At 70.6% G+C, this 97648-nt stretch carries 83 protein-coding genes and 2 pseudogenes (1 of these 85 cut by a window edge); 44 read left to right on the top strand and 41 right to left on the bottom strand.

Annotation, left to right across the window (positions count from 1 at the left end):
• A pseudogene (locus ABEA93_RS13795) lies at nucleotides 1–223 on the top strand (IS5/IS1182 family transposase); the annotation flags it as partial.
• Here ABEA93_RS13795 and ABEA93_RS13790 read toward each other — a convergent pair.
• Both ABEA93_RS13790 and ABEA93_RS13785 read right to left on the bottom strand, forming a co-directional pair.
• Complete coding sequence (locus tag ABEA93_RS13790; RefSeq protein WP_345675770.1) at nucleotides 224–367, bottom strand: CBS domain-containing protein; 144 nt, start codon at nucleotides 365–367, stop codon at nucleotides 224–226.
• Between the two features lie 892 nt (nucleotides 368–1259).
• Nucleotides 1260–1463: a cold-shock protein gene (locus ABEA93_RS13785; protein ID WP_345675769.1), complete on the bottom strand. Its 204-nt coding sequence runs from the start codon at nucleotides 1461–1463 to the stop codon at nucleotides 1260–1262.
• 380 nt (nucleotides 1464–1843) lie between these two features.
• Between ABEA93_RS13785 and ABEA93_RS13780 the strand changes: the two genes are divergently transcribed.
• The 17 genes from ABEA93_RS13780 (at nucleotide 1844) to ABEA93_RS13700 (ending at nucleotide 20874) form a co-directional block, all read left to right on the top strand.
• Nucleotides 1844–2560: an alpha-L-rhamnosidase-related protein gene (locus tag ABEA93_RS13780; RefSeq protein WP_345675768.1), complete on the top strand. Its 717-nt coding sequence runs from the start codon at nucleotides 1844–1846 to the stop codon at nucleotides 2558–2560.
• Nucleotides 2561–2993: 433 nt separating this feature from the next.
• Complete coding sequence (locus ABEA93_RS13775) at nucleotides 2994–3800, top strand: GntR family transcriptional regulator (protein ID WP_345675767.1); 807 nt, start codon at nucleotides 2994–2996, stop codon at nucleotides 3798–3800.
• Complete coding sequence (locus tag ABEA93_RS13770; protein WP_345675766.1) at nucleotides 3797–4741, top strand: ABC transporter permease; 945 nt, start codon at nucleotides 3797–3799, stop codon at nucleotides 4739–4741. Before ABEA93_RS13775 ends, ABEA93_RS13770 begins: the two co-directional genes overlap by 4 nt.
• A 210-nt stretch (nucleotides 4742–4951) precedes the next feature.
• Nucleotides 4952–5881 carry an ABC transporter permease gene (locus tag ABEA93_RS13765; protein ID WP_345675765.1) on the top strand — a complete coding sequence of 310 codons (930 nt, stop codon included), beginning with the start codon at nucleotides 4952–4954 and terminating at the stop codon, nucleotides 5879–5881.
• Complete coding sequence (locus ABEA93_RS13760) at nucleotides 5878–7152, top strand: ABC transporter ATP-binding protein (protein WP_345675764.1); 1275 nt, start codon at nucleotides 5878–5880, stop codon at nucleotides 7150–7152. Before ABEA93_RS13765 ends, ABEA93_RS13760 begins: the two co-directional genes overlap by 4 nt.
• Complete coding sequence (locus tag ABEA93_RS13755; protein WP_345675763.1) at nucleotides 7149–8090, top strand: ABC transporter ATP-binding protein; 942 nt, start codon at nucleotides 7149–7151, stop codon at nucleotides 8088–8090. Before ABEA93_RS13760 ends, ABEA93_RS13755 begins: the two co-directional genes overlap by 4 nt.
• Nucleotides 8087–9721 carry an ABC transporter substrate-binding protein gene (locus tag ABEA93_RS13750; RefSeq protein WP_345675762.1) on the top strand — a complete coding sequence of 545 codons (1635 nt, stop codon included), beginning with the start codon at nucleotides 8087–8089 and terminating at the stop codon, nucleotides 9719–9721. The genes ABEA93_RS13755 and ABEA93_RS13750 overlap by 4 nt, the downstream gene beginning before the upstream one ends.
• A 97-nt stretch (nucleotides 9722–9818) precedes the next feature.
• Nucleotides 9819–11237 carry an amidase gene (locus tag ABEA93_RS13745; RefSeq protein WP_345675761.1) on the top strand — a complete coding sequence of 473 codons (1419 nt, stop codon included), beginning with the start codon at nucleotides 9819–9821 and terminating at the stop codon, nucleotides 11235–11237.
• A gap of 78 nt (nucleotides 11238–11315) precedes the next feature.
• Nucleotides 11316–11501: a hypothetical protein gene (locus tag ABEA93_RS13740; RefSeq protein ID WP_345675760.1), complete on the top strand. Its 186-nt coding sequence runs from the start codon at nucleotides 11316–11318 to the stop codon at nucleotides 11499–11501.
• Between the two features lie 73 nt (nucleotides 11502–11574).
• Nucleotides 11575–12189: a cysteine hydrolase family protein gene (locus tag ABEA93_RS13735; RefSeq protein ID WP_345675759.1), complete on the top strand. Its 615-nt coding sequence runs from the start codon at nucleotides 11575–11577 to the stop codon at nucleotides 12187–12189.
• 408 nt (nucleotides 12190–12597) lie between these two features.
• The gene (locus tag ABEA93_RS13730; protein WP_345675784.1) at nucleotides 12598–13782 is read left to right on the top strand and encodes an ROK family transcriptional regulator; all 1185 of its coding nucleotides are present in this window, start codon (nucleotides 12598–12600) and stop codon (nucleotides 13780–13782) included.
• 127 nt (nucleotides 13783–13909) lie between these two features.
• Nucleotides 13910–14929 carry a sugar phosphate isomerase/epimerase family protein gene (locus tag ABEA93_RS13725; protein WP_345675758.1) on the top strand — a complete coding sequence of 340 codons (1020 nt, stop codon included), beginning with the start codon at nucleotides 13910–13912 and terminating at the stop codon, nucleotides 14927–14929.
• Between the two features lie 92 nt (nucleotides 14930–15021).
• Nucleotides 15022–16575 carry a sugar ABC transporter ATP-binding protein gene (locus ABEA93_RS13720; protein ID WP_345675757.1) on the top strand — a complete coding sequence of 518 codons (1554 nt, stop codon included), beginning with the start codon at nucleotides 15022–15024 and terminating at the stop codon, nucleotides 16573–16575.
• Nucleotides 16576–16685: 110 nt separating this feature from the next.
• Nucleotides 16686–17678, top strand: coding sequence for an ABC transporter permease (locus ABEA93_RS13715; RefSeq protein ID WP_425584936.1), 993 nt, complete (start codon nucleotides 16686–16688; stop codon nucleotides 17676–17678).
• Nucleotides 17679–17787: 109 nt separating this feature from the next.
• Complete coding sequence (locus ABEA93_RS13710; RefSeq protein ID WP_345675756.1) at nucleotides 17788–18843, top strand: substrate-binding domain-containing protein; 1056 nt, start codon at nucleotides 17788–17790, stop codon at nucleotides 18841–18843.
• Nucleotides 18844–18920: 77 nt separating this feature from the next.
• On the top strand, nucleotides 18921–20141 hold the full coding sequence (locus tag ABEA93_RS13705) for a Gfo/Idh/MocA family protein (RefSeq protein WP_345675755.1): 1221 nt from the start codon (nucleotides 18921–18923) through the stop codon (nucleotides 20139–20141).
• Between the two features lie 346 nt (nucleotides 20142–20487).
• On the top strand, nucleotides 20488–20874 hold the full coding sequence (locus tag ABEA93_RS13700) for an ATP-binding protein (RefSeq protein ID WP_345675754.1): 387 nt from the start codon (nucleotides 20488–20490) through the stop codon (nucleotides 20872–20874).
• A 337-nt stretch (nucleotides 20875–21211) separates the two neighbouring features.
• On the opposite strand, the gene ABEA93_RS13695 is transcribed toward ABEA93_RS13700, so the two are convergent.
• Complete coding sequence (locus ABEA93_RS13695; RefSeq protein WP_345675753.1) at nucleotides 21212–22063, bottom strand: aldo/keto reductase; 852 nt, start codon at nucleotides 22061–22063, stop codon at nucleotides 21212–21214.
• 11 nt (nucleotides 22064–22074) lie between these two features.
• Nucleotides 22075–23076, bottom strand: a complete 1002-nt coding sequence (locus tag ABEA93_RS13690) for an aldo/keto reductase (protein WP_345675752.1) — start codon at nucleotides 23074–23076, stop codon at nucleotides 22075–22077.
• 382 nt (nucleotides 23077–23458) lie between these two features.
• Between ABEA93_RS13690 and ABEA93_RS13685 the strand changes: the two genes are divergently transcribed.
• Nucleotides 23459–24358, top strand: coding sequence for a helix-turn-helix transcriptional regulator (locus ABEA93_RS13685; RefSeq protein WP_345675751.1), 900 nt, complete (start codon nucleotides 23459–23461; stop codon nucleotides 24356–24358).
• Between the two features lie 706 nt (nucleotides 24359–25064).
• Here the strand turns inward: ABEA93_RS13685 and ABEA93_RS13680 are convergent.
• Nucleotides 25065–25316: an acyl carrier protein gene (locus ABEA93_RS13680; protein ID WP_345675750.1), complete on the bottom strand. Its 252-nt coding sequence runs from the start codon at nucleotides 25314–25316 to the stop codon at nucleotides 25065–25067.
• Nucleotides 25317–25599: 283 nt separating this feature from the next.
• Nucleotides 25600–26226, bottom strand: a complete 627-nt coding sequence (locus ABEA93_RS13675) for a TetR/AcrR family transcriptional regulator (protein WP_345675749.1) — start codon at nucleotides 26224–26226, stop codon at nucleotides 25600–25602.
• Between the two features lie 115 nt (nucleotides 26227–26341).
• Between ABEA93_RS13675 and ABEA93_RS13670 the strand changes: the two genes are divergently transcribed.
• Nucleotides 26342–26704 (top strand): ester cyclase, encoded by a 363-nt coding sequence (locus ABEA93_RS13670; RefSeq protein ID WP_345675748.1) that lies wholly within the window; start codon nucleotides 26342–26344, stop codon nucleotides 26702–26704.
• A gap of 27 nt (nucleotides 26705–26731) precedes the next feature.
• On the opposite strand, the pseudogene ABEA93_RS42130 reads toward ABEA93_RS13670, so the two are convergent.
• Nucleotides 26732–27010 (bottom strand): annotated as a pseudogene (locus ABEA93_RS42130) (helix-turn-helix domain-containing protein); the annotation flags it as partial.
• 3 nt (nucleotides 27011–27013) lie between these two features.
• Complete coding sequence (locus ABEA93_RS13665; RefSeq protein ID WP_345675747.1) at nucleotides 27014–27460, bottom strand: hypothetical protein; 447 nt, start codon at nucleotides 27458–27460, stop codon at nucleotides 27014–27016.
• Between the two features lie 760 nt (nucleotides 27461–28220).
• Between ABEA93_RS13665 and ABEA93_RS13660 the strand changes: the two genes are divergently transcribed.
• On the top strand, nucleotides 28221–29102 hold the full coding sequence (locus ABEA93_RS13660) for a glutamate ABC transporter substrate-binding protein (RefSeq protein ID WP_345675746.1): 882 nt from the start codon (nucleotides 28221–28223) through the stop codon (nucleotides 29100–29102).
• A 331-nt stretch (nucleotides 29103–29433) separates the two neighbouring features.
• Here ABEA93_RS13660 and ABEA93_RS13655 read toward each other — a convergent pair whose 3' ends face one another.
• Nucleotides 29434–30240, bottom strand: a complete 807-nt coding sequence (locus ABEA93_RS13655; protein ID WP_345675745.1) for a S1 family peptidase — start codon at nucleotides 30238–30240, stop codon at nucleotides 29434–29436.
• A 623-nt stretch (nucleotides 30241–30863) separates the two neighbouring features.
• On the opposite strand from ABEA93_RS13655, the gene ABEA93_RS13650 reads away from it, so the two are divergent.
• A complete protein-coding gene (locus ABEA93_RS13650) occupies nucleotides 30864–31328 on the top strand; it encodes a phage tail protein (protein ID WP_345675744.1) in 465 nt (154 codons plus the stop codon).
• 190 nt (nucleotides 31329–31518) lie between these two features.
• Here ABEA93_RS13650 and ABEA93_RS13645 read toward each other — a convergent pair whose 3' ends face one another.
• From ABEA93_RS13645 to ABEA93_RS13625, 5 genes are all read right to left on the bottom strand, one after another.
• Nucleotides 31519–34473, bottom strand: a complete 2955-nt coding sequence (locus tag ABEA93_RS13645; protein WP_345675743.1) for a SpoIIE family protein phosphatase — start codon at nucleotides 34471–34473, stop codon at nucleotides 31519–31521.
• 55 nt (nucleotides 34474–34528) lie between these two features.
• On the bottom strand, nucleotides 34529–38071 hold the full coding sequence (locus tag ABEA93_RS13640) for an NACHT domain-containing protein (RefSeq protein ID WP_345675742.1): 3543 nt from the start codon (nucleotides 38069–38071) through the stop codon (nucleotides 34529–34531).
• Nucleotides 38072–38146: 75 nt separating this feature from the next.
• On the bottom strand, nucleotides 38147–38461 hold the full coding sequence (locus tag ABEA93_RS13635) for a trypco2 family protein (protein WP_345675741.1): 315 nt from the start codon (nucleotides 38459–38461) through the stop codon (nucleotides 38147–38149).
• Nucleotides 38462–38974: 513 nt separating this feature from the next.
• Entirely contained in the window at nucleotides 38975–39658 is a 684-nt protein-coding gene (locus tag ABEA93_RS13630) for a TMEM175 family protein (protein ID WP_345675740.1), read from the bottom strand.
• A 436-nt stretch (nucleotides 39659–40094) separates the two neighbouring features.
• A complete protein-coding gene (locus ABEA93_RS13625; protein ID WP_345675739.1) occupies nucleotides 40095–40691 on the bottom strand; it encodes a TetR/AcrR family transcriptional regulator in 597 nt (198 codons plus the stop codon).
• Nucleotides 40692–40781: 90 nt separating this feature from the next.
• Here ABEA93_RS13625 and ABEA93_RS13620 point away from each other — a divergent pair, with 90 nt between their 5' ends.
• From ABEA93_RS13620 to ABEA93_RS13605, 4 genes are all read left to right on the top strand, one after another.
• Nucleotides 40782–41228, top strand: a complete 447-nt coding sequence (locus tag ABEA93_RS13620; protein WP_345675738.1) for an anthrone oxygenase family protein — start codon at nucleotides 40782–40784, stop codon at nucleotides 41226–41228.
• 337 nt (nucleotides 41229–41565) lie between these two features.
• The gene (locus ABEA93_RS13615; protein ID WP_345675737.1) at nucleotides 41566–43260 is read left to right on the top strand and encodes an enoyl-CoA hydratase-related protein; all 1695 of its coding nucleotides are present in this window, start codon (nucleotides 41566–41568) and stop codon (nucleotides 43258–43260) included.
• Nucleotides 43261–43851: 591 nt separating this feature from the next.
• Nucleotides 43852–44448: a hypothetical protein gene (locus tag ABEA93_RS13610; protein ID WP_345675736.1), complete on the top strand. Its 597-nt coding sequence runs from the start codon at nucleotides 43852–43854 to the stop codon at nucleotides 44446–44448.
• A gap of 164 nt (nucleotides 44449–44612) precedes the next feature.
• The gene (locus ABEA93_RS13605; protein ID WP_345675735.1) at nucleotides 44613–46061 is read left to right on the top strand and encodes a hypothetical protein; all 1449 of its coding nucleotides are present in this window, start codon (nucleotides 44613–44615) and stop codon (nucleotides 46059–46061) included.
• A 14-nt stretch (nucleotides 46062–46075) separates the two neighbouring features.
• Here the strand turns inward: ABEA93_RS13605 and ABEA93_RS13600 are convergent, their stop codons facing one another.
• Complete coding sequence (locus ABEA93_RS13600; RefSeq protein ID WP_345675734.1) at nucleotides 46076–46516, bottom strand: hypothetical protein; 441 nt, start codon at nucleotides 46514–46516, stop codon at nucleotides 46076–46078.
• A gap of 13 nt (nucleotides 46517–46529) precedes the next feature.
• Here ABEA93_RS13600 and ABEA93_RS13595 point away from each other — a divergent pair, with 13 nt between their 5' ends.
• A complete protein-coding gene (locus ABEA93_RS13595) occupies nucleotides 46530–47342 on the top strand; it encodes an alpha/beta fold hydrolase (RefSeq protein WP_345675733.1) in 813 nt (270 codons plus the stop codon).
• A gap of 3 nt (nucleotides 47343–47345) precedes the next feature.
• A complete protein-coding gene (locus ABEA93_RS13590) occupies nucleotides 47346–47474 on the top strand; it encodes a hypothetical protein (protein ID WP_345675732.1) in 129 nt (42 codons plus the stop codon).
• A gap of 124 nt (nucleotides 47475–47598) precedes the next feature.
• On the opposite strand, the gene ABEA93_RS13585 is transcribed toward ABEA93_RS13590, so the two are convergent.
• The gene (locus ABEA93_RS13585) at nucleotides 47599–48660 is read right to left on the bottom strand and encodes a serine hydrolase domain-containing protein (protein WP_345675731.1); all 1062 of its coding nucleotides are present in this window, start codon (nucleotides 48658–48660) and stop codon (nucleotides 47599–47601) included.
• 428 nt (nucleotides 48661–49088) lie between these two features.
• Between ABEA93_RS13585 and ABEA93_RS13580 the strand changes: the two genes are divergently transcribed.
• Complete coding sequence (locus tag ABEA93_RS13580; RefSeq protein WP_345675730.1) at nucleotides 49089–49823, top strand: DUF981 family protein; 735 nt, start codon at nucleotides 49089–49091, stop codon at nucleotides 49821–49823.
• 86 nt (nucleotides 49824–49909) lie between these two features.
• Here the strand turns inward: ABEA93_RS13580 and ABEA93_RS13575 are convergent, their stop codons facing one another.
• Nucleotides 49910–51220 (bottom strand): right-handed parallel beta-helix repeat-containing protein, encoded by a 1311-nt coding sequence (locus ABEA93_RS13575; protein ID WP_345675729.1) that lies wholly within the window; start codon nucleotides 51218–51220, stop codon nucleotides 49910–49912.
• A gap of 196 nt (nucleotides 51221–51416) precedes the next feature.
• The gene (locus tag ABEA93_RS13570) at nucleotides 51417–52241 is read right to left on the bottom strand and encodes a TauD/TfdA dioxygenase family protein (protein WP_345675728.1); all 825 of its coding nucleotides are present in this window, start codon (nucleotides 52239–52241) and stop codon (nucleotides 51417–51419) included.
• Nucleotides 52242–52326: 85 nt separating this feature from the next.
• Here ABEA93_RS13570 and ABEA93_RS13565 point away from each other — a divergent pair, with 85 nt between their 5' ends.
• The 3 genes from ABEA93_RS13565 (at nucleotide 52327) to ABEA93_RS13555 (ending at nucleotide 55079) form a co-directional block, all read left to right on the top strand.
• Nucleotides 52327–53001: a TetR/AcrR family transcriptional regulator gene (locus ABEA93_RS13565; protein ID WP_345675727.1), complete on the top strand. Its 675-nt coding sequence runs from the start codon at nucleotides 52327–52329 to the stop codon at nucleotides 52999–53001.
• A gap of 85 nt (nucleotides 53002–53086) precedes the next feature.
• Nucleotides 53087–54268: a sensor histidine kinase gene (locus ABEA93_RS13560; RefSeq protein WP_345675726.1), complete on the top strand. Its 1182-nt coding sequence runs from the start codon at nucleotides 53087–53089 to the stop codon at nucleotides 54266–54268.
• A 115-nt stretch (nucleotides 54269–54383) separates the two neighbouring features.
• Nucleotides 54384–55079, top strand: a complete 696-nt coding sequence (locus ABEA93_RS13555) for a response regulator transcription factor (RefSeq protein ID WP_345675725.1) — start codon at nucleotides 54384–54386, stop codon at nucleotides 55077–55079.
• Between the two features lie 108 nt (nucleotides 55080–55187).
• Here the strand turns inward: ABEA93_RS13555 and vanX are convergent, their stop codons facing one another.
• The 3 genes from vanX to ABEA93_RS13540 are packed head-to-tail and all read right to left on the bottom strand — an operon-like array spanning nucleotide 55188 to nucleotide 57894.
• Entirely contained in the window at nucleotides 55188–55796 is a 609-nt protein-coding gene (vanX, locus tag ABEA93_RS13550) for a D-Ala-D-Ala dipeptidase VanX (RefSeq protein WP_345675724.1), read from the bottom strand.
• On the bottom strand, nucleotides 55793–56836 hold the full coding sequence (gene vanA / locus ABEA93_RS13545) for a D-alanine--(R)-lactate ligase (RefSeq protein WP_345675723.1): 1044 nt from the start codon (nucleotides 56834–56836) through the stop codon (nucleotides 55793–55795). Before vanA ends, vanX begins: the two co-directional genes overlap by 4 nt.
• Nucleotides 56833–57894, bottom strand: coding sequence for a D-isomer specific 2-hydroxyacid dehydrogenase family protein (locus ABEA93_RS13540; RefSeq protein ID WP_345675722.1), 1062 nt, complete (start codon nucleotides 57892–57894; stop codon nucleotides 56833–56835). Before ABEA93_RS13540 ends, vanA begins: the two co-directional genes overlap by 4 nt.
• Before the next feature lie 186 nt (nucleotides 57895–58080).
• Between ABEA93_RS13540 and ABEA93_RS13535 the strand changes: the two genes are divergently transcribed.
• The gene (locus ABEA93_RS13535; RefSeq protein ID WP_345675721.1) at nucleotides 58081–59517 is read left to right on the top strand and encodes a UDP-N-acetylmuramoyl-tripeptide--D-alanyl-D-alanine ligase; all 1437 of its coding nucleotides are present in this window, start codon (nucleotides 58081–58083) and stop codon (nucleotides 59515–59517) included.
• Nucleotides 59518–59646: 129 nt separating this feature from the next.
• Here ABEA93_RS13535 and ABEA93_RS13530 read toward each other — a convergent pair whose 3' ends face one another.
• From ABEA93_RS13530 to ABEA93_RS13520, 3 genes are all read right to left on the bottom strand, one after another.
• Nucleotides 59647–60798, bottom strand: coding sequence for a lipid II:glycine glycyltransferase FemX (locus ABEA93_RS13530; protein ID WP_345675720.1), 1152 nt, complete (start codon nucleotides 60796–60798; stop codon nucleotides 59647–59649).
• A gap of 551 nt (nucleotides 60799–61349) precedes the next feature.
• Nucleotides 61350–62447: a MerR family transcriptional regulator gene (locus ABEA93_RS13525; protein ID WP_345675782.1), complete on the bottom strand. Its 1098-nt coding sequence runs from the start codon at nucleotides 62445–62447 to the stop codon at nucleotides 61350–61352.
• A gap of 146 nt (nucleotides 62448–62593) precedes the next feature.
• The gene (locus tag ABEA93_RS13520; RefSeq protein WP_345675719.1) at nucleotides 62594–63199 is read right to left on the bottom strand and encodes a DUF6461 domain-containing protein; all 606 of its coding nucleotides are present in this window, start codon (nucleotides 63197–63199) and stop codon (nucleotides 62594–62596) included.
• Between the two features lie 428 nt (nucleotides 63200–63627).
• Here ABEA93_RS13520 and ABEA93_RS13515 point away from each other — a divergent pair, with 428 nt between their 5' ends.
• Nucleotides 63628–64260 (top strand): M15 family metallopeptidase, encoded by a 633-nt coding sequence (locus tag ABEA93_RS13515; protein WP_345675718.1) that lies wholly within the window; start codon nucleotides 63628–63630, stop codon nucleotides 64258–64260.
• Between the two features lie 402 nt (nucleotides 64261–64662).
• Here the strand turns inward: ABEA93_RS13515 and ABEA93_RS13510 are convergent, their stop codons facing one another.
• Together ABEA93_RS13510 and ABEA93_RS13505 are read right to left on the bottom strand one after the other, a co-directional pair.
• The gene (locus ABEA93_RS13510; protein ID WP_345675717.1) at nucleotides 64663–65316 is read right to left on the bottom strand and encodes a hypothetical protein; all 654 of its coding nucleotides are present in this window, start codon (nucleotides 65314–65316) and stop codon (nucleotides 64663–64665) included.
• A gap of 317 nt (nucleotides 65317–65633) precedes the next feature.
• Nucleotides 65634–66668, bottom strand: a complete 1035-nt coding sequence (locus ABEA93_RS13505) for a WD40 repeat domain-containing protein (RefSeq protein ID WP_345675716.1) — start codon at nucleotides 66666–66668, stop codon at nucleotides 65634–65636.
• 568 nt (nucleotides 66669–67236) lie between these two features.
• On the opposite strand from ABEA93_RS13505, the gene ABEA93_RS13500 reads away from it, so the two are divergent.
• Nucleotides 67237–67929 carry a hypothetical protein gene (locus tag ABEA93_RS13500; protein WP_345675715.1) on the top strand — a complete coding sequence of 231 codons (693 nt, stop codon included), beginning with the start codon at nucleotides 67237–67239 and terminating at the stop codon, nucleotides 67927–67929.
• A gap of 120 nt (nucleotides 67930–68049) precedes the next feature.
• Here ABEA93_RS13500 and ABEA93_RS13495 read toward each other — a convergent pair whose 3' ends face one another.
• The 9 genes from ABEA93_RS13495 to ABEA93_RS13455 form a co-directional block, all read right to left on the bottom strand.
• Nucleotides 68050–68757, bottom strand: a complete 708-nt coding sequence (locus ABEA93_RS13495; RefSeq protein WP_345675714.1) for a M24 family metallopeptidase — start codon at nucleotides 68755–68757, stop codon at nucleotides 68050–68052.
• A 166-nt stretch (nucleotides 68758–68923) separates the two neighbouring features.
• On the bottom strand, nucleotides 68924–69976 hold the full coding sequence (locus ABEA93_RS13490) for an SIS domain-containing protein (RefSeq protein WP_345675713.1): 1053 nt from the start codon (nucleotides 69974–69976) through the stop codon (nucleotides 68924–68926).
• Nucleotides 69973–70710 (bottom strand): N-acetylmannosamine-6-phosphate 2-epimerase, encoded by a 738-nt coding sequence (locus tag ABEA93_RS13485; protein ID WP_345675712.1) that lies wholly within the window; start codon nucleotides 70708–70710, stop codon nucleotides 69973–69975. Before ABEA93_RS13485 ends, ABEA93_RS13490 begins: the two co-directional genes overlap by 4 nt.
• The gene (locus ABEA93_RS13480) at nucleotides 70710–71951 is read right to left on the bottom strand and encodes an ROK family protein (protein WP_345675711.1); all 1242 of its coding nucleotides are present in this window, start codon (nucleotides 71949–71951) and stop codon (nucleotides 70710–70712) included. The genes ABEA93_RS13485 and ABEA93_RS13480 overlap by 1 nt, the downstream gene beginning before the upstream one ends.
• Nucleotides 71951–72886, bottom strand: coding sequence for a dihydrodipicolinate synthase family protein (locus ABEA93_RS13475; RefSeq protein ID WP_345675710.1), 936 nt, complete (start codon nucleotides 72884–72886; stop codon nucleotides 71951–71953). Before ABEA93_RS13475 ends, ABEA93_RS13480 begins: the two co-directional genes overlap by 1 nt.
• Nucleotides 72887–73031: 145 nt before the next feature.
• The gene (locus tag ABEA93_RS13470) at nucleotides 73032–74015 is read right to left on the bottom strand and encodes an oligopeptide/dipeptide ABC transporter ATP-binding protein (protein WP_345675709.1); all 984 of its coding nucleotides are present in this window, start codon (nucleotides 74013–74015) and stop codon (nucleotides 73032–73034) included.
• Complete coding sequence (locus ABEA93_RS13465; protein WP_345675781.1) at nucleotides 74012–75904, bottom strand: dipeptide/oligopeptide/nickel ABC transporter permease/ATP-binding protein; 1893 nt, start codon at nucleotides 75902–75904, stop codon at nucleotides 74012–74014. The genes ABEA93_RS13470 and ABEA93_RS13465 overlap by 4 nt, the downstream gene beginning before the upstream one ends.
• A gap of 122 nt (nucleotides 75905–76026) precedes the next feature.
• Nucleotides 76027–76980 carry an ABC transporter permease gene (locus tag ABEA93_RS13460; RefSeq protein WP_345675708.1) on the bottom strand — a complete coding sequence of 318 codons (954 nt, stop codon included), beginning with the start codon at nucleotides 76978–76980 and terminating at the stop codon, nucleotides 76027–76029.
• A gap of 82 nt (nucleotides 76981–77062) precedes the next feature.
• Nucleotides 77063–78658, bottom strand: a complete 1596-nt coding sequence (locus ABEA93_RS13455; RefSeq protein WP_345675707.1) for an ABC transporter substrate-binding protein — start codon at nucleotides 78656–78658, stop codon at nucleotides 77063–77065.
• 237 nt (nucleotides 78659–78895) lie between these two features.
• Between ABEA93_RS13455 and ABEA93_RS13450 the strand changes: the two genes are divergently transcribed.
• Complete coding sequence (locus ABEA93_RS13450) at nucleotides 78896–79648, top strand: FadR/GntR family transcriptional regulator (RefSeq protein ID WP_345675706.1); 753 nt, start codon at nucleotides 78896–78898, stop codon at nucleotides 79646–79648.
• Here ABEA93_RS13450 and ABEA93_RS13445 read toward each other — a convergent pair.
• The 4 genes from ABEA93_RS13445 to ABEA93_RS13430 form a co-directional block, all read right to left on the bottom strand.
• On the bottom strand, nucleotides 79633–80967 hold the full coding sequence (locus ABEA93_RS13445; protein ID WP_345675705.1) for a hypothetical protein: 1335 nt from the start codon (nucleotides 80965–80967) through the stop codon (nucleotides 79633–79635). The genes ABEA93_RS13450 and ABEA93_RS13445 overlap by 16 nt on opposite strands.
• A gap of 540 nt (nucleotides 80968–81507) precedes the next feature.
• Nucleotides 81508–82251: a hypothetical protein gene (locus tag ABEA93_RS13440; protein WP_345675704.1), complete on the bottom strand. Its 744-nt coding sequence runs from the start codon at nucleotides 82249–82251 to the stop codon at nucleotides 81508–81510.
• Between the two features lie 369 nt (nucleotides 82252–82620).
• The gene (locus tag ABEA93_RS13435) at nucleotides 82621–83244 is read right to left on the bottom strand and encodes a hypothetical protein (protein ID WP_345675703.1); all 624 of its coding nucleotides are present in this window, start codon (nucleotides 83242–83244) and stop codon (nucleotides 82621–82623) included.
• Between the two features lie 286 nt (nucleotides 83245–83530).
• Nucleotides 83531–84640, bottom strand: a complete 1110-nt coding sequence (locus ABEA93_RS13430; RefSeq protein WP_345675702.1) for a PP2C family protein-serine/threonine phosphatase — start codon at nucleotides 84638–84640, stop codon at nucleotides 83531–83533.
• A gap of 452 nt (nucleotides 84641–85092) precedes the next feature.
• On the opposite strand from ABEA93_RS13430, the gene ABEA93_RS13425 reads away from it, so the two are divergent.
• Nucleotides 85093–85389 (top strand): hypothetical protein, encoded by a 297-nt coding sequence (locus tag ABEA93_RS13425; RefSeq protein ID WP_345675701.1) that lies wholly within the window; start codon nucleotides 85093–85095, stop codon nucleotides 85387–85389.
• 239 nt (nucleotides 85390–85628) lie between these two features.
• On the opposite strand, the gene ABEA93_RS13420 is transcribed toward ABEA93_RS13425, so the two are convergent.
• A complete protein-coding gene (locus tag ABEA93_RS13420) occupies nucleotides 85629–86681 on the bottom strand; it encodes a hypothetical protein (RefSeq protein ID WP_345675700.1) in 1053 nt (350 codons plus the stop codon).
• A 141-nt stretch (nucleotides 86682–86822) separates the two neighbouring features.
• Between ABEA93_RS13420 and ABEA93_RS42125 the strand changes: the two genes are divergently transcribed.
• From ABEA93_RS42125 to ABEA93_RS13405, 4 genes are all read left to right on the top strand, one after another.
• Complete coding sequence (locus ABEA93_RS42125; protein WP_425584931.1) at nucleotides 86823–87023, top strand: transposase; 201 nt, start codon at nucleotides 86823–86825, stop codon at nucleotides 87021–87023.
• A 470-nt stretch (nucleotides 87024–87493) separates the two neighbouring features.
• On the top strand, nucleotides 87494–90682 hold the full coding sequence (locus ABEA93_RS13415; protein ID WP_345675699.1) for a S8 family peptidase: 3189 nt from the start codon (nucleotides 87494–87496) through the stop codon (nucleotides 90680–90682).
• Between the two features lie 142 nt (nucleotides 90683–90824).
• Nucleotides 90825–91283: an SgcJ/EcaC family oxidoreductase gene (locus ABEA93_RS13410; protein WP_345675698.1), complete on the top strand. Its 459-nt coding sequence runs from the start codon at nucleotides 90825–90827 to the stop codon at nucleotides 91281–91283.
• Nucleotides 91284–91445: 162 nt separating this feature from the next.
• Complete coding sequence (locus ABEA93_RS13405; protein ID WP_345675697.1) at nucleotides 91446–91967, top strand: Rossmann-fold NAD(P)-binding domain-containing protein; 522 nt, start codon at nucleotides 91446–91448, stop codon at nucleotides 91965–91967.
• An 82-nt stretch (nucleotides 91968–92049) separates the two neighbouring features.
• Here ABEA93_RS13405 and ABEA93_RS13400 read toward each other — a convergent pair whose 3' ends face one another.
• Nucleotides 92050–92796, bottom strand: a complete 747-nt coding sequence (locus tag ABEA93_RS13400; RefSeq protein WP_345675696.1) for an IclR family transcriptional regulator — start codon at nucleotides 92794–92796, stop codon at nucleotides 92050–92052.
• A gap of 157 nt (nucleotides 92797–92953) precedes the next feature.
• Here ABEA93_RS13400 and ABEA93_RS13395 point away from each other — a divergent pair, with 157 nt between their 5' ends.
• From ABEA93_RS13395 to ABEA93_RS13385, 3 genes are all read left to right on the top strand, one after another.
• On the top strand, nucleotides 92954–94660 hold the full coding sequence (locus tag ABEA93_RS13395; RefSeq protein ID WP_345675695.1) for an N-acyl-D-amino-acid deacylase family protein: 1707 nt from the start codon (nucleotides 92954–92956) through the stop codon (nucleotides 94658–94660).
• Nucleotides 94657–96099 carry an amidohydrolase family protein gene (locus tag ABEA93_RS13390; RefSeq protein WP_345675694.1) on the top strand — a complete coding sequence of 481 codons (1443 nt, stop codon included), beginning with the start codon at nucleotides 94657–94659 and terminating at the stop codon, nucleotides 96097–96099. The genes ABEA93_RS13395 and ABEA93_RS13390 overlap by 4 nt, the downstream gene beginning before the upstream one ends.
• A gap of 150 nt (nucleotides 96100–96249) precedes the next feature.
• Nucleotides 96250–97648: the beginning of a SpoIIE family protein phosphatase gene (locus ABEA93_RS13385; protein ID WP_345675693.1), read on the top strand. The gene runs 1451 nt beyond the window's last position; the window shows 1399 of its 2850 coding nt (coding positions 1–1399); its start codon is at nucleotides 96250–96252; its stop codon lies off the right edge, out of view.

Here is a 97648-nt window from a genome sequence, read left to right as displayed (position 1 = left end):
GGCCGCCAACCGGAGGAAGAAGGGTTCCAGAGGCGGCAGGCCCGTCACCCACGACACCGACCTCTACAAGGAGCGCAACACCGTCGAGCGCCTGATCAACCGATTGAAGGCGTGGCGGGGCATCGCGGCCCGGTACGACAAGACCCCGGAAAGCTACCTCGCCGGCCTCCACCTGCGCGCCTCCATGATCTGGATCAACGACCTCACCCGAGCCACTCGTTGATCACAACCAGATACGCGCCCTAGCACGGACCGCCGCCAATTGCGTCCGGGTGACGAGGCCCGTGCACCGGTCGTCCTCGTCGCAGAGAAGCAGACGTTCGGTACGGGCGCCGGACATCACGGCCAGCGCCACCTCGACGGTCATGTCGGTCCCTACCCGCAGTCCCGACGCGAACGCGAGAGCGTCACGGGACGGGCCGGGGTGTGTCTGATCGGATACCAAAGGTGCCTCCTCGGGCAAGAGTGAAAGCGGCAAGTGAAAGCGACGCGTCAGCCTGGACGTGGGAGTCAGGCAGGCTTGCGGGGAAGGGGCTGCCGTGTGCCGCTCCGGCGCGTCGTCCTGGCGGTGCGCGCACCCTCGGTGGCCCCGGTCCGGCGCCCCCCTTGCCCTGGGGGTGTTCCACGGCCGGCGCGGAGTCGGTGACCGGAACGCCGGAGGGCGTGCGCGTGCCCGTGAGGCGGCTCAGCTCGGGTTCGCCGGTGGGGGCGTGCATACGGAGTGACTGCTGCGGTGACGTGTTGGGCCGGCTCGCGGGTGGGAACGAGGACGAGGGCGCGAACGACACCCGGAGCCGAACTCCCCTCGGGGTGTGGGCTTTCGCTCGCCAGAGCCGCCCGGACGGCGCACGACGCCGGACCGGCCGGAGGATGCGGCGCGATGGCGGCCACCCCGCCGTCCGGGGGCCGAGGCACCGAAAAGGGTGGCAGCAAAGCCATTGGCTTGGGTATCCGGTCCGTGCGGAACCTTCCTGATGCGACACGTGCCAGGAATTCCCGCAGCCGCACGACAGCTCGGAGAATCGCAGGACGACACCGGCGGAATTCGTGGGAAGCCGAGACGCGGCGACCGGTCGGCGGACCGGGAACAAGGGCGCCGCCGGAGCAGGCCACCGCAGCCGCTCCCCCGCGCAAGTCCCGCAAAGGCCAGGGCAGACCACGGCTGGTGCCCGGCCCTGAGGCCTTGGGCGTCCAAACGGAAGCGAGCCGGGGCCCGCACCTCCAGGTGCGGGCCCCGGCTGCGAATGAGCTTGTCGCGATCAGGCGGGAACGATGTTCTCGGCCGTCGGACCCTTCTGGCCCTGCGCGACGTCGAAGGTCACCTTCTGGCCTTCCTGCAGCTCACGGAAGCCCTGCGCGGCGATGTTCGAGAAGTGCGCGAAGACGTCCGGACCGCCGCCGTCCTGCGCGATGAACCCGAATCCCTTTTCCGCGTTGAACCACTTCACTGTTCCGGCAGCCATATTGAATCTCCTTCGGGGCAATGCCCGGAGTCCGCACCGTGCCGACCCCGCGTCGCCGCGATGATTACCCCGCCGAAAAAATCCGACATGCAAAAAATACGCCCACCGGGAACCGGCAGGTGAGCGCATTCGAAGTTATTTTGGGAACCACAACTGCAACCGAGATCGACAGTAGCACGGTGCAGCCGTTTCGGTACGGCACGAAATTCCATTCGGCGCAAGGTCGCAGAAATTCTCGTTGCGCGTTGCCGCCATTTCTGCCACCGCCAGTGCAGATAGTGTGCCCGGCACGGTGTACCGATGACGTCCCGCGCAGGTGCAACCGCGCCCGGGTCCAGGGCAAGGGGCCACCGAAATGTACGCGCGCATGGCCACGCGCCGTGTCGCGGCCGCGAACGGTCGGCCACCTGGATGCCGCGTACCGTTTGCTGCTCCAGCAGGACTGCCCCTCGTGGCTGTACGCGGTCACCCAGGGCGCCACGACGATCTGGGAGCGCTGGGACAGCCTTCGTCCCGACGGGACCCTCAACCCCGGCGGCATGACATCGTTCAACCACTACGCGTTCGGCGCCGTGGTCGACTGGCTCTACCGCACGGTCGCGGGCCTGGACGCCGCGGAACCCGGGTACCGCCGTCTGCGCATCGCCCCGCGCCCGGGTGGCGGCCTCACCCACGCCGGTGCCGACCTGCGTACCCCGTACGGGGAAGCGTCCGTGTCCTGGGAGAAGAGCGGCGATGTCGTGGCGGTAACGGCCGTCGTGCCGCCCAACACCCGCGCGGACGTCGAGCTGCCGGACGGTCGAAAGCTGGTCGTCGGTTCGGGGCGTCACACGTGGTCGGCCACGGTCTCCTCCGGCGCCACGCCGGCGGCGCTGACCGTCGACACTCCGATGTCGCAGATGCTCGATCATCCGGAAGCCTTGGCCGTCCTGCGCGAGACCCTGACCCGTCACTGGCCCGAGGCCGCGGCGCACATGGACACCGAGTCGACCGGGAGCGCCGGGTACGCGGAGGTCAGTCCCCGCCAACTGGCGGCGTTCTTCGCGGAGGGCGATGTGTGGCTCGCCGAACTCCAGGAGCGCCTCGGCGGCCTGTGAACCTGCCGGCCGCGGCGGCGACGAGCCGGGGGTGGTGTCGGGTAGGCGCCGTTCGACACCACCCCCGGTACGGCGGAACCGGCGAATCGCCGACGGCAGCGCCGACCGCCGGTTCGCCGACCTCGCGAGGGACCGGGATCCGAGCCGGGCGCGCTTCGGGTCACGGTTCGGGGAGCAGGCCCGAACTCACGCGACCGGTTCCCCGGCGGGCCGCCGGTCCGCGGTCGGGAGGGCGGCCGTCGTGGAACCGTCCGATCACGCACCGCAACCGACACGGCACACGGGCCCCGAAGGGGGCGGACGCAGCCGCGTATCCCTCGGTGCGGGAACTGTCTGTGCAGGTCAGCGCGTTGACACCGGGACATGAAACCGCGTAACTCGGGCGTGATCAGCATGTCTCGGGCAGGAAACGGACCACGGCCACGGTTGCGCCATGACCGCACTGCGAGCAGACTTCCGAGGCCGGCGCCGGCACCACACGACGCGCCGACTGCATGATCTGCTGCGCGCAGACGCGCTGCGAGGCACATTCACCCGCGGACGCCTGCCCAGCGAAGCCGACCTGATGATGGCCTACGGGGTCTCCCGCAGCACCGTCCGCGATGTGCTGACCCGCCTGCGGGCGGCCGGCATCGTCGAGCGGTTGCAGGGCGCGGGCACCCTGGTGGTCGGGCAGCGCACCGAGACCGCCCTGCCCGAGGCGCACGGTGTGGTGCCGTTGCGCAGCGGGGTGTTCACCGGCGAGCTGCACGTCGAGATCCTGGACCGGCAGACCATTCCGATGCCTCCCGCGGTGGCCCAACACCTCGGTGAGAGCCCCGGGTCCCCATGCCTGCGCCTGGACTACATCGGGCTCCGCAACGGCGAGGCGCACGGCATCGCCACCAACTACCTGCGCTACCCGGAGGCGGACGCCGTCGAGGGCACCCCGTTCCGTCTCGACTGGTACACGCTGCTGGAGCAGTCCGGGCTGACCATCGGCGAGACCGAGATGGTCATGGAGGCGACGCTGGCCGACGACCTGACCGCGGACCTGCTGGGTATCTCCCCCGGCGCGCCGCTGCTGTCCTTCGAGCAGGTCATCCGGGCCGCGGACGGTCGCCCCTACGACTACGCGCTGTTCCACTGCCGGGGCGACCGGGTGTCGCTGCTGTCCACGGCACGGCGTCCCGCCACGGACGATGCGGGCGGTACGACCGTCGCCGCCGCGGCGGCCCGGCCTCGCGGAGTCGCGTCATGATCGGTTTCCTGGCCCGCCGCCTCGGCTGGGCGCTGCCGACCCTGCTCGGCGTGTCGGTGATCGTCTTCGCGATCGTGAAACTCATCCCCGGCGACCCGGTGGCCACCATGGCCGGGCCGGGCGCCTCCCCCGCCACCGTGGCCGACCTGCGGTCGCGCCTGGGCCTGGACGACCCGGTGCCGTCGCAGTACCTGCACTGGCTGGGCCACGCGCTGACCGGCGATCTGGGGCGCAGCATCGCGCACCAGCAGTCGGCGGGACCGCTGGTGTGGGACGCGTTCCTGAACACGGCGGTGCTGGCCGGGATCGCCGCGCTGATGGCGGTGGTCCTCGGCGTGGCCCTGGGGGCGCTGGGCGCGATCCGCCCGCGCGGCCTGATCGGTCGGCTGTGCTCGGGCGGCAGCGTCGTCGCGGTGTCGTTGCCGCAGTTCTCCGTCGCGATCGTGTTCATCGCCTATCTCGCGCTGCGCACCGGGTGGTTCCCGGTCACCGGCATGCATGCGGTGGGCTCCGACGGACTCCTGGACCTGCTGCACCACGCCTTCCTGCCGGCGCTGACCGCCGCCTTGGTCCCGGCCGGGGTGATCGCCCGGTTGTTCCGCTCCAGCCTGCTGGACGTGCTCGCGCAGGATTTCGTGGAGGCGCTGCGCGCCCGAGGGCTGTCGGAACGGCGCATTCTGCTGCATGCCGTGCACAACACGCTGCCGTCGCTGATGACCGTCGCCGGTCTCCAGATCGGCTACCTGCTCGGCGGCGTGGTGTTCGTCGAGACGATCTTCTCCTGGCCGGGCCTGGGCCAGTTGGTGTACCAGTCGATCTCCGCCCGGGACATGCCGGTCATCCAGGCCGGGGTGCTGGTCTCCGCCGTGGTCCTGGTGCTGCTGAACGTCCTGGTGGACGCCCTGCACGCCCTGCTCGACCCGAGGCTGCGGACGCGCTGAGCGACGACGCGCCCGCGCCGCCGATCGCGTGATCGGACGGCCCTGCCTCCGGCCTCCCCGAAAAGCCGCCTTCCCGCCCCGGCCGCGGCCGTTCGTGCCCGGCCCGGCTCGTGCCGCCCGTTTCCCGTCCCGTTTCCCGTCCCGTTTCTTGTTCTGTTTCCGTCCCATCCGCCTGCGTCCCACCTCCGCTCCGCACCACTGGAGTCAACGATGGTCACCCTCGCTCCCGACCGGCCGCCGCCGTCCACGACCTCCCCGGGCCCGCGTACGGCAGGCCCCTCCACCGGGGCGGTGCCGCCCTCGCGGCGGCGCCGTCCGAAGGCCCGGCGCGTACCGCTCGGCCTGTGGTTCTCCGGCTCGGTCGCCGCCGTCCTGCTGCTCCTGGCCGCCTTCGGTCCGCTGCTCACCGGAGACACCGGCACCAGTCACCTCGACCAGCGCCTGTACGGATTCGGCGAACACGGGCACCTGCTCGGCACCGACGGCCAGGGCCGCGACGTCCTGGCCCGGGTGGTCGCCGGGGCGCGGCCCAGCCTGGTCGCGGGCCTGGTCCCGGTGCTGATCGCCGCCGTCCTCGGCAGCGCCTTGGGCATCACCGCCGGATTGGCCGGACGGGTCGTGCACACCGCCGTCATGCGCACACTCGACGTGCTGTACGCGTTCCCCGCCGTGCTGCTGGCCGTGGCCATCGGCGCCTCGCTCGGCAGCGGGGTGTCGAACGCGGTGATCTCGCTGTCGGTGGTACTGGTGCCCCCCGTGGCCCGGGTGGCGGAGACCGAGACCGCGCGCCTGCGCGGCATGGACTTCATGGACAGCGCCCGCGCGTCCGGCGCCAAACGCCGCACGATCGCGGTGCGCCAGGTGCTGCCGAACCTCCTGCCGACCATCGTCGTGTACTGCACGGCACTGGCCGGGCTGTCGATCGTCTTCGCCGCGGGGCTCTCGTTCCTCGGCCTGGGCACGGCACCGCCGCACGCGGAGTGGGGCCTGATGGTCAACGACCTGCGGCCCTACATCTTCACCGACCCCGCGCTGTCGCTCGTCCCCGCCGCGGCGATCCTGATCGCCTCGGTGGTCTGCAACATGCTCGGCGACGGTCTGCGCGACCTGCTCGACGTCCGCCGGGAGGTGACGGCATGACCACGGCGACCGGCACCCGGGGCCGACCTGCCACGACCGACAAGGAGCGCGCCACGGCCGGCAGGCCCGCGGGCGCCGACTCGTCCCGCGACGCCGGACCGGCGCTCGCGGTGGAACACCTCACCACGGTCTTCACCCGCTCCGGTGGCGACGTCCCGGTGGTACGCGACGTGTCCTTCGAGGTCGCGCCGGGCGGCACCCTGGTCCTGCTGGGCGAGAGCGGCAGCGGCAAGTCCGTCACCGCCCGCTCGATTCTCGGCCTGTACGGCGCCGGGGCGCGGATCACCGGCAGCGTACGCCTGGACGGGCGCGAGATCCTCGGCGGCGACATGCGCGCACTGCGCGGCCCCCACCTGGCGCTGGTGCCGCAGGACCCCGCCGGTGCCCTCGACCCGCTGCGCGGCATCGGCTCGCAACTCGTCGAGGTGCTGCGCACCCACGGCGTATGCGAGTCCCGGGCACAGGCACGCGAACGTGCCCTGGAACTCCTGGCGTTGGTCGGCATCCCCCACCCGGCTCGCGTGGCGCGCAGCCGACCGCACGAGTTGTCCGGCGGTATGCGCCAGCGGGCCGTCATCGCGATCGCGGTGGCCTGCGACCCCCGGGTGCTCATCGCCGACGAGCCCACCACGGCACTTGATGTGACGGTGCAGGCGCAGATCCTGGACCTGTTCGCCGGCCTTCAGTCCCGGTTGGGCATGGCGCTGATCCTGGTCACCCACGACGTGGGGGTGGCCGAGCAGTTGGGCGGCGGCATCGGGGTGATGTACGCGGGACGGCTGGTGGAGAGCGGGCCCGCGGCGCAGGTGCTGCGCGACCCGCGCCACCCGTACACCGCCGGTCTGCTGGCGGCGCTTCCCACGCCGGGGGCCGAACGCGGGAGCCTGGCCGTGCTGCCGGGGCGGCCGCCGGCAACCGGCGAGGACTTCCCGGGGTGCCCGTTCGCACCGCGTTGCGCCCGGGCGGTGTCCGCCTGTGTGCAGGTGCCGCCGGGACTGGAACCGGTCGTGGTGCGGATCCCGGAACCGCCGTCGGAGGACGGTGCTTTGGCGCCCGCCCGGGTGCCGGAAGCGGACGCCGCCGACGAGACCTCGGCGAGGGTGCGCCGGGCCGCGTGCCCGGTGGTGGCGGCCGACGGCGCCACGCCGTCGGTCACCGGTGCCGCCGTGCCGGTCGCGGACGACGCCTCCGGCTCCTCCGACGCGTCGGACGCGTCGGACGCGTCGGACGCGTCGGACGCGTCGGACGCGTCCGAGGCGGTGGTCCGGTGAAAGCCCCGCTGCTCCAGGCCGTCGGCCTGACCAAGACGTATCCCGGCGGCGTCCGCGCGGTCGACCGCATCGACCTGGAGGTCGCCCGGGGCGAAACCCTCGGCATCGTCGGCGAGTCGGGGTGCGGCAAGTCGACCACGGCGAAGATGCTGCTGCGGCTGGTCGACGCCGACGCGGGGGCGGTCGCCTTCGACGGCGTCAACATCACCAAAGTGCGCGGCAAGGCGCTGCGTCAGCTGCGCTCCCGGCTCCAGGTGGTGCCGCAGGACCCGCGCACCAGCCTCAACCCGAGGCTGACCGTCGGCTCGTCGATCGGGTTCAACCTGCGGGTGCACGGCGTCGGGCGTGCCGACCGGTCCGCCCGCGTCCCGGAACTGCTGGACCGCGTCGGCCTCGACCCGGCGTACGCCGACCGCTATCCGCACGAGATGTCCGGCGGCCAGTTGCAGCGGGTGGCGATCGCGCGCGCCCTGGCCACCGGACCGGACCTGGTGGTGTGCGACGAGGCGGTCAGCGCGCTGGACAAGAGCGTGCAGGCGCAGGTGCTGAACCTGCTCGCCGAGCTGCAACGGGACCTGGGGGTGGCGTACCTGTTCATCAGCCACGACCTCGCGGTGGTCGAGCACATCGCCGACCGGGTGGCGATCATGTACCTCGGCCGGGTCGTGGAGCAAGGCCCGGCGTCGTCATTGTGGTCCGACCCCCGGCACCCCTACACCAAGGCGCTGCTGTCGTCGGTTCCCGGGCGCGGCGGTGCGCGGACGGTCCTGCGCGGCGACCCGCCGGATCCGGCGTCGCCGCCGAGCGGGTGCGGGTTCCGCACCCGCTGCCCGATCGCCGAGGAGCGGTGCGCGCACGATGTGCCCGCGCTGCTGGCTCCGTCCGGGACGGCCGCCGACGGCCACCGGGTGGCCTGCGTCAAGGAGGCGGTGGCGTGAACGGCCACGTGCGCGCGGGCCGCCCGTCGAGAGCTCGCGGCGGGGCGTCCCGGCTGCGCCGGGCGGTGTCGGCGGCGTCGCTGATCCTGGTCGGCGCGCTGACCACCGCCTGCGCGGTGGCGGACGGGGCCGAGTCCGGCAAGCCGGGCGTGCTCACCATCGGCATGACCGCGTCCGACATCCCCAACCTGGACACCTCGCTGTCCGCCGACCAGGGGTACGAGGGCACGCGGTTCGTCGGGATGCAGTTGTACGACGGACTGACCCGCTACGACCTCGCCCAAGGCGACCACGTGCCGGGCGCGGTGCCGAGCCTGGCGACGTCCTGGGAGCAGGACCCGGCCGGGTCGTCGTGGACGTTCCACCTGCGCCAAGGGGTGTCGTTCACCGACGGCACGCCGTTCGACGCCGACGCCGTGGTGTTCAACCTCGACCGGTACCTGAACAAGGAGAGCCCCCAGTACTACCCGCAGGCCGGCGCGCAGGCATCGCTGTCGTTGACCGGTGTGCAGGGCTACGCCAAGGTCGACGACCGCACGATCCGGATCTTCACCAAAGGCGAGTGGTCGCATCTGCCCGGCGACCTGACGACGGTGTTCATGGCCTCCCCCGCGGCCGTCCGCAAGTGGGGCAACACCGGCTTCGCGGAACACCCGGTCGGCACCGGCCCGTTCGTGTTCCGTTCCGCCAAGCGCGGCCAGGAACTCGTGCTGGACGCCAACCGCGACTACTGGCGCGGTGTCGCGAAGATCGACCGGCTGGTGCTGCGCCCGATGCCGGACGAGTTGTCGCGGGTGGCCGCGCTCCGGGCCGGCGAGGTGAACTGGATCGAGGCGCCCAGCCCCGACAACGTGCCGCCGTTGCGCGACGCCGGCTACCAGATCATGACCAACGGCTACGACCACATATGGCCGTGGTTGTTCGACACCTCCGACGGGCCGCTGAGTGACCGACGGGTGCGCCAAGCGCTCAACTACGCGATCGACCGCGAGCAGATGTCGACGGACCTGCTGGGTGGCACCGCGGAACCGGCGACGCAACTGTCGGCACGCTCGGGCATCGCGTACGACCCGGCCAACGACGTCTTCGGCCACGACCCGGCGAAGGCCCGGCAACTGCTGACCGAGGCCGGGTACCCGGACGGCTTCTCGATGACCGTGTCGTATCCGACCGGCGGCTCGGGCAACATGCAGCCCGGCCCGATGAACGAGGAACTGCGCAGCGACCTGGCGAAGGTCGGCGTGCGGGTCGAGCTGAAGCCGATCGAGTGGGCGGCCATGCTCACCTCGTACGTGTCCGGCACCTTCCCGGACGGCGCGGACGCCGTGAACATCTCGCTGACATTCCTTCAGGAAGTTTCCTGGAGTACGTCGTTCGCCTCGGGCAGCCCGCTGAACCTGACCCACTACAGCAACCCCGAAGTCGACCGGCTGCTCGGCGAGTCGCTCAAGGAGACGGACCTGGCCCGGCGGTCGGCGATCTACGCACGAATCGTCGGATTGATCGACCGGGACGCGCCCTGGCTGGTGGTCGTCAACGACCGCAATCCGCGCGCTCTGGCGGCCAACGTCCACGGGTTCGTCGAACCCCAGTCGTGGTTCGTCGACCTGACCACGGTGTCGGTCTCCTGAACCCGGCATCCCGGCCGGTGCCCTGGCCCGGCCCCCTTTCTCCCGGCGTCCGCGACGCCGGACACCTCGCACACCCCTCCTCCCAAGGAGTCCTGCCATGACCGCACCCACCACCTACGAACCGACACTCGACGGCGCCGCCCGCGCCCTGCGCGCGGGAACCGTGACCAGTGTCGAACTGACCCGGCGCTGCCTGGACGCGGCCGAGGCCCACGACGACGAACTCGGCGTGTTCCTGGCCCGGTTCGACGACCGTGCGCTGGCCGCCGCCGAGGCCGCCGACGCGGCACTGGCCGCGGGTGACGATCTCGGGCCGCTGCACGGAATCCCGCTCGGCATCAAGGACATCATCACCACCACCGAAGCGCCGACCACCGCGCAGAGCCTGATCCTGGACCGCGCCTGGGGGCCCGCTATCGGCGACGCACCCGTCGCCGCGCGGCTGCGGGCAGCGGGCGCGGTCTTCGTCGGCAAAGCCACCACGATGGAGTTCGCCATCGGCCGGCCCGACGAGTCGAAGCCGTTCCCGATCCCCCGCAACCCGTGGAACCCCCTTACCTGGCCGGGCGGTTCCAGCTCCGGGACCGGGGCGGGCGTCGCCGCCGGCATGTTCCTCGGCGGGCTCGGCACCGACACCGGCGGCAGCATCCGCATCCCCGCCGCGTTCTGCGGGATCTCCGGGCTGATGCCGACGTTCGGGCGGGTTCCCAAGTCCGGGTGCGTGCCCCTCGGTTACAGCCTGGACCACATCGGCCCGATGGCCCGCGCCGTCCGCGACTGCGCCCACATGCTTCAAGTCCTCGCCGGACACGACCCGTCCGACGCCTGCTGCGCCGACGAACCGGTGCCGGACTACGGCGGCGCGCTGACCGGCGACCTGACCGGCGTACGGATCGGGGTCGACACGCTGACGCGGAGCATCGCCACCGACACGGACCCGTCCGTGCCGGGACTGCTGGAGGCCGCCGTACGGGTCCTCGCGGAGCGCGGCGCGGACATCGTGGAGGTCGAACTGCCGTACTACCGCGAGATGGTGACCGCGGACATGGTGACCCTGACCGCGGAGGCGATGGCGTACCACGCCACCGACCTGCGGGCGCGCTGGGACGACTACTTCGCCGGCACGCGGGCCATCGTCGCCTCCGGCGCCCTGTACAGCGCGGCCGACTACGTGCAGGCGCAACGGGTGCGCAGGGTGGCGCAGAAGGCCCTTGCCGAGCTGTACCGGGACGTGGACCTGGTGCTCACCCCGACCTGCTCGATCGGCGCTCCGGCGCTGGACGACCTGGACTCGCTGATCGGCGGGCCGCGGGGCACCGCCATGCACACCGGCTACTGGGACTCCGTCGGCAACCCCGTGCTGAGCCTGCCCATGGGGTTCACCGCGGACGGGCTGCCGCTCGGCATGCAGCTTGCCGGGCGCCCGTTCGACGAAGCGACCGTGCTGCGCGCCGGCGACGCCTACCAGCAGGACACCGACTGGCACCTGCGCACCCCCGAGGGCTACGGCTCCTGACCGGCACCGCCCCGACCCCGGATCACCACGTCCGTCCCGCAACCGTCCTTGCACCACCGCCATCGGCAGGAGAACCAGATGAGCACCGACCCGTCCGCCGCCGCACCCGTCCTGCTGGCTCTGGCCGGCCTGGCGCCGAGCGAGCAGGAGACCGCCCGCATCTCGGAGGCGTTCGCCGCCCAATACCAGGCGATGCAGGAGCTGTACGCCGTGGCCGACGCCCGCTACGAGGAGCCGGCGCTGATCTTCCGCGCCCGCCCGTGACCGGTTCCCCGGCCCCACACCCCACCGAACTCGCCCCGCCCCCACGGCTTCGCCGACACCGTACGGAGACACCATGAACGCCACCAGTCCCACTCCCGACGCCGCCGTGCTGGTCATCGACATGCAGAACGGCTTCTGCCACCCCGACGGCTCCGTGCCGCGCCACCTGGAGCCGCTGCCACGCATGGCGGAGGTGGTGGCGGCCAACGCCGGCCTGCTCGCCGCCGCGCGCGAGGCGGGCCTCCCGATCCTGTACACCCGGCACGTGTTCCGCCCCGACAGGCTGGACGCCCCGCCGTCCAGCGTCGCGGCCTTCCCCGCCGACGCCGAACCGCTGCTGCGCGGCTCCTGGGACGCCGACATCATCGGCGAACTGGCGCCGGAGCCGGGCGACGTCATCATCGACAAGAACCGCTTCGACGCGTTCCTGTACACCGATCTGGAGGTGGTGCTGCGCGCCTTGGGCATCCGCAGGCTCCTGGTGACCGGGGTCGTGACGAGTATCTGCGTCGAGTCGACCGTACGCTCCGCACAGCAGCGCGACTTCACGGTGCACGTCGCCGAGGACTGCACCTCGGCCCCCGCGGACCAACACCAGGCCGCACTGGACGTGATGGCCTACATCTTCGCCACGGTCGCCCCCTGGAAGGAGTGCCTGGCCTCGATGCTCACTCCCCCCGCGGCGTGACCCCCGGGGCGGCCGGTCGACCAACGGCACCCGGCCGCCCCACCCGACACATGAACGCACCGCTCCGCCCTCGAGTGGACGGCCGGCCACACGCACATCCAACCCGGGGCACCTGCCGCGCCGCGGCCGACCTCGCATGGAGTCCGGTCCCCTCGCTCCCGGTCCGCCCGGGGCGCAGAAACGTTCGTGCAGCCGTGGGGTCCGACCGCTCCGCGCCGGACTTTGTCCTGCAAAGAGGGAAACTTAGAACCCCGCCGCAGAAACTTCTTCCACTTAAAAGCAAAAGTGGCTAGGTTCGCACCCGATCGCACGTGGCAGGACAGTGGGCGGCGTCCAGTCGCCCCAGGCCGACCTCATGGGGGAATGGTGCGCGATGGGGCGGGTATTGCGGAGGCCGATGCGATGCGCGTGACGACGCGGCCGCAGAACGCGCACCAGACGCGGCTTCTCGAACTCCTGCGGGACGGCGGTCCCCGGTCGCGCGCCGAGTTGGGCGACCTGGTGCACATGTCGCGGTCCAAGGTCGCCGTCGAGTTGGACCGCCTCGCCGAGTTGGGGCTGATCCAGAACGCCGGGCTCGCCGCGTCGCGCGGTGGCCGGCGGTCCGGCATCGTGAGCCTGTCTCCGTCGCTGCGTTTCGTCGGGATCGACATCGGTGCGACGTCGATCGCCGTCGCCGTCACCGACGGCGAACTCCGCGTCCTGGGAAAGCTGCAGGAGCCCTGCGACGTACGGCAGGGTCCGGACGCGGTGCTCGGCCTCGCCCTCACGCTGGTCGCCAAGTTGCGCGACCAAGGCCTGTTGCCGCAGATCCACGGCGTCGGGCTCGGCGTACCCGGTCCGGTGAGCTTCCGCGAGGGTGTCCCGGTGGTGCCGCCGATCATGCCGGGCTGGGACCGCTACCCGGTACGCGAGGCCTTGGGACGCGAACTCGGCTGCCCGGTCCAGGTCGACAACGACGTCAACATCATGGCGGTCGGCGAGCAGCACGCCGGCTCGGCCCGCTCGGTGGACGACTTCCTGTTCATCAAGATCGGCACTGGCATCGGCTGCGGCATCGTCGTGGACGGCAGCGTGTACCGCGGGGCGTCCGGCAGCGCCGGCGACATCGGGCATATCCGCGTCGCCGCCAGCGGACCCACCTGCGCGTGCGGCAACGTCGGATGCCTGGAGGCGTTCTTCAGCGGCGCGGCGCTCAAACGCCACGCCACCTCCGCCGCCCGCTCGGGCCAGTCCCCCTACCTGGCCGCGCGGCTCGCGGAGGCCGGCAAGGTGCGTGTCGAGGACGTCGCGCAGGCCATGATGGCGGGCGACGCCGCCGCGATGCGCCTGGTGCGCGCCGGAGGCGAGCGCGTGGGCCAGGTCCTGGCCAGTCTGGTGAGCTTCTTCAACCCGGGCCTGATCGTGCTCGGCGGAAGCGTGCCGAGCCTGCTCGGGCACCCGTTGCTCGCCGAGATCCGCAGCGTCGTCTACCGCCAGTCGTTGCCGCTCGCGACCGGCAACCTGCCCATCGTCCTGTCCGAGCTGAGCGACAGCGCCGGGGTGATCGGCGCCACGCGCGGCATCAGCGACCACGTCTTCTCGGCCCCCTGACAGCTCTCCCGACCGTACGAGCGCCACCGCAGCACCCGCCCGGCACGACCCGAAAGCACCACGCGAGCCGCACGACCCCACCGACACGCCCGTTGCAGCTCCGGGCCCGGACCAGGGAGTAGGCACCATGGCGCGACCGATCACGCTGTTCACCGGCCAGTGGGCCGACCTTCCGTTCGAAGAGGTGTGCCGCCTCGCGTCCGGCTGGGGCTACGACGGCCTGGAAATCGCCTGCTGGGGCGACCACTTCGACGTACGCAGGGCCCTGGAGGAGGAAGATTACGTCGCCGGGCGCACAGCCGTTCTCGACAAGTACGGCCTCAAGACGTGGGCGATCTCGAACCACCTTGTGGGGCAGGCGGTTTGCGATGCGGTGATCGACGCGCGGCACGAGGCGATCCTGCCCGCGCGCATCTGGGGCGACGGCTCGCCCGAGGGGGTGCGCACGCGCGCCGCCCAGGAACTCAAGGACACCGCACGAGCCGCCGCACGGCTGGGAGTTCGTACCGTCGTCGGGTTCACCGGCTCGTCCGTCTGGCACACCGTCGCCATGTTCCCGCCGGTCCCCGAGTCGATGATCGAGGCCGGCTACCGCGACTTCGCCGACCGCTGGAACCCCATCCTGGACGTCTTCGACGAGGTCGGCGTGCGCTTCGCGTTCGAGGTCCACCCCAGCGAGATCGCGTACGACTACTGGACCACCGTGCGCATGCTGGAAGCCGTCGGCAACCGTCCGGCTTTCGGACTGAACTGGGACCCCTCGCACTTCGTCTGGCAGGACCTCGACCCCGCCGCCTTCCTGCTGGACTTCCGCGACCGCATCTACCACGTGGACTGCAAGGACGCCCGGGTGCGCACCGGCGACGGGCGCCGCGGCCGGCTCGGCTCCCATCTGCCGTGGGGCGACCCGCGTCGCGGCTGGGACTTCGTCTCCACCGGCTTCGGCGACGTGCCGTGGCAGGACTGCTTCCGCGCGTTGAACACCATCGGCTACGCCGGACCCATCTCGGTCGAGTGGGAGGACGCCGGTATGGACCGGCTGTACGGCGCGGCCGAGGCGCTCGCGTTCGTCCGCCGTCTCGCCGCGATCGAACCGCCCTCGGCTTCCTTCGACAGCGCCTTCGCCTCGGACCGCAGAGCCCCCTGACCGCGGCACCGCCGCACCACACCGCGCACCTTTCGGCGCCTTGCTCCGCGCCCCCGCTCGGCCGTCGCCACCGCTCGTGAGAAGGAGCCTCCATGCCCACGGCCTCCTCCGTCGAACCCGCGCCGCCGCTTCTGGTCATGCGCGAGATCGTCAAGCAGTTCCCGGGAGTTCGCGCCCTTGACGGTGTCTCGCTGGAAGTGCGCGAGGCCGAGGTGCACTGCCTGCTCGGGCAGAACGGCGCCGGCAAGTCGACGCTGATCAAAGTCCTTGCCGGCGTGCACCAGCCCGACGGGGGACTGCTCGAATGGCGCGGCGAGCCGGTGCGGCCGGGCAACCCGACCGCCGCCATCCGGCTCGGCATCTCCACGATCTATCAGGAACTCGACCTGGTGGACGGCCTGTCGGTGGCGGAGAACGTGTTCCTCGGCCACGAGCGCGCCCGGTTCGGGCTCACCCGTCGTGGCGAGACCAACCGGGCCACCACCGCACTGCTCGACCGCCTGGGCCACGGCGAGATCCCGCCGACCACCCCGGTCGGGCGGTTGCCCGCGTCCGGGCGGCAGATCGTCAGCATGGCCAGGGCGCTGTCCCACGACGCGCGGCTGATCGTGATGGACGAGCCGTCCGCGGCACTCGCCCACGACGAGGTGGAGAGCCTGTTCCGCACGGTGCGGGAACTCACCTCCGCCGGGGTCGCCGTCGTCTACATCTCGCACCGCCTGGACGAGATCCGCGAGATCGGTGACCGCGTCACCGTGCTCAAGGACGGTCGGACGGCCGCATCCGGCCTGCCCGCGCGCGAGACGCCCACGCAGGAGCTGGTCGCCCTGATGACCGGGCGCCGCATCGAGTACGCCTTCCCGCCGCGGCCCCGCACCGGCACCGGTGCCCGGCCTTCCGACACCGACAAACCCGCCGAGATCCTGCGCGTCGAGAACCTGTCCCTGCGCGGCCGCTTCGACGACGTGTCCTTCTCCGTGCACGCCGGGGAGGTCGTCGGCCTCGCCGGTCTGGTGGGCTCGGGACGTTCGGAGATCCTGGCGGCGATCTACGGTGCCCTCCGGCCGACTTCGGGCCGCGTCATCCTGGACGGTGTGCCGCTGCGCCCCGGCAGCGTCCACACGGCGGTTCGGCGCGGCATGGGCCTGGCCCCCGAAGAGCGCAAGTCCCAGGGCCTGGTGATGCTCGACACGGTCGGACGCAACATCACCGTCGCGTCGCTGAGCCGGTATGCGCGGTTCGGCTGGCTCGACCGGCGCCGCGAGACCGAGGACGCCCGTCGGCAGGCCGCGGCCCTCGACATCCGGCCGGCCGACCCGCACCGCCCGATCCGCACGTTGTCCGGCGGAAACCAGCAAAAGGCGGTGCTGGCACGCTGGTTGCTGCACGGTTGTCGGCTCCTGCTGCTGGACGAGCCCACCCGTGGCGTCGACATCGGGGCGCGCAGCGAGCTGTACGCGCAGATGCGCGCGCTCGCCGACAGCGGCATCGCGATCGTGGTCGTCTCGAGCGAGATCCCCGAGGTCCTCGGGTTGTCCGAACGGGTTCTGGTGATCCGGGACGGCCGCATCGTCGAGTGCGCTCCCGCGGACGAGTTGGACGAACACCGCGTACTGGACCTGGTCATGGAAGGCAGCAGCCTGTGAACCGCGACGTACGGGACGACCCCGCCGCCGACGACCCCGCGACCGACGAAAGGTTCCCCGACTCGCCGAAGACGCCCCGGCCGGCCCCGGCCGTCGATGCCGACCGCGACGTGGGCGGGGCCCGGCGCGGGCCGCTCGGCTTCCTGTTCGCGCACGCCGGCGCGTCGGGCGCCCGGCAGCACATCGCGCTGCTGGTCGCCCTGGCCCTGCTGTTCGTGATCGGCCTGGCCACCAAAGGGGACCGCTTCGCGACCAGCAGCAACATGGTGACGATCCTGTCCCTCGCGGCCGTCGTCGGAGTGATCACCGTGGGCATGACGTTCGTCATCATCGGCGGCGGCATCGACCTGTCGGTGGGCGCGCTGATCGCGCTCTCTTCGGTGTGGTCGACGACCGTCGCGACCCAGGACACCGGCCTGTTCGGCATGGTGTTCACCGCCATCGTGGTCGGTGTCGTATGCGGCCTGCTCAACGGGCTGTTGATCGCATTCGGCGGGCTGGTGGCGTTCATCGTCACCCTCGCGGTGAGCGTGTCGGCACGCGGCCTCGCCGAGCAGATCTCCGACCGCAAGTCGCAACTCGTCGACGTCGAGGGATTCCTGCGGATCGCGGAGGACAAGTACTTCGGCATCCCGATGCACGTGTACCTTTTCCTGGTCGTCGTGGTGGCGGGCTGGATCGTGCTGAACCGCACCACGTTCGGCCGGCGGACGTTCGCGGTCGGCGGCAACCCGGAGGCGGCCAGGCTGGCGGGCATCAACGTCCGCCTGCACACCTGCCTGCTGTACGTGGTGTCCGGGCTGTGCTGCGGCATCGCCTCGATCATGCTGACCGCGCAGGCGAACACCGGCGCGAGTACGCACGGCCAACTCTACGAACTCGACGCGATAGCCGCCGTGGTGATCGGCGGGACGCTGCTCACCGGCGGCTTCGGGTCGGTCGTGGGATCGATCCTCGGCGTCCTGGTGTTCACCACCATCCAGGACCTGTTCATCCTCAACAACCTCGCCTCGCCGATCCAGCAGATCGCCAAGGGCCTGATCATCCTCGCGGTGCTGTTGATCCAGCGCTGGGGCGGCGTCCGCCGCCACATGCCCGCCTAAGCCAGGCCGCGGGCGACCGAACCCCGCCCTCCGACCTACGCAACCCGGCCCACGTCGTTCGGCGCAACCCCGCCCGGTCCCCAAACCCTTGTCCCTTCGGGAGTCAGCCATGTCCCAGCTCCATCGCAGAGGCTTTCTGTTCGGCGGCGCCGCGCTCGGCGCGGGCGCCCTCCTCGCGGGCTGTACCGGCAACTCGTCGGACGACGACACCGGCCCGCAGGTCAAGGCGCCGGCGTCCGACTCGGGCAGCCCCGAGGCGCCCGCCAAGCCCGTCACGATCGGCTTCTCGGCGCCCGCCGCGGACCACGGCTGGACGGGCGCGGTCAGCCTCAACGCCAAGGCGCAGGCCAAGCAGTTCGCCGACGTCACACTCAAGGCCACCGAGGGCACCAACGACGTCAACCAGCAGATCCAGCAGGTACAGACGCTGATCGACGCCAAGGTCGATGTGCTGGTGATCCTGCCCTACGACGGCAAGGCTCTCACCGCGGTGGCGCGGCGGGCGATGGAGGGCGGTATTCCGGTCGTCAACCTGGACCGCGTCTTTGCGAACGCGCTGTCGTACCGCACCTGGATCGGCGGCGACAACTACGGCATGGGCGTCAACGCCGGCACCTACATCGCGTCGCGCATGAAGCAAGCCGGCAAGGCGAACCCGGTCGTGGTCGAGGTGGCCGGCCTCGACAACCTGGAGCTGACGCAGCAGCGCAGCCAGGGTTTCCGCGACGCGCTGGAGGCGGCCGGCATGAAGGTGGCCGCCCGCCAGGCCGCGGACTTCACCGCGGCGGTCGGGCAGCGCGTGGCGACGCAGTTGCTGCAGGCCAACGGGAAGATCGACGCGATGTGGAACCACGACGACGACCAGGGCATCGGCGTCATGGCGGCGATCAAGCAGGCCGGCCGGGACAACGAGTTCCTGATGGTCGGCGGCGCGGGGTCGAAGAAGGCCATGGAGGACATCAGGGCGGACAACACGCCGCTCAAGGCCACCGTGTTGTACCCGCCGAGCATGGCATCGTCGGCGATCATCCTGGCGCGCATGATCGGGCAGGCGAAGTCGCCCGGCGACCTCGCCGAATTGGAAGTGCCCGCGTCGATCACCACCTACTCGGCGGTGGTCACCAAGGAGAACGTCGACCGCTATCTGCCCACTGCGTTCTCGTAGCCCACCCGCGGCGGCGATCGGGGTTCCGACCGCCGCCGCGTGTGTCGCATGCAGGCGTCCCGAACCGAAAGGCACCCATGTCGTCACTTTCCCAAGGCTCCCGAACCGCCCGCCCGCTGCTGGGCATCGGCATGGTCGGTCACGCGTTCATGGGCCGGGTCCACTCCCACGCATGGCGCTCTGTGGACGCCTTCTTCGACCTGCCGCTGCGGCCGGAGATGCGTGTCGTGGCCGGCCGGGACGCGACCCGCGTCGAGGCCGCCGCGGCCCGTCTCGGCTGGGCCGAAGCGAGCACGGATTGGCGCGAACTCCTGGACCGTGACGACATCGCACTGATCGACATCTGCACGCAGGGGTCGTCGCACGCGGAGATCGCCATCGCCGCGTTGGAGGCGGGCAAACACGTGTTGTGCGAGAAGCCGCTGGCGAACTCCCCCGCCGAGGCCGAGGCGATGGCACGGGCGGCGGCCAAGGCGGCCGGGCACGGCGTGCTGGCGATGGTCGGTTTCAACTACCGGCGGGTTCCCGCGCTGTCGCTGGCCCGGTCGCTCGTCGCCGAGGGCCGGCTCGGCACGCTCCGTCATGTCCGCGCGCGCTACCTGCAGGACTGGATCGTCGATCCCGAGCACCCGCTGGTGTGGCGTCTCGTGCGCGAGCAGGCCGGTTCGGGGGCACTCGGCGACATCGGTGCGCATATCGTCGATCTCGCCGAGTTCCTGACGGGTGATCACATCACCGGAGTCAGTGCGATCACCGAGACGTTCATCCGCGAACGCCCGCTGGGTGCGGCGGCCACGGGCATCGGGGCCCGGGCCGGCGAGGGCCGCGGGGGTACGGGCACCGGGATCGGCACGGTGACGGTCGACGATGCGGCCATTTTCCTGGCCCGTACCGCCGGGGGCGCACTCGCGACGTTCGAGGCCACCCGGTTCGCCAGCGGCCGCAAGAACGCGCTGAGCATCGAACTCAACGGCTCGCGCGGCAGCGTGGCGTTCGACTTCGAGGCGATGAACGAACTGTGGTTCCACGACCACGAGGAGCCGCCGGCCACCGCCGGGTTCCGCCGCATCCCGGTCACCGATCCCACCCACCCGTACACCGCCGTCTGGTGGCCGCCCGGCCACGGTCTCGGCTACGAGCACAGCTTCACCCACCAGGCCCGCGACCTGATCGAGGCCATCGCGTCCGGTACGACGCCCGAGCCGTCCTTCGACGACGGCCTGCGGGTGCAACGGGTGCTGGCGGCGGTGGAGACCAGCGCGGCCAACGGCAGCCTGTGGACGCCGGTGGCGGCCTGACGCCCAGGGCGTGCCGTCAACTCCCGCCGGGCCTGACACCGGGCCCGACGCCCTCCCAAGCCCCCCTGCCAAACGTCAGGCCGAGCGGGGCCCGCGCGCCGCTCGGGAGGGCCGCCTGGTCTGGGCCAGAGAGGTATAGCGGCCAGTGTGACGGCTGCTTCGAACGGGCGCGCCTGACCGGCACCGCCGTGGAAGCCGCCGCACGCATCCGCCGGGAAGTGAGCCCTGCGCGGCCTGCGCACGCGGCTCAGCCGCAACCTGCCTGTCACGACCGCGCGACAGAGAGCCTGAGGATCGACCAGCGTGCCCGGTGTCTGCAATCCGCCCGGCCGGGTAGCCACCGTCCATGGCCTCCGCGAACAACGCTTCCGAGCACAGGGCGTGTGGGGCGGCCACTCGGCTGGCCTTGGACCTGGACGGGGCCCCTGGATCCACCCGCCGCGGCCGTACCTGTGCCCGCGGGTTCCTCGACGCGCTCGCTGACCAAGGCCTGCTGCCCGCCGGGGCCGCGGCCGACACCATCCTGGTCACGAGTGAGCTGATGGCGAACGCCACGCGCCACGCGCCCGGCCCCTGTCGCCAGACCCTCGATGCCAGCCGCGACGCCGTCACCGTCCACGACACCTCGCCCGCCCCACCCCGCCGGACGCACCCCTCCGTCCACGGCGGCTACGGCCTGCTGATCGTCGACGCCCTCACCACAAGCCTGCACACCCCCCACACCCGACGGTAAAACCGTCACCGCGGTCGTCCCCCACCACCGCCCCACTCCACGGGAGAAGTGTCCGCTGGGCCCGCCGGGTGAGCGAGCGTGCGGCCGACGAGCCGGACCATGGCGTCGGCACAGCCGTCGGTTCGCCCTCCCCACCGGGGCGTCGAGCCTCCAGCGGTTCCCGAAGGTGACGCGCCCTGCCGTTGCGGATCAACGACGTGGACGCTCCACCGGTGTCGGTGAGCACCGTCGGGGTCAAGCCCTGGGGTGGTTGGCAAGCCTGGCAGCCGGGCGAAGGCCTCCTCGACGAGCCGGCACCCGCACGCCCGGCCGCCGGTTCTCCGTCACCGGTGCGGGCTCAGTTCTCCAGGCGCCGTGCGGCGAGCCAGGCGACCATCGCGGGGTCGTGGTGGTCGAAGAACAAGGTGGCGCCGCTGTCGAGCGCGGCGATCTCCGCCATCTCGTCGCCGGTGAGCGCGAAGTCGAAGACGTCGATGTTCTCGGCCATGCGGTCGGCACGCACCGACTTGGGGATGGTGACGATGTCGCGCTGGATCAGCCAGCGCAGGACGACCTGGGCGACGGACTTGCCGTGCTGCCCGCCGATCCCGGCCAGGACGGGGTGGGTGAACAGGTTGTTCCGGCCTTCGGCGAACCCTCCCCAGGACTGGTGCTGGACGCCGTGCTCGCGCATCAGCTCGTGGTCGGCGGCGCGTTGGAAGAACGGGTGCGTCTCGATCTGGTTCACCGCCGGGGCGACCTCGTTGTTGAGGACCAGGTCCACGAGCCGGTCGGGGTGGAAGTTCGCGACGCCGATCGCCTTCGCGCGTCCGTTCCGGTGCTCGGCTTCCATGGCGCGCCACTGGCCGTAGACGTCGCCGTAGGGCTGGTGCATCAAGTAGAGGTCGACGTACTCCAGGCCGAGTTTGGCGAGCGAAGTCGCGAACGCGCGGGCGGTGTTCGCTTCGGCGGGGGCGTCTTGGACCCACAGCTTGGTGGTGACGAACAGGTCTTCGCGCGAGAGGCCGCTGTTCTTGATCGCTCGGCCGACGGCTTCTTCGTTGCCGTATGCCGCTGCGGTGTCCAGGAGGCGGTAGCCGGCGGCGAGGGCGTCGGTGACTGCTTGTTCGGTCTGCTCCGGCGGGATCTGGTAGACGCCGAAACCGACGAGGGGCATGCGGGTTCCGGTGTTCAGGGTGACGTGCTGCATCGGGGTTTCCTTCACAGGTTGGTGCGGGCTTCGAGGTGGTCGGGGTAGCGGGCGCCGTGGATCTCGATGGTCGAGGCGGCATCGGTGAGGCGGCCGAGTTCGTCGTCGGAGAGTGTGACGGCGGCGGCCGCGGTGTTCTCGGCCATGCGGTGGGGCTTGGTGGTGCCGGGAATGGGGACGATCCACGGCGCGCGGGCCAGCAGCCACGCCAGGGCGACCTGCCCGGGGGTGACCCCCTTGTTGTCCGCGACGGCCTTGACCAGGTCGACCATCGCCAGGTTGTGGCCGCGCGCGTCGGCGCCGAAGCGGGGGATCCGGGCGCGCAGGTCGGTGCGGGCGTCGAAGGTTGTCGAGGCATCGACGGCACCGGTGAGGAAGCCCTTGCCCAGCGGGCTGTAGGGGACGAAGCCGATACCGAGTTCGTTGCACACGTCCAGGACCTCGTCCTCGGGGCGGCGCCACCACAGCGAGTACTCGCTCTGCACAGCGGTCACCGGCTGGACGGCGTGGGCGCGGCGGATGGTGCCCGCGGCGGCTTCGGACATGCCGTAGTGCCGGACCTTGCCCGCCTGGATGAGTTCCCGTACCGCGCCGACGAACTCCTCGACCGGATGGTCGGGGTTGATGCGGTGTTGGTAGTACAGGTCGATCGCCTCGACGCCGAGCCTGCCCAGGGATCCGTCGACGGCTGCGGCGACCTCGTCCGGGCGCAGCATCCGGCCGGTGTCGGTGCGCGTTTCCGGGTCGACGGCGAAGGCGAACTTGGTGGCGACCACCACGCGGTCCCGGAACGGAGCGAGTGCCTCGCCGACCAGTTCTTCGTTGGCGTGCGGACCGTAGATCTCGGCGGTGTCGAAGAAGGTGACGCCCTCGTCGACGGCGGCGTGCAGCAGCGCGAGCATGTCGCGCCGGTCGGGGTCACCGCCGTAGCCGCCGGTCATGGTCATGCAGCCCAGTCCGATCGCGGAGACGGCAAGGCCGCCGCCGGTGGTGCCGAGGGTGCGCTGGTCCATGGGTACTGCTCCCGTGGTGTGTGGTCGGTCGGACGTCTCGGGGATGCCCGCCCGGTGGGTGGGTGGGGGCGCCCGGTCGCGGTCGTCAGGCGTCCGTGGCGGCGAGGGCGGCTGCGTACTGGTCGTCGGTGACGGGCTCCGGCCATGGCTCCTTGGGGTGGAGGTGTGACGTCGGGGGTAGGGGGTCCGCGCTGCTCCACCCGGACATCGCCGCGGGCGTACACGATGACACCACGCACGGGGAACTCCTGTCCGTGCCTGAGGTCCCGGGCCGGTTCCGTGTTCTCCACACAACCCGATGCCGACGCGCGCAGGGAGTCACTGGTGTGGGGTGTACCGGCAGTACACCTCAGCCCAGGCCGTCAGCACGTACCGTCGAGGTGTGGACAACCAAGACGAAGTCCGCGAGTTCCTGACCTCGCGGCGGGCCAAGATCACCCCCGACCAGGCCGGGCTGCCCGCGGGGGGCAAGCGCCGCGTCCCCGGGCTGCGCCGCAGCGAGGTGGCCGCGCTGGCCGACGTCAGCGTCGAGTACTACGCCAAGCTGGAACGCGGCAACCTCGCCGGCGTCTCGCCCGCCGTCCTCGAAGCCGTCGCCCGAGCCCTGCGGCTGGACGATGCCGAGCGCGCCCACCTGCTCAACCTCGCCCACGCCGCGACCGGCGCCGACACCCTCACCCGGCCCCGCCGTCGTGCAGGCCGCGACTGGGCACCGAGCCCGAGCCTGCAGTGGACCCTGGACGCGATCACCGCCGGGCCCGCGTTCGTCCGCAACGGCCGCATGGACCTGCTCGCCGCCAACCCGCTCGGCCGCGCCTTCTACACCGACGTCTACGCCTCCGGCGGAAAGCCGCCCAACCTCGCCCGCTTCACCTTCCTCGACCCTGGCGCGCGCCGCTTCTACCCGGACTGGGACGCCGTCGCCGACGTCACCGTGGCCATCCTGCGCACCGAAGCCGGCCGCGACCCCCACGACAAGGACCTCCACGACCTCGTGGGCGAGCTGTCCACCCGCAGCGACGACTTCCGCACCCGATGGGGCGCTCACAACGTCCGCCGCCACGGCACCGGCGAGAAACGCTTCCACCACCCGGTCATCGGCGACGTCACCCTCGCCTACCAGAGCCTGGAGATCACCGCCGACCCCGGACACAACCTCAGCATCTACACCGCCGAACCCGGCACACCCGCCGACGAAGCCCTGCGCCTCCTCGCCTCCTGGGCCGCCGCCCACAGCGCCGAAACACCCACCGCACAGGCACCGCGTCCCGGGCCGCCGTAGACCGGACACCCAACCGACGACCGTCAATGGACGTTGCCGCACGAGTGGTCGCGTCACGCTCGCGGAGCATTCCCGTGACGACACGGGAACACGCATTCAAGCGCCACACGGCCGAACTCCTATGGCAGGCCTGCGCGCTACCGGTCCCAGTGTCAGTCCTGGGCGAGGCGGTCGAGGAACTGGCCGACCGGTTCCACGTCCTCACCGGGGCCGCGGGGCGGCCGTCGGCCGGCGCGTGTGGCCGTCAGCGGAGCTCGTCGGCGTGTTTCGTTGCCCGTGGCCGGTTCTCAAGACGAGCAGACGGAGCCTGGGGCGGGGCCGTCGGTGCCGGCGCCGACGTGGTGGGGCGGTGCTCGCCGCGCTCCTGCCGTCCGGCTTCGGCCGGTTCCCGAACACTCCCGACGCCCCGGCACCCGGAACAGGCGGCGTATCCCCGCCCACGACCCCACGCTCGTCGAGGCGCACGCAAGAGCTGCGCCAACATGGCTGGAACTACCGGCAGATCCCGCTCGGGTGCTCGTACCCCGCACCGTCGAGGCTGGCGCCGCCGCCGGACGGGCGCGCAGCATCATGCTCAGCTATGGGCTCGGTGGCCGGCTGCCCTTCCAGCATTACGGGTCCCGCGGACCGGTCAACCCGCCGACGACGCGGGAACGCAAGAGCACGCCGCGCCGCAGCCGGTGGCGGCACCGGAACGTCGGCCTGGTCAGGGGTGCGGGGTGCTTCGGGGGGTGCGTCGGACGACGAGGTCCACCAGATCGCGGACGGTACTGACCGCCTCGACGTCGGCGAAGCTCAGGTCGGCCCCGAACTCCTCGTTGACGCGCAGGACGAGTTCGGCGATGCCGAACTCGTCGAGGCCGTAGTCGTCGTGAAACCGGGATTCGGCGGTCAGCTGCGCGACCGGGACGGCGAGTTCGTCGGCGATGACGTCGGACACGCGGGCCTGAAGTTCCATGACAGTGCTCCCAGCGCAGAATTCGGGCGGGCAAGAGCCCGTACCGGGCGGATACCACCACAGAACAAGAAATACACCGCGTATCGCTTGCGCTACTTACTGTGTGGGCCGCGTGGTGACTTCTCGGCATGGGCCGGTCGCCTTGGCGTGAGGCCAGGCGTTGGGGGGAAGCGCAAACCCGACGAGGCCGCGGCGTTCGTGATGCGGGGCAAGCAGTACCTGGTCGCAAGCTGCCGCTCGGCTAAGGCTTGCGCTCGCCTCCGCTGACCTGAGTGGTAGTGCGCTATCGAGGCCGGGGCCGTAGGCCGTCGAGGATGATCTGGGCGATATGCGCCGAGCGTTCGCGGCTGGCCTCCGCGTCGGCGTGGCGAATCGCGGCGAAGGCACCCGCGACCAGGGCCATGGCCTCGTCGACGGTGAGGTCGGGACGCACGACACCGGCGGCATGAGCGCGGTCGAGCAGGACCGCGACCTGGCGCGTGAGGGCGGCCCCGACGTCCGGGGCGGCCGTGCGCAAGTCGAATTCGGCGGCCGTCAGCCCGCTCTTGACCGCGGCGTTCTCCGCGCCCGACGCGATCATGCGGGACAGCAGCGTGAACAGCGCGGCGGGATCTCCGGTGCCGGCGAGCACCTCCCCCTCCTCCACCAGGTGCTGGAGCTGGTCCACCGCGACGGCAAGGTACAGCGCTTCCTTGCTCGGAAAATGCCGGTGAACGGTTCCGGGGCCGACCCCGGCGCGGCGAGCGATCTCGTCGAGCGAGGTACCCAGGCCCTCCGTCGCGAACAGGTGCTGCGCGGTCCGCAGCACCCGCTCACGGTTGCGGCGGGCGTCGGCCCGCAGCGCCCGGTCGTTCCCGGCCAGGGCGGGGGGTTCGGATGAAGCAGGGCCTCGCGGTCGGTTGGGCGTCACGCGCCTAGCCTAACCGGGGCGACGCCCCGTATGGTTGCGGATAACCGGGGCGACGCCCCGTTTGTGGGCGGGCCACGTCGTCCACCATTCACCGGCTGAAAGGGAGCCGACCGTGATGACCACACGCGAGGAAGCACGCGCTCTGGTGCTGCGGATGCAAGAGTGCTTCAACACCCGGAAGTTCGACGAGGCCGCCGACCTGTTCACCGCCGACTTCGTCAACCACCCGCTCGGCGCCATCGGGATCGAGGCGGGCATGGACGCCTGGCGCATGATCGTCGCCCAGTTCCCCGACATGCGCGTCGTGGCCGAAGATGTCCTGGTGGACGGCGACAGGGTGGCCATCCGCTCGTCCGTCGAGGGCATCGCATCTGCGGACAGCGGAGCACGGCCCACCCTGATCGAGATCTTCCGCGTTCACCACGGCAGGCTCGCCGAAGCCTGGGGCATCACGGAAGGCCCGGACCCGCGCCATTGATGCAGTTCGGCGGCGGCGCCGACGACGAACCCTGCTGAACATCTCCTCCGGCCCGGCGCCGACGGCGGCGTGCGAGACCAGGGGCTTGGCAGGGCCGAGGCCGTGGGCTTGAAGGGCGACGACGCGGCCGTCCCCGCGGTGCGTGCACACGACGGTGGCAGCCTGCCGAAGCACGATGAGCGACTCGCCGGGCCACACCAACGAGGCGTTGGCGGTGGCCGGGGCGCGGCCCGCCGTGCCCGCGGCCTCGGCGACGCAACGCGGTAGGCGAAGTAGCTCGCCCGGTGTTCCGCCGAGCCGCCGCATCACCTACGTCGTCTCGTCGAACAGGTCGATCCCCTTCCGTGCGGCGAGGTCCTGGATTTTCTCGGCGTCGTCAGCGGGAACGCACACGAAGGCGCGCAGCCCCGCGTCGTCGCGGCGCAGGATGTAGCTGCCGAAGCTGTCCGTCAGTTGCGCGCCGTCGGCGTCGAAGAACAGCCACCGCACGCGGACGAGCACGACCTTCTCGCTGAGCTGTTCGTGGCTCAGCCGCTCGTATCCGACCGACGCCAAGCCGAGTTTGCGGTAGAGCGGATAGGACCGTTCCAGGCCGCGGGCCATCTCCTCCCGGGAGTCCAGAACTCCGGCGCTGCGGTCGTCGAGGATCATGCCGGGGGTGCCCCAGAGCTCTGCCGCCGCCCCGGCGTCGAAGGCGGCGAGGGTTCCGGCGTAGCGGGAGAGGTAGTCGTCGATTTCGGCGGCGGTGGCGCTCATGCGAGTCACCGTAGGCACCCGCGCGGCCTTGGCGCTTCCGGCATCCGGAGGCGTTCGGGTGACATCGGCGGTGCGACCGCGCGCCGGGCGGGGCTCCGCCGTTGCGCCTGCCGAATATGTCATCCGGCCAGGTCAAGCGGTACATATGAAACTGGTACCGCCCGAAGAGAGTCCAAACGGGTTCGCGGTGGCGGTGAACATGCCCCCGGCGACGAGCGTCAGGACGAGAGCGGTACGCGCCCGTCGGCGCAGACGCTGGCCCGGTTGTTCACGGAGGCTGACGTCGTCGGTCGCCATAGGCCCCCATTCTCCGTCGGCAGCGTTGACGAAGCCCTCGGTGAACTTCTGCCTCATCGGATCGAGTTCTCGCCCCCGATGGCTGCTGTGGGCTTCCCACGCAGAACGGCCGGCAATGCCGACCGCGACCCGCGAGAGCCCGTGATCCGCTGCCGGATCCTGTGTTCGCAGCGCCCGGCGCCGGGGGCCTTCGACGGTACGAGCGAGGCCCTCGAACACACCTAGGCTCTCGCCCGTGCGGGAAGACCCTCGAATCGCGGTTGATCGGCGGCTGAGTCTGTCGCTCTCGCGCTTCGGTCACGACCATGATGAGGGGGCACCGGATGGGGGGAAGATCGTGGCGATGACAGCTGGACCACGCATGCGGGGTCTTTCGCGGATTTCCTTGCTGCTTCCGCTGGTTGCGCTCGTCGTGTCGGCGGCAGGATGTTCGTCGGTGCAACCGGTGCCCACCTCCGTGTCCGTGTCGCCTTCGAAGATTCCGGTGGCGCGGCCGGCCGTGGACGCCGACTATCCGGCGTCCGCGGACGATGCCTCGTGCCGGGCACGGGAGAGTCTGAGACCGCTCGACCCGTTGCCCGCGCCGGGGCGGATGCCGGCCGGGTCGTCGATGGCCGAGATCGTCGCACGAGGCCGCATCGTCGTCGGCGTCGACCAGAACACCCAGTACTTCGCGGCGCGGAACCACCACGAGAAGGACCGCATCGAAGGTTTCGACATCGACATGGCCGAGGCGGTCGGTTTGGCGCTGTTCGGCGAACCCGGCCATGTCGCTTACCGGGTCATCACCCAGGCGCAGCGAATCCCGCTGCTGCAGAACGGCGAGGTCGACCTCGTCGTGGACACCATGACGATCACGTGCGACCGCAAGCGCCAGGTGTCGTTCAGCGGCAACTACTACGACGACGGGCAGCGTGTGCTCGTGCCGTGGGACTCTCCCGTGGCCGGCATCGGCGACCTGCGCGGCAAGCGGGTCTGCACGGTACGCGGGACGACATCGATCGCGACCTTGCGGGACAAGGGCACGCTGCCGTATGCCGTCGACAACTGGACGGACTGCCTGGTCGCGCTGCAACGCGCCGAGGTGGACGCCGTCTCCACGACTGGGGCGCTGCTGGCGGGGTTGCGGGCGCAGGACGGCGATACGAAAATCGTCGGCCCGCGGTTCACCGACGAACCGCACGGGATGGCGGTACGCCTCGACCGCGCCGACTTCGTCCGGTTCTTGAACGGGACACTCACCCGCATGCTCGCGGACGGTACATGGGAACGCCTGGCACGGACGTGGCTGTCGCCGGCCTTCGACGGGGAGCCGCAGAAGCCCGAGACGGCATACGTGGGGTGAAATCCCGACACCGGCGGCCGGGCGCCGCGAACTCGCGCCGGCTCGCAACACCCGGTCGGCGCCAGGTCGGTCGGGCCGGAAGCGGCAGAGCGACGTGGGCGGTGGACGCGAATGGACGCTCGCCCGGCGACCGGACCTTGGCTGGCACGAGAGGCAGGCCCGCGCCTTGCGATGCGCGGCCTCGGGCACCGCAGCGCTGGTGGTGCGCGGATGCGGGGTGGCGTGGTCGGGGATCCCCGACCACGCCACCCCGATCACCTGGTCACCTGGTCACCTGGGAGCCGGCTGACCGGTCCACCCCGGTCAGCCGGTGCCCCGGCCGGCGCGGAAACTAGCCGGCGATCGCGTCGTTGATCCAGGTGCGGTGGTACGGCACGCTCGGCAGAACCTCCTTGGTGACCCCGCAGTCGCCCAGGCTGCGGCTGTCCGCGCCGATCAACTCCCAGCGTCCGTACACCTTCTTGACCGCCGGGGTGCCGGAGTCGCCGTTGCACGGGCCGGAGACGCCGCCGGGGTTGTCGGCGCAGAAGTCGCCCCGGTCGATGCCGTATTCGCCGCCGACGCACGGGCCGTCCGGGAGTACCCGGGTGTCGATCTGGTTCAGCGTGTTGGGCAGCGTCGGACCGCCGTCGACGGTGTAACCCCAGCCGATGACACGGAACTTGGTTCCGGCCACCCCGACCGACGAGGCCAGCCGCACCGGCTTCGCCTTCACCGGGTGGTCGAGCTTGAACAGCGCGAGGTCGCCCGCGCGGCCGGTGGCCACGTAGTCGGGGTTGACGCGGATCTCGCTGACGCCGGCCGTCTCGCCGCCCGTGGTGCGGTCGTTCGAGCCCACGCGCACCGTGAACAGCGACGGGTCCTTGGTCTCGCCGGTCTCCGTGTCGTAGACGCAGTGTGCGGCGGTCAGCAGCCACTGGTCGTCGATCAGTGCGCCACCGCAGCGGAAACGGTACGCGCCGTCGTCCCGCAGCATGTCGATGGCGGTCACGAACGAATAGCTCTCGTCGGCCGGTTCGCCGCCGATGATGGCGCTCGCGCTACCCGGCGCGGCGGCGAGCGCGCCTGTCGCTAAGGCGCCGGCCATGACGCCGCGCGTTATTCCTCGACCGATTCGCGATTTCATGAATTTGGGCATGCCGAAATCCTTTTGCCATGAGAATTGCAACACCCGGCCCCGTTTCGTCCCGCGGGCGTATGCAGGGGCCCAACTGGCTTGGGACATCTGCATGTTAGTAGACCTCCTGGGGGTTGCCTATCCCCTGGCGTGCGCGGGTTCCGGTTTCCCGGCGCACAGGCGTTTCGCATTCTGGTTTCGAAGAGCTCAATCGAATGTCCGGGGCGGATATATTCCGCGACCCTGGTTGGCCGGGATTTTCCCGGAGATGTTTTCCCAAGTACGGCCATTTCCCGCTCGGCGGGATCCGGGGTTGTGGGTGCACATCGCGGTACCGTGCCCCGCGTCGCCCGTCGGGCCTGCGCCGCCAGGACAGGCTCCGGCCTGGAAGGATCTTCGATCCGGCTCCCGCCGGTGCGCCCGCGTACCGCGGCCGGATGCACGGCCTCCGCACTCGGCACCCTGTTCAAGATCGACATCGGCAGCCGCGTCCGACAGCAGCGCCTCGCCGAGCCGGAGCGCGGAGCACGGCGTGGTGACGACCAGAATCGGGGGACTTCGGCGAAGGGTGACGTAGCGTGAACACGTCGCCGGGAGGTCCGACAGCGATGGCTCACAGCCGGACAACACCATCAGGAGGATTCATGCCTTATGCCGTCGATTTCAAGGACGTGTCCACCATCGGCGTGGAATCGTCCCCGGTGGCGGAGGCGCTTGCAGGGTTGCGCGCCAACGAGGCGCGTTACTACAAGAACAAGTACGACCACGAATTCGCCGTCCAGCCGGCGAGCGAGGCGCCGGAGGTCCTCGACTGGGTCACCCGCATCCTCTCCGAGGAGCGCGGCATCGCCATCTCCGCCCGCCCGCTCGAGGTGACGTCCTTCGAAGCCGGCGGATTCCGCATGGCTTACGTCTTCTACGAGTCCGGTCTGGCGGTCAACGTGATGTACGGCATCGAGGACGGAGCAAAGCGCGCTGTGGGGTTCAAGCTCTCCCAAGGCATGGACGTTCCCGACGAACTGGCGTCGCAGTTCAAGTTCGCGCGCCAGAAATCGAAGCTGGCCGGAGAGATTCGCGGCTCCTTCTTCGTGATCAAGGGCGAGTACTGAGCGTCGCCCGCGCTCGCGGCCGCGAGTGCCGGCCCAACGGAAATCGACTCGGCCGCCGGTCGTATCCCGTCACCCGGGCCCCCTCACGTCGTTCCCCGGGCCGCGTCGACCAAGCGTTGGCCGCCGCCGCTGCGCACGGCGTCTGCGGGGACGCCGGAGCGAAGCCGTCTCGGAAGATCGTCCGATCGACTCACCAAGGACTGCTGCCGATGCCTGCGGAGGTCTTTGGGCGGGCGATGTAGGCCCAGATGCACTTCCCGTGCTCGATATACCTTGCACCCCAGTCCGTGGCGGTGAGGGCCACCAGTTGGAGCCCTCGCCCGAACTCGTCGTCAAGCGTCGGGTGGCGGACTCGAGGCGTGGCTTCACTACCGTCGTACACCTCGCAGAGGAGGCCGTCGTCCAACCGAAGCCATCGAAGGCGGATCTCACCGGGGTCGCTGCCGGCGACGTCTGCATCGATGCCAACCGCGTGCCGGGTCGTGTTTCCCACCAGTTCGCTGACGATCAGGGAAGCGCTGTCGATGAGTTCCTCGAGATTCCAGTCGAGGAGTTGCGCGGCGGTGAAGCTGCGGGCCCGCCCCGCGGACTGCGGGGCACATGGCATCTCAAGGACGGCAACGTCGCCGGCTGGGACACGCCCTGTGCGCAGGGCGAGGAGTGCGGCATCGTCTTGATGCCGAGGATCGGGCGGCAGGTCCTCGATGATTGCCGCGCATAGTCCGGACAACCATCCCGACGGGTTTCCCCTACCGGATACGGGGGTGCGGTTGACGTAGTCGGATACAGCCGTGGTCAGTTGCACCGTTTCGGCGCTGCCGAGCACGCCATTGGTGAAAAGGATCATGATGCTGCCGGGAGCCAACGTCGTTTCGGTGACCTGGACCGGAATCGGGTCGATCGTGTGCGCCACGCCAAGGGGAGGACCGGTGGTCAGGGCGAGACTGCAGGGCTCCTGATCCGGCTGCAGGACGATGGGCGGAGCATGTCCCGCACTGGCGACACTGCAGGTACCAGTCGTCGGGTCGTAAAGGGCCATGAGGCACGTGGCGTAAGCGCCCGTCGCCGGCGCTGGGGCACCCAGACGCGCGACGACGTCTCCGACGCGCGCCATCAGTTCGTCCAAGGGGAGGTCGAGCGCGGCCATGGTGATGATGGTGTGCCGGATGATGCCCATGGTGATCGACTGTTCGAGGCCGTGTCCCATGACGTCTCCGACGACGGCCAGCGTCCTGCCGCCAGGCAACGGGATTGTGTCGTACCAGTCGCCGCCGACGTCTTGCCCGGCCGCGGCTCGCCACCGTGCCGCGGCCTGGACGGAGACCAGATTCGGCAACGAACTGGGGAGCAACTCCTGCTGCAATCGTTCGGCACGCGCGCGGGCTTCCTCGTACAAACGGGCGTTGCCCAGCGACTGAGCGGCGAAGGCCGCGACGGTTCCGATCAGGGATTTGTCCTCGGCGCTGAAGTCGCGAGGATGATTCCAAGAAATGACACACGAGCCCACTCGGCGTGCACCGGAGACGAGTGGCATCACTGCCCAAACGTGATTCCCGTGAGTGCTTCCCAAAGGGGCCAGCTGCGGCCAGCGCTGCCGGAGTTCCTCACGAGACGTGATGAACGCGATCTGCTCAGCGGCGCTGAAACCACTCTGCGGCCAATCGATCGCCCGCAGTTTCCGGACGAACTCCGCGCTATAGCCGGCGGAACCGACGAGCCTTGCAGCGGGGCCGGTCAGATCGTAGATCAACAGCCCATCGGCACCGACGAGCGGCAAGACATGTTCGGTGATCGCCGCCACGACGTCCGACGTTTCCAAAGCCCGAATCAACGCGGCGTTCAAATCCGCCACCCGCCGGCCGCGTTCGGCGGTCTTCTTCATAGCCCTGACGCTCTCGGTGATGTCCGTCATCACCACGGACACATAGTCGCCGATGCCGACAACCTGCAGTTCGTAGTACGCGGTTTCACCGTGAGGACCCCGGTCCTTCTCCCACGATTCGACGGTCAGGCCGGCGGCGGACCCAGGAGCCGCCCGCGCCCGGGCCACCGACTCCGGGAGACCCTGCTCTCGCCACTGCGGGGCGGAGTCCCACAGGGTGTGTCCGAGAATCTCCCTGCCCTTCCCCGCGGCCACCGCACGTGCCGCCAGATTGGCCCACTCCGTCCGATCGTCCGGCGCCAGGACATAGATCGGCTGCGGGTAGGAATCCAGAATTCCCGCCAGCCAGGCTTCCCGACTCCGGCGGGCGGTGACGTTCCACGCTGTGCCGACCATGCGCAGCGGTCGCTTGTCGGCGTCATATTCGAAGACGGCACGGAGCTCGAGCCAGGAGGCACGCCCGCCACGGTCAACGACGCGATACTCCACGGCATATGCCGTTCCATCGCGCATGGCCTGGGCGATGGCTTCCTCGACCCCTCGCCGGTCGTCCGGGTGGATTCGGCCCATCCACGTCTCGATCCGTTGGTCCCACGAGCCGGGCTCCAAGCCGGCCAAGCGCACCAGATCTTCGGTCGGCGTGTCGAAGTTGAGTTCCCCGCTGTTCAGATCCCAGGCCCACGTACCCACCTCGACGTTGCGCATCATCTGCCCGCCCAACGGCAGCTGCCACCAGGGTGCGGTGCCGCTGCGCCACCGTCTGGCCCTCTGGAGACGTACGCTGACCAGCGCGGTCAGCTCGCCCAAGAATCTGCGCCTGGCTTCGGTGGGCGGCGCCTGCGTAAGAACCGAGAGGGTCCCGACCGGGTCGCCGCCAATGACGATGGGTACGGAGAGCACACCCGCGCTCTTCCCGAGCCCACTACCGACATCCGGAAGGGTCGTGGACCATACGACCTGCCGGAGCGCCATGGCACGTGTCGGCGCCAGGTCCGTCATGCTCCCGTGCAGAAGCTCCCACTCCTTGGCCATATTGGTGGGGATGCCGGAGGCCCCCGCCAGACGCAGGGATCCGGCCTCCCGGCCGACCAAATGAGCCAGGCCCCCCAGTCCTCCGACGCTCGCGACCGCATGCGGAAGCGCAAAACCGAGCACCTCGGCTACGTCCGCGTTATCGGGCACGTCCTCCAACCACAAGAGTCGTGCGGCGTCTGCGGCTATCGTCGGCTCGCCGGCAAGCTCGTGATGGTCGTCATCCGTCATTGCTGTGCCTCCGCCGCCGCCAGAATCATGGGGCTATCGAATCATTCTGATCCTGCTACTCAGTGTTTTGCCCAGTGCGGCGACGGAGTGACAGCTTGCGCCACCACACCCGATCCGGCCGGCTGGAGAACTGGTGGCCTGCTCCCTCTTCTCCTTCCGGCTGTCGTATTCCGGCAAGGCCGCCCTCCGGGTCTTCGCCCGGCGCCGCCTTGAGGAGAAACCCACCTTCGGGGTGGCCCCGCCGGCGGCGGGGCGGTGGGCGATGTCCGCTGCGGTGCAGGTGGAGGACCAGGCGGCAGAGGAGTTCGACCGTGCACCCGGCAACGACGCAGGCCAGAGGCCAGCGCGCGCCCATGTCGTTTTCGGCGCCGAGCTGCCAACCGAGCAGGCCGCTGCCGAGCCATCCCGCCAGGATCCCGCGTGCCGTTCGGGCCAGGATCCAGGTGATGGCGGCGGTGAGCCGGCGGAGCGCGGTGCCGGCCCGGCGGGCCGGAGCGGAGGTGACAGCCGCCTTGGCGACGCGGGTCAGGGTGCGCCACATGGTCGAGGCCGTCCACCAGCCGCGCAGGACACCGAGGTCGGCGGTCTGTGCGGGCACATCGGCGGCCAGGACCGATGCCCAGGCAGGCGATGCGCGGGAGGCGAGTCGGCCGTCCGACCGTACGTCCGATTCGTCGAGCCCGGCGACGAAGTCGCGGAAGTCGTTGTGCAGGAAACGGTACCCGCCGCCGATACGGTTCAGCAGCGCGCGTTCGCAGGCGTCGTCGAGGAACCGCGAGAGCCGCCACGGCAGAACGCCCCGTGCCGCAAGCGCCCATCGGGTCGACCAGTAGGTCAGCCACGTGCGCGCAGGGCCGCTGCCGACGAGGAGGGTGAAGGAGACCAGCGCGACGGCCGTGATCGGCGCGACCGGCCCCCGCTGCCAGGCGACCGCGCCGACCGCACCGACCGCCGCGGCGCAGAAGACCGCGCAGAGACGGAGCGAAACCCGGCCGGACGCGCGCAGTGCCGCCGACGGCGCGTCCGGCGGCCGGGCGCGGTCGGGTACCAGCCCCCGCACCAAGGCGAACGCCAACCCGCAGGCCAAGCCACCGGGTACCGTGCCCATCAGGCCGAACGTGAAGCCGAACGCGACGCCGCCCGCCCAGCCTCCCGCGTATGCGCCGACCAGCCCCGCGATCGCGCCGACGTTGGTCCCGTCGAAGAACCCGTCCGGCACGCCCCCGAAGGCCGACGTGAAGTAGTCGCCCAGCCCGGGCGCGCCCTTCCGCAGGTTGTCCATGTCGAACGCGTGCGTCCACGGAGTGTCGATGCTTCCGACGATTCCCCCCGTGGCAGCCCCGACGGCGCACACGAGCAGCATGCGCACCTTGCTCGGGTACTCGGGGTACACATCGAGCACGAGCGTCAGCAGCGCCACGCACGCCCATACCGACAGGCCCGCCGTCCAGAACTGCAGGTTGTCGTCCGTGTAGGCCGTCAGCGTCAGTGCGGCGGCGAGCGAGACCCCGACGGTGAGCCCGAGTGCCTGCAACAGGCCGTGCGCGGACGCACGCCAGGACCAGACCCAGTGCGCCCAGACGGGCTCCGAGAGGACGGAGAAGCCGCGTCCGAGCGCGAATGCGGCGGTGCCGACGGCGGCGAACAGCAATCCGCCTTCGCTGCCGAGGGCCAGCACGCCGCCGGCGGTGAACCACGGTGCGGCGACGAGCGCGAAGAGCATCAGCGGGATGGCAATGGCGGCGAGCGTCCTCGTCCGCCGCCCGGCGCCGGTCGACCAGGGTGAGCGCACCGCGTAGCCGGCGGCCGTCCACTCGGGGGTGATCCAGTCCGGGTAGAAGACGCCCTCGTCGCGCGCCGTCAACAGCCGTGCCAGGGGTATCAGTCGGCGACCGGCGGCAATGCTGGCCGGGGCCCGTTTGCGGCCGACTTTGGGATGTAAGCCCCGTGGTCGTCGCAGCATGCGTTCCAGGTAACAGCGATACAGGTATGCGCGGCGTTCTTCCGCGGAGCCCGTGGGCAGCGCCTGGGGCGGGGCGCCGCGGAGCGCGCCTGCGGCGATGCCCAGCATCAGAGGCGTGGACAGAAGCTCCGCCAGCAGTTCGTCATCGCGGACCGCTTCCCGCAGTGCTCCGAAATCGCCCTCTGCCTCGGCGAGTCGGGTCGCGACGGTCGCACGGTCGAGGGGCTCGAGAGACACCGCGTGCCGCACCTGCAGTGCGGGGCCGTCGCCGTACTCCTCGTCCCGGCAGGTGATCGCGATTCCCAGGCGCGTGTAGGTCGGATCGGCCAGGAACTCCGCGATGCGCTCGCGGCTCCGCCGCCGGCCGGGACGGGGCAGCTCGTCCAGGCCATCCAGCAGCAGGAACAGCCCGCCTGACGCGAGCCATTCCAGGGACTCCGGCCGCGGAACTTTGTAGTACTGCCAGATCTCGTCGACCACCCAGTCCACCAAGGGTACTTCGGGATCACGGCGGTTCTGCAGAAGGAGCGGCAGAGGGACGACCGCATCCGCATCCCGGTACGCGGCGTCGAGCAGGCGTTCCGCCAGAGCGAGCACCAGGGCCGTCTTGCCCGAGCCGGGTGCCCCGAGAATGAGGAGCCGCCGACCGTCCGGCGGGTCCAGCAACTCCCGGCACATCCGTTCGGCGGTGAGCGACGCGGTCGCATCCGGCCCGCCGGTATCCACGGGGGCACCTTCGGAATCGTCGCCGTCGTCCCAACCGTCGTCCTCCACCCACGGGTTCCAGACGAGGTCGGGCCGCAGCCGGGCCGACACGTCCAGACGGACCGTGCCCCGGAAGGACGACTCCAAGGCGTCGCGGACCCAGCGCTCGCGGACGTCGGTGAGCAGGTGCGTCCGCCATGTCGCCGGGATCCGCGGAGGACTCGCGGCACGCCTTACCCCCTCGGTCACGGCGTCGACGAACGCCTGCCGGCTCGGTCCGGACGGCTGCGCCCATTCCGCTGCGTCGCCGCCGACGGGAACGGACTCCCCCGTCAGTCCCAGCTGTTCCGCCGCGGCACGGAATCCCGCGTCGGTCCACAGCCGCGCGACGGGCTCGGCGAAGAGCCTGCGGCCGTCGTACTCGGGCGGCCGCCACGCGAGCACCCCCACAAGACGCCCGCCGGCGAACAGCGCCGCGCCGGACATCCCTCCCCACGATCCGGCACCGCCGCCCACGCCGCGCACGTCGACGGCCAGCTCGCCGCTCTTGTGCCCGGCCAGCGGCACGACATGCCCGACGAGTTGATCGGTCTCACGGCCCCGCGGACCGGCCGCCCGTCGCGGGAATCCCACCGCGGTACACGGCACCGGCACCGCGCCGTCGATGCTTCCCCAGCCGACTTCGGGGAGCGGCACGGGTATTGCTTCACGGTCGGCCTCCAACAACGCGGCGTCGTACGCGTCACCCGACCACACGAGCCGCGCCCGACGCCACGGGGCCGCGTCGGAGCCGCCGCGGAGCGGGCGCACGTCGACCTCGCCCCCGTGGTCCCGGGCCGCCGCGGCCACGTGCCGCGCGGTCAGAACGGCCCGGCCGCCGACGACGTAACCGGACCCCAGGGTGCCCGCGTGACCGCCGCGTGGACTCACCCAGATCTCCACGACACGGGCGGGGTCCGGCGGTCCGGGCTTCGTCACCACCGCTCACACCCGCCCGGTCACCGGCTATTCGGGCCGCGTCGCCGCGTCGTCGCCGATCAGGAGACCGGTCGGCACCGCACCGCTCGCGTCGACGGGTTCCAGCGTCAGGGAAATGCGCTGCACGCGTGTCTTGTCCACCGTGCCCGAGGTCTCGCCCGAGACGACCCAGAAGCGGACGCCGCCCTGCGCGTTGACCTCGCGACGCACCTGGACCTCGAAATCGACCTGGATCGACGACGCGCGAAAGCGGACCCGTGACCCGTCGCCGTCGTTCAACGCGGTCAACAACTGCGCCCGCAGCGCCGCGATGGCCGCCCCGAAGTCGACACCGTCGTCCATTCCGCCCACGAAACCCCCCAGTCGCGCGCCGATCCCCACCCCGTTCATGCTAGTCCGGGGCCGTCGACCGCACCGGGGAATTGCCGCGACGGCGGGGCTTCGGACCTTCCGCGAATCCGCGGAGAACCTCCTCGTACGCGAACCCTGACGCACCCGGTCCAGGGCATGGCCGAAGCCCGACGCGACCTCGGACACACAACGGACTCCGCCGCCGGGCCGCATACGGCAACAGCCCCGCTTGGATACGTCTGCGACCAAGTGCCTTGCTCCCGCAGAAGGGACGATGTCGAGGACGCGGCCGCAGCAACGCTGCTTGTCGGAGCCGACCGCCGAGCAGTTCGTCCCACAGCGCGTGCCCGGCCGCCTCGTCCTTGGCCGTTGCCTCGACCTCGAACCGGTCACGGAGCTCCGCACGCGCGGCCTCTGCCCGGGCCTGCTCCGCGCGCGTGGGGCCGACACCCGGCGAGGCCGCTTTCCGAGCAGCCGTCGCCGCCCACGATCGGCCGCTTCCGCTCAGCTCTCCTCCGGCGCGGCGGTATGCGGTCGGTCCGCGGCGACTCCGCCTGCCGCAGCCTTACGGGCCGCCGCACTTCGCGCCCGGCCGGTGGCGGCCTTGAGCGGGAGCAGCAACAGCCACAGCCACATGGCCTGGCCGCCCCACGGCCAGGCCAGCGGGATGGACACCGCAAAGACCACGACCGTGACCGCCAGGTCGAGGATCCACGCCCGTGCCACGGGCGGGGGAAGAGGCACGGAGTCGAGTTGGGAGCGCAGCATCCGGAGCCGGACGAGCACGATCTGTGTGACATCCATCGCCGCGATGGTGGCGGCGTAGATCGCCACGGACGCGGACATGCCGCCGTACTCCGACAGCAGCGAGGTGGGGAACGGCAAGAACGCGGTCAGGCCGAGCCCGGTCAGCGCCACAGCGGTGAACACCCGGTCTACGCGGCGGAGCCCGAGGAAGGCGCGCCGGTGGTCCAGCCAGAAGGCACCGATGATGAGAAAGCTGAGCGCGTACGCCGCGATCTTGGGCGGCAGGTCGCCCAGCGCCTCCCGGAAGCGTTGGCCGTCCAGACCCGGCGGCACGGAAATGTCCAGGACCAGCAATGTCATCGCGATGGCGAAGACGCCGTCGGAGAGCGCTACCAGCCGCCCAGGACCGTGTTCGTCCCCGAATCCGCCCGATTCCGCCATGCCGCGACGGTACGTGCCCGGCACCCACCATGCCCGCACCCGCGCCGGAAGGTCGCCCGGTCGGTAGGCAGGTGCGCGACGTCCGCGGACTCGTGGAACGCCCGGTCATCGGTCGGCAGCAGCGCCGCGACGGGATCGTGCACGCCCGTGCCCGGCTTCGCCGTGGCCCTCACGGCACGTGGATCAGGCGCGGTGCCACCAGCGGCCCGCCGCCACCGCCCGGTTCGGCGCCGGCGTCCGGGTCGGCCGTCCCGGAATGCCCACCACTCCCCCGGCCTGAAGTCCGGTCACCACCCGGTGCGTCGCGCTCCTCCCCGGCAGTCGGGCCGCCCGGCACCGGGCGGCCGCGGAACGGCTCCCCCTGCTCCACCCGGTACACCGCACCGGACCGACCTTGGCCGTGGGGCCTCCGGGGTCGGTCGGCGCGGGTCCGCCGCTACCGCCCTTGGCCGCGAGAGTCCATGGGGAGCCGGTCGATCAGGAGTTCCACTCGCGGCTCGGCGTATTCGGGGAGCAGGCGGCCCGTGCGGGTGAGGGTGGCGAGGCCGTGCAGGGATGCCCAGAACATCTCGGTGAAAAGCCCCGGGTCGATGCCGTCTCCGGCGACCTCGCCCAGGCTCTCCATGAGCGCGGCGAACGCGTCCTTCAGCGGCGCCGGGGTGTCCTCCTGTGCGAACGCGAGTCCGCCGTCGAGCAGGAACATGGCGTCGTAGACCGCCGGGTTGCGGGCGGCGAAGTCGAGGTAGGCGCGGGCCAGGGCGGCGACCCGGGCGCGCGGGCCGTCCGCGGCCGAGGTCGCGGCCCGTACCGCCGCGGCCAGCTCCGCGGCGCCCTGCAGGGCGACGGCGCCGATGATCTCGCGCTTGCCGCGGAAGTGGCTGTAAAGGACGGGCTGGCTGTACTCGATGCGCTCGGCGAGCCGGCGTGTGGTGACGGCCTCCCACCCCTGCTGCTCGGCGAGTTCGCGGGCCGTCGCCACGATAAGGCCCTCACGCTCGGCCCGTTCGCGCTCCTTGCGTTCCTTAACCGTCATCACTCGATCCTAGCACTGCTAGACAACCGAGCGATACAAGATCTAGTGTTGGCACATCAACTAGCACTGCTAGATCTTGGAGGGATCGCCATGCTCGACGCACTTCAGGTCACCACCACCGTCGTGGTCGGCCTGCTGGTGGGGGTGGAGTTCTGCGTCGTCGTCATCATGAAGCGCATCCTCGACGCGCTCCCCGGGGACGCCGGACAGCTCGGCCACGCCCACGGGGGCCGGATGCTCGGCGCCCTGATGCCGTTCTGGTACATAGGCTCGCTCGTCCTCAGCACGGTCTGGGCCGTCGCCGGATGGCACCACGACGGCACCGGACTCGTGGTCACGGCCGCCGGCCTGCTGATCGTCAGCGTGCTCATGTCGGTTCTGCTGCTCGTCCCGATCAACAACCGGAACAAGACCTGGACCCCCGAGAACCGGCCCGCCGACTGGCGGGAGCAGCTGCACCGCTGGGAGCGCTACCACTACGGTCGCGTCGCCGTCATCACCGCCGCGTTCACCCTGCTGGTCACCTCTCTCGTCTGACCCCGAAGCCGCCCCTGCCGCGCACCGGTCCGCCGAAGGCCACGAGGAACGCCCGGTCCTCCGGCGTGGACTTCGCCCGGTGCCCACAGAGCTGCCGTTGCGGGTTGGGCGCAAGGCGGGGTGAGCGGGCCGGTGCGGCCGCGCAGGACGTCGGCGAGGTGCGGGCCGCGCACGCCGTACGTCCGCAGTCCGGCGAGGTTCACCAATTCGGTGGAAGTGCGGAGGCATTTGGCGGAAGTCGACGCGGTGAGAACCGCTCCGACGGCAGGATCCGGATACCGCCGCGGTTTCGTCACCGCGTACCGGGGGTGGTGCCACGGAACGGAGGTGGGGCGCGGTGCGGATTCTTCTCCTCGCGAGCGCTTTCAACAGCCTGACGCAGCGGGTGCAGGTCGAACTACGCGACCGGGGACATACGGTGGCGACCGAGGTGGTGCACGCGGACCATGAGGTACGCGATGCTGTCGGGCGGCACCGTCCCGAACTCGTGGTCGCGCCCATGCTCAAGACCGCTGTTCCCGAAGATGTGTGGACTCGGCACACCTGCCTGATCGTCCATCCTGGACCGCCCGGCGACCGCGGCCCGTCCTCACTCGACTGGGCGATTCACGAGGATCGGGACACTTGGGGAGTGACGGTGCTCCAAGCCGACGGTCAGATGGACGCCGGAGACGTCTGGGCGTCGACGTCCTTCCCCGTCGCGTGCGTCGGCAAGAGCGATCTGTATCGCGGAGAGGTCAGCGACGCCGCCATGGACGCATTGGCGCTCGCCGTCGAACGGTTCGAGTCCGGCACGTACCGCCCGTCGCCGCAAAAGGGCCACACCGTGCACGTCCGGCCCGTCCTGCGGCAGGACGCGCGCCGCATCGACTGGGCATCCGGTACCGACGGCATCCTGCGCGCCCTACGTGCGGCCGATTCACAACCCGGGGTCCTCGACGACCGTCTCCCGGGCGGGCCGTGGTACCTGCACGGCGGCCATCCCGAGGACCGGCTGCGCGGCGGGCCCGGCGAGGTCGTCGCCACCCGTGCGGAAGCCGTCTGCGTCGCCACCGGCGACGGTGCGGTCTGGATCCCGCAGCTGCGGCGGCCTCGCCGCAGCGGCGAACCCGCATCCGTCAAGCTCCCGGCGACCGTCGCGCTCGGCAGATCGCTTCCGGATGTGCCCGAGATGCATGCCGACCCCGAAACCTCGGCGGCACGCCGGACCTTCGCCGATGTCCGCTACGAGGAACACGACGATGTCGGCTTCGTGCGCTTCTCGTTCCCCGGCGGCGCCATGAGCACCGCGCAGTGCCGACGCGTGCTGTCCGCATACCGCCATGCGTGCCGACGGCCGACACGGGTCGTCGTCCTGGGCGGCGGCCGGGACTTCTTCTCGAACGGCATCCACCTCGGCGTCATCGAGGCCGCGTCCGACCCGGCGCGGGAATCCTGGGCGAACATCCAGGCCATGAACGACCTCGTCGAGGCGGTCCTCACCACCACCGACCGGCTCGTCGTCGCGGCGCTCGGCGGCAACGCGGCCGCGGGCGGCGCCATGCTCGCGATCGCCGCCGACGACGTGTGGTGCCGTTCCGGGACCGTCCTCAACCCGCATTACCGCCTGATGGGCCTGCCCGGATCCGAGTACTGGACGTACAGCCTTCCGCGCCGGGTGGGACCGGATCGGGCCGAGGCCCTGATGCGGGCGGCGGAGCCCGTCGGCGTGTCAGCCGCGCAGCGGATGGGCCTCGTGGACCGGATCGTGACAGCTTCCCCGTCGGATTTCGGCCGACGTGTCACCGCCATGGCCGCCGAACTGGCCGCGGATCCGGAGACGCATCAACGCATCACCGACAAGAAGCGCGTCCGCGCCCGGGACGAGGCCGCCAAACCACTCGTTGCCTACCGCGACGAGGAACTCGCCCGCATGCGGCGGACCTTCTTCGACCCCGGTGCGCCCTACCATGCCCTGCGGGCGGCGTTCGTCCGCAAGCAGCCCTCCCGACCGGTGGCACCGAGCATGCGGGCGCCTTCGCCGACGATCTGATGCGCGCCCACGGAGAGCGAACCCGCAACGGCCGGCCGACACAGCGGATCGAGTAGACCTGTCCACCGCCGGGGACGGAACGGAGCTTCCGCTGCACGTGTTCGCACGACAAGTGCGGGCACCGGCTGGTGGGCCGGAACGCCGTTAGTCCGTTCGACTGCCGGATCGACGTGGGCCGCGCCGACGGAAGACGGATGACCGACCCGCGCGACTGGGCGCGCGAGCAGGGGACCGCCCCGCCGCGGGTGGATCTGCCGGCACACACCGCGGTCAACCGAGCGATGCCGGACGCTCCCCCGGCACCCGGCGCGGCGACGCGCGTCGCGCTCGTGCGCGGCCCCAACATTACCGGACAACTCCCCTTCTGCAATGCCCCTGGGCTCGACAGGAAACCCATCCGTCGATGCCATGGGCAATGTGGTGGAAAACACCCGATAACCGTATTTTGACTGCCCTTGTCCGCGACAGTTTGGCCAATTTGTCGGAACATCTGGACACAACCAGATTCGAGTATGATTTACGTGCGCAGCTCGGCCGGCAGGCTCAGGCTGAGTTTCCCATGGGTTTGATCTGCGAGGAGTGACGGATGTCGTGGCTGATCACTTCCTGAACCAGCGGGACGGGTCGGCGAGCGAGGAAAGCGCGGCTCGTTATGTGGAAGTCCGGTGCGCCGGGCGGCGGCTATGCGCCAAGACACCCGAGGGGATTCTCGGGCTCCTCATCGAGAGCTACCGGGACTGCACCGGTGATGCGCAGCGATTGAGTGCTCGGCTGGATTATGCCTGCCGGGCCCGGGTGGATATTCAGTCGCTGCTGATGGCCGGGGAGATGTTCGAGTACAGCACGCCGGACGAGTCCCGGGTCCTGCGCGACCGTGGGCCTGCTCCGGAGCCGCCGCCCGAGTGGCATTGCGCGACTCCGCTCGTTCTTGTCGCTTCCTTTTACGAGCCTGCGGGGGAGTTGTCCCGGCCGCGTACGTCGGAACCCGGCCAGGTCTGGTGGATCGATCCCTCGACGGCATCTTCCCTGCTGGTGGCCCTGCACGAAGTGCGCTGGCTCGACATTATCCGGCTCGGCGGAATACAGCCGCAGGATCGTGGGCCGTATCGGCACTTGGGGAAGAACGGATCGGCCGGATTCTGGCGTCGCAGTTTCCCCGAGACGCGAATCCGTCGGCCTCTGACCTAAAGCCCTGTTTTCGGTCGGAGACCGTCTCACGCCGGCCGGGTGAGAAGCCTGAACACGTTCGCCGTCATGCTGCGAACGGACAGCGATTCCGTCCTCCGGACCATAATGGCCGCATGTAATCAAATGAACTCTTGATGAATCATCCATATTCTTGGTGAAGGTTAATGGGGCCGGAAAGCCGACGCTTCTCGTCACTTCGCGATGCGCACGAGTTCATGAAAACCGAGGTCGATCGCCCGGTCGAACCCGGTGAGATCACGCTTGACAACGGGTTCAAGTTGGACATGCATCCACACTTCTTTGACGATGGCACATTCACCAACTCGTACGATCTGAACTGGGCGCCTGAAGACGCCCGGGCGGCAATGCGCATCACGCCGCGTCCGGAGAGCATGCTCGTTCCCGCTCCAGGTGTCTCGGCCAGCACCTCGGCGACTTTCTTCACTTTTCTGGATGAAGCATCCGCTACTCCCCGGCAGGCCAGCCTCAATCTCATCATCAGTGAAGGCCGGATTCTCGGTATGCCCGTGGTCGACCGGGAGACCCTGTACATCCGTGACGGAGAACTCGCGATGGACCACATAGCGGCAAGTGGCGAGTTATCGCTCAACGGAAGGACGCTGACCTGGGCAGGCAGCAGGACCGACCGGGATGCGCAGAGTCATGTGTACGGAAACGGCAACATCAGGGTCACCCTGAGACGAGACCCCCAGACCGGTAGCAAAAGGTGCCTGGACGAAACCACGCGGTTCACCCCCGTCATGCCCGCCACCGAACCACGTTCCGACGTCGGATTCATGGCTTCGGCGGATGGCACGTTCACCTCCGTGGCCGTCGCTCCGCAGGGCGGGATGGACATTTTCGCCCATGACCTCGTGGTCCGATGCCCAGAGGGGCATGTCAACCGGACGGGAGAGAACCGCTTGGCCATCAAGAGCATCAGCTCCTTACGGGCGGAAAACCTGCCCGAGTTCGCGGTCTCCTGTGGACCTTCGCTGAAGACACCGGATTTTGCCGCTCATCCCATAAACCAGGATCCGTCGTTGGGCACCAGACCCGTTTTCGCGGACCTGCAGGCGATCCGGATGGTGGTCTACGGCGGGCTCGACGAGCGTACGCACATCCGACTTTTCGACGGGCGGCCGGGCTCTTCGACCTTTCCGGGAGTGACACCCGCCCAGACGCGCGACATCATCACGGCCGACATCGGGTTCACCTGGGGCGCCCATGTGGACGGTGGTGGGAGCGCCAGGATATCCATCGTCAAGGATGGTGTTCTGCGGAGTTTTGGAAATCGTCAATATCTGAAATGGCCGCGACCGGGTCAAGATTACTTCCTTTGGGAACGGGAGCCTCCGGGTCGTGACGTTCCCACTCGTTTTGAGTTGACAAGGCCAGGCAGGGCGCGGGGACCGCGCGACCTCGAGGTCGGGAAACATCTAGGGCCGGTGTCGGATCTTCTGAGGCAACTCGGCGGAGGATCTCCGCGCAATCGAGCGAATCCGGAAAGCGCCCCCGCGCATCCCCCCGCAGGGCGGGAAAATCTGCACAATCCCCATGGGGCCCTCACCAGGAGCCCCACCGAAAGGGGCAGGAGCATGGGGTTTTCGTGACCTGTCCGGATTCGTCAATCGAGCCTGAGGACTTGCCGGGGTCGGCGGGCGTTGCGTGCGGTGTGGCGGAGTGCGGCGGCGATCATGGTCCGGCCGTCTTGGGGGAAGACGCTGATGGCAAGGTTGGGCAGGCCCGCCATGGCACGGGGCGGAGTGCCGAAGCAGTCGAGGCTGGAGGACGCGGTGACCTTCAGCCGGCGGATCTCGTCGCGGTGGTGGGCACGGTCGCGGGTGTGGTGGGTGAGCGGGATGTCCCGCCACGGCAGGTTCTTGACCCACTCGTAGAGGGTCGGGTGGTTCCGCCTGACGACAGCGATGTCGTGGGCTCCTCGGCTCATCAGGTAGACGCCGTGGGCGTGTTGGGTGTGCAGGGCATTGGCGGTGACCGCCTTGCCTTGCACGTCGACGGTGTCCAGCGGGGTCCGGAGCCCGGGATCCTCCACCCTGCGTCGCATACCCCGTGGATGAATGCTGGGCCTGCACGCGTTGCGTTCACACGTGCCCTTCGCTGAAGCATCCGATGGCGTTGCCATCCATTACGAGGTCCACGGCAGCGGCCAGCCCCTGCTGCTGCTCGGTGGGCAGTCCAACTCGCTGCACTGGTGGGACAGTGTCCGGGACGACTTCGCGCGCGACTTCACCGTCGTCGCGACCGACAACCGTGGTACCGGCCGCAGCGACAAACCTCGGTCCCCTGACGCGTACAGCACGCGCCGCTTCGCCGCGGACGTCGTCTCCGTGCTGGACGACCTTGGCATCGGTCGCGCGCACGTGTACGGGACGTCCATGGGCGGCCGTGTTGCCCAGTGGGTCGCGGTAGACCACGCCGAACGCGTGGGCCGACTCGTGCTGGGCTGCACCTCGCCCGGCGGCAAGCACGGTATCGAACGCGGGCCGGACGTCCGCAGGGCACTCGCCGACCCCACCCCCGGTGCGCCGGCTCGCGCCCTCCTGGACCTCATGTACTCGCCGCAGTGGCTGGCCCGCAATGCCGGCCCCTTCACCACACTCGGTGACCCCGACATGCCGGAGTACGCCCGTCGCCACCATTTCCGAGCCAGCGGGCGTCACGACAGCTGGGACGCCCTGCCATCGATCGTGGCGCCGACCCTGGTGGTACACGGCACCGACGACCGGTTCAATCCGACTGCGAACGCCCCGCTGTTGGCCGAGCGGATTCCCGGCGCGCGGCTGCATCTCATCCCTCAGGCCCGGCACGCCTACTTCGAGGAGTTCGCCTCCGTCGCGACTCCGCTCGTGGCGGACTTCCTCATCGGATAGCCAGTGGTTCGGCTCGGACCGCCGATCGGGTCATCGGCGCGATGTCTGGTGGTCAACGAGGTCACCGTGGAAGCCCGCGGCGCCGCACAGGCGATCGCCGCCGCCTACGAACAGCGAGGCACGACCACCTGACCCGCCACGTGCGGGACTGCGCACCCGGCCGTAGGGGCTCGTCTGGGCGAAACCGGCCCACAGGCGAGCCCCCACGCCGGCTGTCACCGCTCCTCGGGCCCCGGTACGGGGGCAAACGCGGTGCTCAGGGCCGCAGTCCGAGCCGCTGGAGGTCGCGGTAGAGCGCATCGATGACATGCCGGTCACGACTCAGCCTGTCGGCGGCACCGGTGTTCCCGTTGAAATACAGGGAGACTGTGAGGCCGGCTTCCGGGTCTGCGAAGACCAGGCACGCCGTTCCGCCCAACGCTCCGAACGACGCAGGTGCGGCAGGACCGAAGTTCTCCGCAGCGAGGACCATGCCAAGTCCCCAGCGGCGCACGCGCCCGGCGGATTCGTCGACCAGTGTGGTCGGTCGCTGATCGGTCACGAGGGCAGTGCAGGTCTCAGGCGAAAGGATGCGTCGACCGTGCCGTGTCCCACCCTGGCGGACCATCTCGCAGATCTCCGCGGCATCGCCGAACGGGCCCGCCATACAAGCGCTGGGGTAGCGCATGCCGACGTCGAAGCGCGCCACACGGGAGGCCAGTTCTGCCGGGCCGTACCACGGCACATCCACCACGTCGGCGCCGGGGGGACCGCCCAGTCGTGATGCCAGCCCCATAGGCACGGTGACGCGTTGGTTCAGGAAGTCCTCGAACGGCCGGCCGCTGCTTCGTCGCACGATTTCGTCAAGGAGCAGATACCCGGTGTGGCCGAGGTAGGCCGCTCGGGTGCCGGGCGTCCAATCAGGGTCGGCATCACCTTTCAGGATCAACTCCAGCAGGGCCCGCCTGCCATCGGCGAATCGTCGGCCGACCTCGCGGTCGACGGTTCGCAACGGAGCCGTGTGGGTCAGGAGGTGCACGATCCGAATATCGTCCTTGCCGGGCCCGGCGAACTCCGGAAGGTGCTCTGCAACGCGGTCGTGTGGATTCAGCAGGCCCAGTTCCCACGCGCGGGCGACAGCCACGGTCGCCGCCAGTTTCGATGCCGAAAACCACGGCACGACCGTGCCTGCCGCCATCGCATCAGTGTCATCGGCGTCGCCGACGGCAAGGTCGAGGGCCTCGGCGCCCTCGTGCAGCACGCGAAGTGCCGCTCCCAGACAACGCCCCTGCGCCACGACGTGAGCCAATGCCTGCTCGGTCTCATGAAATCGACTCATCGTTGCATCATGCACACATCGACATGGCCCGCGCTTTGCCGCGGATCTCAGGCGTCAGGAGTACGTCAGGTGCACCACGACCGGGGAACGGCAGGGAGATCGGCGCGTGCGGCTGGGCATGGAACGCGGCGGCGGCCCGGCCACAGCCGCAGGCCCGCCGCCGAAACGCCGAAGAGCGACAGCGAGACCCGGGCCGGCAGTGGACGGTGGAAGCCGTAACGCTGGGCCGGCGCCATCAGCGCGGCGAACCACACCATGGCCTCGCCGTGTTGTATGCCGGGCCAACGCCTATGGCGTGGTCGGTGTCCGCACATGACCGCGTGGGGAGTCGATCGATATACGCCAGATGAATGCACTATCGATCGAAATCGGAGACATACGTCTTTTGGTTGCCGGGATTGGCAAGAAATGACCATAGATTCCGCGCCATGCGCACCTCACAGCCCGACATGCTCCTCGCCGCAGGCCTGAAGATCGACTGGGCCCGTATGCCGACGTACAACACCGTCATGTCGCTGGCGGGTGGTGCCGGGCTGCTGCTCGTGGTGGCGCTCGGCTGGTACTTGGTCAAGGGCAAGCCCATCGTCCCGGACGCGTGGGCGATGGCGTTCGGCGCGCTGGCGTTCGTGCTGCTGGTCACCGGCATCCACATGACGCTGACGTGGCCGCTGGCCGGGCAGGGATTCCCGTTCGACAACATCATCTTCGGCGAACCAAGCTTCGTCTTCGGTGTTCTGCTGGCTGCGGCGTCCATGTTCCTCTGGAAACGCGGTGCCGTGCTCGCCGAGCCCGGAGCGGTGGAGGAACGGCTGCTCGCCGTGTCCCGGCTTGCCGCGCCCATCTCGGTCTTCGTCTTCGGCGCCGGCCTGGCGTGCTTCGGCATCGCGGCGGCCGGGTGGAAGTACACGCTGTTCGCGGCACCCGAAGAGGAGCCGATCTCCGGCGAGTTCGCCGACCACCCGATGCTCGAGGCGACCTTCATCTCCGGCCTGTACGTTCTGCTCGGCCTCGGCGCGATCCTCTTCCCCCTGGCGCTGCGCCGGGGAGCCGCCCCGGTCCGCACCGTCGTCGGTGTCTGCTGGGGCCTGGCCGGGCTGGCCTTCCTCGCCTTCGGCGCCCTCAACTACTTCACCCACATCGGCCTCATCGTCAACACCATGTAGACCCGACCGGACCCGACTGTCGCGGATACCGCAGTTCGGGGACCGTCAGTCGGAGCAGGGCTGCAGGCCGATGCCCGTCGCGCCACTCAGCGGGTTTCCTGGTACGCCCCGACCCGCGGCCCGTCGGTCGGCACCGGCTTGCCTTCCGCGTCCGTGTGGTACTTCGTCGGCTCCCCTGCTCTGCCTGCGGCGGGGGAACCGGTCCGCAGGTGCAGGTCGGTGGCGCTCACGAACTGTGGTTCGACGAAGGCCGATCGCGGTCCGGGGGTGAAGGTTCCGCGACCGCCCGCGTAGACGCCGGTGTCCTCGTCCGCGCCCTTGGCGTCTTCCCAGCCGGTGCGGGCGCCCACCTTGACCACGTTGTTGCGCAGCTTGAGGATGCCCGGCGCACAGCCCGCGTAGCAGGTCCAGCCTTCGGTCTTCGCGCCGGTCAGATACACGGAGTTGTTCTCGACCAGGGTGTTCGCCACCGGGCCGAGGCCTTTGTCCTGTGCGCCGCGGGTGACCAGGAACGATCCGTATTCGAGAGACGAGGTCACGACGTTGTAGGCGAACACGTTGCCGGCCGCGGTCTTGCCGGGCGCGTGGCCGAGTTCGGTGAAGGTGTCGTTCTGCCGGGTGACGTTGAAGTCGACGCGGTTGCGGTCGCCGTTGTAGATCTCGACGGCGGCGCCGTCCTGCCCGTAGTCGGGGCTGGGCGCGCTGCTGCCGGTGATGAGGTTGCGGCGCACCAGGTTGTCGTCGCCGTTGAGCAGGATCCCGAAAGCCCCGGCGTCGTCGTCGGGGCCGTTCCTGCCGGCCACCATCCTGTCGTTGCCGACGATCTGACTGTCTCGGATGGTGTTGTGGTGCGATTGGTCGTCGACGACGACCCCCGCGACGCTCTTCTCGGCCCGGACCCCGGCGACCACGTTGTACGACCCGCGCAGTTCGACCCCGGCCCAACCGCAGCCGGACACCTGCACGTTGGCGATCACCCAGTACGACCCGCGCACGTCGAGGCAGTCCGCCCCGCCGGAGATGCGGGGACGGCTGCCCAGCCCATAGGACGTCAGGGTGATCCGCTGCTGCGCCGTGCCGTCGCCCCGCAGGGTGAGCTGCCCCGACCACTTCCCGCCACGTTTGAACGCCACGGTGTCGCCGGGCTTGAACGCCGCTCGTTCAACCCTTGCGAGGCTCTTCCACGCGGTTTTGGCGGAGGTCCCAGGGGCGTCGTCCGAGCCGCGGCTTGCGTCGACGTAGTAGGTGGTGCCCTTGGCAGTGCTCGCGGTAGCCGACTGGGCAGTACTCGGGACGTCGGCCGGGGCCGCGTGCGCGGCTCCCGTCCCACCGCTCGCCAGGAGCAGTGCCCCGGCCGCCGCCACTCCTGCACAACGCAGTTTCGGTGCACCCGCCATGGCCATCCCGACGCCCCCAACTAGCCTGTGAATTCCGGAAGTTACCGGCTCTCTCGGAGTGACCCAGCCTAGGCAGGCGGTCGGCGGGGGCGAACGCATCCGCGCACAGCGGCCTTCCGTACTGTGCCGGGCGTCCTCGGGCGGCGTAATTTGGACACGGCAACGCGGACGGCTGTGCTCCTGAACGTCCCGTCGGTCAGCTCGCGGCGCGTACCGCGGCGCGGGCCATTTCGCGTCGGGCGGGCAGGTAGTCGGCGACCGCGAAGTGCTGCGTGCAGCGTTCGTCCCAGATCACCAGGTCGCCCAGCGTCCAGCTATGGCGTATCTGGAAGTTGGGGTTGGCGGCGTGGTCGACCAGCACACGCAGCACACCGTCGCTCTCGTCCGGCGTCATCCCCAGGATGCGCCGCGTGAACTCCTTGTTGACGTTGAGGTAGCGCCGCGAGCTGCCCGTATGCACATCGACGACCGGGTGCGTCGCCCCGGGGTACAACTCGCGCATGCGCAAGGCGACATCTTCGCCGGCCTTGCCGGCGAAGGACCGTCCCGCGCCCATGTCGTGCCAGGCTTCGAGGTCCGCGATCAGCCGTTGCATGAGGGGCGACAGCGCGTCGTGCGCGGCGCGCATGTCGACCCAGATCGTGTCCCCGCCGCGCGGCGGGATCTCGCAGGCCCGCAGGGTGCCGTACGTCGGGGGCTCGACGTCCCAGCTGACGTCGGTGTGCCACCGGTCCTGGTACGGCGGCTGGTCCACGCTGTCGACGATGTGCTCGACCCGTGCTTCGGTACGCCCCATGACACGCGCCGCGGGGTGGATGTAAGGCCGGCCGAACGCGAGAGCGAACGCCAAGTGCTGGGTGTCGTCCAGGAACTGGTCGGGGAACACGAGCACCAGGTGTTCGTCCAGCAACGCCTTGATCTCGTCGACGGACTCGTCCGACGGTGCCGAGCGCAGGTCGGCGCCGCGGACACGCGCACCAAACGAACTCCCCAGGGGAGTGACAGTCAGTGAGGTTGCCATGGGCGGGAACGTAGCTCCACCCCGATGCACTGTCAATCGATCGTTTTAAATTTTGAAACGATCGTTTTTGCCTTATGGTGTGGCCATGCCAGGCGACCGCACTCTCCGCGAGCGTGACGACACGTCGACCCGGCTCCTGGATGCCGCGGAGCGCATCTTCGCCACCCGCGGTATCGAAGCCGCGTCGGTTCGGGCCATCACGGATGCCGCCGGGGCGAACGTGGCGGCCGTCCGCTACCACTTCGGGTCGAAGCAAGACCTCGTGAAAGCCCTCGTCGAGCGGCGCGTCGAAGAGATGGCCGAATGCCGTCGTCCGCTGTTCGACGCCGCGATGCGCCGCGACACGGTCACCTCGCGCGACATCGCCGAAGCCTGGGTGCGGCCGCTCGCCGCGATGGCGCTCGACGGTCGTGGTACCCGCCGCGCGTACCTGTCGTTCATCGTCGTGATCCAGGGCGCCTCGCCGGAGCTGCGCGCGATGACCAGCGCGGCCTTCCAGCCTCAGCACAAGCAGTTCGCCCCACTGCTCGAGCGGGCCCTGCCGGACATACCCGAGGCAGTGCGCTGGTTCCGCTTCGCGCTCGCCGCCGAATCCACGGTGCGTGCGCTCGCCAACCTCGACCGCGCCCGCGCCCCTTGGACGGCTCACGGCGGCATCGACGACGCAGACGTCGTCGAGCACCTCGTCGACGCCATGGCCGGGCTCCTTGACAGCCCCTGCTCCACACCCCCCGCGAACCGCGCCCCTTCCGCCCGATAACACTGCCGGCCGACCTGTCGGTCCCACGCCGCGCAGCCGCGTTTCGCATACGCCGGCGATACGTCCCGTTGCCTAGGCTCCCGCTATGCGCGAGCCGAGCCTGGAGGACGAGTCCCGCCTGCGCCCGGAGGGGCCCGTCGACCGACGACCCGGACTCAGCACCCGGCTGAAGCTCACGCTCAGCTACGCCGGCTTCGTCGTTCTCGCCGGAACACTGATGCTGGCCGTGTTCTGGGTGTTCGTGCTGCGCTGGGTGCCGGGCCGCAACGACCCCGACGACTACAAAGAGGTCGGCGCCGTCCTGATCATCACCGGACCCAGCCGCCCCGTCCTGTTGCGCGGCTTCATCCCCGCCGCCGGTGTCGCGCTGGGCTTCCTCGTCGTGTTCGGCCTGGTCGGGGGGTGGTTCCTGGCCGGCCGGATGCTGGCGCCCCTGACCCGGATCGCCGACGCGGCCCGGATGGCCGCGAACGGGTCTCTGTCGCACCGGATCCGCATGCAGGGCCGCACCGACGAATTCCACGCACTCGCGGACGTGTTCGACACCATGCTCGAGCAGCTCGAATCCCACGTCGGCGAGCAGCGCAGATTCGCCGCCAACGCGTCGCATGAACTCCGTACCCCGTTGGCGATCTCCAAGACGCTGCTCGACGTGGCCCGCAACGACCCCACGCGGGACGTCGGCGAGATCATCGAACGTCTGTACACCGTCAACACGCGGGCGATCGAACTCACCGAAGCCCTCCTGCTGCTCAGCCGCAGCGACCGTACGAACATCGGCCGCGGACCCGTCGACTTGTCCCTCATCGCCGAAGAAGCCGCCGAAACGCTGCTCCCGCTCGCCGAAAAGCGCCAGGTCACGCTCGAGGTCACCGGCGACAGGGCACCCGCGCTCGGCTCCGCGGCCTTGGTCGCGCGGATGGCCACCAACCTCGTCCAGAACGCCATCGTCCACAATCTTCCCGCGGGCGGCACCGTGACCGTCCGCACCGGATTGCGGGACGGCAGCGCCCTGTTGTCCGTCGAGAACACGGGGCGGCCGCTCCGGCCGGATCTGGTGCCGACCCTCACCGAACCGTTCCAGCGCGGCGCGGAACGCACCCGGGCCGGTACCGACGACCACGCCGGCGTCGGCCTCGGACTGGCCATCGTGCACAGCATCGTGCGGGCCCACGACGGGACGCTCGACCTCACCCCCCTCCCCACGGGAGGCCTCATCGTCACGGTCGCCCTGCCTGCGGCCGCCGATCGGCAGGGAACGTCCTGAGCAATTCCGGATCGAGGTCCGTAGGACGGCGCGGTCCGAGGCGAAGCGGCGCTGCCGGCACCCATGGGGTTTTGCATATGCGGGCGATATGCAGCGGCTCGTACCATCAAGAAGCATGCGCGTGTTGATCGTCGAGGACGAGCCCTATCTGGCGGAAGCCATCCGCGACGGCCTGCGCTTGGAGGCCATCGCGGCCGACATCGCGGGTGACGGAACCACCGCTCTGGAACTGCTGAGTATCAACAGCTATGACATCGCCGTACTCGACCGCGACGTGCCCGCGCCGACCGGTGACGAGATCGCCGCGAGCATCGTCGCCTCCGGCAGCGGCATGCCGATCCTCATGCTCACCGCAGCCGACCGTCTCGACGACAAGGTCTCCGGATTCGAGCTGGGCGCCGACGACTACCTCACCAAGCCGTTCGAACTCCGGGAGTTGGTGCTCCGGCTCAGGGCGCTCGACCGCCGGCGCGCCCACAACAGGCCCCCGGTACGCGAGATCGCGGGCCTGCGGCTCGACCCGTTCCGCCGCGAGGTCTACCGGGACGGCCGTTATGTCGCCCTGACCAGGAAGCAGTTCGCCGTGCTGGACGTCCTCGTCGCCGCCGAGGGCGGCGTCGTCAGCGCCGAGGAGCTGCTGGCACGCGCGTGGGACGAGAACGCCGACCCGTTCACCAACGCCGTGCGCATCACCGTCTCGGCACTGCGCAAGCGACTCGGCGAACCGTGGATCATCACCACGGTGCCGGGCGTCGGCTACCGCATCGACGCGCGGCCGGGGGCCGAACCCGAAGCGGCGGGCCGCGGATAGCGGCCCAGGTTCGGCCCCCTGTGCGATGGGCGCCTTCAGATGCGTGCCTTCAGACGGAGTGCCTACAGACGGCTGCCTTCGGACGGGTGCCATCAACGGGTGGCGCGACTACGCGATGGGGAAGTCGAAATAGGTGTCCGGGTAAGGTTCGCCCTCGAGCGTGTAATGCCACCACTCGCAGTCGTATGCGCTGAACCCGCAGCTCTCCATCACCGCGCGGAGGCAATCACGATTCCGCGCCTCCTCCGGCGTGATTCCGGGCGCTCCGTGGTGGGAGACCGAGTCCATCAGGTCGTGGCCGCCACCCATGGGCGCGAGTTCGCCGGAGCCCAGGTGATAGAGCGTGAGGTCGACGGTACTGCCCCGGCTGTGGCCGGATTTGGCGGCGACGTATCCCTTGGCGAACATTCCGGGCCTGGTGATGTTCGGGTAGTACCGCCGCTTCGTCCGGCCGTCGTCCGGCTGTCGCGACCAGCGCAGAAAGCAGTCGACAGCGCGTTGCGGGCGGTAGCCGTCCCACAGCAGCAGGCCGAATCCGAGGGAGGCGGCCTGCTCGCGCGCCCGTTCCAGGGCGGCACACAACGCGGTGGTGCCGACTATCCGATTGACGTGATACCCGTCCACCGGTGTGCCGGTGAAGTTGTCCCAGGTCGCATACTTGGCGTCCCAGCGGATTCCGCGTACATGCTCGTCCACGAAAACGAAATCGTCCTTCATCGGCCCGCCCTCTCCAGAGCCGACGACAGCAGCCGGTCGATCACCTCGGCGAGCGGCAGTCCCGCGGCCGCCATCATGCGCGGAAAACGGCTGTACGAGGTGAGGCCGGGAAGGGTGTTGACCTCGTTGAGGACCACCGTGCCGTCGTCCTTGAGGAACATGTCCACGCGCGACAGCCCGCGGCAGCCCAAGGCCCGGTAAACCGCCTGCGCCGTCTCCCGGACGAGCGCGCGCTCATCCGGCGGAATGTCCGCCGGGACGACGGGTGTCGAGTTCTCCGAACCGCACTCCGGCGCGCTTTCCTGATGGATCCGGAAGAATCCGTGGGACAGCGCAATATGGTCCACCTCGCCGACCGTCAGGTACCGGCCGTCGCCCAGGACGGCACATCCCACTTCCTTCCCCGTGACGGCTTCCTCGATCAGCACCTTCGTGTCATACCGGCGTGCCGACTCCAGAGCTTCCGGCAGGTCTGCTTCGCAGGACACCTTGCCGACCCCGAACGACGACCCGGAACGGGCCGGCTTCACGAAAACGGGATAGTTCAGGCCGTGCGCGTCCACGGGTTCGCCTCCCGTGACGATCCGGAAATTCGGGGTGGCGATTCCGGAGCTTCCGGCGACGAGGTACGCGAGGGATTTGTCCATGCACAGCACGGAACTCGGCACGTCGCACCCCGCATACGGGATTCCGGACAGCTCCAGGAGGCCCTGCACGGCGCCGTCCTCGCCGAACTTGCCATGCAGCACGGGCAAGACGACGTCGAGGCCGATCGTTTCGTATTTCCCGTCCGCCAGAACGAGCAGGCCGGGCGTGCTTCGGTCCGGAGACAGGACAGCCGTCCGGCCATCGCCGTTCTCCCAGTCCTCATCCGGGCCGTCGCACAGCTTCCAGACGCCGCTCCGGGTGATCCCGACATAGAACGGCTCGTACTTGGCGGCGGCGAGGTTCCGTGCGACCTCGCGGGCGGATTTGACGGAAACGGCATGTTCTTCGGAGCATCCCCCGAAAAGTATGCCTACTTTGAGCCTGCCGGTCATGCCTGTACGTCCTTTCGTCGATCGCTGCGATCGCCGTGCTCCCGCGCAAATGCCAGACAATTGGCGAGGGAATTCGCCACGGTGTCGCAGAGGGCGTGCTCCGTGTAGTAGGCGGTGTGCGGGCTGATGACCACGTTCGGCATCTGCTGCAATCGCGCCAACGTCGATCCCGTCCGCGGTGTGGCTCGCCGGTCGGCGTAGAAGACTCCTTCCTCGCCTTCCAGGACGTCCAGGGCCGCGCCGCCCAATCGGCCGCTTTCCAGCGCCGAAACCAAGGCTTCGGTGTCGAGAAGAGCACCGCGTCCGGTGTTGACGACGAATGCGCCGGGCTTCATCCGGCCGATACGGCGGCGACCGAGGAGGTGCCGCGTGTCGGCGGTGAGCGGTGTATGGAGCGTGACGATGTCGCTCACCCGCAGGAGTTCGTCGAGCGCAACGTAATCCGCAGCGGTCGTCGGGCGAGTGTCGTACGCCAGTACGCGGCACCCGAAACCACGCAGCCTGGCCACGACCGCGGTGCCGATGCGCCCGGTGCCGACGACGCCGACGGTCAGGTCGCGGAGTTCCTTCCCACGCGTTTCGTGCAGCCGGTAATCGTGAAGATCCGAGCGCCGAATGGTGGACTTCGCGTGGCGTACCGCCATCAGGATGAGCATCAGGGTGTAGTCGGCCACGCTGTCGGGCGAGTACGCGACGTTCTCCACGGAGATACCGAGGCTCTTCGCGTACGCCACATCGATATGGTTGTATCCGATACTGCGCGTGGAGATGTAGGCGACGCCGGCGCGACCGAGCGCGAGCAACGTCGGGTTCTCGACCCGAGTTTTGTGGCCGATGCTGATGCATCGATTTCCTTGCGCCAGATCGGCATTGGCCTCGGACACCGGTTCGCCGGTGACGATCGGCTTGATGCCGAAGCGCGGCGCCAACTTCCGGAACAAGGCGGTCTCGTCCGGCTCGCATCCGTAGACGGTGATTCCCGGCGTCGTGACGGCACGAGAAGGCGCCGGCGATCGGGTACGGCGGATAGTGGGCGGTGCTGGTTCGCGGTGGGCCATGCGCTCAGTCAAGCCGGTGGAGCGTTGTCGCTCCGTATGGGATTCCGGATATTCCGGCGATAAGTTACTTGCGCGTAGCGTCGGGCGGGGCTTACATCGAATTTCGGGCGCGGACTCGACCCCGTATCCTCGGCGTATCGAAAACCGCATACGAACCCGCAACACCACGACGAATTGTCTGGAGGGATGACCTCCAGCGAAAATCCCACCCGCGCCGCCGTCCGCCTCGCCGAGCCCGAATCGGCGGCCGCTCCGAGCCCGGGAGTCCTCCCCCTCGTTCTTCGGGAGATCGCCGATGTCGTCGGCGGTACGGCCGTGCCCGGCCTCGTCGCCGACGTGGATGCCGTGACCGTGGCCGCACCCGCCGTCCTCGACAGCCGGCAGGCAACGCCGGGCAGCCTTTTCGTCGCCTTCGCGGGCGAACACGCCGACGGCCATGCCTTCGCCGAACAGGCGGGCCGAGCGGGTGCCGTGGCGGTGCTCGGCTCCCGGCGCACCACGCTGCCGACGGTGGTCGTCGACGATGTCCGGGCTGCGCTGCAGGCGCTCGCCGTCCACGTCGTGGCGCGGCTGCGCGGCGGGCTGATGGTAGCCGGAGTCACCGGCTCGCAGGGCAAGACCAGTACCAAGGACCTGCTGGCGGCCGTGCTGTCGAGCGCCGCGCCGACGATCGCCACGGCCGGTTCGTTCAACAACGAGCTGGGCGTGCCGCTCACCATGGTGCGCGCCGGCGCGGCCACGCGGTTCCTCGTCCTGGAGATGGGAGCCCGGCGGGAAGGCGACATCGCGGCGCTCACCGGCTTGGTCGCCCCCGATATCGCCGTCGTCCTCAACGTCGCGCAAGCCCACCTCGGCGCGTTCGGTTCGCGTGCGGCCATCGCCCGGACCAAGGGAGAACTGGTGCGGGGGCTGGCGGCCGGCGGCACGGCCGTCCTCAACGCCGACGATCCGCGCGTCGCCGCGATGCGGACGCTCACGGGCGGCCCGGTGCTGACATTCGGCCGGGCGCAGGACGCCGACGTTCGCGTACACGACCTGTCGCTGGATCGGTGCGGCCGTCCGTCGTTCACGCTGCGGACCGCGGGCGCCTCGGTTCCCGTCAGGCTGCCGATTGTGGGCGCTCACCAGGCGCTCAACGCGGCAGCCGCCGTGGCTGCGGGCCTGGCGGCCGGCGTATCCCTCGACGAAGCGGCAGCGGCGTTGGCGGGTGCGTCGGTGTCCGAGTGGCGCATGGAACCGCGTCGGCTGTCCGGCGGTGCGGTGCTGCTCAACGACTCCTACAACGCCAACCCCGACTCGACCCGCGCCGGCTTGGACGCACTGGCGGCAGTCGAGGGCAGGCGCCGTATCGCCGTCCTCGGCGAGATGCTCGAACTGGGCGACGCAAGCGACGCGGAGCACTTCGCGGTCGGGAAGTACGCCGCGTCGCGTGCCGACACGGTGGTCACGGTCGGCGCCGCCGCCCGCACGATCGCGGAGGGCGCCGGCGAACGGGCGGTGCCGTTGGACGACAACGACGTGGCGGTGGGCTGGCTGCGCGGTCACCTCACGGCCGGGGACGTGGTGCTGATCAAGGCCTCCCGCGGCGCGCGCCTCGACGAAGTGGCAGCTGCACTCACTTAGTTGCGGAAGAGGGATTGGTCGCGGAAGAGGCGTGGGGCGGGAGTGGACGCGATGCCGCACGGCGCACGTGGGCCGGGCGCGATGCCGTGAATGCTCCCTCCCCGCCCCCTCCCCCGCCCGCGGTCGGCCTCAGCGCGATCGGCGCCGCATGTACAGGTCGAAGGCCCGGTAGACCATCGGCCGCAGCGGCAAATCCCACTCGCCGACGTACCGCACCGCCCGGCCGCCGGTCCCGACCTTGAAACGGATCAGGCCGACGTGCGGGTCGTCCGCGTCGAGGGTGGAGGTGATGCCGCGCAGGTCGTACACATCGCAGCCGGCCGCCAGCGAATCGCGGATCATCGCCCACTGGCACGCGTTGGAGCCGCGCACCTCGCGCTTTGCGGTGGAGGAGGCCCCATACGTGTACCACGCGTGGCCGCCGACCCTGACCAGGATGGTCGCCGCGACCAAGTCGCCCTGGTGACGGGCCAGATAGAGGCTGATGCGCTCCGGATCCTCGGCGCCCATCTCGGCGAACATGGTCGCGAAGTAGCGCAGCGGACGCGGCATGAAGTGGTCGCGCTCGGCCGTGTGCATGTACAGCTCGTGGAACGCCTTGAGCTCCGCCCCGAACGCACCGCCGTCGACACCGCCACGGCCCACCCCCCTGGCCGTGACCTCCACTCCCTCCTTCTCCGCCTTCTTGATGTTGCGGCGCCAGACCTGGTTCATCCCCTTGAGGAGGTCGTCCTCCGTCCTCCCCGCCAACGGAATCTCATACGTGAACTGCGGTTGGCCGACGCCGAATCCGTCCTCCGGACTCTGCGGCAGCCACCCGGCGTCCCCCAGCCACCGCGCCACGCGGCTGCCGACCGCGTCGACGCGCCCACCGGCCGCCTCGGCGAGCCGCCCGACCCCAGGAGCGGCCATCCCGTCCTTGACCTCGGCGGCGCTCCAGGTGTCCGTACGCACCGGCGGACAGAGCCGGATGGCGAACGCCCCCTGCGCCTTGAGACACACCGCCAACGGGTCGAGCCACGCGGCGATGTCACCCGCCCAGTCGATCGTCGGCCCCTGCGGCACATACGCCAACGTGAACCGCTCGAACCGCGGCACCGGCCGATGCAACACGAGCCCTGCGCCGACCAGCTCCCCACCGTCGAACCAGCCGAGCGACTCGCTGCGCCACTCGGTCTTGACGCGCCCCCACCCCGGCGTCTGCAGAAAGCTGACCGACCGCCGCCCCCGCACAAACCCCAGATGCTCGGCAGCACTGATCCGCGCAACCCTCAGCGCCATACCCGCGCCCTCCGATCCCAGCGCAGAGCCCAGGCCGCCACGCGAGCCGATTCACAACAGAACATCCCGGCAGTCAACCCAGCCCGCAGTTGCCCCCGCGTATCCGCTTTTCCCTACACCGACGATACGCACCCGGACCCGGAAGGCAGCCCGCGTCGGGCCCGCGTCGCCGTCGAGCGCCGCCCACGCCCGGGACGCCACGGTCCCTTCCTCGACTGCACCTGCTTACGCTCCGCAAGGCGGCGACAGACCCGAACCAGGACACGTGCCGGCGACTTCCCTCGTGTTCAACGGCCTCATGCTCGACGCCGTGTTGGACCTGCCACTCGCCACGCCATCGCCGGCGCCTGGAACTCGCCGATCAGCTTCGTCTTCCTCGGCGCCGCCGGTCTGCTCACCCGATGGACCGAGGGCCTCCACGCCCGTGACCGGCCTGCGATGCGTGCACGAGCGCGCGCAGATCAACCCGCGGAGCTCGGCGATCGACCTGGGCAGGCCGGGCCGCGGCGCCGATCCTGTCCTTCCCACAACACCATCAACCTGCGTGCGCTTCAAGCCACGAGCAGGCGGAGGCCGAGGTCTGCCTCGGCAAGGTCGACAACGTCGCTGTTGCGCTCGGCCCATCGACCGGAGTCGAGGTCCTCGCTGAGGCTTTGCACCGTCCGCTGCTCGGTCTGAGTCCCGACCCTGGTCCACACCGACATCGCACGGCGCACGTGATCCTCCAGATACGCCCCCGGCCGACGCCAGTACGCCTCGAACAGGCCGTCGGCGCAGTCCCACGGGATGGGCACCGGTTCAGCGCGGGCGCCGATCGCGTCGGCCATCCCGGCCAGGGACGGGAATTGCGCGAGGACGGCGGCGAACTCGGGCAGGTAGTCGCGGGTAAGCCAGAACCGGTCCTGCCATCCGGGCTCGTCGGTGTCGAACGTGAGCACCACCACGCGGCCGGCCACGCGCCGCATCTCGCGCAGCCCCGCTATCGGGTCCTCCCAGTGGTGAACGGTGGAGACAGCCATCGCGACGTCGAAGGACCCATCCTCGAACGGCAGGTTCTCCGCAGCCGCCGCCACGCACCGCGCCGAGCCGGCAGGCCGCTGCCCCCGCATGACCGCCGACGGTTCCACCGCGGTCACGTCGCGATCAGCGGGCTCGTAGGAGCCGGTGCCGGCCCCGACGTTCAACACGGTCTGCGCATCCCCGAGCGCGTCCCAGATCTGCGCGGCGATCCGCGGTTCCGTACACCGGGTCACGGTGTAGGCGCCGCCGATCGCGTCGTACAGCCGTACGCCGAGCATCTCCAGTTGCTCCTCAGGCGTCACGTTCAATCCCTTCGCCCGTGCCGCAAGTTCCCTGTCGATGGCCGCCACCATGGCATCGGCGCGATCACGCCGCTCCAGCAGCAAGCCGCGCAGTCGGCGCAGGTGCGCGACCGCGTCGGTGGACGGGTCGCCGATCAGTTCCGCGATCTCCCGCAGCCCGAAACCCAACCGCCGGTAGGCCAGCACCTCCCGCAGCCGTTCCACGTCGTCCGCCGCGTAGGCCCGGTAGCCGGCCGCGGTCCGCGCCGAAGGACGCACGAGCCCGATCTCGTCGTAGTGATGCAGCGTGCGGACGCTCACGCCGGCCCGCTCGGCCACGCGTCCCACGGTCCAGTGATCCTCCACGGCACCGACTATCCAACCTGACGCCACGTGAGGGTCAAGAGCCTCACGCACACGTGGACCAGCTTGCCTGGCACCGGTGGGGCCCTGCCCGACAGAACATCGAGCGGCTGTGCCCGGACAGTCTGACCTCAAATCATGGCGGCGAGCAGTTCACCGTCCTCGACGGTCTCCTGCGGCAGCGTGACTCCGAATTCGGCATGCATCATCCGCAGGGTCAGCCGTTGCTCCTCGGCGATCCCGAGATCGGGCATATCCCCGCCCGGACACAACACCCCCGCACGGATCAGCTCCGGCACCAGCCGGTCGGGGTCGCTGCCACCACGCTGGAGCGGTGACTCGTACTGGCACACCACGAGCCCGGACTCCGCATAGCTGAACACCGTCACCGCGTTGACGTTGCGGAAGATACTCATCGCGACCGTGCCTGCCGAAACTTCAACAAGCACCTCTTCGTCGATGCCGCGGATCCCGCCATCCTCGACCGCGAAAGCCCACCCGTCGGACTCGCCGGCACGGATCACCCATTCCTTGTCCCCGACATCCGGGTGGCCGTCGTCAAGGAGATCCTCGATCCAGTGGTTGGCGTCGATCCGGGTCTTCATGGCGGCTGTCGCCACGTCACAGCCCATGCGTCGGAGCAGCTCGACAGCGTCCAACCCCCGCGCGAACGTCACGCAGTAGCCGAACTCGAGGAACGTCGAGTCCTCCAGCCAATCAACCCCGACACCACTCATCGCGTACCTCGTCCGAATCACCGTCATCGCATGTGGTCAGGTGACCTTAGCCGAGCGATCGGACGGGGCCACCCGCCGCGTCTGTCAGGCCCAGACCCGGCACGGCGAGAGTCATTGCAGGCACAGGAACACGCTGTCTGAGGAGAACTTCATCGAGCACGACAACCCCCGAGATCCCCACGCCCATGAACGCTCAACCAGCCACTCTCCCAATGGTCAGGAGCAGCCAGGTGGTTCGGACATGGGCTCGCAGGGACTGCTGCGCCGGACAGCGCGGTTTCGGGCTGCCAGCTGCCGCGTAGGTGATGTGCTCGGCTGCGGTGGCGCGGCTGCACTGCTGGGCAGTGCCCCCTGGTGGATAGCCGATTTGCGACGCGATCCACGCAGCGTGCTGCTCCGGTGACTCGTGCTGGGTAGGTTGGTCGCCCATGATCCTGCTCAGCGATCCGCGGGTGCAGTCCGTTCCTGTCCGTGAGTGCGGTGAGCCGCTCGTTCAGGTCACCGACGTTGCATCCCTCCGCCTGGACGACCGAGAGAAGGACATCCACGGAGTGTGGAGCCAGGTGCGGTCTGGCGTGTTGGACCGGCTGCGGTTGGTGGCGGCGGCATTGCCCGCCGACACGGCGCTCCTCATCGTCGAGGGGCGTCGCAGCCGGGCGGAACAACAGCGTCGGTTCGACGCCTACGCGGACAAGCTCCGGCAGTCAGGCGTCACGGACCCCACGGAACTACGGGTACGGACGAGCGCATTCGTGTCCCCGGTCGAGGTGGCCCCGCATTGCGCCGGGGCGGCGGTAGACGTGACGCTCGTGGACGACAGCGGCGCGGAGTTGGACATGGGCGGCCCGGTCAACGGGCACCGCTTCGGCGCCGAGGCCTCGTGTCCCATGGATGCCGCGGACATCTCCGACACCGCACGCCGGACCCGACGGCTTCTGGCGGTGGCGATGGGCGACGCCGGGTTCGTGAACTACCCGCCCGAATGGTGGCACTGGTCCTATGGAGACCGCTACTGGGCATTGGCCACAGGCGCCGAAAGCGCTCTCTACGGACCGGTCTGAACACCGGTCCGCGGACAAGTGGCGCGGATGCACTACGGCGCACGAGGCAAACCGGCCGACTGCCTGTGGGCGACGATCCGTAAGGGGGCCATGGCAATTGCGAGAGTCGAAAGCTGGGAAGAGCTCCCGCTGTTCCCTACGACGGCGGGCAAGCCGGTCCTCAACCAGATGCGCGACGTCACGGATTTCGTGGCCCACTGGGAGGATCCGTCGCCCGCCCCGAGGCGGGTCTTGGACGTCCGCTCAAGCGATCGCGGGAATCTCAACGAGACCGGCGAGCCGGGCAAACGCTCGGCCCCGGCTCTCACTCCCGCCGACCGGGTACGAGTGGACGGGGCAAGCCCCGGAAGACTGGACCGCCGGCTTGGCGGTCGTGCGCAGGCCGTCGCTCCGTGTCGGCCCTCAGGCCCGGGTCGCCTTGAGGACGAAGTCCTCCCCACGGCCGGTGTCGGGTCTGCGGGCGGTCAGGGTCGTGCCGTCCCATGTGACGTCCACCGGGAACGTGCCGCGTGCCCCGCGCTCTTCCCCGTACACCCAGGTGACCGTGGCCTTGGCGGAGTCGGCGACCTGGCCGGGAACGCCCGTGGCACGGATGTCCGTGTCCGTGTCTTCGCCCTTGGTGACGGTCAGTGTCCCCCCGGCGAGCGAATAGGTGCCGGACTCCTCGCGAATGCGCGGGGTGCCGGCCCCGTCCTCGGCCTCGGGCGGGGTCGTCATGCTCCAGCGTCCGTCCGCCACCGTGAGCGTGGTGTAGTTGTAGTTCGGCTTGGGCGTGATGCTCAGGTTCCATGTGCCGCGGACGAACGCGTCGACGGCATGTCCGGCCAACGTCGTCGGTGGCGCGCCCGCCGGGCCGACCGAGCCGTCGGCCGCCTTGTCGGACTTCCCGCCGCCCGAGCCGCATGCGGCCGCGGCCATACCGAGCAGTCCGACCATGCCGTAACGCACCACGGTCCGGCGGCCGACGGCCCGTTCCATTCTCTTCCAGTCGTCGAACAAGAGCGTGTCCTTCCCCCCACCCCATGCCGCCGCGGGAACGGCTGCGTGCCACAGCATGGCAGTCGTTCCCCGCCCTGCGGGACGAAACAGCAGAGACCACCGCGGCTTCGAACCGCTTTGAAGACCCATCTCAGCCGCCCCCACAACAAGGGAGTTGATCGGCACGGCGGCGAGGCGGGCCCGACTCCGCACACTCCGGCACACCACGCGAGCACGAGCCCGGCGGCAGTCACAACAGTCGCGGCAATGGTGCGTATGGCGGCGAGGTGCCGCGGGTCGACACTTACGCCCAGACGACGGCCCCCGTGCGGCACCGCATACGACCAGTACCTCGACAGGGTGGAACCTAGTCGTCCCCCCTGCCCGTGCCGCAGTCACGCCGCCGGGAGTTCCCATGCCGAAACGATCCCGTGCAAGGAGGCGGACGCGACGAGCGCGCGGCCTCCGGCGTCGGCGGCGGCCACCGCGTCCACCTTCCACCGACCGCTGCTCATCGGCTCACCCCACGGTTCGCCGGTGGACAGGTCCCACACGCGAATGGTGCCGTGGAAGTCCCCGCTCACTGCGACCGGCCGTCCGCGGAGGCGGCCGGTGCCGACCGCGGTGACGTAGGTGTCGTGCAGGGCCGTCGGCTGGCCGATCGAGGTGCGCGTGGCGAGGTCCCACAGGCCCACCTGGTCGCCTCCGGCCACCAGGACGGCACGGCCGTCGACGTGGCCGACCGCAAGTGCGTTGACCTGCCCAAGGGCGCCGCAGGGCCACGGATCACCGATCTCGCCATCGGCGAACAGTTCTGTGCTCCACATTCGCATCAGGCCGTCGTCGCCCGCGGTCACCGCGACCGGCACGCCGTGCACGCGAGCGCATGCAACCGCCGGGACGTGCCGTTGTCCTTCCGCGCGCAGTTCGTGGTAGTTCTCCAGGTCCCAGACGTGAAAGGGCCCTTCCCGCTCGGCGAGCACCACCGCCACACGCGGGTCTCCGAATTCGCCCTCCACGCAGGCCGCGTGGGCCGGGTAGCCGAAGGGCTCACCGTCCGGGCGTTCGAACGAACAGAGATGCTCGGCGGTGACCGCGTCCCACACATCGAAGCGGGGATCATCCACCGGTTCACCCTCGTCGCCCCAGACGACGGCGTCCTCGTCCATGGCGGTCACCACGACCAGACGGTCGTCGACGACCGCGAAGGACACCACCCTGACCTCCCCCAGGTCACCATGCAGGCGACGACCCGCCAACTGCCCGTCCGACACGTCCCACATCGTGACGCCTTCGAAAGCCCCGGTGAGCAGCACCGGCCGACCGTCCGACTCCGTGACGGCCACCGAACACAAACCGCTGCCCGGGAGCTTGGTCCGGAACACCAGCCGACCATCAGCACGGGCCGGCGAGCCCTCTCCGGTATGCATGCGCCCCACCGTATCCCGGCACGCTGACAACCTCCCTGGGAGAGAACCGGTCCACCGGATCACTCATGAATGTCTTTCGTGTTCGACGAAGCCGGCCGCCCGGTGGAACGCCGATACTGCGGAGATGCCTGTCTTGGTCCGCGTCGGAATCTGCAGCGCATGTGCGCGGAAGCCGCCGTTTCGTCCTTTGACGTACTGGGACGGACGCCACCACTGCGCAGTGCCTCGGGTGCCTGGTCCGGCTTCGACCTGGCCGCCGGCGATCCGCCTGCCCGGGTAGTGCCCCGGGCGGCGACGCCCGGGTTCGTTGACCGTTGGAGGCTATGACGGGACGATTCGCGTGAGCGTGCGGACGCGCGCAGGTTGGGGGACCGTCCATGGCCATGCCAGCAGCACCAACGGCCGGTGTGTGGAGCGTAGTTCCGGGCACGACAGGCACGATCCCCGGCAGTGAGTTCCTGCACGGGGCAGTGAACCACGTCGACTTCACGCACCCGGCCGGGGGCCCACTCACTCCGAGTACAAGGTCGACGCGCAGTGGACCAGCAGCAAGACGGCACGGGCGACGATGGCAGCCCCGGCGCTCGCGGCTGTGCGGGCGCACGTCAACGGCAACGTCGTCGGAACGCTGGTCAAGAACACGTGCCTCTTGGACGCGGCCGTCGACGCGGTCGTCCACCTGGTGACGCCGGGCTGGCAGTGGTGTCCGAGCCCGGATGTCCACCAGACCTTCCACGTGCGCACCACGTTCGGGGCGGTCACCCCGGAGCTGTGCGATCTCGCCGTCCACCTGATCGCGCTGCGCAGCGCGGCCGAGGCTCGGCTGCGGCAGATGCGGAAGCTGAACGTCCCCGAGGTCACGCTCATCACCAACGCCAATCTGCCGACGAAGGCGACCCAGGTCTTCAAGATCTCCTGGGATCTCGTGCTCGCGGAGGGGCGCGACGCTTGCATCAAAGCCCTCACCAAGGTCCCGGTGCGTACGCCGATGATCAGCGGACCGCCGTCGCGTGACCCCGCCAACGGCGAGATGAACAAAATCATCAGTACCAAGATGCTCGCCGCCGACAAGGGGCTCACCGCGCTCGACGCAGCCGGGCTGATCGACCTGCCGGGCATGAGCGGCAGGACGTTCAGAGCCAAGGTGGGAAAGGGCACGCTCTTGGACCCGGACAAGAGCGGCGACCTGCACGCCGCGTACAACCACCTTCGCTTCCTGCTCTACGTCGAATGGCGGGCCATCGACGAGCTCATGCAGTAGAAGTCTCGCCATGCTCCTGAGGGTCGAGTGGCCCGGTCGGCGGCGGAAAGCTCCGGGCGGTTCGCCCCATGTGCTATTCCTGCTACGAGGGTTGGGGCGGCGACCCCCACCCCGGACGCGTCAGGCGAGGTCCAGCAGCTGCTCGTGGAAGCCGCCGATGCCGCGGTCGCGGTCGACGAGGTGGAGTTCGAGGATCCAGTGGCAGATCCGGCCGTTCCGGTCGGTGCGGCGCAGCGGATCGGGGTTGTCCGGGGTGATGTAGGACGCGGCTTTGTCGCCGTCGACCGTTTCGTGGGGGAACTCGCCGACCAGGTGGCCGGCGTGCCAGATGCCGATCTCCCACCCCGCGTCCGCGGCGAGGCGCTCGACGTGCGCGTACAGCTCCCTGCCCGTGATGTGCGGGTCGGCGGCGAACGAGGCGCGGCCGGCGTCGAAGATGCGCGGCAGGTCGGCCGCGAGCCGGTGCTTGTGCGGGTCGTTGCCGAAGACGTAGGTGCGGCCGAAGTCCGCCTCGTACTCCTCGAAGATGGGGCCGAAGTCGGCGAACGCGATGTCGTCAGGGCCGATGACCCGGTCCGGCGGGTTCTCCTTGTAGGGGGCGAGGGTGTTCGGTCCCGAGCGGATGATCCGCTTGTGCCAGTGCTTCGTGGTCCCGAACATCTCGTTCGCCAGGTCCCGGATCCGGTCGCTTGCCTCGCGCTCCCCGACACCGGGAGCGACCAGGTCGCGGGCGGCGACCTCCGCGAACAGCGCAGCGGCCTTGTCCTGCGCCGCGACCAATCCGGCCGCACGCGCGGCCTCGTCGGCACCGGCTTGTTCCGCAGTCATGCTCGCCGCCCTTTCGACATCCCTGATCCGGTTTTTGCTTGCTTCTGCAACCCTAGAGCGACGGGTCAACCGTTTTTGCCCGGGCCGGGGGCGTGGATTGCCTCCGCGCATACGGGCAGAGTTTCGTGTCCGCCGGGGCCGTGCGCATGCCCGTGTCCGGAGCCGGTCAGCGTGTCCGGGTCACCTTGGCCAGGGCACGGGGGGCATCGGGGTCGAGGTTTCGGTCGAGGGCGATCTCGCAGGCGAGCGTTTGCAGCGGGAGGATCTGCACGATCGGCTGCACTTCCTCGCGCAGCCCGGCGGGCAGCGGGAAGAACCCGTCCGGAGGCCCGAGCAGTGCCGCCCGGGCGCCGGCCGCACGGAGGCGGTCCAGAACCGGTGCCAGGGCGCGGCCCCCGGCGCCGTCGGGGACCACGGCGATGACCGGCGCGTCCCCGTCGATCATGGCGAGCGGCCCGTGCAGCAGGTCCGCGCCGGAGAAGGCCTGCGCGTGCAGGTAGCTCGTCTCCATGACCTTCAGGGCGGCTTCGCGCACGGTCGGGTAGCCGTATCCCCGCGAGGTGAGCACGAGGCGGTCGGCGAAGCGGTACTCGCGGGCATGGTCGCGTACTTCGCCGCCGCGCGCGAGGACCTCGGCTGCCGCACTCGGGATGCCGCGCGCGGAGTCCCCGGTGCCGCCGCGGACGGCGTCCACGAGGAGGTACAGAGTGAGCAGTTCGGCGGTGTAGGTCTTGGTGGCGGGCAGCGCGAGTTCGGGTCCGGCGAGCACGTCCAGGTGCAAGTCCGCGGCCGAGGCGAGCGCGCTGTCCGGGTTGTTCGTGACCGCCAGGGTCAGCGCCCCGGCCTCGCGGGCGGCGCGGGTCGACTCGATCAGGTCCGGTGAGCCGCCCGATTGGCTGACGGTCACGAACAGCGTGCCGTGGAGGCGTGGTCGGGCCCCGTACATCGTCATGGTGGACATCGACGCCAGCCCGGCGGGCAGGCCGAGGAGGATCTCGACGAGGTACTTGGCGTAGAGGCTCGCGTTGTCGGACGTGCCGCGCGCGGCGAACACGACGAAGCGGGGTTGCGCGGCACGGATGGCCTCCGCGGCGGCCTGGATGTCCGGCAGCCCATGCGCCAGAATCCGGGCGAGCACGGCGGGCTGCTCCGCGATCTCCCGGGTCATGACGGCGCCCGGCGCGACGCCGGAACCCGCTTCGGGGACGGCGGCGGTCATGCGTCGGCCTCCGTACGGTCGGCATCACGGACCAGGGCGGCTGCGGGCAGGGCAGGCAGCGCGTTCCTGAACTGCCCGGTGAGCCAGCCGGGGGACGTGATGGCGGTTCCGACGACGACCGCGTACGCTCCCGCCGCGATCGCCGCCGCGGCGTGGTCCGGCCGGTGGTAGCGGCCTTCCGCGACGACCGGCACGGGCAGTTCGGAAGCCAGCAGGCGCACCAGGTCGAGGTCGGGGCCTCCGTCGCTCCGCGGGCTGTCGGGGGTGTAGCCGGACAGCGTGGTGGCGACCACGTCGGCGCCCGCCGCCACCGCGGCCAGCGCGTCGCCGCGGGTGCCCACGTCGGCCATGGCCACGAGCCCTCGGTCGTGCGCGGCGGCGATCGAGTCGGCGAGGCTCCGCCCGTCGGGGCGCGGTCGGCGCGTGCCGTCGATCGCGATGATGTGGGCGCCCGCGTCGGCGACTTCGTGGACGTGGCGGGCGGTGGGCGTGATGTACACGCCCTCGCGTCCGTCCTTCCACAAGCCGATCACCGGCACGTCGACCGCGGCACTGATGGCGCGTACGTCGTCCGGGCCGCCGATGCCGCCGCAGCGGATGGCGGCAGCGCCGCCCGCGACCGCGGCACCGGCCATACGGGCCATGGCGTCCGGATTCCGCAGGGGGTCGTCGGGGCGGTGGACCTGCACCGAGACGATCAGGCCGCCGCGCAGGCGTTCCAGGAGGGGGTGCATCAGGGACGTTCCTCGTTCGTAGCGATCGCGGCACCATCGGCGGCGATCTCGGTAGCCGTGCGAGCGGCGGCATCGGTGTCAGACAGGCCGGGCAGGCCGGGCAGGCCGGGCAGGCCGGGCACGTCGGGCACGTCGGGCACGTCGGGCACGTCGGGCACGTCGGGCACGTCGGGCACGTCGGGCACGTCGGGCAGGCCGGGCACGTCGGGCAGGCCGGCGATTCCCGCGTCGTCGAGCAGTGCCGCGGCGCCGACAAGGGGCGCGTTGGTCCCCAACGCCGCGCGGAGGAGCGGAAGTTCCGCCATCGCGGGGAGCAGGCCGCGGCGCAGCGCACGGGCGAGCGGTTCGGTGAAGCGCGTGCCGATGCCCGCCACTCCCCCGCCCAGGACGACCGCTTCCGGGTCGAACGCGCAGGTCAGACCCCCCAGAACGGTGCCCAGGACCTCCGCCGCACCGGTGATGGCGGCGGCCGCGACCGGGTCGCCGGCGTCCGCGCGCCGGACGATCTCGCGGAGTCCGACGGGTTCGGCCGATGGCCCGGCCGGGCCGGACGCACCGCATGCCTCGGCGTAGGCCGCTTCGATCGCCGGTCCGCTCGCGACCGACTCCACGTGCCCGGTGCCGCCGCAACTGCACGTGCGGGAGCCGGATGCCACGAGATGGCCGATCTCGCCGGCCGCGTGGTGGGCGCCGCGCACCAGGCGGCCGTCGATCGCGTACGCGCCGCCGATGCCGGTGCCGACCGAGACGTACAGCACCGAGTCGAGTCCGGACGCCGCACCGAAGCGCAGTTCGCCCAGCGCCATGGCGTTGACGTCGTTGTCCACGGCGACCGCAAGGCCGGGAAAGGCGGCGCGGAGGTAGGCGCGGATCGGTGTCCCCGCCCAGCCGGGCAGCAAGGCCGTCGACGACAGCACGGTTCCGGCCGAGGCGTCGACCACGCCCGGGGCACCGACACCGATCCCCGCGACGGGGCCCGCGGCGGCGGTGCGGACGCCCTCCGCGGCGTCGCGGACCGCGTCCAGGACCGCCCGCGGCCCGGCCTGGGCCGGTGTCGGACAGGTGCGGGCGAACCGCACGGAGCCGTCCGGGCCGACGAGTCCGGCGGCGATCTTCGTGCCGCCGACGTCGACGCCGATACGCGGCCAGCCGATCGGGCCGGTGGCCGGCCCGGCGGCCGGCCGACCAGCTGCTGTGCGACCGCCGGTACCGCACCCGGCCGCGGTTGCTCCCTCCGACATCAGCCGAGCAGTCCCGCGCGCTCGATGTACCCGCGCACCGTCGCGACCTCGGCGGCGTCCAGCGGGATCTGCGGGGGCGCGGTCACCGGGTGGTCGATGATGCCGCGCAGGTACAGCGCGGCCTTGAAGGCGCCGAGTGCCGACGAGCCCGGGCCCATGCGCTCCGCCGCGCCCGCGTCGACCAGCCCGAACAGGGCGATCAGCCGCTGCTGTTCGGCGCGGGCCGCGGCCATGTCGCCGCGGCGCGCGGCGTCCCACAGCCGGGCGTAGCCGTGCGGGTCGACGTTGCCGAGGCCCGGGACGACACCGTGCGCGCCCATGAACGCGGCGGTGTCGACGGTCAGTTCCGATCCGGTCAGGACCGAGAAGCCGGGGGTCTCCGCGGTCGCCAGAAGCAGTCGGCGGAATCCGCCTTCGTCGCCGCTGGAGTCCTTGACGCCCTGGATGACCTCGTCCGCGGCGAGCCGCGCGAGGAGGTCGCCGCCGAGCTTGCTGTGCACCGAGACCGGCAGGTCGTAGGCGATGATCGGGAGTTCCGTCGCCGCGCGCAGCAGGCGGAAGTGCCGCTCGATTTCGGCGGGATGAGTCCGCGTGTAGAACGGCGCCGTCGCGACGACGCCGTCCACTCCGGCCTTCGCGGCCTCCTGGATGTGCGCGGCGACGCGCATCGTCGCCGTGTCGATGACACCGGCGACGACCGGCACCTGGCCGGCGACCGCGCCGACGGCGATCTCCAGGACCCGCGCCCGGTGGGTATCCGGGAGGAAGGCCACCTCGCTGGAGGAGCCGAGGAAGAACAGGCCGTCCACGCCGCCGTCGAGGAGGTGTGCGATGAGGCGTTCGAGCGACCGGGCGTCGATCTCGTGGTCGGGCGTGAGCGGGGTGCAGACGGGCGGGACGACGCCGCTCAAGAGGGACGGCGTGGTGCTGGCCATGCGGAACGTGCTCCTTGCGGGGATGGGTTCGATCGCGGAAAGAATGCGTTGGCCGCCGGACGGGCGGGGCACGGCACGGGTCCGCCGGGGCCGGGTCACAGCGGCGGGCGGTGCGGCCCCGGCGGGGGGCGGGTACGGCCGTGGATCACGGCTCGACGGGGTGGTGGCAGCGGAAGCGGTGTGCGTCCACGGTGCCCGCCCTGTCGGGCGGGTCGATGGCGCACGTCTGGTCGGCGTGTCGGCAGCGGGTGCGGAACGGGCAGCCTTCCGGCGGGTTGACCGCCGACGGAAGCGGCCCGCGCAGCGGGATCCGCTCCGTGCCGCCGAGCAGCGCGGGCGCGGCGGAGAAGAGCGCCGCGGTGTAGGGGTGGCGCGGTGTCCGGATGACGTGCTCGACCGGTCCTTCCTCGACGATCCGGCCGAGGTACATGACCACGATGCGGTCGGCGAGGTGCCGCACGGTCTGGATGTCGTGCGAGATGAACACCAGGCCCAGGCCGAGGCGTTCCTTGAGGTCGTGGAGCAGGTTGAGGATCTGTGCGCGGACCGACACGTCCAGTGCGGACGTCGGTTCGTCGGCGACCACCACGCGGGGCTCCAGGGCGAGCGCGCGGGCGATGGCGACGCGTTGGCGCTGGCCTCCGGACAGTTGCCCGGGCAGCGCGTCCGCCGCACTCGGCGGAAGCCCGACCAGGCCCATGACCTCGCCGACGCGGTCCTCGCGCTGAGCGCGGGTGCCGCGGCCGTGGACGTCGAGCGGGTCGCGGATGACCTGGCGGACGGTCAGCCGCCGGTTGAGGGCGGTGGCCGGGTCCTGGAAGACAACGCCGACCGCGGCCCCGAATTCGGCGGCGCGCCGTCGCGCGGGCATCTGCCACAGATCGGTGCCTTCGAAGGCCACCGTGCCTTCGGTGGGTCGCTGAAGGCCGACCAGGACGCGGGCGAGCGTCGACTTGCCGCAGCCGGACTCCCCGACCACGCCGATGGTCTCGCCTTGGCGGACCTCCACGTGCGCGCCGGTCAAGGCGTGCACGTGCGCTTTCGAGAAGAGGCGGGGTCCCGGCACCGGGTGGCGGACGTGCACGTCGTCCAGGGTCAGCAGCGGCGCGTGCGGTGCTCCGGTTGTCATGATCCTCCTCCGACGGGGGTGGGCACGGCGGCCGGGTGATGGCAGGCCAAGGCATGCGTGTGCAGGTCGCCGTCCAGCGCCGGCGCGGTGTCGCGGCACAGGTCCGTCGCCGCGCGGCACCGGTTGGCGAAGCGGCAGCCGGGCCCGAAGGCCGACGGCGGCGGGACGACCCCGGGGATCTGGTGCAGGCGCTCTTCGCCGGCTTCCAAGGAGAGCACCGAACCGAGGAGGCCCCGGGCGTAGTGGTGGCGCGGCGAGCGCAGGAGTTCTCCGGTGCGCGCGGTCTCGACGACCTGGCCGCCGTACATCACGACGACGCGGTCCGCGAGGTCGGAGACCAGTGCGAGGTCGTGGGAGACCAGCACCAGGGCGAAGCCGAGTTCGTCGCGCAGCCGGACGAGCAGGTCGACGACTTGGGCCTGCACGGTGACGTCGAGTGCGGTGGTGGGCTCGTCGGCCATGATCAGCCGCGGGGCGCGGGACAGCGCCATGGCGATCAGCACGCGCTGGCGCTGTCCGCCCGACAGCTCGTGCGGGTACGCGCGCAGCGTGCGCGCCGCGTCGAGGCCGACGAGTTCGAGGAGGTCGGCGGGTGTCCGGGTGCCGCCGCGCCGGGTGAGCTGGGTGAGTTGGGCGCGGATCGTCATCGCCGGGTTCAGCGAGCTGAGCGCGTCCTGGTAGATCATGGCGATGTCGTGCCCGAGGAGGGCGCGGCGTTCGCGCGGTGCGAGGGTGAGCAGGTCGCGGCCGTCGAAGAGGATTTCACCGCCGGTTTCGGCGCCGCGCGGGAGCAGCCCCATGACGGCGAGGCTGGTGAGGCTCTTGCCGCAGCCGGATTCGCCGACGAGTCCGACGGTCTCGCCGGGGCGGACGTCGAAGCCGACGCCGTCGACGATGCGCACTCCGTCGTGGCGGTCCGGGAAGCGCACGGTCAGGTCGCGTACGGACAGCAGCGGCGGCACGTCGGGCACGTCGCGGTCGGTGTGCCGGGCGGCGGCCGCGGCCAGCCGCTCGGCGAGTTCGGCGGGCTCGGGCGCGGCGAGGGCGGCGTCGGTGTCGGCGACGCGGATGTCCGGGCGGGGCGCGGAGCCGGTTCCGGACGGCGCTGCCCATGCGTCGGAGACGCCTTCCGCGAGCACGTTCAGCGCCAGGACGGTGAGCAGGATCGCCATGCCGGGGAAGAAGGTCGCCCACCAGCCGCCGGACAGCACCAGCGTCTTGCCGTAGGCGAGGACGGATCCCCAGGACGGGTCGGGTTCGGGCACGCCCGCGCCGATGAAGGACAGGCTGGCTTCGAACACGATCGCGTCGGCGACCATGACGGTCGCGAACACCAGAATCGGTGCGGCGCAGTTGACGGCGACGTGGCGCATCAGGATGTGCGGGCGGCGCGCGCCGATGACCCGTTCCGCGGCGACGTAGTCCTCGCCGTACTGGGCTTGGACGTTGGCGCGGACCACGCGGGCGAGCGACGGGGTGTAGAGGAACGCGATGGTCAGGATGATCACGGTCAGCGAGCTGCCGAAGACGGTGACGAACACGGCGGCCAGCGCGATGCCGGGGAACGCCATGACCACGTCGAGGAGCCGCATGATGCCTTCGTCGGCCCAGCGCCGCGACGTGGCGGCGAGTGCGCCGAGGGCGGCGCCGCAGACCAGCGCGAGCGCGGTCGCGCCGAGGCCGATGGCGAGCGACCAGCGGGCGCCGGACAGCACGCGCGAGAAGATGTCGCGCCCGGCCCGGTCGGTGCCGAACCAGTGGTCGCCGGACGGGCCCAGCGCGGGGGTGCCGGACGCGAGCGGGTCGTGCGGGGCGATCCACGGCGCGAGCAGCGCGGCCAGGGACAGCAGGAGCAGGGCGGCGAGGCTGACGCGGGCCGGCAGCGACATGCGGCGCAGCTTGATGCCCGGGCGGGACAGCCGGGCGGTCAGGCCCTGCCGGACCACGGGACCGCCGGGTGCCTCGGGTGCCTTGGGTGCCTCGGGTGCCGGAACGGTTGTCTTCGGCATGGTCAGACCCCCCTCAGGCGCGGGTTGGCGAGCAGGCAAGCGAGGTCGGCCAGGAAGTTCACGACCACGAACGAGACCGCGATGGTGAGGACCGTCCCTTGGACGAGGGCGACGTCGCCGGAGGTGACCCCGTTGAGGATGAGCGTGCCCATGCCGGGAAGGCTGAAGATCGCTTCGATGACGACGGCGCCGCCGAGCAGGTAGCCCACCCGGAGGCCGAGCACGGTCAACGGGGTGATCAGCGCGTTGCGCAGCACGTTGCGGCCGACGACGACCAGCGGGGGCAGGCCGTTGCCGGTGGCGGTGCGCACGTAGTCGCGGTCGAGTTCCTCGACCATCGAGGTGCGCACGATGCGGGTGAGCGACGCCCCGACGGGGACGGCGAGCGCAAGCGCGGGAAGGGTCAGGCTGCGCAGCCACTCCCCCAGTCCGTCGACCGGGTTGACGTAGCCGCCGGTGGGGAACCAGCCCCAGCGGATCGCGAATTGCTGGATCAGCAGGATGCCGAGCCAGAACGACGGCGTGGCGATGCCGGCCATGGACAGGACGCGGATGACCTGGTCGGGCCACCGGTCCCGGAACAGCGCCGCGGTGATCCCCAGCACGAGTGCCGCGACCACCGCGAACAGCAGTCCGAGCAGCGTGAGTTGGAGCGTCAGGGGGAACGCGGTGCCGATCATGTCGGCGACCGGCTTGCCGGGCGGCGCGGTGATGCCGAGGTCTCCGGTGCACAGGTCGCCGAGGAAGCGGAAGTAGCGGACGATCAGCGGGTCGTCGAGGCCGTGGGCGGCGGCGAACGCGGCGCGGGCGGACTCGGTGGAGCCTTCGCCGAGCGCGTTGTACGCGGGGTCGTTGGGCGAGAACTGGAGGATCACGAAGACGAACAGGGTGATGCCCAGCAGCAGCGGGGGCAGGGTCAGAAGCCGTCTTCCGGCCATGCGCAGAATCGTGGTCATGGGCTTTCCGGCAGGTTGTCGCGGACGGGGGCCGGGGCCCGGCACGGCGGTCGGGTGGAGCGCCGCGCCGGGGAGCCGGGCGTCAGCTCGGGCCGACGCCGAGGAACGACAGGCCGGTGGTGGGCAGCGGGCGGAAGCCGGTGAGCGTCTTGGCGTCCCACGCGGTGGCCAGCTTGCGGTGCAGCACGGGGTACAGCGGCACCTGCGCGGCGAGGATGTCGCCGGCCTGGGCCCACAGCTCGCGGCGCCGGCCGGCGTCGCTTTCGCGCGCGGCCTGGTCGAGGAGCGAGACGACCTGCTTGCCCTCGGGGGTGTTGCTCCAGCGGAAGCGCTTCTCGGGCCACAGGCCGACGTACCACCAGCGCATCAGCAGGTCGACGTCGTTGCCGAACACCGAGGGGTCGCCCGGGGCGGCCATGACCTGGAAGTTGCCGTTGTCGATCTTGTTCTTGTACTGGCCGCCGGATTGCCCGATGTCCAGCGTGGTCTTCACACCGATGCCGTCCCAGCTCTCCTTGACCAGGGGGGCGATGTCCTTGATCCACGCGGTGTCGGTGGTGACCAGGGTGACGTCGAGGCCGGAGACGCCGGCTTCGGCGAGGAGGCTCTTCGCCTTGGCCGGGTCGTAGCCGTACACGGTGCCGGCGCGGCGGTAGTCCGGGTGGCGTTCGTCGAGGAACGACGAGGCCGCGGTGGCGTTGCCGAGCATCGCGGTCTTGACGATCTTCTCCGTGTCCAGGCCGTAGTGCAGGGCTTGGCGGACCCGCGGGTCGTCGAACGGCTTCTTCTCGCAGTTGAACATCAGGAACATCAGGCCGAACGACTGCACGGACTCCGCCTGCGCGTTCTTCTTGACCTGGTCGAGGTTGATGTACGGCACGTCCTCGATCGCGCGCACCCGCCGCGAGTCCATGGCCGCGACGCGGGCCGAGGCGTCCGCGAGCAGCAGCCAGTTCATCGCCTGGGCCTTGGCGGGGCGCGGGCCGTTGTAGGCGTCGTAGGCGGCGAAGACGATCCGGTCGTCCTTGGTCGCGGACACCATGCGGTACGGGCCGGATCCGACCGGCAGGGCGTCGAACGCCTGCTGGCCCTTCGCGACCAGGGCCTTGGGGACGATCTTGACCACCGAGATGCGCTGCGGGAAGAGCGGGAACGCGTACTTCAGCTTGAACTCGACGGTCCCGGCGTCGACCGCGGTCACCTTGTCCAGGAAGGGCAGGAACTGGACGATCAGCGAGTTGTTCGCGGGGTCGAGGACCCGGGTGAAGCTGAACACGACGTCGTCGGCGGTGACCGGGGAGCCGTCGTGGAAGGTGGCCCCCTGACGCAGGGCCACACGCCAGGTGGTGGGGTCCGCCGGGGTCTGCGGAACCGCGGAGGCCAGCGCCGCGTACGGCTCGCGCGTGACCGGGTCGAGGTCGACGAGCCCTTCGAAGACGTGCATGTTCGCCGCGACCGGCAGCGCGCCCGACGCGGTCATCGGGTCGAAGCCGGTGCTCAGCGTGTAGGACAGGCCGGCGTCGATAGTGCCCTTGGCTCCGCCGCCGCCCCCGCCCCCGCCGGGGGCGTTGGTGGAGGCCGGACCGCCGCAGGCGGCGAGCGTGCCGGAGATTGCCGCGGCTATGCCTGCGGCGCCGGTGAACCGGAGGAACTGCCTGCGGTCGAGCCCAGCGGCCACGACGCCTCCCTGAATTGTGACAAGTGCGGGAATGCACGATAGAAAACAGCGCAACGGATATCCAACGTGGGATATCCAACGTGGAACGTAGGACGTCCTACGTCTAGAATGAGGGAGACCCTAGGGCCGGGACATCCCCCGGTCAAGGGTCGGGCCCGCGCGAGATGATGCGGGACGCAGACGAATCGACAGCACCGGCGCGCGCGACGCGGCCGGGACAGGGGGCAGGACAGCGCGATGCCGACACCGCCGAAGCGGCCCAGCCGCAACTCCACGGTCCAGGAGCAGATCAAAGACCTGATTCTGCGTCAGGGCCTGGCCCCGGGCGACCCCATGCCCACCGAAGCCGAGCTGATGGAGCACCTGGCCATCAGCCGCAACTCGGTCCGCGAGGCGCTCAAAGCCCTCCAGGCCGTCGGCATCGTGGAAATCCGGCACGGCTTCGGCACCTACGTCGGCAGCATGTCCTTCGGTGCGCTCGTCGACGAACTGTCCTTCCACGGACGCCTCGCCCTGGCCGCCGGCACCGCCAACCTCGCCGACCTGGTCGACGTCCGCGAAGCCCTCGAAGGCAGCCTCATCACCCAAGTCGCCGCCGCTGCCGACCAGGACGACCTCGACGCCCTGCGCCGCGCCGCCGAGCGCATGCGCGCCGAAGCCGCCGCCGGCGAGGTCAGCCCCGCGGCGGACCGGCAGTTCCACGAGGCGCTCTACCGCCCGGTCGGCAACAGCCTCATGCTGCGCCTGCTCGCGGCCTTCTGGGACGCCTACAACCGGCTCAGCGACGAACTCCCGCCGATCCTGGAGGCCCCCGAGGAAGTCGCCGCCCGGCACTGGGAGTTGTACGAAGCCGTCGCCGCCCACGACGCGGAACGCGCCCGCCGCGGCATCACCGACCACTTCCTCGGCATCCGCAGCCGCACGCCGCGCGACACGGCCACCCCGCGCCCCCACGAAGAACCGGCACGCAGAGGTCAGCGGACGGGGTAGAACGCGGCGCTGAAGCCTTCGGGCTGGTTGTCCGTGAACATGCCCATGCCCGCGGCCACGTCCCGCGGGATGGCGGTGCCTTGCGGCAGCGCCTCGGTCCGGCCGTCCGCGAGGGTGATCCGGGCGGGCGTCTTGCCGTCGGTCATCGCGTAAGCGATGCCGTGCGCGTCGTCGACCGACTGCACCGTCAGGGCGTTGTGCTGCGGGGTCTCCGCGAAGCAGTAGCCCTTGTTCTGCCGCAGGTCGAACACGGCCGTGCCGGCGGCCAGATAGCGGCCGTCCGCGGACGTGCGCACGTTGGTGTCCCTGCCGCCGGTGCACAGCACGGACGCGGTGAGCGCGCCCGACGCAAGGTCGGACACGCTGACGACGGACGGGAACGCCAGCCCGTTCTGTGCTTCCCAGCGGGCCAGCACTCGCCCGCCGGTCACCGCGGTGATCTCCGCGGACCCGTACTCGGCGTCCGCCTGCGGCGGCCGTGCCGCGGCGGAGAACCATCCGGCGCCGCCGGTGCGCCAGAATGCGTCCTCGCCGTTGACCAGCGCGCCGTCGCCGGACACCCCGACCAGGTGCGGGAGCAGGTCGCAGTCGGCCAGCGAGTCGCGGCAACCCGGCGCGTTCGCGGGGGCTTTCAACTGGTCCGCGGTGTACGTCGTCACAGCACCCGAGACGATGTCGACGGCGACGCCGCCTTTGCTCCGCGGCACGACGACGCGGCCGTCGTCCTGGGCGCGGAAGTCGGCCACCGACAGATCCTGGGCGGGCACATCGACGGTGCGCAGCGGTGCGGCGGCGGCGCCGGAGGAGTCGAGCGCGAACACCGTCAGCCGCATCACCGAGGAGGGTTTGTCCACCCCGTCGCCGCCGACGCCGCCCGAGGCGAGGACCGCCACATAGTCCTTGCCGTCTTTCGCCGCCACGAGCAGCCGGGGCGTGAACGACATCCCGGACTGCGCGGTGTCCAGCGGCCGTAGGGGGGAGCTGGACCAGCGCACGGCCCCGGTCTTGAGATCGCGGACCCGGACCCGGAAGTCCGAGGCCCCGGGTTCGTCGGCGAGGAACGCCACCGCGCCGGCGCGGGCGTCGATCACGGGGTCGTGCAGGCCCTCGTCGCTGCGCACCGCCCACCCGCCGGCGGCGTCGAACCCGTCCGGCAGCGCCTGTTCGGGCGCGTGCGCGGTCTTGGCGGGGGCACCCGACGACGCCGTGCCGGAAGGGCCGCCCGGCCCGGGCTCGTCCGATCCTGCCGACCCGCCGCAGCCCGCCAGCAGCAGCGCGGTCGCGGCCGCGGCCGCGGCGGTGATTCCCCGTAGTCTCATTGCCGATCCCTCCGAGCGGCGGACGATCGCCGGTTCGCCCGCCTGATCCGTGTTCCCGAACCGCGCGTTGTCCTCCTGACGACGGGTTGCCTCGCAGGAGCCGACCGGCGGAGACCGGCGACCGGGCGGACACCGCGAAGTCGACAGCGCGACCCCGCCACCGGTCTCCGGCCGAAACGACGGTGCCGCGAAAGAATCTTGGTATCACGGTCTGGGGTGGGGCCATTCGGCGGCGTTCGCGGTCGGGACAGTCGCGGCCGACGGAATACCGGGCACGGTCACCGGCTTGCGGGCGGGGGCGGGCACCGACCCGCGTGGGCCCGCACGCTATGTGCAAGCCGTGTTCAGGCACCACCCACCGAACAACGAAGCTGGTGGTCAACCGCAGCCAGGCAAGCCCCTCCCCGACCGTCGGCCCCGACCTGGCGGGACCACGACTGGGCGCGGGAGCCGGTATCGGCATCACCGGCGGTGCTCGCCACGGCTTCGGACGCACCACCCGCGCCGGTCGGCATGGCATCACACCCGCAGCTTCCCGGGCTAGAAATTCCCGTGTTGGCGGTGGAACCCCTCATTGCGCTGCGCGCCGTTGTTCTGGTCGGTGGAAGTGGTCGACGTGCGTGCGCTGTCCGTGCGCGGGTCGGCGGAGGGGGCGAGTCTGGGCCTGCGGAGCCCCAAGGTTGTCGCTTCACGTCGCGGTGCACCCGCGCTCTGATTTTGATTGAGGTCGTTGCGGGCGATCTCGTTGCGGGCCAGCAGGTTGAGATGCTGGTTCAGGAGGGCGTGCGCTTCGTTCGCTGCCTTGGCATCCCCAGTGCCGCCCGTGACGTACGCGGAAAGCCGGAGCGCGACGAGGCGTTGTGCCTTCTCCCCGATCGATGCGTCCAATGCGCCCCCGCCGGGCCGGGCCGGCGCTTCGCGTGCCCCGGCCTCGGCAACGGCCGCCGACCGGCCGTCCTCGGCCATCGTTGCGGCAGTCTTCTCGAGTTCCCGGTCGGCTCGAGCAGCTCTACGGCTGACCGGTCGGCGCTGCCACCAGCGCACTTGGCCGACGCTGTTCGTGACCCGTCGGTTGATCTCGCCCTGTAGTTCGACGTCGGCTTGTTGCCGCAGGACTGAGGCGTACCCCGCGAACTCGCGCGCTTCGGCATCCGAGATCTCCGAGGAAGCAGGTTGCCGTGTGTGCCGATCGACCTTCCGCTCATACCAGTTGGCGGAGTAGACGAGCCACCCCACACGTTCCAGCGGATCCGCCTGCGAAAGCGTGTCCTCCAACGTGGCCATCGAGATCCCCGCCTTCCGCGCCGCGGGTGCTCAGCCTACACAGCGGCGGCAGTTCGTCCTCGTCCACATGACGGGCGCGGATCACATCATTGGGAGCTTTTCGCATCCGGGCGGCGGGAAGTGCCGGACACCTTTGACTGCTACCCCAGTTGGTCGGCACCGGCCAGGTTGCGGACGAATACCCGCTCGGCGGCTTCGGTGATCGGCTCGGGTGGCAGCCGCGTGGCGGCGGCGGACCAGGTCACGGTGGCAGCGCAGGACGGTGTCGGAGTGGACGGTCGCCGCAGCCGCAGACGCTGACGCTGACGCGACAGCGGGTGCGGCAACGCCGCGGGCAACAGCGCTCGGCCTCAAGCCTGCCGGCGTCTGCTATGCGCCCGTCAGTTGGTGCAGTGCCTGGGCCAAGAGCCGGGGCCTGTCACCCGCACCACCCTCACGCCGATCTCCGGGCAGCGTCGACCAAGCCCTCGCCGGCTCCGGCCACGCGTCGGCCCTGGTCAACCACGCGTTCGCCGCATGCCTGTCGGCGACCCGCCCTGGGTGAGGCGCGCACACGGCGATTTGGCGCATCGGGCTGAAGGCGACGAACAGCCGTGGGTGCCGCGCGGCTGCACCACCGAGGCGGTCGACCGCGGCGATCAGGTCGGCGCACTCGCGGAACTGCTCTGCGAGTTCGGCGCGGTCCCGCTCCGCGTCGCCGTAGATGCCGCCGAAGTGCCCCTGGACGAACAACAGCAATGGCCCGTAGACGAGGTGGTAGTTCAGCGCATACGAGCTCACCCCGTGCCCCGCATGGGACACCGCGACGTACGGCTCCACATCTGCGCACAGCGCCTCGTACAGGTACGCGTCGAACAGGTACATGTCCATCGCGTCCATCGGCCGGGTGCCGAAGTTCCACGGCCCAAGCGCCATGAGCCCGGGCCGTAGTGCGTCCGGGATCGGCGGCTCGGGAAGGCGGGCCTTCGCGAACGCCTCGGACAGCTCCTGCACATCCCCTCCCTCGGAATCGCATGGCAATGCGTCGACTGGGTCGAGCGCAGCGCTCACGAACTACGCAAGCACCGCCCGGTCCAGGATGGCCTCGACGGGCAGCAGCACCAAGAGTTCGCTCGGAATCGGAGACATCAGCTTTGCCTCAAGGATCGGGGATGCCGTTCGAGTCGCATGTCCATGCGGGTCCCGTGCTCGGTCAGCGTCCTTTGGCAGCTCCGGCCTCCTGGTCCGTAGGGCGTCGAGTCGCGCGTGGTGCCGATGACCGTGTTGCCGCCGGCACGGATCAGACCGGCAGACGGCCGATGGCGATGACGGCCGCGTCGTCCCCGAGGTGTCCGTCGGCGTGGGCGAGGAGGTCGCGGCGGATGTGGTGGACGAGGGCGGCGGGCTCGCATGTCGTCCAGCGCGCGACTCGTTCGGCGAGGGGATAGAAGTCTCGGCTGCGGTTGCGGGCTTCGGTGACACCGTCGGTGTAGAGCACCAGCGTGTCCCCCGGTTCGAACCGGCGAGTCTCGTACGGGTAGTCGTCCGCGGCGAGGCTGTGCACGCCCAGTGGGGGCGCAGACCGGTCGCCGTCGACGAATGCCACGCGACCGTGGCTCACGAGCAACGGCGGTGGATGCCCGCAGTTCGTCAACCGGACGACCGGCTCGTCGTCGGGGATGTCGAGGAGCAGTGCCGTGATGAAGTGCTCGGCCGTCTCGTCGTCGGTCTCGGCGAAGTCGAGCAGGTAGCGGCCGACGCTGTGGTCGAGTGTGTGGGCCAGGTCGGGCAAAGCCGTATGCCGTGCGGCGAGGAGCCGGAACGCGCTGAGCAGCAAGGCGGACTCTCCGACAGCCGCCAGTCCCTTGCCGCGGACGTCGCCGATGAGCAGGCGGGTCCCCGCACCGGCGCGAGTGGCCGTGTACAGGTCCCCGCCGATCTGGGCCTCGTGCTCGGCGGCCAGGTACATCGTGGCGATCCGGAGCGGCCCGATGCGTTCGGGCAGCGGCCGCAGCAAAGCCCGCTGGGCGGCTTCGGCCACGGACTCGGCGCGGGCCAGCTCCCGGACGCGGCGTTCCCGGAGCACGGTGAAGACGACGATGAAGGCCGAGAGCACGGCCAACGCGCCGGTCTGTGCCATGTGGTTGCCGGTCGCCACGCCGCCGCGGAGCGCCGCGATCAGGACCTGCGCGGCAACCGCCGTAGCGCCGATGGCGGCGGTCAGCCTCGGACCGGCGAACGAGGCCGTCAACGCAGGGGCGATCACCAGCAGCGGCCCCAGGTGAACGTCGTTCGGTGCCTGCAGATCGACGGCGACGATCAGCACGATCAGCGCGACGGGCAGCACCACCAGCGCCGCGGAGCGCGCCCAAGGCTGCGGGCCCTCGCTCGGAAGGCTTCGCCTGACCACCTCTCCACTGTGCGCCGTGGCGGGCCCACCCGCACGTGCGGATGCCTCTCGGTTACAGCGTGGTGACGAGTCCTCCGTCGACGACGAAATCGGATCCGGTGGTGTTTCCGGCATGCTCGCCCGCCGGGTAGGAGGGTGTCGCGATCCGCGACACGCATACGCGTGCGGCCGGCTCGGTGAATCGCCAGTGCAGAAGCCCCGTGGCTGCTGCGGTGCCGAACGGGAGGTCGTCTCGCGAATTGATACCGAAAGCCGCTGCGGGAACGGGCAGTTCCGGCGGGAGGGGTAACCGACAGCCGGCATTCGACGTGTGGGGCACTCGTGGCCCGTGCCACCGATCGCGAGCCGCACTTGCGACTCGCTTCCTCATCACGACAAATTCCCCGCCGCGTATACTTGGTTCCGTCGCCGGCATTACTCGATCGACCGTTGCGCACCCAAGAGGAGGCCCGATGATCGGCGTGCTCGTGACTTTCACGCAGACCGACAAGTTCGATCGTTCAACCCTCACGAAGATTGCCGACGAACTCCGCGGACCGTTCGACGGCATGCCCGGCCTTCGCTTCAAGAGCTTCATGCTCGACGAAGGCGGCGGTCAGGCAAAGAACTTCTACGTGTGGGACGACGAGGAGAAAGGCCGCTCCTTCTTCGCCGAGGAGCTCGTCGACAAGGTGACGGGGATTTATGGCGTCCGGCCCACAATCGAATATCTCGATGTCGTGGGGTTCGTCGACAACTCTGGCGCCTGATTCTCGGGCACGTTGTCGCACACACCTGGTTCTGGTTATGGCTCAGGTTTTGTGACGCCTCACGGTGAGCGACTCCGGGAGCAGCGCGGCCTGGAGACAAGGCCCTGGGTTTGATTCGCCCGGCGCCTTTGGCACGTCGTTTCCCGGCGCTTGGCCCTTGGATCATCTGATCGTTGGATGGGCGTGCCTCGTCATCACCGCCCTCCGCATCCGGGCCGCGATGATCCGAAGGAATGCTCCTAGCGGGCGAGCTTTGCGAACCAGGCCGCGGCTTCGGGTTCGCTCAGGGCCTCGTCCAGGACGAGTGAACCGGGGACGTTCGGGAACAGTCGGCCGGCGGGCCACGTGCCCGGACGCCTTGCGCTGTAGAGGACCAGCACGCGCACGCCGTCCACGGGCGGGATGTCGTCGGGGCAGCCGTCCGCCGGCACCTCGCGGCCGTCCGCGTCGGCGAGCGTGAACGGCGCGGACGCCATTGCCGCTGGGGCCGGGACTCCCGGCCCGAACGGCATGTCGCGCGCGAGTCCCACGGCCACCGGGTCGGGCGCCGCGCCGGCCACATGGCCGCCGCCGATGAGGACGTCGCCGAGCAGCGTCTGCAACTGCCACAGGTCGCCGAGGCCGCTCATGCGCATCCGGTACGCGGTCCGGGTCGGCCGGTGCAGGACCAGGAGCGGCTCGTCATCGAGCATTCGGACGATGTGGCGCATCGACAGCAGGTCGCCGCGCCCCAGGAGCGCGACGCGCTCCGCCTCGGACCGGAATTGCGCGCGCTCGGCGAGGCCGTCGCGGATCGGACGGTGCGTCAGCATCGCGACGGTCGCCAGCTCCCACTGTTCGACCTGCCACCACGCCATGAGGCTCAGGATGTCCGCCTCGCTGGCGTCGGCACCGCCGAGTTGCTCGACCGCCCACTCCGGAATCTGGATGGCCGACTCCGGGATAGGCGGTACGCCGCCACCGGCCGCGGCCCAGCGCGCCGGGAAGTCGGCGGTCCTGCGCAGCCCACCGCGCGCGCTGTCCAGGACGGCCGGAGCACACACCACCGGTTCGGCCCCCAGTTCGACGCACGCCCCGATGATCACCGCAAGCATGCCCTCCAGCCACGGGGGGATGTGCGGCAGCAGCTCGGTGAGCCGGGGCACCGCGGCGGACGCGTCCTCCTGATCGGAGTGCGGGAGCGCGGCAAGCAAGGCATTGATCGCGCCGGTGATCGCCCCCACGTCGCGGGCTTCCAAGCCCGCTTCGAGGCTGACGACGGCACGTTTCATCAGGCGGTCTTCGAGGGCCATGCGGGCACCGTAGCGGGCTCGGCCGACCGCCTGTGCACATGCCGATCATGATATTGTCGGGCGCCCCGACGACCCTACGTACCACAGGCGTTGGGCCGCCCGGACCGCGCTCTGCGGAACATCCGATCGTTCGGATGGTGTGTGGGGCTGAGTGCTGTGCAGTGGGCGCGGATCCAGCCGGTGTTGCCGCGCCGGACACCGCGGCGGGGTGGGCGGTGGCGTGATCACCGGCAGGTGATCGACACGATCGCGTTCGAGTTCCGGACCGGGACGCCGTGGATCGACCTGCCTGCGGAGTTCGGTTCGTGGACGGCGTCCACAACCGGTTCCGCAACAGGCTGACCAGCAGACCAATCGCAGCCTTGTCCATGACGCTGCCCGCTGGGGTGAGGGCGTTGCGTCCGCGCGTCGACCTACCGCCCGCTGCGCCAGTTCATGCCACCGCTCGTCACCGTCTACAGCGCGGTCGGCTACTTCACTTCCAGGTTTTCGAGATCCGCAGGCAACGTCCGTGTGCGTGAGGGGACTCCCCCCATGCGCAAGCCCGTACCGAACTACGGTGCGTGAGCTGCGCTATGGGAGATCTGCCTATGCACCCCCACGATCCACACCGTTCGTCGAGGCGGCGGTTGCGTCGCCTCTCCGTGCGGCCTCCGGTGGCCGCCGCGTTGGCGGCCGCCATCGCCGCCGGTATAGCCGGTCCTGCGTCCACAGCGTCGGCCGTTTCTGCTGCCGGGCCGTCGACGGCCGGTTCGGGGCAGCGTGCGGTCGCGCACACGACGATCACGCTGCTGACCGGCGATACCGTCTCCGTGGACACGTTCACGGACGGCAGGCAGTCCGTCATGCCCAAGCCGGGTCCGGGCCGCGACGGCATGTCGTTCCTGAGCCGGACGCGCGGCAAGGACGTCAGCGTCGTGCCGGCGGACGCGCTGCCGTTACTGTCCAAGGGAGTTCTCGACCCCGCGCTGTTCGACGTGAGCAGTCTGGCCCGCCAGGGCTACGACGACCGGTCGACGCCCACGCTGCCGCTGATCGTCCAGTACGAGGGCGGCGCCCGGGCCGCACTTGCCCCGAACGCCCGCGGTTCGGTCGCACAGACCGGTTCCACAGGCCGCGACCTGCCCAGCATCGGCGCTCAGGCCGTCGGCGAACGCAAAGACGGTGCGGGCGAGTTCTGGCGTACCGTCGCCGCGCCCGTCCCGTCCGACGGGTCCAGGCTCGCCCCCGGCGCGACCGGGTTGGCGCCCGGCATCGCGCACATATGGCTTGACGCCCGCGTCCAGGCGGTCCTCGACAAAAGCGTCCCGCAGATCGGCGCGCCCGAGGCGTGGCAGGCCGGGTACACCGGGGCGGGCGTGCGAACCGCCGTCCTCGACACCGGCATCGACGCGACGCATCCCGACCTGGTGGACGCCGTCGCCGCTTCCGCCGACTTCACCGGCAACCCGCGAGGCGTCGTCGACGGCAACGGGCATGGCACGCACGTCGCGTCGATCATCACCGGCAGCGGCGCCGCCTCCGACGGCCGCTACCAGGGCGTCGCCCCCGACACGCAGCTCCTCGTCGGAAAGGTGCTCGGTGACGACGGCTTCGGTTCGGCGTCGGAGATCATCGCCGGGATGGAGTGGGCGGTCGCGCAGAAAGCCCGCGTCGTCAGCATGAGCCTCGGGGGCGGTCCGACGGACGGCACCGACCCGATGTCCCTGGCGGTCAACGCGCTCAGCGCCTCTTCGGACGCCTTGTTCGTCATCGCCGCGGGCAACAGCAACGATGCCCAGCCCGGCTCGGTGTCGCAGCCCGGTGCCGCCGACGCGGCACTCACCGTCGGCGCGGTCGACGGCGACAACAAGCGCGCGTCGTTCTCGAACCAGGGCCCCCGCGTGGTCGACCACGCGGTCAAGCCGGAGATCACCGCACCGGGCGTCGGCATCGTCGCGGCGCGCGCCGCGGGCACCTCGGCCGGACAGCCCGTGGACGACCGCTACACGGCCCTGAACGGCACGTCGATGGCGACCCCGCACGTCGCCGGGTCGGCGGCGATCCTCGCGCAGGAGCACCCCGGGTGGACGGGCGCGCAGCTCAAGGCCGCGCTGATCAGCTCGGCCACGCCCGGCGACGCCGGCGTGTTCGCGCAAGGCACCGGACGGGTGAACATCGGCGCGGCGGCCGCGCGCACGGCGTACGCGAGCCCCGGCGCGGTGTCCACGTATCTGCGCTGGCCGGCGAACAGCCCGGTCACCAGCACGGTCACGTACCACAACGACGGAGACGTCGCGCTTGTGCTCGACCTCGCCGCGGTCCCCGACGCGGGCACCACGCTGCCCGTCCGGCTCGGCGCGAACCGGATCACCGTGCCCGCACACGGGACGGCCGACGCGACGGTCGTCACCGACCCGGTGCCGAGCGGCGCCGGCAGCACATACGGCGGCGTGCTGACCGCGACCGACTCGGACGGCGCGGTCGTCATCCGCACCGCCCTCGGAGTGTTCGACGAGCCCGAGCTGTACGACCTGCGCATCACCAGCTTCGACCGCGACGGCGGTCCGGTGACCGGCGGCGGGATGTACGTGGTCAACCTCGACACCGGCGCGGAGTTCCCCCTTCGCTACATCGACGACTTCGTGTCGGCCGCCCGTGTCCCCAAGGGCCGCTACACCGTCAGCGGGCTCGTCCACACCAATGCGACCGCGGCCCACCCGCGAAGCTGGACTGCCGTCGCCCGGCCCGACGTCGCGGTAGCGGGCGATACCGCGGTCACCCTGGACGCGCGCGCGGGACTGCCCGCCAAGATCGACCTCGACCAGGACGGCACCAGGGTCGACGGGCGCATCGTCGGTTTCCGCGAGCAGATCGGCAACGCGGCCCGCGAAATCAGCGCAACGCTGTACGACGCCGAGACCGAGGCATACGCGGTGCCGGCCGCCACGACGAGCCACCCGTTCTCGTACCGCCTCAGCACGTTCCTCAGCGGACCGGCCGCGTCCGGTTCGCCGACGTACAACCTGGCGCTCGCCCGCGACGGCGGCATCCCGGCCGACCCGACGCTGCACGCCAGGACCGCGGATCTCGGCGTAGCCGACGTGAGCGTGCACACCCAGGGCGGCACGGGCACGGCGATGATCTCCCGGCTCGCCGGCTGGTCGGACGGCGGCGGCTGGAGCGGCTGGTTCCACCAGGTGTCCGTGCCCGGCACCGCCAAGGAGTACTTCACCACCGCACCCGGGCTGACGTGGCTCGGGGTCCTCGGCACCGACACCGGGAGCGAGGACGCGGCTCCGGTCTCCTATCCGCTCGGACGCACCATCGCCGAACACTGGAACAAGGCACCGATCGGCGCTGCCGGAGGCTTCGGCCGCTGCGGCGACACCGGTATGCCGATGCTCTCGCCGTTCGCCTCGCCGACCGGGGCGCACCACAGCGAGTGGTGGGGCGACGCCACCGCAACGGTGACCCTGTCCAAGAACGGCTCGGTCCTCGCCACCACCGACGACTTCCGGTACGGGCAACTCCCCGGCATGTCCGAGGGCAAGGCCGACTACGCACTACGCCTCCAGGCGCAGCGCAACGACCCCGGCGCCCAGCTCGGCACCGCGATCGACGCGACCTGGACGTTCTCGTCCGCACGCCCGGCGGACGGCGGCTGCACCACCAGCTCCGCACCGCTGCCGCTGGTGCGCGTGGACGCCGACCTCGACCTCGCCAACGCGGCGCCGGCCGACCGGCCCCTGGTCATGACCGCCGCCGTCACACGCCCGGACGGAACCACGCCACGCGTCAAGGACTTCCGGATCGAGGCGTCCTTCGACGACGGCAAGCACTGGCTCGCGCTGCCGGCACTCCCGACGGGCGACGGCACGTACAAGGTCGTTGCACCGCCGCCAGGGCCGCTCGGCACCGGGTACGTGGCCTTGCGCACGACCGTCCGCGACGCGGACGGCAACGGCCTCAAGCAGACCGTCGACCGCGCCTACCGGGTGGCCGGCCGCCAGGTGTATTGATCATGAACGTTGTTGACGGTCGCCGGTCTTGATCACGACGAGGACCTCCGATGCCGTGCCGCCGCCCAGGCCGCACGTCGTCGGGGGCCTTCGTCTTTCCCGCAACGCCAGGCAATGCGGCCACGTAGTGTGGGTTGGCACGATGATCATCTTCGACGGACCAACCCATCTGGGAGAGCCGCACATGAGCCGTCCGGCGGTGTCCACACACGCTGCGTCCAGTGAGGACCTACCCGCAATCCATGACGTCTTCGCGGAAATCCAGGCGGGTGTAGGCGCGTTCGACGCCGATGCAGTCGGCGGACAATTCACCGCCAACGCGTCGTTGACAACGCCGGCCGGGCAGCGATTCGACGGCTGGGAGGCCATCAACGCCCACCATCGCCGCCAACTCGCGGACCCGGTCCCGGGTTTCCGCACACGAATCACCGTTGAACGCGTCACGTTCCCGACACCCGACACCGCGGTGGTGTCCGTACGGCAGAACGCGTCCACCGCGGCGGGCGACTTCGCCAATGCCGGCACCTGGGTGCTCGTGAAGCAGGACAACCGCTGGTGGGTGCACACAGTCCACAACACCAACATCGTCGCCACGAGCTGAGGCCCACGCGAACCCGCCGCGGGGACGCGAAGCGTCACCCGCCGCTCAGCTGAACGGCGGGCTGCGGAAGTCCATTGGTCCCGGCATGTGCATGTTCCAAGAAGCCTTTTCGGCGGCCTCGGCGTCCTTGGCGGCTTTGTCCCAGGCCGGGTCCGCGCCGCGATGGGGGAGGACGCGCTGGCGGTGCACCAGGCAGGGCGGGCTCGCGTCGTGGAAGTACGCGCCGGCACCTTCCTCGGCCAGGACGCGCTGTCGCTGTTCACCCTGATGGTCGCACCGGCCGTGCGCGGGGGCGTGGAAGCGGCCTTCCCGGGTGATCCCGACGCCGCGCACAGCTGGACGTACGTCGGTGATGTCGCCCCCACCCTGGTCGCGGTCGGCGACGCCGCGCACGACGACGCCGTGTGGGGACGGGCCTCACACGTCCCGTCGGTGTCCGAACTGTCCGCCCGCGGCCTCGCCGTACGACTCGCCGAGGTGCTCGGTGCGCCGCCCGCGCGCATGACCCGCATGCCCGCGGAACAGCTTGCCCGGATGGCCGCATCCGACGAACTCATGGCCGAACTTCCCGAGATGCGCTACCTCCACGACGCGCCCTTCTTGTTCGACACGTCCGAGACCGAACTCGCCCTCGGGGTGAAGCCTGCCGGGCTGGACGACGTCCTGCGGGAAATGCACGGCTGACCACAGGCCGCCCCGCTCCGGGCCCGTCCCGCGTGCGGCGTCCGCGCCACGGTGCGCGTCCGCCGCTCGCGGCGGTGGGCCGTCAGGTGCGCAGATGAGTGCCGATCCGGGCGGCCGCGGCGGTGAGCAGCGCACCGAAGCGGGCGACGAGTTCCTCGCTGAGGCGGTGGGTGGGGAAGGTGACCGCGAGCGCCGCGGTGCGCCCGTCCGGCAGCACGATGGCGGCGGCGACTCCGCCGACGTGGTCGTGGGCCTCCTTCCAGACGCGGGCGTAGCCGAGGACCCTGGCCTCGACGACCTGGCGCCGCAGCTCGGCGGGGTCGGTGACGGTGCGTGCGTTGACCTGCCGCAGCGGCGCGGCCAGGTACGCGTCCAGGTCCGCGTCGGGCCAGGTCGCCAGGATTGCCTTGCCGACCGCGGTCGCGTGCAGGGGGATGTCCGCGGCGATCTCGGGGACGACCGCGCGGACCGGATGGGGGCCTTCGACGTCGGCCACCAGAAGGAAGGTGTCCTTCTCCACCAGCCACAGCCGCACCGACTCCTCGGTCGCGGCCGAGAGTTCGGTCATCACCGGGCGGGCGAGGTCGGCCAGGCCGGCGGCGGGGGCGACGCGGCTGCCGACGACGCCGGCCTTGAGGGTGAGGGACCACGCCCCGGAGGTGTCCTGCCGGGTCCATCCGGCGCTCGCGAGAGTGGTGAGCATGCGGTAGGCGGTGCTCTTGGGGACGTCCAGGGCCTTGGCGACGTCGCTGACGCCGACGGGCTGGTCCTGGCTGACCTGTTCGAGGACCCGCAGCGCGATCACGACGCTGTTGGTGGGCCGGGGCATGCCGCGCCTTTCCTCGGGAGCGAACGCCCGGCCACCGCGCCGGGCCGGGACGGGCCACGGCGGAACCGCTGGAACGGCCCTTGTTGTCGTCAAGGACTCTGCCTAGGCTGTGCCGACAAACGGTACAGCGTGCCAACAGGTGGAACAAGGAGGGATCGTGGACGATCTCGTGATCCGCGGCGGCACCGTCGCCGACGGAACCGGAACACCCCCGCGCACCGCAGACGTCGCCATCACCGCCGGGCGCATCACCGCGGTCGGCGACAACCTGCCGCGCGGCCGCCGCGAGCTGGGCGCGGACGGACTCCTGGTCTCCCCGGGCTGGGTGGACGTGCACACCCACTACGACGGCCACGCCCTGTGGGACCCGCTGCTCAGCCCCTCCTCCGGCCACGGCGTGACGACCGTGGTCACCGGGAACTGCGGTGTGGGCATCGCCCCGTTGCGGCCCGCGGACCGGGACTGGACCGTCGCCCTGATGGAAGGCGTCGAGGACATCCCCGGGGACGTGCTGCGCCGCGGACTGCCCTGGAACTGGGAGACGTTCGGGCAGTACCTCGACGCCGTCGACGGCATCGACCGAGCCGTGGACGTGGCCACCCAGGTCCCGCACTCCGCGGTACGCGTGTTCGTCATGGGCGAGCGCGGCATCGACCACGAGGCCGCGCCGACCCCCGAGGAGATCGGGCGGATGGGCGAGGTGGTCGTCGACGCGCTCACCGCCGGCGCCCTGGGGTTCAGCACCTCGCGGTCGGCGAACCACAAGGCCTCCGACGGCCGCCTGACCCCCACCCTGACCGCGGGCGAGCCCGAACTCCTCGGCATCGCCGCCGCCGTCGGCCGTCTGGGGACCGGAGTGTTCGAGGCGGTCTTCGACGACGCCGACATCGCCGCGGAGTTCACCCTGCTGCGCCGCATCTGCCGGACCAGCGGCCGCCCCATGTCGGTGACCACCCTGCAGCGCCCGGGGCAGAACCCGTCTTCGTACCGGGAGATCCTGCGCGAACTCGAACGCGCCAACGCCGACGGACTGACCATGCGCGGCCAGGTCGCCCCGCGGCCCGTCGGACTGCTCATCTCCCTGGGCGGGCGCGTCAACCCGCTGCTCCCCTCCGCCACCTACCGTGCGCTCCGCCCCGGCGACGGCGCGGACCTGCCCACGCTGCTCCGGAACACCGAGACCCGCCGCCGCATCCTGGCCGAACTCGACGACGCCGGCACCGATGTGATCGCGAGGTTCCCCCACGCCTACGCACTCCAGGACCCGCCGCGGTGGAGCGACGGCCCCGGCCCCGCCATCACCCGCCTGGCCGCCGACCAGGGCGTGTCCCGGCTGGCGGCCGCGTACGACGTCCTCGCCTCCGGGCGCATGGTCTACGTGCCGGTCGCGAACTACGTCGACGAGGACCTGGCCGCGGTCCGCGAGATGCTCGTTCACCCGTTCACGGTGCCGGGCCTGGGCGACGGCGGCGCGCACACCACGATGATCGCCGACTTCGACTTTCCCACCTTCCAGCTCGCCTACTGGGGCCGCGACGTCGCCGAACCCGACCGTCTCGCCCCCGAATGGATCGTCAAGCGCCAGTGCGCCGACACCGCCGCCCTGGTCGGTCTGCACGACCGCGGGATCCTGGCGCCGGGGATGAAGGCCGACGTCAACCTCATCGACCTGCCCCGGCTGAACGCCACCGCGCCCCGCATCACCGCCGACCTGCCCGGCGGCGGCTCCCGCCTGGTCAACGACGCCACCGGCTACGTCGCCACCGTCGTCGCGGGCGAGGTCACGTTCGAGAACGGCCGGCACACCGGCGCCCTGCCCGGCGCGCTCGTCCGCGGCGCCCGCCGACCCGAGGAGCGCGCATGACCTACCTGCCCACCGACGAGGTCTCCGCGGTCCGCGGCCGGCTCGACCACCCCGTCATCGACAGCGACGGCCACCTGATCGAATACCTGCCCCTGGTCCGCGACTTCATCGCCGAGGACGCCGGCACCGACCTCGCCGCCGTGTTCGAGAAGATGAGCAACACCGCCGACCGGCGCCGTGCCGTCCCCGACCGCGCCAAGCGCCGCGACCTGGGCATCCACGCCACCGCCGTGTGGGGCATCCCCGCCGCCAACACCCTCGACCGCGCCACCTGCATGCTGCCGGACCTGATGTACAAGCGCCTCGACGAGATCGGCGTCGACTTCGCGGTCCTCTACCCCACCTACGGCCTCACGGTGACCCAGCTCGCCCACGACGAGTTGCGCCGCGCCCTCGCGCGTGCCCTCAACCGCTACTACGCCGAGGTCTACGGCCCCTACGGCGACCGCCTCGCGCCGGTCGCCGCGATTCCCATGTTCACCCCCGAGGAAGCCGTCGCCGAACTCGACCACGCGGTCGGCGAACTCGGCCTCAAGGCCGTCATGATGGGCGGCGTCATCCCCCGTCCCCTCGCCGGGGGCGGACGGTGGATGGACACCCTCGGGCACGACTCCCCCTACGACTACGACCCGGTGTGGCAGCGCTGCGAGGAACTCGGCGTCACCCCCACCTTCCACTCGGGCGGCCAGGGCTGGGGCAGCCGCATGTCGACGGTCAACAACTCCTACAACCAGGTCGGCAACTTCGCCGCCGCCGACGAGGCCGTGTGCCGGTCCCTCGTCTTCGGCGGCGTCCCCGCCCGCTTCCCCAACCTCCACTTCGCCTTCCAGGAAGGCGGCGTCGCCTGGGCCGCCGCGCTGCTGGCCGGCATCGTCGGGCACTGGGAGAAGCGCAACAGCGACGCCATCCAGCACTACAACCCCGCCCGGATGGACCGCGACCTGCTGCGCACGCTGTTCCGGCGCCACGCCACCGGACCGGTCGCGGACCGCATCGACCGGTTGGAGACCGGGCTCGCGATGCACTCCGACCCCGACGAGCTGCCCCAGGACATCGACCAGTTCGGTGAATCCCTCCTCACCTCCGCCCAGGACGTCCTCGACCTGTTCAGCACCCGCTTCTCCTTCGGCTGCGAAGCCGACGACCCCATGAACGCGCTCGCGTTCTCCGCAGACCTCAACCCCGGCGGCGTCACCCTCCCCGCGGTGTTCGCTTCCGACGTCGGGCACTGGGACGTCCGCGACATTCGCGACGTCCTGCCCGAGGCCTACGAACTCGTCGAACGCCACCAGATCGACGAGGCACAGTTCCGCGACTTCGTCTTCGCCAACCCCGCCCGCCTGTGGACCTCCATGAACCGCTCCTTCTTCCACGGCACCCACGTCGAAGGCGCCGTCGACAAACTCCTGGCCGCACCACAACCCGAAGCCGCCCACTGACCCCGGCCCTCCTCTGCGGGGGCGCCCGGTTCCCCGAGCCCACCGCGGACCAGCGGCACGGCACACGTCCGCCGGTTCCCCGCCCCGGCCGTTCACCGCGCCGCTGATCCGCGAGGGGCTGCGGAGGCGCAACGGTGCTACAAAGAAGAAGTGAGAGGACGTTTTGTCCGCTTTGTGCGGTCGCGCGTCCACGGCCCCCGCACCCTGGCGGGGCAGATATTCGTGCTCCAGGTCGTGGTCGTGGTCCTCCTCGTAGCCGCGGCCGTCGTCGTCCTGCTGGTGCAGGCGCGCGGGGACAGCGAGCGCGACGCGCAGCACCGCTCGCAGACCGCCGCGCAGACGTACGCGCACTCCCCCGGCCTGGTCGCCGCGCTGTCCGGCCGCGACCCGGCCGCGGTGCTCGGGCCGTCGGCGCAGGCCGCCCAGCAGGCCGCGGACGTGGACGCCCTCACCGTGCTCGACGTGAACGGGGTGCGGCTGACCGGCCCGGACCCGGCGCAGATCGGGATGCGCTACCAGGGGAACCTGGGGCCGTTCCTGGCCGCCGGGCAGTCGCTGACCACGAAGTACACCACCCACGAGGGCCAGGCGTACGTCACCGTGGTTCCGGTCTACGGACGCGCGGGCGAGCCGCTGGGCGTGGTCGTCGCCGCGATCGCCGTGGCCCGGGTCAACGAAACGGTCGGGCGGCAGATCCCGTGGTTGGCGCTCGGCGCGGCCGGCGCGCTGGCCCTGTCCGCGGGCGCCACGGCGCTGATCAGCCGACGCCTGCGGCGCCAGACCCGCGGCCTCGGACCGAGCGGGATCACCCGGATGTACGAGCACCACGACGCGGTCCTGCATGCGGCCCGCGAAGGCGTGCTGATCCTGGATGCGGACCGCCGGGTGGTGCTCGCCAACGACGAGGCCCGGCGCCTCCTGGACCTTCCCCCGGAGACGGACACGGCCGCGGACGCCGACGTCGTGCGGGGCGGCGCGGCGGCTCTGGGACTCCCGGCGGGACTGACCGAGCTGCTGGTGTCCGGACGGGATGCCTCCGACGAGGTCCATGTCGTCGGCGACCGGCTGCTGGCGGTCAACCAGCGGCCCACCGCCCCGTACGGATCGGCCGGCAGTGTGGTCACCCTGCGCGACACCACCGAACTACGGGCGCTGGCGGGGCAGGCCCAAGCCGTACGCGAGCGGCTGCGCCTGCTCTACGAGGCCGGTGTGCGGGTCGGCACCACCTTGGACGTGGAGCGGACGACCCAGGAGCTGGCGAACCTGTGCGTGCCGCGGTTCGCCGACATCATCACCGTCGACCTGCTCGACACGATGCTGGACGTCGACGAACCACCGGCGCCGACCACCGCACCGGGCCGGATGCGGCGGGTCACCTCGCACTGGGCCGACTGGGGCGGCGGCGTGCCGGCGCTGTACCCGATCGGGGAGGTGATCGACTTCGCGCCGACCACACCGATGGCGGAGGCCCTGCGGGAAGGGCGCGGGGTCTTGCGGGCGGACCTGGACACCGACGGGGCGTGGCAGGCGCAAGCTCCCGACCGCACGG

The organism is Yinghuangia aomiensis (assembly GCF_039542225.1).
Taxonomy (GTDB): Bacteria; Actinomycetota; Actinomycetes; order Streptomycetales; family Streptomycetaceae; genus Yinghuangia; species Yinghuangia aomiensis.
This window is presented reverse-complemented; position numbering and strand designations above follow the sequence as displayed.

What these genes read in the sequence shown, in the direction of transcription:
- ABEA93_RS13470 (WP_345675709.1), bottom strand. Translation starts at nt 74,015, where the DNA reads ATGACAACCGGAGCACCGCACGCGCCGCTGCTGACCCTGGACGACGTG.
- ABEA93_RS13735 (WP_345675759.1), top strand. Translation starts at nt 11,575, where the DNA reads ATGAACGCCACCAGTCCCACTCCCGACGCCGCCGTGCTGGTCATCGAC.
- ABEA93_RS13665 (WP_345675747.1), bottom strand. Translation starts at nt 27,460, where the DNA reads ATGAGCGCCACCGCCGCCGAAATCGACGACTACCTCTCCCGCTACGCC.
- ABEA93_RS13565 (WP_345675727.1), top strand. Translation starts at nt 52,327, where the DNA reads ATGCCAGGCGACCGCACTCTCCGCGAGCGTGACGACACGTCGACCCGG.
- ABEA93_RS13695 (WP_345675753.1), bottom strand. Translation starts at nt 22,063, where the DNA reads ATGCAGCACGTCACCCTGAACACCGGAACCCGCATGCCCCTCGTCGGT.
- ABEA93_RS13510 (WP_345675717.1), bottom strand. Translation starts at nt 65,316, where the DNA reads ATGCTGTGGCACGCAGCCGTTCCCGCGGCGGCATGGGGTGGGGGGAAG.
- ABEA93_RS13645 (WP_345675743.1), bottom strand. Translation starts at nt 34,473, where the DNA reads ATGACGGATGACGACCATCACGAGCTTGCCGGCGAGCCGACGATAGCC.
- ABEA93_RS13515 (WP_345675718.1), top strand. Translation starts at nt 63,628, where the DNA reads ATGATCCTGCTCAGCGATCCGCGGGTGCAGTCCGTTCCTGTCCGTGAG.
- ABEA93_RS13625 (WP_345675739.1), bottom strand. Translation starts at nt 40,691, where the DNA reads ATGACGGTTAAGGAACGCAAGGAGCGCGAACGGGCCGAGCGTGAGGGC.
- ABEA93_RS13740 (WP_345675760.1), top strand. Translation starts at nt 11,316, where the DNA reads ATGAGCACCGACCCGTCCGCCGCCGCACCCGTCCTGCTGGCTCTGGCC.
- ABEA93_RS13555 (WP_345675725.1), top strand. Translation starts at nt 54,384, where the DNA reads ATGCGCGTGTTGATCGTCGAGGACGAGCCCTATCTGGCGGAAGCCATC.
- ABEA93_RS13400 (WP_345675696.1), bottom strand. Translation starts at nt 92,796, where the DNA reads ATGCCCCGGCCCACCAACAGCGTCGTGATCGCGCTGCGGGTCCTCGAA.
- ABEA93_RS13465 (WP_345675781.1), bottom strand. Translation starts at nt 75,904, where the DNA reads ATGTCGCTGCCGGCCCGCGTCAGCCTCGCCGCCCTGCTCCTGCTGTCC.
- ABEA93_RS13535 (WP_345675721.1), top strand. Translation starts at nt 58,081, where the DNA reads ATGACCTCCAGCGAAAATCCCACCCGCGCCGCCGTCCGCCTCGCCGAG.
- ABEA93_RS13580 (WP_345675730.1), top strand. Translation starts at nt 49,089, where the DNA reads ATGCGCACCTCACAGCCCGACATGCTCCTCGCCGCAGGCCTGAAGATC.
- ABEA93_RS13485 (WP_345675712.1), bottom strand. Translation starts at nt 70,710, where the DNA reads ATGCACCCCCTCCTGGAACGCCTGCGCGGCGGCCTGATCGTCTCGGTG.
- ABEA93_RS13480 (WP_345675711.1), bottom strand. Translation starts at nt 71,951, where the DNA reads ATGTCGGAGGGAGCAACCGCGGCCGGGTGCGGTACCGGCGGTCGCACA.
- ABEA93_RS13475 (WP_345675710.1), bottom strand. Translation starts at nt 72,886, where the DNA reads ATGGCCAGCACCACGCCGTCCCTCTTGAGCGGCGTCGTCCCGCCCGTC.
- ABEA93_RS13650 (WP_345675744.1), top strand. Translation starts at nt 30,864, where the DNA reads ATGCCTTATGCCGTCGATTTCAAGGACGTGTCCACCATCGGCGTGGAA.
- ABEA93_RS13745 (WP_345675761.1), top strand. Translation starts at nt 9,819, where the DNA reads ATGACCGCACCCACCACCTACGAACCGACACTCGACGGCGCCGCCCGC.
- ABEA93_RS13445 (WP_345675705.1), bottom strand. Translation starts at nt 80,967, where the DNA reads ATGAGACTACGGGGAATCACCGCCGCGGCCGCGGCCGCGACCGCGCTG.
- ABEA93_RS13700 (WP_345675754.1), top strand. Translation starts at nt 20,488, where the DNA reads ATGGCCTCCGCGAACAACGCTTCCGAGCACAGGGCGTGTGGGGCGGCC.
- ABEA93_RS13425 (WP_345675701.1), top strand. Translation starts at nt 85,093, where the DNA reads ATGATCGGCGTGCTCGTGACTTTCACGCAGACCGACAAGTTCGATCGT.
- ABEA93_RS13420 (WP_345675700.1), bottom strand. Translation starts at nt 86,681, where the DNA reads ATGGCCCTCGAAGACCGCCTGATGAAACGTGCCGTCGTCAGCCTCGAA.
- ABEA93_RS13490 (WP_345675713.1), bottom strand. Translation starts at nt 69,976, where the DNA reads ATGACCGCCGCCGTCCCCGAAGCGGGTTCCGGCGTCGCGCCGGGCGCC.
- ABEA93_RS13705 (WP_345675755.1), top strand. Translation starts at nt 18,921, where the DNA reads ATGTCGTCACTTTCCCAAGGCTCCCGAACCGCCCGCCCGCTGCTGGGC.
- ABEA93_RS13440 (WP_345675704.1), bottom strand. Translation starts at nt 82,251, where the DNA reads ATGGCCACGTTGGAGGACACGCTTTCGCAGGCGGATCCGCTGGAACGT.
- ABEA93_RS13390 (WP_345675694.1), top strand. Translation starts at nt 94,657, where the DNA reads ATGACCTACCTGCCCACCGACGAGGTCTCCGCGGTCCGCGGCCGGCTC.
- ABEA93_RS13725 (WP_345675758.1), top strand. Translation starts at nt 13,910, where the DNA reads ATGGCGCGACCGATCACGCTGTTCACCGGCCAGTGGGCCGACCTTCCG.
- ABEA93_RS13505 (WP_345675716.1), bottom strand. Translation starts at nt 66,668, where the DNA reads ATGCATACCGGAGAGGGCTCGCCGGCCCGTGCTGATGGTCGGCTGGTG.
- vanA (WP_345675723.1), bottom strand. Translation starts at nt 56,836, where the DNA reads ATGACCGGCAGGCTCAAAGTAGGCATACTTTTCGGGGGATGCTCCGAA.
- ABEA93_RS13760 (WP_345675764.1), top strand. Translation starts at nt 5,878, where the DNA reads ATGACCACGGCGACCGGCACCCGGGGCCGACCTGCCACGACCGACAAG.
- ABEA93_RS13405 (WP_345675697.1), top strand. Translation starts at nt 91,446, where the DNA reads ATGGGGGAGGACGCGCTGGCGGTGCACCAGGCAGGGCGGGCTCGCGTC.
- ABEA93_RS13635 (WP_345675741.1), bottom strand. Translation starts at nt 38,461, where the DNA reads ATGGACGACGGTGTCGACTTCGGGGCGGCCATCGCGGCGCTGCGGGCG.
- ABEA93_RS13410 (WP_345675698.1), top strand. Translation starts at nt 90,825, where the DNA reads ATGATCATCTTCGACGGACCAACCCATCTGGGAGAGCCGCACATGAGC.
- ABEA93_RS13520 (WP_345675719.1), bottom strand. Translation starts at nt 63,199, where the DNA reads ATGAGTGGTGTCGGGGTTGATTGGCTGGAGGACTCGACGTTCCTCGAG.
- ABEA93_RS13575 (WP_345675729.1), bottom strand. Translation starts at nt 51,220, where the DNA reads ATGGCGGGTGCACCGAAACTGCGTTGTGCAGGAGTGGCGGCGGCCGGG.
- ABEA93_RS13570 (WP_345675728.1), bottom strand. Translation starts at nt 52,241, where the DNA reads ATGGCAACCTCACTGACTGTCACTCCCCTGGGGAGTTCGTTTGGTGCG.
- ABEA93_RS13680 (WP_345675750.1), bottom strand. Translation starts at nt 25,316, where the DNA reads ATGGAACTTCAGGCCCGCGTGTCCGACGTCATCGCCGACGAACTCGCC.
- ABEA93_RS13585 (WP_345675731.1), bottom strand. Translation starts at nt 48,660, where the DNA reads ATGAGTCGATTTCATGAGACCGAGCAGGCATTGGCTCACGTCGTGGCG.
- ABEA93_RS13530 (WP_345675720.1), bottom strand. Translation starts at nt 60,798, where the DNA reads ATGGCGCTGAGGGTTGCGCGGATCAGTGCTGCCGAGCATCTGGGGTTT.
- ABEA93_RS13790 (WP_345675770.1), bottom strand. Translation starts at nt 367, where the DNA reads ATGACCGTCGAGGTGGCGCTGGCCGTGATGTCCGGCGCCCGTACCGAA.
- ABEA93_RS13495 (WP_345675714.1), bottom strand. Translation starts at nt 68,757, where the DNA reads ATGACTGCGGAACAAGCCGGTGCCGACGAGGCCGCGCGTGCGGCCGGA.
- ABEA93_RS13595 (WP_345675733.1), top strand. Translation starts at nt 46,530, where the DNA reads ATGCTGGGCCTGCACGCGTTGCGTTCACACGTGCCCTTCGCTGAAGCA.
- ABEA93_RS13785 (WP_345675769.1), bottom strand. Translation starts at nt 1,463, where the DNA reads ATGGCTGCCGGAACAGTGAAGTGGTTCAACGCGGAAAAGGGATTCGGG.
- ABEA93_RS13620 (WP_345675738.1), top strand. Translation starts at nt 40,782, where the DNA reads ATGCTCGACGCACTTCAGGTCACCACCACCGTCGTGGTCGGCCTGCTG.
- ABEA93_RS13450 (WP_345675706.1), top strand. Translation starts at nt 78,896, where the DNA reads ATGCCGACACCGCCGAAGCGGCCCAGCCGCAACTCCACGGTCCAGGAG.
- ABEA93_RS13670 (WP_345675748.1), top strand. Translation starts at nt 26,342, where the DNA reads ATGACCACACGCGAGGAAGCACGCGCTCTGGTGCTGCGGATGCAAGAG.
- ABEA93_RS13720 (WP_345675757.1), top strand. Translation starts at nt 15,022, where the DNA reads ATGCCCACGGCCTCCTCCGTCGAACCCGCGCCGCCGCTTCTGGTCATG.
- ABEA93_RS13775 (WP_345675767.1), top strand. Translation starts at nt 2,994, where the DNA reads ATGACCGCACTGCGAGCAGACTTCCGAGGCCGGCGCCGGCACCACACG.
- ABEA93_RS13605 (WP_345675735.1), top strand. Translation starts at nt 44,613, where the DNA reads ATGGGGCCGGAAAGCCGACGCTTCTCGTCACTTCGCGATGCGCACGAG.
- ABEA93_RS13765 (WP_345675765.1), top strand. Translation starts at nt 4,952, where the DNA reads ATGGTCACCCTCGCTCCCGACCGGCCGCCGCCGTCCACGACCTCCCCG.
- ABEA93_RS13560 (WP_345675726.1), top strand. Translation starts at nt 53,087, where the DNA reads ATGCGCGAGCCGAGCCTGGAGGACGAGTCCCGCCTGCGCCCGGAGGGG.
- ABEA93_RS13540 (WP_345675722.1), bottom strand. Translation starts at nt 57,894, where the DNA reads ATGGCCCACCGCGAACCAGCACCGCCCACTATCCGCCGTACCCGATCG.
- ABEA93_RS13460 (WP_345675708.1), bottom strand. Translation starts at nt 76,980, where the DNA reads ATGACCACGATTCTGCGCATGGCCGGAAGACGGCTTCTGACCCTGCCC.
- ABEA93_RS13630 (WP_345675740.1), bottom strand. Translation starts at nt 39,658, where the DNA reads ATGGCGGAATCGGGCGGATTCGGGGACGAACACGGTCCTGGGCGGCTG.
- ABEA93_RS13600 (WP_345675734.1), bottom strand. Translation starts at nt 46,516, where the DNA reads ATGCGACGCAGGGTGGAGGATCCCGGGCTCCGGACCCCGCTGGACACC.
- ABEA93_RS13710 (WP_345675756.1), top strand. Translation starts at nt 17,788, where the DNA reads ATGTCCCAGCTCCATCGCAGAGGCTTTCTGTTCGGCGGCGCCGCGCTC.
- ABEA93_RS13690 (WP_345675752.1), bottom strand. Translation starts at nt 23,076, where the DNA reads ATGGACCAGCGCACCCTCGGCACCACCGGCGGCGGCCTTGCCGTCTCC.
- ABEA93_RS13500 (WP_345675715.1), top strand. Translation starts at nt 67,237, where the DNA reads ATGGCAGCCCCGGCGCTCGCGGCTGTGCGGGCGCACGTCAACGGCAAC.
- vanX (WP_345675724.1), bottom strand. Translation starts at nt 55,796, where the DNA reads ATGAAGGACGATTTCGTTTTCGTGGACGAGCATGTACGCGGAATCCGC.
- ABEA93_RS13655 (WP_345675745.1), bottom strand. Translation starts at nt 30,240, where the DNA reads ATGCCCAAATTCATGAAATCGCGAATCGGTCGAGGAATAACGCGCGGC.
- ABEA93_RS13770 (WP_345675766.1), top strand. Translation starts at nt 3,797, where the DNA reads ATGATCGGTTTCCTGGCCCGCCGCCTCGGCTGGGCGCTGCCGACCCTG.